Annotated in this window: 103 protein-coding genes and 1 pseudogene (2 of these 104 only partly in view); 46 read left to right on the forward strand and 58 right to left on the reverse strand. The window is 71.7% G+C overall.

Translation table 11 applies throughout. The annotated features are described in order from the left end of the window. A protein-coding gene (locus tag ABD999_RS24545) for an MBL fold metallo-hydrolase (protein ID WP_271276300.1) crosses the window boundary here: on the reverse strand, nucleotides 1-406 show its start. 530 nt of this gene lie to the left of the window's left edge; 406 of the gene's 936 nt are visible here — the first part of the coding sequence; it begins with the start codon at nucleotides 404-406; the stop codon falls past the left edge of the window. Between the two features lie 30 nt (nucleotides 407-436). Next, nucleotides 437-868 carry a hypothetical protein gene (locus ABD999_RS24550; protein WP_148029233.1) on the reverse strand — a complete coding sequence of 144 codons (432 nt, stop codon included), beginning with the start codon at nucleotides 866-868 and terminating at the stop codon, nucleotides 437-439. 76 nt (nucleotides 869-944) lie between these two features. Between ABD999_RS24550 and ABD999_RS24555 the strand changes: the two genes are divergently transcribed. Then, nucleotides 945-1,823 carry a hypothetical protein gene (locus ABD999_RS24555; protein ID WP_271276299.1) on the forward strand — a complete coding sequence of 293 codons (879 nt, stop codon included), beginning with the start codon at nucleotides 945-947 and terminating at the stop codon, nucleotides 1,821-1,823. A 132-nt stretch (nucleotides 1,824-1,955) separates the two neighbouring features. Here the strand turns inward: ABD999_RS24555 and ABD999_RS24560 are convergent, their stop codons facing one another. Together ABD999_RS24560 and mshB are read right to left on the reverse strand one after the other, a co-directional pair. Further along, complete coding sequence (locus ABD999_RS24560; protein WP_271276298.1) at nucleotides 1,956-2,393, reverse strand: DUF6113 family protein; 438 nt, start codon at nucleotides 2,391-2,393, stop codon at nucleotides 1,956-1,958. An 11-nt stretch (nucleotides 2,394-2,404) separates the two neighbouring features. Then, nucleotides 2,405-3,310 carry an N-acetyl-1-D-myo-inositol-2-amino-2-deoxy-alpha-D-glucopyranoside deacetylase gene (mshB, locus tag ABD999_RS24565; protein ID WP_271276297.1) on the reverse strand — a complete coding sequence of 302 codons (906 nt, stop codon included), beginning with the start codon at nucleotides 3,308-3,310 and terminating at the stop codon, nucleotides 2,405-2,407. A 33-nt stretch (nucleotides 3,311-3,343) separates the two neighbouring features. Here mshB and ABD999_RS24570 point away from each other — a divergent pair, with 33 nt between their 5' ends. The 4 genes from ABD999_RS24570 (at nucleotide 3,344) to ABD999_RS24585 (ending at nucleotide 8,090) form a co-directional block, all read left to right on the forward strand. Beyond that, nucleotides 3,344-5,410 carry a S9 family peptidase gene (locus ABD999_RS24570; RefSeq protein WP_148029229.1) on the forward strand — a complete coding sequence of 689 codons (2,067 nt, stop codon included), beginning with the start codon at nucleotides 3,344-3,346 and terminating at the stop codon, nucleotides 5,408-5,410. 91 nt (nucleotides 5,411-5,501) lie between these two features. Then, nucleotides 5,502-6,878 (forward strand): alpha/beta fold hydrolase, encoded by a 1,377-nt coding sequence (locus ABD999_RS24575; protein ID WP_271276296.1) that lies wholly within the window; start codon nucleotides 5,502-5,504, stop codon nucleotides 6,876-6,878. 193 nt (nucleotides 6,879-7,071) lie between these two features. Beyond that, nucleotides 7,072-7,716 (forward strand): Panacea domain-containing protein, encoded by a 645-nt coding sequence (locus tag ABD999_RS24580; RefSeq protein ID WP_271276295.1) that lies wholly within the window; start codon nucleotides 7,072-7,074, stop codon nucleotides 7,714-7,716. Nucleotides 7,717-7,796: 80 nt separating this feature from the next. Then, on the forward strand, nucleotides 7,797-8,090 hold the full coding sequence (locus ABD999_RS24585) for a type II toxin-antitoxin system PemK/MazF family toxin (RefSeq protein WP_187280945.1): 294 nt from the start codon (nucleotides 7,797-7,799) through the stop codon (nucleotides 8,088-8,090). Nucleotides 8,091-8,253: 163 nt separating this feature from the next. Here ABD999_RS24585 and ABD999_RS24590 read toward each other — a convergent pair whose 3' ends face one another. Both ABD999_RS24590 and ABD999_RS24595 read right to left on the reverse strand, forming a co-directional pair. Further along, nucleotides 8,254-10,011 carry an ABC transporter ATP-binding protein gene (locus ABD999_RS24590; protein WP_148029226.1) on the reverse strand — a complete coding sequence of 586 codons (1,758 nt, stop codon included), beginning with the start codon at nucleotides 10,009-10,011 and terminating at the stop codon, nucleotides 8,254-8,256. Nucleotides 10,012-10,494: 483 nt separating this feature from the next. Further along, entirely contained in the window at nucleotides 10,495-12,183 is a 1,689-nt protein-coding gene (locus tag ABD999_RS24595; protein WP_271276294.1) for an ABC transporter transmembrane domain-containing protein, read from the reverse strand. 145 nt (nucleotides 12,184-12,328) lie between these two features. Here ABD999_RS24595 and ABD999_RS24600 point away from each other — a divergent pair, with 145 nt between their 5' ends. Next, nucleotides 12,329-12,949 carry a phosphotransferase gene (locus tag ABD999_RS24600; protein ID WP_271276293.1) on the forward strand — a complete coding sequence of 207 codons (621 nt, stop codon included), beginning with the start codon at nucleotides 12,329-12,331 and terminating at the stop codon, nucleotides 12,947-12,949. A gap of 50 nt (nucleotides 12,950-12,999) precedes the next feature. Here ABD999_RS24600 and ABD999_RS24605 read toward each other — a convergent pair whose 3' ends face one another. Continuing rightward, on the reverse strand, nucleotides 13,000-14,499 hold the full coding sequence (locus ABD999_RS24605; RefSeq protein ID WP_271276292.1) for an ATP-binding protein: 1,500 nt from the start codon (nucleotides 14,497-14,499) through the stop codon (nucleotides 13,000-13,002). 123 nt (nucleotides 14,500-14,622) lie between these two features. On the opposite strand from ABD999_RS24605, the gene ABD999_RS24610 reads away from it, so the two are divergent. Continuing rightward, complete coding sequence (locus ABD999_RS24610) at nucleotides 14,623-17,346, forward strand: LuxR C-terminal-related transcriptional regulator (protein WP_345482899.1); 2,724 nt, start codon at nucleotides 14,623-14,625, stop codon at nucleotides 17,344-17,346. Between the two features lie 45 nt (nucleotides 17,347-17,391). After that, nucleotides 17,392-18,300 carry an alpha/beta hydrolase family protein gene (locus tag ABD999_RS24615; RefSeq protein WP_148029222.1) on the forward strand — a complete coding sequence of 303 codons (909 nt, stop codon included), beginning with the start codon at nucleotides 17,392-17,394 and terminating at the stop codon, nucleotides 18,298-18,300. 37 nt (nucleotides 18,301-18,337) lie between these two features. Here the strand turns inward: ABD999_RS24615 and ABD999_RS24620 are convergent, their stop codons facing one another. The 5 genes from ABD999_RS24620 to ABD999_RS24640 all read right to left on the reverse strand — a co-directional run bounded on the left by ABD999_RS24620 (nucleotide 18,338) and on the right by ABD999_RS24640 (nucleotide 23,850). Continuing rightward, a complete protein-coding gene (locus ABD999_RS24620) occupies nucleotides 18,338-19,768 on the reverse strand; it encodes an MFS transporter (RefSeq protein ID WP_271280468.1) in 1,431 nt (476 codons plus the stop codon). A gap of 71 nt (nucleotides 19,769-19,839) precedes the next feature. Further along, entirely contained in the window at nucleotides 19,840-20,328 is a 489-nt protein-coding gene (locus ABD999_RS24625; protein WP_219544013.1) for a MarR family winged helix-turn-helix transcriptional regulator, read from the reverse strand. A gap of 98 nt (nucleotides 20,329-20,426) precedes the next feature. Beyond that, nucleotides 20,427-21,167, reverse strand: coding sequence for a succinate dehydrogenase/fumarate reductase iron-sulfur subunit (locus ABD999_RS24630; protein WP_148029219.1), 741 nt, complete (start codon nucleotides 21,165-21,167; stop codon nucleotides 20,427-20,429). Next, nucleotides 21,164-23,089 carry a fumarate reductase/succinate dehydrogenase flavoprotein subunit gene (locus tag ABD999_RS24635; protein WP_148029218.1) on the reverse strand — a complete coding sequence of 642 codons (1,926 nt, stop codon included), beginning with the start codon at nucleotides 23,087-23,089 and terminating at the stop codon, nucleotides 21,164-21,166. The genes ABD999_RS24630 and ABD999_RS24635 overlap by 4 nt, the downstream gene beginning before the upstream one ends. After that, on the reverse strand, nucleotides 23,086-23,850 hold the full coding sequence (locus ABD999_RS24640; protein WP_333485747.1) for a succinate dehydrogenase cytochrome b subunit: 765 nt from the start codon (nucleotides 23,848-23,850) through the stop codon (nucleotides 23,086-23,088). Before ABD999_RS24640 ends, ABD999_RS24635 begins: the two co-directional genes overlap by 4 nt. A 129-nt stretch (nucleotides 23,851-23,979) precedes the next feature. On the opposite strand from ABD999_RS24640, the gene ABD999_RS24645 reads away from it, so the two are divergent. The 7 genes from ABD999_RS24645 to ABD999_RS24675 all read left to right on the forward strand — a co-directional run bounded on the left by ABD999_RS24645 (nucleotide 23,980) and on the right by ABD999_RS24675 (nucleotide 31,308). Next, the gene (locus ABD999_RS24645) at nucleotides 23,980-24,909 is read left to right on the forward strand and encodes a LysR family transcriptional regulator (protein ID WP_148034272.1); all 930 of its coding nucleotides are present in this window, start codon (nucleotides 23,980-23,982) and stop codon (nucleotides 24,907-24,909) included. Between the two features lie 32 nt (nucleotides 24,910-24,941). Then, nucleotides 24,942-26,072: a PP2C family protein-serine/threonine phosphatase gene (locus tag ABD999_RS24650; RefSeq protein ID WP_271280054.1), complete on the forward strand. Its 1,131-nt coding sequence runs from the start codon at nucleotides 24,942-24,944 to the stop codon at nucleotides 26,070-26,072. Next, complete coding sequence (locus ABD999_RS24655; protein WP_271280053.1) at nucleotides 26,069-27,223, forward strand: sensor histidine kinase; 1,155 nt, start codon at nucleotides 26,069-26,071, stop codon at nucleotides 27,221-27,223. The genes ABD999_RS24650 and ABD999_RS24655 overlap by 4 nt, the downstream gene beginning before the upstream one ends. Further along, nucleotides 27,216-27,665 (forward strand): response regulator, encoded by a 450-nt coding sequence (locus tag ABD999_RS24660; RefSeq protein WP_271280052.1) that lies wholly within the window; start codon nucleotides 27,216-27,218, stop codon nucleotides 27,663-27,665. Before ABD999_RS24655 ends, ABD999_RS24660 begins: the two co-directional genes overlap by 8 nt. A gap of 191 nt (nucleotides 27,666-27,856) precedes the next feature. Next, nucleotides 27,857-28,645 (forward strand): hypothetical protein, encoded by a 789-nt coding sequence (locus ABD999_RS24665; protein WP_148029213.1) that lies wholly within the window; start codon nucleotides 27,857-27,859, stop codon nucleotides 28,643-28,645. Nucleotides 28,646-28,657: 12 nt separating this feature from the next. Further along, the gene (locus ABD999_RS24670) at nucleotides 28,658-30,559 is read left to right on the forward strand and encodes a fumarate reductase/succinate dehydrogenase flavoprotein subunit (protein WP_372452410.1); all 1,902 of its coding nucleotides are present in this window, start codon (nucleotides 28,658-28,660) and stop codon (nucleotides 30,557-30,559) included. Beyond that, nucleotides 30,556-31,308: a succinate dehydrogenase/fumarate reductase iron-sulfur subunit gene (locus ABD999_RS24675; RefSeq protein ID WP_148029212.1), complete on the forward strand. Its 753-nt coding sequence runs from the start codon at nucleotides 30,556-30,558 to the stop codon at nucleotides 31,306-31,308. The genes ABD999_RS24670 and ABD999_RS24675 overlap by 4 nt, the downstream gene beginning before the upstream one ends. A gap of 531 nt (nucleotides 31,309-31,839) precedes the next feature. On the opposite strand, the gene ABD999_RS24680 is transcribed toward ABD999_RS24675, so the two are convergent. The 14 genes and pseudogenes from ABD999_RS24680 to ychF all read right to left on the reverse strand — a co-directional run bounded on the left by ABD999_RS24680 (nucleotide 31,840) and on the right by ychF (nucleotide 49,904). Continuing rightward, on the reverse strand, nucleotides 31,840-33,183 hold the full coding sequence (locus ABD999_RS24680) for a hypothetical protein (RefSeq protein ID WP_271280380.1): 1,344 nt from the start codon (nucleotides 33,181-33,183) through the stop codon (nucleotides 31,840-31,842). A 73-nt stretch (nucleotides 33,184-33,256) separates the two neighbouring features. Beyond that, nucleotides 33,257-35,011, reverse strand: a complete 1,755-nt coding sequence (locus ABD999_RS24685; protein WP_271280379.1) for a hypothetical protein — start codon at nucleotides 35,009-35,011, stop codon at nucleotides 33,257-33,259. A 66-nt stretch (nucleotides 35,012-35,077) separates the two neighbouring features. Further along, nucleotides 35,078-35,473, reverse strand: a complete 396-nt coding sequence (locus ABD999_RS24690; RefSeq protein WP_148029209.1) for a (deoxy)nucleoside triphosphate pyrophosphohydrolase — start codon at nucleotides 35,471-35,473, stop codon at nucleotides 35,078-35,080. After that, a complete protein-coding gene (locus ABD999_RS24695) occupies nucleotides 35,470-36,561 on the reverse strand; it encodes a C40 family peptidase (protein WP_271280378.1) in 1,092 nt (363 codons plus the stop codon). Before ABD999_RS24695 ends, ABD999_RS24690 begins: the two co-directional genes overlap by 4 nt. Then, nucleotides 36,558-37,184, reverse strand: a complete 627-nt coding sequence (locus ABD999_RS24700) for a hypothetical protein (protein WP_271280377.1) — start codon at nucleotides 37,182-37,184, stop codon at nucleotides 36,558-36,560. Before ABD999_RS24700 ends, ABD999_RS24695 begins: the two co-directional genes overlap by 4 nt. Nucleotides 37,185-37,187: 3 nt before the next feature. Continuing rightward, nucleotides 37,188-39,617: a type IV secretion system protein gene (locus tag ABD999_RS24705; protein WP_345482901.1), complete on the reverse strand. Its 2,430-nt coding sequence runs from the start codon at nucleotides 39,615-39,617 to the stop codon at nucleotides 37,188-37,190. Then, nucleotides 39,614-42,091 (reverse strand): ATP-binding protein, encoded by a 2,478-nt coding sequence (locus ABD999_RS24710; protein WP_148029206.1) that lies wholly within the window; start codon nucleotides 42,089-42,091, stop codon nucleotides 39,614-39,616. Before ABD999_RS24710 ends, ABD999_RS24705 begins: the two co-directional genes overlap by 4 nt. Nucleotides 42,092-42,138: 47 nt before the next feature. Further along, nucleotides 42,139-43,122 (reverse strand): MinD/ParA family ATP-binding protein, encoded by a 984-nt coding sequence (locus ABD999_RS24715; RefSeq protein WP_271280347.1) that lies wholly within the window; start codon nucleotides 43,120-43,122, stop codon nucleotides 42,139-42,141. Nucleotides 43,123-45,573: 2,451 nt separating this feature from the next. Beyond that, nucleotides 45,574-45,822, reverse strand: a pseudogene (locus ABD999_RS43980) (conjugal transfer protein); the annotation flags it as partial. Nucleotides 45,823-45,876: 54 nt separating this feature from the next. Further along, nucleotides 45,877-46,122, reverse strand: a complete 246-nt coding sequence (locus ABD999_RS24725) for a hypothetical protein (RefSeq protein WP_231619207.1) — start codon at nucleotides 46,120-46,122, stop codon at nucleotides 45,877-45,879. A gap of 75 nt (nucleotides 46,123-46,197) precedes the next feature. Next, nucleotides 46,198-46,953, reverse strand: coding sequence for a conjugal transfer protein (locus tag ABD999_RS24730; protein ID WP_271279158.1), 756 nt, complete (start codon nucleotides 46,951-46,953; stop codon nucleotides 46,198-46,200). Between the two features lie 682 nt (nucleotides 46,954-47,635). Continuing rightward, on the reverse strand, nucleotides 47,636-47,914 hold the full coding sequence (locus ABD999_RS24735) for a hypothetical protein (protein WP_148029202.1): 279 nt from the start codon (nucleotides 47,912-47,914) through the stop codon (nucleotides 47,636-47,638). Nucleotides 47,915-48,029: 115 nt separating this feature from the next. Continuing rightward, nucleotides 48,030-48,770, reverse strand: a complete 741-nt coding sequence (locus tag ABD999_RS24740) for a class I SAM-dependent methyltransferase (RefSeq protein WP_271279159.1) — start codon at nucleotides 48,768-48,770, stop codon at nucleotides 48,030-48,032. Between the two features lie 57 nt (nucleotides 48,771-48,827). Further along, nucleotides 48,828-49,904 (reverse strand): redox-regulated ATPase YchF, encoded by a 1,077-nt coding sequence (gene ychF / locus ABD999_RS24745; RefSeq protein WP_271279160.1) that lies wholly within the window; start codon nucleotides 49,902-49,904, stop codon nucleotides 48,828-48,830. 84 nt (nucleotides 49,905-49,988) lie between these two features. On the opposite strand from ychF, the gene ABD999_RS24750 reads away from it, so the two are divergent. Continuing rightward, nucleotides 49,989-51,245, forward strand: a complete 1,257-nt coding sequence (locus ABD999_RS24750; protein WP_148029200.1) for a DNA recombination protein RmuC — start codon at nucleotides 49,989-49,991, stop codon at nucleotides 51,243-51,245. A 14-nt stretch (nucleotides 51,246-51,259) separates the two neighbouring features. Next, entirely contained in the window at nucleotides 51,260-51,775 is a 516-nt protein-coding gene (locus ABD999_RS24755; RefSeq protein ID WP_148029199.1) for a DUF6542 domain-containing protein, read from the forward strand. On the opposite strand, the gene ABD999_RS24760 is transcribed toward ABD999_RS24755, so the two are convergent. Next, nucleotides 51,772-52,737: a 4-hydroxy-3-methylbut-2-enyl diphosphate reductase gene (locus tag ABD999_RS24760; RefSeq protein WP_271279161.1), complete on the reverse strand. Its 966-nt coding sequence runs from the start codon at nucleotides 52,735-52,737 to the stop codon at nucleotides 51,772-51,774. The genes ABD999_RS24755 and ABD999_RS24760 overlap by 4 nt on opposite strands. 101 nt (nucleotides 52,738-52,838) lie before the next feature. Here ABD999_RS24760 and ABD999_RS24765 point away from each other — a divergent pair, with 101 nt between their 5' ends. Together ABD999_RS24765 and xseA are read left to right on the forward strand one after the other, a co-directional pair. Then, entirely contained in the window at nucleotides 52,839-53,792 is a 954-nt protein-coding gene (locus ABD999_RS24765; protein WP_271279162.1) for a DUF8129 domain-containing protein, read from the forward strand. Beyond that, nucleotides 53,789-54,991 carry an exodeoxyribonuclease VII large subunit gene (gene xseA / locus ABD999_RS24770; RefSeq protein WP_219544024.1) on the forward strand — a complete coding sequence of 401 codons (1,203 nt, stop codon included), beginning with the start codon at nucleotides 53,789-53,791 and terminating at the stop codon, nucleotides 54,989-54,991. Before ABD999_RS24765 ends, xseA begins: the two co-directional genes overlap by 4 nt. Here xseA and ABD999_RS24775 read toward each other — a convergent pair. After that, nucleotides 54,969-55,580 carry a TetR/AcrR family transcriptional regulator gene (locus ABD999_RS24775; protein WP_219544025.1) on the reverse strand — a complete coding sequence of 204 codons (612 nt, stop codon included), beginning with the start codon at nucleotides 55,578-55,580 and terminating at the stop codon, nucleotides 54,969-54,971. The genes xseA and ABD999_RS24775 overlap by 23 nt on opposite strands. A gap of 96 nt (nucleotides 55,581-55,676) precedes the next feature. Here ABD999_RS24775 and ABD999_RS24780 point away from each other — a divergent pair, with 96 nt between their 5' ends. Continuing rightward, the gene (locus tag ABD999_RS24780; RefSeq protein ID WP_271279163.1) at nucleotides 55,677-56,084 is read left to right on the forward strand and encodes a nitroreductase family deazaflavin-dependent oxidoreductase; all 408 of its coding nucleotides are present in this window, start codon (nucleotides 55,677-55,679) and stop codon (nucleotides 56,082-56,084) included. A gap of 114 nt (nucleotides 56,085-56,198) precedes the next feature. Here the strand turns inward: ABD999_RS24780 and ABD999_RS24785 are convergent, their stop codons facing one another. The 3 genes from ABD999_RS24785 to ABD999_RS24795 all read right to left on the reverse strand — a co-directional run bounded on the left by ABD999_RS24785 (nucleotide 56,199) and on the right by ABD999_RS24795 (nucleotide 57,728). Further along, on the reverse strand, nucleotides 56,199-56,429 hold the full coding sequence (locus ABD999_RS24785) for an exodeoxyribonuclease VII small subunit (protein WP_271279164.1): 231 nt from the start codon (nucleotides 56,427-56,429) through the stop codon (nucleotides 56,199-56,201). 139 nt (nucleotides 56,430-56,568) lie between these two features. After that, nucleotides 56,569-57,105 (reverse strand): DUF4245 domain-containing protein, encoded by a 537-nt coding sequence (locus tag ABD999_RS24790; RefSeq protein WP_271279165.1) that lies wholly within the window; start codon nucleotides 57,103-57,105, stop codon nucleotides 56,569-56,571. Between the two features lie 11 nt (nucleotides 57,106-57,116). Beyond that, nucleotides 57,117-57,728, reverse strand: a complete 612-nt coding sequence (locus ABD999_RS24795; RefSeq protein WP_148029192.1) for a TetR/AcrR family transcriptional regulator — start codon at nucleotides 57,726-57,728, stop codon at nucleotides 57,117-57,119. 82 nt (nucleotides 57,729-57,810) lie between these two features. Between ABD999_RS24795 and glpX the strand changes: the two genes are divergently transcribed. Beyond that, on the forward strand, nucleotides 57,811-58,845 hold the full coding sequence (glpX, locus tag ABD999_RS24800) for a class II fructose-bisphosphatase (protein WP_148029191.1): 1,035 nt from the start codon (nucleotides 57,811-57,813) through the stop codon (nucleotides 58,843-58,845). Here glpX and ABD999_RS24805 read toward each other — a convergent pair whose 3' ends face one another. Beyond that, nucleotides 58,846-59,490 (reverse strand): DUF1707 SHOCT-like domain-containing protein, encoded by a 645-nt coding sequence (locus ABD999_RS24805; protein WP_187280940.1) that lies wholly within the window; start codon nucleotides 59,488-59,490, stop codon nucleotides 58,846-58,848. It lies immediately after the preceding gene. Nucleotides 59,491-59,587: 97 nt separating this feature from the next. Here ABD999_RS24805 and ABD999_RS24810 point away from each other — a divergent pair, with 97 nt between their 5' ends. Continuing rightward, nucleotides 59,588-60,259, forward strand: a complete 672-nt coding sequence (locus ABD999_RS24810; protein ID WP_271279166.1) for a DUF998 domain-containing protein — start codon at nucleotides 59,588-59,590, stop codon at nucleotides 60,257-60,259. 77 nt (nucleotides 60,260-60,336) lie between these two features. Continuing rightward, on the forward strand, nucleotides 60,337-61,500 hold the full coding sequence (locus ABD999_RS24815; protein WP_271279167.1) for an MFS transporter: 1,164 nt from the start codon (nucleotides 60,337-60,339) through the stop codon (nucleotides 61,498-61,500). Here ABD999_RS24815 and ABD999_RS24820 read toward each other — a convergent pair. Next, nucleotides 61,489-62,439: a Gfo/Idh/MocA family protein gene (locus tag ABD999_RS24820; protein ID WP_271279168.1), complete on the reverse strand. Its 951-nt coding sequence runs from the start codon at nucleotides 62,437-62,439 to the stop codon at nucleotides 61,489-61,491. The two genes, ABD999_RS24815 and ABD999_RS24820, sit on opposite strands and share 12 nt — an antisense overlap. A 36-nt stretch (nucleotides 62,440-62,475) precedes the next feature. Further along, the gene (pdxR, locus tag ABD999_RS24825; protein ID WP_271279169.1) at nucleotides 62,476-63,846 is read right to left on the reverse strand and encodes a MocR-like pyridoxine biosynthesis transcription factor PdxR; all 1,371 of its coding nucleotides are present in this window, start codon (nucleotides 63,844-63,846) and stop codon (nucleotides 62,476-62,478) included. A 68-nt stretch (nucleotides 63,847-63,914) separates the two neighbouring features. Between pdxR and ABD999_RS24830 the strand changes: the two genes are divergently transcribed. Both ABD999_RS24830 and ABD999_RS24835 read left to right on the forward strand, forming a co-directional pair. Further along, nucleotides 63,915-64,823 carry a DMT family transporter gene (locus ABD999_RS24830; protein WP_219544033.1) on the forward strand — a complete coding sequence of 303 codons (909 nt, stop codon included), beginning with the start codon at nucleotides 63,915-63,917 and terminating at the stop codon, nucleotides 64,821-64,823. An 18-nt stretch (nucleotides 64,824-64,841) separates the two neighbouring features. Next, on the forward strand, nucleotides 64,842-66,497 hold the full coding sequence (locus ABD999_RS24835; protein WP_148029185.1) for a fumarate hydratase: 1,656 nt from the start codon (nucleotides 64,842-64,844) through the stop codon (nucleotides 66,495-66,497). Nucleotides 66,498-66,535: 38 nt separating this feature from the next. Here ABD999_RS24835 and ABD999_RS24840 read toward each other — a convergent pair whose 3' ends face one another. Further along, nucleotides 66,536-66,724, reverse strand: a complete 189-nt coding sequence (locus ABD999_RS24840) for a DUF5999 family protein (RefSeq protein WP_148029184.1) — start codon at nucleotides 66,722-66,724, stop codon at nucleotides 66,536-66,538. A 449-nt stretch (nucleotides 66,725-67,173) separates the two neighbouring features. On the opposite strand from ABD999_RS24840, the gene ABD999_RS24845 reads away from it, so the two are divergent. From ABD999_RS24845 to ABD999_RS24855, 3 genes are read left to right on the forward strand one after another with little or no spacing between them, the layout of a single operon-like run. Beyond that, nucleotides 67,174-68,283 (forward strand): serine/threonine-protein kinase, encoded by a 1,110-nt coding sequence (locus ABD999_RS24845; RefSeq protein ID WP_219544036.1) that lies wholly within the window; start codon nucleotides 67,174-67,176, stop codon nucleotides 68,281-68,283. A 35-nt stretch (nucleotides 68,284-68,318) separates the two neighbouring features. Next, nucleotides 68,319-70,109, forward strand: a complete 1,791-nt coding sequence (locus ABD999_RS24850) for a serine/threonine-protein kinase (protein ID WP_271275816.1) — start codon at nucleotides 68,319-68,321, stop codon at nucleotides 70,107-70,109. Between the two features lie 29 nt (nucleotides 70,110-70,138). Then, complete coding sequence (locus tag ABD999_RS24855) at nucleotides 70,139-71,527, forward strand: class II fumarate hydratase (RefSeq protein WP_219544038.1); 1,389 nt, start codon at nucleotides 70,139-70,141, stop codon at nucleotides 71,525-71,527. Here the strand turns inward: ABD999_RS24855 and trpD are convergent. Then, the gene (gene trpD / locus ABD999_RS24860; RefSeq protein ID WP_271275815.1) at nucleotides 71,524-72,576 is read right to left on the reverse strand and encodes an anthranilate phosphoribosyltransferase; all 1,053 of its coding nucleotides are present in this window, start codon (nucleotides 72,574-72,576) and stop codon (nucleotides 71,524-71,526) included. The genes ABD999_RS24855 and trpD overlap by 4 nt on opposite strands. A 244-nt stretch (nucleotides 72,577-72,820) precedes the next feature. Between trpD and ABD999_RS24865 the strand changes: the two genes are divergently transcribed. Genes ABD999_RS24865 through ABD999_RS24880 form a run of 4 tightly spaced genes read left to right on the forward strand, consistent with a single transcriptional unit; the run spans nucleotide 72,821 to nucleotide 77,764 of the window. Further along, entirely contained in the window at nucleotides 72,821-73,573 is a 753-nt protein-coding gene (locus ABD999_RS24865; RefSeq protein ID WP_271275814.1) for a 3-hydroxybutyrate dehydrogenase, read from the forward strand. Between the two features lie 28 nt (nucleotides 73,574-73,601). Further along, nucleotides 73,602-75,461, forward strand: a complete 1,860-nt coding sequence (locus tag ABD999_RS24870) for a helix-turn-helix domain-containing protein (protein ID WP_271275813.1) — start codon at nucleotides 73,602-73,604, stop codon at nucleotides 75,459-75,461. Nucleotides 75,462-75,491: 30 nt separating this feature from the next. Then, a complete protein-coding gene (locus tag ABD999_RS24875) occupies nucleotides 75,492-76,766 on the forward strand; it encodes an MFS transporter (protein ID WP_271275812.1) in 1,275 nt (424 codons plus the stop codon). Then, nucleotides 76,763-77,764 carry an alpha/beta fold hydrolase gene (locus ABD999_RS24880; protein ID WP_271275811.1) on the forward strand — a complete coding sequence of 334 codons (1,002 nt, stop codon included), beginning with the start codon at nucleotides 76,763-76,765 and terminating at the stop codon, nucleotides 77,762-77,764. Before ABD999_RS24875 ends, ABD999_RS24880 begins: the two co-directional genes overlap by 4 nt. Before the next feature lie 6 nt (nucleotides 77,765-77,770). Here ABD999_RS24880 and ABD999_RS24885 read toward each other — a convergent pair whose 3' ends face one another. Both ABD999_RS24885 and ABD999_RS24890 read right to left on the reverse strand, forming a co-directional pair. Continuing rightward, the gene (locus ABD999_RS24885; protein WP_148029175.1) at nucleotides 77,771-79,768 is read right to left on the reverse strand and encodes a glycosyltransferase family 2 protein; all 1,998 of its coding nucleotides are present in this window, start codon (nucleotides 79,766-79,768) and stop codon (nucleotides 77,771-77,773) included. 70 nt (nucleotides 79,769-79,838) lie between these two features. Next, nucleotides 79,839-80,531 carry an aggregation-promoting factor C-terminal-like domain-containing protein gene (locus ABD999_RS24890; RefSeq protein ID WP_246639506.1) on the reverse strand — a complete coding sequence of 231 codons (693 nt, stop codon included), beginning with the start codon at nucleotides 80,529-80,531 and terminating at the stop codon, nucleotides 79,839-79,841. Nucleotides 80,532-80,814: 283 nt separating this feature from the next. Here ABD999_RS24890 and ABD999_RS24895 point away from each other — a divergent pair, with 283 nt between their 5' ends. From ABD999_RS24895 to ABD999_RS24905, 3 genes are read left to right on the forward strand one after another with little or no spacing between them, the layout of a single operon-like run. Then, the gene (locus tag ABD999_RS24895) at nucleotides 80,815-81,489 is read left to right on the forward strand and encodes a response regulator transcription factor (RefSeq protein ID WP_148029174.1); all 675 of its coding nucleotides are present in this window, start codon (nucleotides 80,815-80,817) and stop codon (nucleotides 81,487-81,489) included. Nucleotides 81,490-81,496: 7 nt separating this feature from the next. Continuing rightward, on the forward strand, nucleotides 81,497-82,909 hold the full coding sequence (locus tag ABD999_RS24900) for a sensor histidine kinase (protein ID WP_148029173.1): 1,413 nt from the start codon (nucleotides 81,497-81,499) through the stop codon (nucleotides 82,907-82,909). Beyond that, the gene (locus ABD999_RS24905) at nucleotides 82,906-83,415 is read left to right on the forward strand and encodes a hypothetical protein (protein WP_148029172.1); all 510 of its coding nucleotides are present in this window, start codon (nucleotides 82,906-82,908) and stop codon (nucleotides 83,413-83,415) included. Before ABD999_RS24900 ends, ABD999_RS24905 begins: the two co-directional genes overlap by 4 nt. Nucleotides 83,416-83,428: 13 nt before the next feature. Here the strand turns inward: ABD999_RS24905 and phoH2 are convergent, their stop codons facing one another. The 10 genes from phoH2 to ABD999_RS24955 form a co-directional block, all read right to left on the reverse strand. Further along, nucleotides 83,429-84,748 (reverse strand): RNA 5'-3' helicase PhoH2, encoded by a 1,320-nt coding sequence (gene phoH2, locus ABD999_RS24910; protein ID WP_261808298.1) that lies wholly within the window; start codon nucleotides 84,746-84,748, stop codon nucleotides 83,429-83,431. A 206-nt stretch (nucleotides 84,749-84,954) separates the two neighbouring features. Continuing rightward, the gene (locus ABD999_RS24915) at nucleotides 84,955-85,716 is read right to left on the reverse strand and encodes an isoprenyl transferase (protein ID WP_271275810.1); all 762 of its coding nucleotides are present in this window, start codon (nucleotides 85,714-85,716) and stop codon (nucleotides 84,955-84,957) included. 54 nt (nucleotides 85,717-85,770) lie between these two features. After that, nucleotides 85,771-86,328, reverse strand: a complete 558-nt coding sequence (locus ABD999_RS24920; RefSeq protein ID WP_271275809.1) for a hypothetical protein — start codon at nucleotides 86,326-86,328, stop codon at nucleotides 85,771-85,773. Nucleotides 86,329-86,343: 15 nt separating this feature from the next. Next, complete coding sequence (locus tag ABD999_RS24925; protein WP_271275808.1) at nucleotides 86,344-87,192, reverse strand: amidohydrolase family protein; 849 nt, start codon at nucleotides 87,190-87,192, stop codon at nucleotides 86,344-86,346. 39 nt (nucleotides 87,193-87,231) lie between these two features. After that, nucleotides 87,232-88,242: a TIGR04222 domain-containing membrane protein gene (locus ABD999_RS24930; protein WP_271275807.1), complete on the reverse strand. Its 1,011-nt coding sequence runs from the start codon at nucleotides 88,240-88,242 to the stop codon at nucleotides 87,232-87,234. A gap of 63 nt (nucleotides 88,243-88,305) precedes the next feature. After that, nucleotides 88,306-88,653, reverse strand: coding sequence for an SCO6045 C-terminal-like domain-containing protein (locus ABD999_RS24935; RefSeq protein WP_271275806.1), 348 nt, complete (start codon nucleotides 88,651-88,653; stop codon nucleotides 88,306-88,308). Continuing rightward, nucleotides 88,650-89,474, reverse strand: a complete 825-nt coding sequence (locus ABD999_RS24940; RefSeq protein WP_271275805.1) for an MbnB/TglH/ChrH family RiPP precursor modification enzyme — start codon at nucleotides 89,472-89,474, stop codon at nucleotides 88,650-88,652. Before ABD999_RS24940 ends, ABD999_RS24935 begins: the two co-directional genes overlap by 4 nt. Continuing rightward, nucleotides 89,461-90,351 (reverse strand): TIGR04222 domain-containing membrane protein, encoded by an 891-nt coding sequence (locus tag ABD999_RS24945; RefSeq protein WP_271275804.1) that lies wholly within the window; start codon nucleotides 90,349-90,351, stop codon nucleotides 89,461-89,463. The genes ABD999_RS24940 and ABD999_RS24945 overlap by 14 nt, the downstream gene beginning before the upstream one ends. Nucleotides 90,352-90,464: 113 nt before the next feature. Next, nucleotides 90,465-92,270: a phosphoenolpyruvate carboxykinase (GTP) gene (locus tag ABD999_RS24950; RefSeq protein WP_271275803.1), complete on the reverse strand. Its 1,806-nt coding sequence runs from the start codon at nucleotides 92,268-92,270 to the stop codon at nucleotides 90,465-90,467. A 214-nt stretch (nucleotides 92,271-92,484) separates the two neighbouring features. Then, nucleotides 92,485-93,018: a hypothetical protein gene (locus ABD999_RS24955; RefSeq protein ID WP_271275802.1), complete on the reverse strand. Its 534-nt coding sequence runs from the start codon at nucleotides 93,016-93,018 to the stop codon at nucleotides 92,485-92,487. Nucleotides 93,019-93,114: 96 nt separating this feature from the next. Between ABD999_RS24955 and ABD999_RS24960 the strand changes: the two genes are divergently transcribed. Further along, nucleotides 93,115-94,266: a hypothetical protein gene (locus ABD999_RS24960; RefSeq protein ID WP_271275801.1), complete on the forward strand. Its 1,152-nt coding sequence runs from the start codon at nucleotides 93,115-93,117 to the stop codon at nucleotides 94,264-94,266. On the opposite strand, the gene ABD999_RS24965 is transcribed toward ABD999_RS24960, so the two are convergent. From ABD999_RS24965 to mca, 3 genes are read right to left on the reverse strand one after another with little or no spacing between them, the layout of a single operon-like run. Continuing rightward, nucleotides 94,252-94,545 (reverse strand): GNAT family N-acetyltransferase, encoded by a 294-nt coding sequence (locus ABD999_RS24965; protein ID WP_148029164.1) that lies wholly within the window; start codon nucleotides 94,543-94,545, stop codon nucleotides 94,252-94,254. The genes ABD999_RS24960 and ABD999_RS24965 overlap by 15 nt on opposite strands. Continuing rightward, the gene (locus ABD999_RS24970) at nucleotides 94,546-94,728 is read right to left on the reverse strand and encodes a hypothetical protein (protein WP_261808297.1); all 183 of its coding nucleotides are present in this window, start codon (nucleotides 94,726-94,728) and stop codon (nucleotides 94,546-94,548) included. Nucleotides 94,729-94,770: 42 nt separating this feature from the next. Next, the gene (gene mca / locus ABD999_RS24975) at nucleotides 94,771-95,655 is read right to left on the reverse strand and encodes a mycothiol conjugate amidase Mca (protein WP_148029163.1); all 885 of its coding nucleotides are present in this window, start codon (nucleotides 95,653-95,655) and stop codon (nucleotides 94,771-94,773) included. Between the two features lie 138 nt (nucleotides 95,656-95,793). On the opposite strand from mca, the gene ABD999_RS24980 reads away from it, so the two are divergent. The 4 genes from ABD999_RS24980 to ABD999_RS24995 all read left to right on the forward strand — a co-directional run bounded on the left by ABD999_RS24980 (nucleotide 95,794) and on the right by ABD999_RS24995 (nucleotide 100,069). After that, nucleotides 95,794-96,213, forward strand: coding sequence for a DUF4307 domain-containing protein (locus tag ABD999_RS24980; RefSeq protein WP_148029162.1), 420 nt, complete (start codon nucleotides 95,794-95,796; stop codon nucleotides 96,211-96,213). A 108-nt stretch (nucleotides 96,214-96,321) separates the two neighbouring features. Continuing rightward, nucleotides 96,322-96,822, forward strand: a complete 501-nt coding sequence (gene greA / locus ABD999_RS24985; protein ID WP_148029161.1) for a transcription elongation factor GreA — start codon at nucleotides 96,322-96,324, stop codon at nucleotides 96,820-96,822. Continuing rightward, complete coding sequence (locus ABD999_RS24990) at nucleotides 96,822-98,081, forward strand: C40 family peptidase (RefSeq protein WP_219544052.1); 1,260 nt, start codon at nucleotides 96,822-96,824, stop codon at nucleotides 98,079-98,081. The genes greA and ABD999_RS24990 overlap by 1 nt, the downstream gene beginning before the upstream one ends. Nucleotides 98,082-98,116: 35 nt before the next feature. Next, on the forward strand, nucleotides 98,117-100,069 hold the full coding sequence (locus ABD999_RS24995) for a thioredoxin domain-containing protein (RefSeq protein ID WP_271275800.1): 1,953 nt from the start codon (nucleotides 98,117-98,119) through the stop codon (nucleotides 100,067-100,069). Between the two features lie 9 nt (nucleotides 100,070-100,078). Here the strand turns inward: ABD999_RS24995 and ABD999_RS25000 are convergent, their stop codons facing one another. Further along, complete coding sequence (locus tag ABD999_RS25000) at nucleotides 100,079-102,196, reverse strand: transglycosylase domain-containing protein (RefSeq protein ID WP_271275799.1); 2,118 nt, start codon at nucleotides 102,194-102,196, stop codon at nucleotides 100,079-100,081. A 101-nt stretch (nucleotides 102,197-102,297) separates the two neighbouring features. Next, the gene (locus tag ABD999_RS25005) at nucleotides 102,298-102,783 is read right to left on the reverse strand and encodes an Lrp/AsnC family transcriptional regulator (protein ID WP_148029157.1); all 486 of its coding nucleotides are present in this window, start codon (nucleotides 102,781-102,783) and stop codon (nucleotides 102,298-102,300) included. A gap of 103 nt (nucleotides 102,784-102,886) precedes the next feature. Here ABD999_RS25005 and hppD point away from each other — a divergent pair, with 103 nt between their 5' ends. After that, nucleotides 102,887-103,996 carry a 4-hydroxyphenylpyruvate dioxygenase gene (gene hppD / locus ABD999_RS25010; protein ID WP_219544056.1) on the forward strand — a complete coding sequence of 370 codons (1,110 nt, stop codon included), beginning with the start codon at nucleotides 102,887-102,889 and terminating at the stop codon, nucleotides 103,994-103,996. Between the two features lie 93 nt (nucleotides 103,997-104,089). Next, entirely contained in the window at nucleotides 104,090-105,520 is a 1,431-nt protein-coding gene (locus ABD999_RS25015; RefSeq protein ID WP_271275798.1) for a M1 family metallopeptidase, read from the forward strand. 157 nt (nucleotides 105,521-105,677) lie between these two features. On the opposite strand, the gene ABD999_RS25020 is transcribed toward ABD999_RS25015, so the two are convergent. Genes ABD999_RS25020 through ABD999_RS25030 form a run of 3 tightly spaced genes read right to left on the reverse strand, consistent with a single transcriptional unit; the run spans nucleotide 105,678 to nucleotide 108,394 of the window. Further along, nucleotides 105,678-106,232, reverse strand: coding sequence for a zeta toxin family protein (locus ABD999_RS25020; RefSeq protein ID WP_271275797.1), 555 nt, complete (start codon nucleotides 106,230-106,232; stop codon nucleotides 105,678-105,680). 54 nt (nucleotides 106,233-106,286) lie between these two features. Next, a complete protein-coding gene (locus tag ABD999_RS25025; RefSeq protein ID WP_271275796.1) occupies nucleotides 106,287-107,225 on the reverse strand; it encodes an ROK family protein in 939 nt (312 codons plus the stop codon). Then, nucleotides 107,222-108,394 (reverse strand): FIST signal transduction protein, encoded by a 1,173-nt coding sequence (locus ABD999_RS25030; protein WP_148034262.1) that lies wholly within the window; start codon nucleotides 108,392-108,394, stop codon nucleotides 107,222-107,224. The genes ABD999_RS25025 and ABD999_RS25030 overlap by 4 nt, the downstream gene beginning before the upstream one ends. Nucleotides 108,395-108,566: 172 nt before the next feature. On the opposite strand from ABD999_RS25030, the gene ABD999_RS25035 reads away from it, so the two are divergent. Beyond that, the gene (locus ABD999_RS25035) at nucleotides 108,567-109,958 is read left to right on the forward strand and encodes a sigma 54-interacting transcriptional regulator (RefSeq protein WP_219544060.1); all 1,392 of its coding nucleotides are present in this window, start codon (nucleotides 108,567-108,569) and stop codon (nucleotides 109,956-109,958) included. A 34-nt stretch (nucleotides 109,959-109,992) separates the two neighbouring features. Next, nucleotides 109,993-111,960, forward strand: coding sequence for a vWA domain-containing protein (locus ABD999_RS25040; RefSeq protein WP_219544105.1), 1,968 nt, complete (start codon nucleotides 109,993-109,995; stop codon nucleotides 111,958-111,960). Here the strand turns inward: ABD999_RS25040 and ABD999_RS25045 are convergent. Next, nucleotides 111,920-112,366 (reverse strand): DUF6292 family protein, encoded by a 447-nt coding sequence (locus ABD999_RS25045; protein ID WP_261808295.1) that lies wholly within the window; start codon nucleotides 112,364-112,366, stop codon nucleotides 111,920-111,922. The two genes, ABD999_RS25040 and ABD999_RS25045, sit on opposite strands and share 41 nt — an antisense overlap. 140 nt (nucleotides 112,367-112,506) lie before the next feature. Between ABD999_RS25045 and ABD999_RS25050 the strand changes: the two genes are divergently transcribed. Further along, entirely contained in the window at nucleotides 112,507-112,632 is a 126-nt protein-coding gene (locus tag ABD999_RS25050) for a hypothetical protein (protein ID WP_261808294.1), read from the forward strand. A 10-nt stretch (nucleotides 112,633-112,642) separates the two neighbouring features. Continuing rightward, on the forward strand, nucleotides 112,643-113,074 hold the full coding sequence (locus tag ABD999_RS25055) for a hypothetical protein (RefSeq protein ID WP_148029152.1): 432 nt from the start codon (nucleotides 112,643-112,645) through the stop codon (nucleotides 113,072-113,074). Here ABD999_RS25055 and ABD999_RS25060 read toward each other — a convergent pair whose 3' ends face one another. Next, a protein-coding gene (locus ABD999_RS25060; protein ID WP_345482904.1) for a cystathionine gamma-synthase crosses the window boundary here: on the reverse strand, nucleotides 113,075-113,138 show its end. The gene runs 1,076 nt beyond the window's last position; the window shows 64 of its 1,140 coding nt (coding positions 1,077-1,140); the start codon falls outside the window, past its right edge; its stop codon occupies nucleotides 113,075-113,077.

Raw genomic sequence — 113,138 nt, forward strand, 5'->3', positions numbered from 1 at the left:
TCGTCCTGGGCAACCGGCGCACGGTGGGCCAGTCCAGGTGGTCGTAGTGGTCGTGGCTGATGACCACGGCGTCGATCGGCGGCAGGTCCTCCCAGTCCAGGCCGGGCATGCTCACGCGGGCCCGCACCCCGGGGATGCGCCGCGACCACACCGGGTCGGTGAGGATCGACAGTCCGCCCGTCCGGAGCAGGTAGGTCGCGTGCCCGACCCACGTCACGGACGTCTCCCCCCGCGCGACCGGAGGCAGTCCGCCGCCCGCCACGGGGATGCGGGCGGCCTCGCTCAAGTCAGGGGGGAAGGCGGTGTGCCAGGCGATGCTGAGCACCTCCCGCAGCCCCGACGGGGTGTCGGTGAGGCGGTCACGATAGCTCTCGGGTCTCTTCGGAGCACGGATGATCTGCGTCATGGAGATCCCCTGCCCCGCGTAATGGATCAGTCACGCGCGTGGAGGCTCACCTGCGCGTCCGCGCCAGCGGGGCTGCGCCCGCCGGTAGCCGCCCTCGTCCAGACCGGCGAGCCGTTCGAAGGGGTTGTACGACGCCTGGTCGCCGCAGACGATCACCGAGACCAGCATCGCCAGGAGGTACAGCGGGAGCATGGGCAGACCGGCGCACCAGGCCCACTGGGTGGCGTGCCTGCTCTCGTGACCGATCAGGGTCTCGTCGAGACCGTCACGTCTGGTGATTACAACGTTCCCCACCGTGAATGCCCCGGCGATGGGGAAGCGGAAGCGGTAGCCGCAGGCGAGCACGAGCCCGTCCGGGCCGGATCGCCTGGTCGCGCCGCCGATCGCGGCGATGAGCAGGCCGAGTGGAGTGGTGAGATTAAGAAAATTGATGACTCGGCGGAACCGATATCGCCTGTCCATGCGTCTCAGTCTTGACCAATCTTGACAAATCGGAATAATGATCTGAGTCCTGAAATCTCCTAGAAGAGCAGGATTTATGAGATTCACCATCCTGGGCGCGCTGCTGGCTTCCGCGGCACTGGCCGGAGCCGGCGGAATCGCGATCACCCAGACATCAGCCACCGTCCCCTTACGCGTCGCCGACTCCCCAGCCGCCGCCGCGGCGGCGTTACCCGCCACCACCGCCCCGGGGGCGTACGTGGCGAGGACCGAGATCGTCGAGAGAGACGGCGTGACCTATCTGGACGTCGCCGTCACGTACGAGACCGCGGCCAAGTTCAGCGTCAGGCAGCGGGTCTGCAAGCGCAAGTCCTGCCGTACGGTGCGTGTCGGGCTCACGGTGGCCTCGGGCACGGGCGAGGCCGCCAAGCGGCTCGGCCGCGGCGACTACTGGCTGCGCGGCAAGCCGAGGATCAGGATGTGGCCGCTCCCCGGCCCCACGGTCACGGTCACGGAACCCCCGGTGACGGTCACGGAAACGGTCACCGAGACGGCCACGGCGACGGTCACGTTCACCTGTCAGCCCGCGCCTCCGACGGAAACGCCCACGTTGACGCCTACAGCGACGGTCGATCCCACCGTCGACCCGACCGTCGACCCGACGGTTGATCCCACCGTCGACCCGACAGTGGACCCGACAGTGGACCCGACCGTCGATCCCACCGTCGACCCGACGGTCGACCCGACCCTGGATCCCACCATCTCCCCGACCGTCGACCCGACGGTGGATCCGACTATCAGCCCGACCGAGATCCCGACATGTCCGGAGCCGACCGAGATCCCGACGGAGGTTCCCACCGACCTGCCGACTGACACTCCGACCGACACGCCGACCGACACGCCGACCGACACGCCGACCGATGTGCCCACGGACACCCCGCCCCCGACGGAGACCGTGACGCCACCGGCGCAGTGATCACGTTTCCCCGGCCCGGCGGCCTCCCTTCAGCCGCCGGGCCGGGAGAAACATATTGCTATATCCAGTGAATTTCATATAGCGCGCGGCGACAGATCATTCACATGCCTGTCGCGCTATTAAGCAGCGCTTTCATCGGCCCTGCTGCACTCTACCCGGCGGAGCCGAGCCCTCTTCCGGATATCCGCGCAACAGCCACGATCCCCCCGACGAGGGCAACATCAGAAATGCCGCGACCGCGGCCACCATCCCGCCGTAGAGGTACACGTGCCCCGACGCGTCCCCGGCGATCACCAGATCCCCCGCGCCCAGTCTGAGCGAGAACGCCGACGACACCAGCACCCACCCGGCCGACGTGACGGCGGCGGCCGCGCGCCCGCCCATCAGCCTGCCCGCCCCCAGGGAGACACCGAAGATCAGCACCAGCCAGAGCACCGCGGAGACGACCGGGAGACCCGGCCACGCGCTGTGGGTGAACCCGCCCACCACGCCCATGACGACGCCCAGCACGAAGAGCATGCCGTAGGCGGCTCCCCCCAGCGCCGACTCGACCTGGCTGCGTTGCTCCATGTCGGTCGAGGTTAGTGGATGCCGGCGAACAGATCGTTCTCCCGCTCGTACGGCTCGCCGAGCCCTCCTGCCTCGACCGGAGGACCGGGCACGGCGGGCCCGCGCTCCCCGATGGCCAGCACGAAGTGCTCGACTCCCCGGATTTCCTGACCGACGTGGTTGGAGAGCGCGAACCACGGCTCGGACACCGTGATCTGCGTGTGGTGCGCGCGCATGGCCGCCGCCTTGTGGCCGAGCCAGGGCCGGGCGTCGATCTCCGTGGTGACGACCCCGTCGGGGTCGCCGAACGGCATGTCGTCCACGCTCGCGACGGTGAACGGGGCGCCCGCCTCCAGCAGCGCCTCGTTGGACCGCGCCAGCACCGACCTCGGCGTGGCCGTGTGGTAGAACTTCGCGATCCGCCACGGCTCGCCCTCGCCGAATCCCGGGTCGGCCGCCAGCTCGAACGCCCGCCGGGCGACGCGGTGGGCCTGGATGTGGTCCGGGTGACCGTAATGCCCGTTCTCGTCGTACGTGACGAGCACCTGGGGCCGCACCTCGCGGATGACCGCGACCAGCTCGCCCGCCGCCTCGTCGAGGTCGGCCCGCCAGAACGCGTCGGGCCTGTCGTTGGTGGCGACCCCCATCATCCCGGAGTCGCGCCAGCGCCCTGGGCCGCCCAGGAAGCGGTGGTCCTCGACGCCGAGCGCCTCGCAGGCGGCGGCCAGCTCACCGATCCGGTGGTCGCCGAGCACGTCGTCCTCCTCGGACGCCAGGTGCGAGAGCTCCACGGGGATGATCTCCCCCTCCTCGCCCAGCGTGCAGGTGACGAGCGTGACGTGGGCGCCCTCGGCGACGTAGCGGGCCATCGTGGCGCCGGTCCCGATCGACTCGTCGTCGGGATGGGCGTGCACGAGCAGCAGCCGTCGGTCAATCATGCTCCGAGCGTAACAACTGGCAGGATTGGGCCCATGAGTGAGAGCTTCCCGCGCCTGTCGGCCAGGACCCGCCGCTTCACCCTGGGAGTGCCCAGGGGCTTCACCATCTCCCCTGACGGCGCGCGGGTGCTGTTCCTGCGCACCAAGTCGGGCACCGACCCTGTGACGTGTCTGTGGGAGCTCGACACCGAGACCCACGTGGAGCGGCTGGTCGTCGATCCGCGCTCGCTCGACTCCGGCGACGAGGACCTGCCGCCGGAGGAGCGCGCCCGGCGCGAGCGCAGCCGCGAGCAGGCCGGCGGCGTGGTGTCCTACTCGACCGACGCGGAGGCCACCACGGCGGCGTTCGCGCTGTCCGGCGGCCTCTACGTGACCGACCTGGCCGCCGCGCGCACCCGGCGGCTGGAGACGGCGGGCGCGGTCATCGACCCCCGGCTCTCCCCCGACGGCCGCCGGGTCGCCTACGTCACCGGCGGCGCCCTGCACGTCCACGACCTGTCCACCGGCGACGACCGCGTGCTCGCCACCCCCGAGTCGGAGACCGTCACGTACGGTCTGGCGGAGTTCATCGCCGCCGAGGAGATGAGCCGCATGCGCGGCCACTGGTGGTCGCCTTCCGGCGACGCCCTCCTGGTGGAGCGGGCCGACGAGGCGCCGGTCCACACCTGGCACATCGCCGACCCGGCCAACCCCGGCCGGCCCCCGGCCGTCCAGCGCTATCCCGCCGCCGGCACGCCCAACGCCGTGACCGAGCTGTTCGTGCTGGGGCTCGACGGGTCCAGGGTCGCGGTCCCGTACGAGCACGAATACCTCGCGACGGCGGCGTGGGACTCCCACGCGCTGTCGATCGTGACGCTCTCCCGCGACCAGAAGACGATGCGGCTGCTCTCGGTCGACCCGGAGACCGGGAAGTCCACCCTCGTGCGCGAGGACACCGACCCGGCCTGGGTCGACGTCGTCTCCGGCGTGCCCGCCCACCTCGACGACGGCTCGCTGGTCTGGGTGGCCGCCGCCGACGGGGGCCACCGGCTGTTCGTCGGCGACCGCCCCGTCACCCCGCCCACCTTGCAGGTGCGCGCGGTGCTCGACGTCGACCACGACAGCGTGCTGTTCAGCGCCAGCGGGGACCCGACCGAGATCCAGCTGTGGACCTGGGACGGCCACTCGCTGCTGCCGGTCTCCACCCGGTCGGGCGTGTTCACCGGCCGGATGGCGGGCGGCGTCGGCGTGCTCACCGAGCAGAACCTCGACACCGAGGGCGTCTCCACCACCGTCGTGCGCCGCGACGGCGTGGCCGTCCCGATCCCCTCCTACGCCGAGCGTCCCGGTCTCGACCTGCGCGTCTCACTCGGCCGTTCCGGCCGTCGCGAGCTGGCGACCGCCGTAGTGCTGCCCTCCTGGCACGAGCCGGGCTCGCGGCGGCTGCCGGTCCTCATGGATCCGTACGGGGGCCCGCACGCCCAGCGGGTGCTCAACAGGCGCGGCGGCTACCTGGAGAGCCAGTGGTTCGCCGAGCAGGGGTTCGCCGTGGTCGTGGCCGACGGGCGGGGCACCCCGGGGCGCGGGCCCGCGTTCGAGCGGGAGGTGCTCGGCGACCTGGCCACGCCCGCGCTGGAGGACCAGGTCGACGCCCTTCATGGGGTCGCCGAGCAGTACCCCGACGACCTCGACCTGGAGAAGGTGGCGATCCGCGGATGGTCGTTCGGCGGCTTCCTGGCGGCGCTCGCGGTGCTGCGCAGGCCCGACGTGTTCCACGCGGCGGTGGCGGGGGCGCCGGTGACCGACTGGCGGCTGTACGACACCTGCTACACCGAGCGCTACCTCGGGCATCCCGACGAGCAGCCTGAGGTGTACGACACGTCGTCGCTGTTCGGCGACGCGGCCAAGCTGGAGCGGCCGCTGCTGCTCATCCACGGGCTGGCCGACGACAACGTGGTGGCGGCCCACACGCTGCGCCTGTCGTCGGCGCTGCTGGCGGCGGGCCGGCCGCACACCGTGCTGCCGTTGTCCGGCGTCACCCACATGACGCCGCAGGAGATCGTGGCGGAGAACCTGCTGCTGCTCCAGGTCGACTTCCTGAAGAAGTCGCTGCACCTGTAGCGGGATGACAGACCACGGTCTGATTCGGCCCTCCTGAAACCAGACCGTGGTCCGATGTGGCAGGGCGGGGCGTTCGGCCATCGTGATCGGCATGCTGAAGTCAATCGCGATGGCCCTGACGCTGGTTTTCTCGGGCGGCGCGCCCGCACAGGAGACGGCCTCACTCGACTGGGCCGCGTGCCCCGGCGACAAGATCGGCATGGAGTGCGCCGACCTGCGGGTGCCGGTCGACTGGTCCAAGCCCGAGGGGCGGCAAATCACGCTCAAGCTCGGCCGGCTCAAGGCCACCGGCCGGGCCGAGGGCTCCGCGCTCGTCGCCTACGGCGGCCCCGGCGCCCCCGGCATCGCCTACACCGAGCCGATCGTCGACACCTGGGCCGGGCTGCGCAAGCGGATGCACGTCGTGGTGTGGGACACCCGCGGCTACGGCGAGCAGTTCCGCGGCCGGAGCACGGGCCTGCCGTGCGTCTGGACCCGCGTCCCCATCCCTGCCGCGCCGCGCGACGACGCCGAGTGGGGGCGCCTGTCCGACACCAACCGCGGTCTCGCCGAGGCGTGCCGCCACAAGGACCCCGAGCTGTTCGCCAACATGAGCTCCGCCGACCACGCCCGTGACATGGAGGCGATCAGGAAGGCGCTCGGCGACGGCGGGCTCAACTACTACGGCGCCTCCTACGCCGGCTTCTACGGCCAGGCCTACGCCCGCCTCTTCCCCGGCCAGGTCCGCACCATGGTCCTCGACGGCACGTGGAACCACAGCCCGGCCGACTGGGGCAAGGAGGTGGAGGCGATGGCCAGGAGCAACGAGCGGTCGCTGACCCGCTTCTTCGACTGGTGCGCCACCGGCGGCTGCCGCGACGTCCCCCGCAAGTGGCGCTCGCTCGTCGCCGGGGCCGACCGCGAGCCGGTCCGCGCCGCCGACGGCGTCGCCTACACGGGCCGCGATCTGCGCTCGTTCGCCGTCTCCTCGGCTCGCCAGGGCCGCGCCGCCTGGCCGGGCCTGGCCGCGGCGATCCGCAAGGCCCACGGCGGCGACGCCTCGGCCTTCCTCCCCGCCCGCGGCGCCCGCTACCCCGACCAGGCCACCGGGGTCACCGAGTGCACCGACTGGCCGCGCCCCACGAGCCGGTCCGCCCTCGACGCCATGACCGCCCGCCTGCGCAAGGCCGCCCCCAACGCGGGCGCCGCCAACACCATGGCCACCGCGGGCCTGGCCTGCGTCGGCTGGCCCGTCCCCGTCACCAACCCGCCCGCCCCACTTCCCAAGACCCTCCCACCCCTCCTGGGCGCCGGCGCCTGGGGCGAGTCCGACGCGGTCACCCGAGCCATGAGCACGGTCCCAGGCAGCGTCACCATCACCCACGACGGCCCCGGCCACACCCTCTACACCTCCAACCCCTGCGCCCGCACCCACATCGACCGCTACCTCACCGACAAGACCCTGCCCCCGACCCCGGCGAAGTGCTGACGGCGGGCCCATGGGCGCAGCCGTCAACCGCGGCTCACCGCCAGACGGCGGATCGAGACCTGGGGCCTTGACTCTGACCAACGGACGACTTCTATCCACAGGATCCGGCATGCTCATAATCGAACAAGATTTCAATAGCAGGCCGAACGAGGAGGCACGGACTGTGACGTGGCCAGTGCCTACACTGGGAATCGTGTCGGTTCCTTCGCCTCTCCGCGGCCCCGCGGCGGCCATCGCCTATCTCCTGGCGGCCGCACGGACCAACGGCATGCGCGTCAACCGCACCAAGCTGGCCAAGCTTCTCTACCTGGCCGACCTCCGTGCCGTCGAGCGTGGCCTCCCTCCGGGCTCTGGTGTGGAGTGGCGCTGGCGTCACTACGGCCCCCACAGTCTTCGTCTCGGCGAAGTGGAGCGCGATCTGCGCGAGGCGGGCGTCATCCTGGTGGAAGAGAGCGCCGACCCGTTCGGCGGCAACCGTGAGAGCGTCGTTCACCTGGTGGACGCACCGCAGCTGGCCATCGACGCGGAGTTCGCCCGGATCGTCGACGGCGTGCTGTCCGACTACGGGCGATGGTCCGCAGGTCAACTCCGCGACCTCACCTACCAGACGCCTCCCATGCAGGAGGCCGTCAAGCAGCACAGACGGGAAGCGCGCCTCGATCTGGCCGGCGGACCGCCACTACCCGATCTGGGATCGGGCCTGGCTCGCCTACGCCAGTGGGCCAAGGACCATCCCCTACCCGGCGACGAACCCGGCGGCGTCGAGGACCTCCTCGAAGAGAGCCAGGACCTCGCCGAACCCCGCGCGGAGGCGACCCGGCACCTACTGGAGGAATAGTGCCGGCTCCCTACGTGGCCGGAGGCGTCTACCTCGTCAGCGATAAGACTCTCCGTCTCATCCCTGAGGAAGAGCGGGTTGTGCACGACGAACGCCGCCCCGTGGTCGTGGTCACCGGCGGGCAGTCCAACGGCGACCCCGACTGGCCGTTCGTCCTCGTCTGTCCTGTTTCGAGCTCGACTTCGCGGCGGACCCGATTCGACGTGCAGCTTGCCAGGGGCCAGGGCGGCGTGATCAAGAAGTGCTGGATCCGGGTTCCCGCGGTGCAGCCTCTCATGAAGTCCGTGCTGGAAGATCGGACCGGCACTCTGGACGAGGACGTGCTGACGCAGATACAGGGACGGCTGGCCCAGTATCCCGGCCTGCTCGGCTGACCTTCCGGCGGTCAACAGCAGTTCATGGCTAAGGCGGGCTGAGCGGACCGTCAGGCACGCTCAGTCCGAGGGGGTTCTCCGAAGGGTTCTTCGTTCATGCCGGACAAAACGAGATGAACTGAACGCCCTCGACCGAAGCACCACCTCGGACCTCAGCACCGGCTCAGACCGGAGCGCGGTCCGAGGTGCCGTGCCAGCTTTGCCAGAGAGCGGCGTAGGAGCCGCCTTCCGCCACCAGCTCGTCATGGGAGCCCAGTTCGATGATCCGTCCGTCCTCCACCACCGCCACCCGGTCCGCGTCATGAGCCGTGTAGAGCCGGTGGGCGATGGCGATGACCGTGCGCCCGTCCAGCACCGCCGCCAGCGAGCGCTCCAGGTTCCTGGCGGCCCGCGGGTCGATCAGCGACGTGGCCTCGTCCAGCACCAGCGTGTGCGGGTCGGCGAGCACGAGCCTGGCCAGCGCGAGCTGCTGCGAGTGCGCGGGCGAGATCGCCAGTCCGCCGGAGCCGACCTCCGTGTCCAGCCCGTCCGGCAGGCCGAGCACCCAGTCCAGGGCGTCCACGGCCGCGAGCGCCTCACGCACCGCCTCCTCGTCGGCGCCGGGCCTGGCGATCACGAGGTTGTCCCGCAGGGTGCCCTTGAACACGTGGTGCTCCTGGGTGACCAAGGCGACGTGCCCGCGCAGCTCGTCCAGCGGCAGGTCCACCAGCGGCACGCCGCCGACCGAGACGGTCCCGGCGCCGGGGCCGTGGATGCCGGCGAGCAGTCTGCCGAGCGTCGACTTCCCCGCGCCCGACGGCCCCACCATGGCCAGCCGCTCGCCGGGCCGCACGGTCAGCGACACGTCGTGCAGCACGTCCCGCCCTTCCCGGTAGGCGTAGCGCACCTGGTCGGCGCTCAGCAGCTCACCGGCGGGCCGGACGCCGGAGGGCTCGCGGTCGTCGGGCACGTTCGCGACCCCGAGCAGTCGCGCCATGGCAGCCCCGCCCACCTGGAGTTCGTCGATCCACATGAGAAACCGGTCGAGCGGGTCGACGAGCTGCTGCGCGTAGAGCGCGGCGGAGGTGACCTGCGCCAGCGTCACCCACTCGGCGCTGTAGAGGAAGCCGCCGACGAGCAGCGTCGCCACGAGCGGCACCACATAGCCCAGCTCCACCGACGGAAACCAGACGGTGCGCAGCCCGAGCGTGTAGCGTTCGGCGGCGAACGAACCGGCGATGTCGCGGTCGGCCCGCTCGCGCCGCCGCCGCTCCAGGCCGAGCGCCTCCACGGCCCTGGCGCCCTCGACGGTCTCGGCCAGCCCTTCGGTCATCTCCGCGTACGCGGCGTTCTCGCGAAGATAGCCGTCCCTGGCCCGCCGGAGATACCAGCGGGTGGAGAAGAACAGCAGCGGCGCGGCCAGCAGCATCGGCAGCATGAGCAGCGGGCTGACCAGAACGATCGCGCCCATGGTGATGACGAACGTGACGACCGCGATCAGGGTTTCCGGCACCGCGTGCCGCACCGTCCTCGACAGCGAGTCGACGTCGCGCGACGTGCGAGTGAGCAGGTCGCCGGAGCCGGCCCGTTCCACCGTCGACAGCGGCAGGGCCAGCACCCTTTCGACGAACTCCTCGCGCAGCTCCGCCAGCACCTTCTCGCCCAGCCTGGCCGAGGCCAGCACCGCATACCTGACCAGCACGCCCTGCAGCAGCAGAAACCCCGCGACGCCGGCCGCGAACAGCACCACGTTCACCGCGACGCCTCGTTCGACGTCCTCGACCAGCATGCCGAGCTGCCACGGCACCACCAGCCCGGCGACGGCGGCGAGCGCGTGCAGGGCGAGGGCGGTGGCGAGCCGCCGCGGATACTTCAACGTCAACCGCCGCGCGTAGGCGCGCACCTGCTTCCGATCGGCGACCGGAAGAATCTCGCGGGCCATCCCCGTCACCCCTCCCCTCTCAGCTCGACATCCACTTCTCGTCCCACTCCCTGCCGGCCCCCACCCGATCCCTCAGACTCCCGGCCCGGCCTTCGTTCTAACCCACCCCATCCGGCCTCCGCCGAGGCCGGCCCCTGTCCTCACCCCGAGCCGCCCCGTCCCGGCTCCGCAGCCAACCTCCAGCCGTTCACCCAGAGTCACCCCGTCCCGCTTCGCAGTCACCGCGCCCGCCGCTCACGCGAGCCGACCCGCCCCGCCTCCGCCGTCACCGCTCCCCCCGTTCACCCGGAGCCGCCCTACCCTGTCTCCGCTCTGCGTCGGGCTCCTCCTGCGGACACGTTGCCTCCCGACGTGCGACCCTTCGCCTCCCGGGGGCCGTGCCGCCCGCGCAGTCCTTGGTCGGGGGCCGTTTCTCCTCTTCGCCGCTGATCCTCCTCAGGACCACCTGTGGAGGTCCGAAACTCCGAAGGGTGCGGGATCTCGTCAGGTCTCCCCTCTCGTGACCGTGGCCGCGTATGCCGGGCAGGTGGTCAGGAGGTCGCGGTGGGTGCCCTCCGCCTGGACCCGGCCGTCCTCGACGTAGATCACGTGATCGACCCGGCCCAGCACCAGCGGGCTGGTCGTGCAGACCAGCGTGGCGCGGCCACGTCGCGCCGCCGCCAGCCGGTCGGCGATGCGCGCCTCGGTGTGGGCGTCGACGGCGCTGGTCGGCTCGACGAGGATGAGCACCTCGGGGTCCGCCAGCAGCGCCCGGGCGAGCCGGAGCCGCTGCTGCTGGCCGCCGGAGAACTCCCGCCCCGCCTCCGCCACCTGCGCGTCGAGCCCGCCGGGCAGCGCCTCGACGATGTCCTCCGCGCACGCCGCGTGCAGGGCCCGGCTGATCAGCTCGGGGGTCGCGGTGCCGCGTACGTCCAGCTCGGCCCGGAGGGTCCCGGTGAACAGGCGGGCGCCGTTGTCCGCGACCAGGACGCGCGCCCGGACCTCCTCCACCGGCAGCGACGCCAGGTCGGCGGAGCCGAACGTGACGTCGCCGTCGGAGTAGCGGCCCAGCCGGTCGGCGATGGAGATGGCGTCCTCGGGCCGGGCCGCGGCGAGCGCGGTGAGAGAGCCGGGCTGCAGGGTGACACCACTGTGGCTGTCGCGCAGCACGCCGCCCGCGGTGCTGCCCGTGCCGCCGGTCACCTCCGGCTCGATCGACAGGATCCGCACCACCCGGCGGGCGGCGACGTGTCCCTTGGTGAGCCGGTCGGCCGCCTCGGTGATCGTGCGCATCGGCGCGACCAGGAAAACCGCGTACGCGTAGAAGGTGACGAGCTGGCCGACGGTGATCCGGTCGTCGACGGCGAAGGCCGCGCCGACGCTGGTCACGAGCGCGATGAGCAGGCCGGGCAGCACGATCTGGGCGCCTTCGAGCAGCGACTCCACCCGGGCGACGCCGACGCCCGCGTGGCGGGCCCGCTGCGACTCCTCCCGGTAGCGCTCCGCGAACACCTGCTCGCCGCCGATGCCGCGGAGCACTCGCAGCCCGGCCACGATGTCGGCGGACCTGGTGGCCAGGTCGCCGGTCAGGTCGCGCTGCCGTTTCTGCCTGCGGTGCAGGGGCCGCAGCAGCGGCCCCACGGCCGCCGTCATCACGGGCACGCCGATCAGTACCATGAGCCCGAGTACGGGCGAGGTCGAGATGAGGATCACGGTGACCGCGACGATCGCCACGACGGACCCGGTGCCGCGCAGCAGGATGTCCATGGAGCTGCCGATGTGCGCGATGTCGGAGTTGCCGACGCTGACCACCTCGCCGGTCGACAGGCGCTTCGACAGGGTGGCGCCGAGCCTGGCCGCCTGCCGGGTGGTGAGCTGGACCGTGCGGTAGGCGGCCGACAGCCAGTTGTAGACGGCGAACCGGTGCCGCATGATCCCGGTGAACGCCTGCACCAGCCCGAGCCCGAGCAGGATGCCCGACCAGGCGAGCAGCGCGCCGGTGTCCTTCAGCCTGAGCGCGTCGATGCCCATGCCGAGCGCGGCCGGCACCAGCGCCTGCGCCAGCCACCAGGTGGTGGCGAAGGCGATGCCGGCCAGGAGGGCGCGGCTCTGCCGCCGCGCGTTCCACCACAGATAGCGGAACGGGCTGCGGATGTCGGGCAGGCCGGGGTCGGCGTCAGGAAGGGAGCGCATAGCCAGTCAACAGTGGCAAAGTCCCTGGTTGATCGGCAATTGATTTATCCCGCAGCGTGTCGATCACCCGACGTTTCGTACAAGATGGGTCAGTCTGGGCGTGCCCCCTCACACCGACCTCAGGAGTACGCCACAATCGTCTCTCGTGGAGCACGGGTACACCAACAGCACGGTCGGAGACGGCGCTCTCGTCGTCAAGTGCTACCAGGGGCCCGACGCCGCCGTCCGGCTCCGGACGGAGGCGCGGTTCCTGCGGCGGCTGCGCAGACGGATGCCGGTGCCGAAGCTGCACGCGGTGACCGACACGAGCGTGAGCATGCACTACATCCCGGGCGTCCACGGTCAGGACCTGCTCGACGAGGGTCACCCTGTCGAGGTGCTCGCCGAGTGCGGCCGCGCGCTGTCCCGGCTGCACCGGATGGGGTTCGTGCACGGCGACTACGGGCCGCAGAACATGCTGTTCGACCCGGAGACGTTCAGGACGGTGGCGATCCTCGACTGGGAGTGGGCGCATCCCGGCCGGCCGGTGGAAGATCTGGCGTGGTGCGAGTGGATCGTGCGCGCCCACCATCCGGAGCACGTCCCCCACCTGCGTCACTTCTTCGAGGCGTACGGGGGGCCGGTGCCGTCGTGGGAGGAGCGTCACGCGGCGATGCTCAACCGCTGCCGCAACCTGCTGGACTTCGCCGCGCGGTGGGAACCGGGCGGCGAGGGCGAGAAACTGTGGCGTCAGCGGATCGACGACACCGCCGACTGGGTCGCCTGACCGTTCCGGCCTCACCGGCCGCGGCAGCCGTCCGGCCCGGCCCGGCTCATTCAGCCTTCCCTGGGCGTGACCACCGGCTCGCGAATCCCGAAGAGCGTTTCCAGGTCGGCGAGGAGCACGTCGCCCCGGGCCCGGGCCGCCTCGATGAGATCCCGGTGGAATCCCGTCAGCGAGAAGATCGCGAGCGTGGCGGCCGAGGTGTCGTGACCGTGCTGTGAGAGCAGCCCCGCGAGCATGTCCAACCGGTCGAGATCGGCCATGCCCCTCTTGGTGATCGTCGCCTTCGCCTCGCCGACGAGGCCGACGACCGCTCGCCCGCCTCGCTTGTCCAGCGCGATGACGTCGATCTCGTGCCTGGCCCGTCCCTTCCCGTCGTTGACCACGGTCGAGGTGATCTGACCTGCGGCGCCACGCAGCGCGGTGGCCGTCTGACCCCGCAGCCACCCCCTGGCGCACTCCTCGAAGTGCGGGCCGAGGATCCGGGAGTCGAAGGTGGGTCGCGCCCTGCGCCAGGCCTCCGCTCCCTGTCCGGTCTCCACCAGGTCACGCTGCGGCACGGTGATCAGGTTGTGGAACCGTACGATGGGGTCGACCACGCTGATCACCGGACGGCGCTCCCACAACGGATCGCTGTCGTACCGCAGATAACCCGCGGTGACCAGCGCCTCGATGGGGCGAGTCAGCGACGTACGCGACAGTTCAAGCAAGCCGCCGATCTTGCTGGGACTCGTCGCTCCACCGGCTACCGCGTTGATGATCGCGTAGTGCAGGGAGCTGCCGGTGAAGCGGGGGTCCTCGCGGAGCAGATACTCGCTCTCGCTCTCCGAGAACAGCGCCTGGCTGGAGTCGAGAGCCGTGGCCACGACCCAGTCGTCCACCTCCGCGAGAGACTGCGGCGGTGGCACGTTGGCCAGGTTGCGGTAACCCGGGGAGCCGCCGTAGACGGCGTGCACCCGCAGGGCCGCGTGCGGATCACCGATGCCCCAGTGGCGAGCCATGGTGGACAGGTTGAACGGATGCAGCCGCAGGTCGACGGCGGCGCGACCGCGGAGCGCCTTGGTGCCGGACAAGAGTTCGTTCATCACCGAGAGCGCCGAACCGCACACGATCACCCGGCCGCCCTCCGGGCCCTCCCCCGCCTGCGACCGGTCATCGAGCAGTCGCAGCAGGCCGGGCAGTTCAGGAGAGTGTGCCATCCAGTACGGCAACTCGTCGATCACCAGCAACCCGCCCCGGCCCGCTGTCAACTCGATGGCCGTGGTCAGGAGGGTCTCCCAATCGGCGTCCGCCATGAGCCTGGGGTCGATGCCCGCGTACCGCGCGATCTCCGTCGCGAACCGCCGCCTGGCGAGGACCACGCCCTCTTCCACGACCGCCGTGACGTAGAGACCATGCGCGGTTTCGGCCAGGGCGCGCAGCAGATAGCTCTTCCCCACCCGCCGCCTGCCGGACACCACGGCCAGCCGCAGCCGGCGATCCGGGTGCTCAAGAAAGCTGGTCAACGCCGACCATTCCATCTCGCGGGCCAGTACCCGCTGGGGCTTCTGCATCGTGTGCCACCTCAGTTGTACGCTCTGTAACATACTAATTAAGTCACGCGGCCTCATCGGCGATTTCGCCGACTTTACAGCTGGGCCCTTTTCCGGTTGACAAACGCGAGTCACACTCTGGTCATGTCAGAGGGGCTGCATGGCCGAGCCGCCGAGCTGGACGCCGTGCGGCTGTTGCTCGACGCGGCGCTGGCCGGCGACGGCGGCGCGCTGGTGCTGGCGGGACCGCCGGGCATCGGCAAGACCGCCGTGCTCGGCCGGGCCGCGTCCATGGCCGGTGGGTTCACCGTCCTGCGCGCCCGCGGCGTGCCGCAGGAGTCGCGGCTGGCCGGGTCCGGGCTGCACGCGCTGCTGCGGCCGGTGGCGCGGCTGGTCCGGTCGCCGGTGCTGGCGCGGGCGCTGCGGCGGGGCACGGCCGGGGACGGGATGGCGTTGCCCGCCGCGGTGCTGGAGTTCCTGGCCGAGCTGGCGGCGGCCGAGCCGGTGCTGGTGTGCGTGGACGACCTGCACCTGCTCGACGAGGTCAGCAGGGAGGCGCTGTGCTTCGCGGCCAGGAGGGTGGCGGGCGAGCGGATCGCCTTGCTGCTGGCGGTGCGGGACGCGGCCGGGCTGCCGGAGGACGTGCCCGTGCGGGTGCTGGAAGGCCTGGATCCCGCCGCGTGCCGGGCGCTCGCCCACGAGCTGGCGGCGGGCGCGCTCCCCGACGACCTGCGCACCTGCCTGGCGCGACTGGCCGGAGGCAACCCGCTGGCCTGGCGCGAGCTCGTCGGATCGCTGACGCCCGAGCAGCTCGCCGGGCTGGCCGCGCCGCCCACGGGCCTCCCGCCGGGCGGGCGTCTGCACCGCGCGCACGCCGAACGGCTGGCCCGGCTCCCGGAAGCCACCCGGTTCCTGCTCCTCCTGCTCGCCGCCCATCCGGGGCTGAACGCCGAGACTCTCCGCCGGCGACCCGCCCAGGAGTCCGGCGCCGAGGCGCGGCTGCACCGCGAACTCCTGGCCGCCGGGCCGCCCGCCGTCCTGGCGCCGGCCGAGCGCGCGGGGTTGATCAGGGCGGAGGGCGGGCGGTACGGGTTCGCGGACGAGACGGTGCGTGCCGTCGTCTACGCGGAGGCGCCGCCGGCCCGCAGGCGCGCGGCGCACGCCCTGCTGGGCAGGCTCCTCGACGGCGACCGGCACCGGCTCGCCCGCGCCTGGCACCGCGCGCACGCCCTGGACGGGCCGCCCGATCAGCTCGCCGCCGAGCTGGCCGCCGCCGCGTCCGCCGCCACCGCGCGGGGTTACCCGGGCAGGTCCGCCGCGTACGAGCACGCCGCCGAGCTGACCGGCGTCGAGGAGCGCAGGACGGAGTGGCTGGCCGCGGCCGCCCGCCACGCCTGGGTGTCCGGTGACGTGCCCCGGGCCAGATGGCTGCTCGCGCAGCCGAGGCACCCTCTGGAGGGCCAGGCCCAGCTCATGCGCGGCAGGCTGGAGCTGTTGAGCGGTCACGCCGACAGCGCCAGGGACAAGCTGCTGACCGCCGCCTCCTGCCTGGTGCAGCGCGACCGGATCGACGGCGTCAAGGCGCTGCTGCACGCGGCCGAGGCCAGCTATCTGACCGGCGACATCCGTACCTTCCACGCCATCGCCGGGCAGGTCGCCCTGCTGCGCCGTCCCGACGACTGCGCGAACGCGCAGCTCATGTTCGAGTATCTGCAGGGGATCGCCGCCACGTTCAGCGGCGACCATCGCGCGGCGGCGGGGCCGCTGCGGCGGGTGGTGCGGCTCGCCCCGGCGGTGCGCAGCCCCGTCCCGCTGGTGTGGGCGTGCGTGGCGAGCCTGCTGCTGGGCGAGGACGCGACCGCGCTGGAGCTGTCGGCGCGCGCGGTCGACACGGCGCGCCGGCGCGGCGCGGTCACGCTCGTGCCGCAACTGCTGGAGTCGGTGGTGCAGGCGCACTTCTGGCTGGGCCGCTACCCGTCGGTGGCCGCGCACGCCGCGGAGGGGCTCCGGCTGGCCGAGGCGTCCGGCCAGCCCAACGCCGCCGCCCAGCATCTCGCCTGGCTGGCGCACGCCGACGCGGTGCAGGGCGACGCCGACGCCTGCCGCGACCGCGCCCACCGCGCGCTCGACCTGGCCGAGTCGCACGGCCTGGGCATCGCCGGCGCCCTCGGCACCTGGGCGCTGGCCCACCTCGACCTGGCCGCCGGCAGGCTCGCCGACTCCGCCGCCCGGCTGCGCGGACACCGTGACAACGACCATGTCGTCGTACGGGTCATGGCCAGCCCGCACTTCATCGAGGCCGCGGCCCGTACAGGCGACGACCGGCGCGCCACGGCGGCGCTGCGGGTGCTGGAGCGGTGGGCGGGGAGCACCAGCAGCCCGGACCGGCGCGCGCTCGTCGCGCGCTGCCGGGCGCTGCTCGCCGCGCCCGGCGAGGCGGGCGAGCGTTTCCAGGAGGCCCTGGAGCTGCACCGGCAGGGCGCGTGCCGGTTCGAGACGGCGCGCACCCAGCTCCTGTACGGGGGCGCGCTGCGCAGGGAACGCCGGCCGGGGGCCGCGCGGGAGCACCTGCACGGCGCGCTGGAGACGTTCGAGCGGCTGGGGGCGCGGCTGTGGAGCGAGCGGGCCCGCGCCGAGCTGCGCGCGGCCGGTGAGACCGTGGCCCGCCCGGCGCCCGGCGGCGGCCCCGAGCAGGTGCTGACGGCCCAGCAACTGCGCATCGCCCGGCTGGTGGCGGAGGGCGCGACGAACCGGGAGGTGGCCGCCCAGCTCTTCCTCAGCCCGCGCACCGTCGACCATCATCTGCGCAACGTGTTCGCCAGGCTGGGCGTGCGGTCCCGGGTGGAGCTGGCGCGGCTGCTGTTCTGACACCGGTGATTCACGCGATGCGGGGACGCGCCGCCCGGTCTGACAATGGCGGCGTTCGCACCCCCCACAGATGGAGTTGCCGACGTGTATCCCCGCAACGCGATCGCCAGACTCGCCGTGGCCGCAGCCCTCGCCTGCGGCGCCCTCACCCTGGCCCAGCCGGCTAGCGCCGCCGGACCGTTCGAGCGCGGCCCGAACCCGACGGACTCCCTCCTGGAGGCGAGCCGCGGCCCGTTCAGCACCTCGGACCAGTCCGTGTCCTCGCTCGTGACCGGGTTCGGCGGCGGTCGCGTCTACTACCCGAACGACACCAGCCAGGGCACGTTCGGCGCGATCGCCATCTCGCCCGGCTACACCGCCTCCTGGTCGAGCCTGTCGTGGCTCGGCCCGCGGATCGCCTCGCACGGCTTCGTGGTCATCGGCATCGAGACCAACAGCCGCTACGACCAGCCGGCCAGCCGAGGCCGCCAGCTCCTGGCCGCGCTCGACTGGCTGGTGGAGGACAGCCCTACCGCCGTGCGCAGCCGCATCGACCCGTCCAGACTCGCGGTGGCGGGCCACTCGATGGGCGGCGGCGGCAGCCTCGAAGCCGCCGACGACCGCCCCAGCCTTCAGGCGGCCGTGCCGCTGGCCCCGTGGAACCTGACCAAGAACTGGTCGGGCGTCCGCGTCCCCACGATGATCATCGGCGGTGAGAACGACTCGGTCGCCTCGGTCACCACCCACTCCCAGCCGTTCTACGAGAGCATCCCCGCCTCGTCGGAGAAGGCGTATCTGGAGCTGAACGGCGCCAGCCACTTCTTCCCGCAGACCACCAACACCACGATGGCCAAGTCGATGGTCGCCTGGCTGAAGCGCTTCGTGGACGACGACCTCCGCTACGACCCCTTCCTCTGCCCGGCCCCCCGGGGCACCGCCATCGAGGAGTATCGCGACACCTGCCCGCACAGCTGACCCGCTCTTCGACGGCCTCCCCACCCCGGGGAGGCCGTCAGACCGGCGTGCGCTCCACGAGGTGCTCCGTGGCCGGTGCGGGCGAGCGGAGCACGGTCACCGCGACCACGAGGGCCGTCAGCAGCAGGGCGGCCGCGATGCCGAACGCCAGCCGGTAGCCGCCGGTGAGGGCCGCCGCGTCCGTCATGCCCCGGGCCAGCAGGTCTCCCGTGCGGGACGCGGCCATCGTGGACAGCACGGCCACGCCCAGCGCCATGCCGATCTGCTGGGTGGTGTTGAACAGGCCCGAGGCGAGCCCCGCGTCGTCGGCCCTGGCGGCCGACATGCCGAGCGTGGCCAGCGCGGGCAGCACCAGCCCGCCCCCGGCGATCAGCAGCATGGCCGGCAGCAGGTCGGTGACGTACGACGCCTGGACCGGCACCCGGGAGAGCCAGCCCATCGCGGCCATCAGCAGTGCCAGGCCGGCGATGAGCACGGCACGCGCCCCGAACCGCTCGTTCAGCCGCGCGGAGAGGAACAGCGAGATCCCGCCGATCGCGACCGCCGCGGGCAGCATCGCCAGGCCCGTCTCCAGCGCGCTGTAGTCGAGGACCTTCTGCATGTAGAGCGCGACGAGGATCTGGAAGGCGAACATGGCCGAAAGGCCCAGCATCTGGGTCAGGTTCGCGCCGGAGACGTTGCGGGAGCGGAAGACGCGCAGCGGCATGAGCGGGGCGCGGGCCGTGGCCTGCCGGACGAAGAAGCCGGCCAGCAGGGCGACCGACAGCGCGCCCAGGCCCAACGTGTGGGCCGCCGCCCAGCCGTACTCCTCGATCTTGATGACGGTGTAGATGCCCAGCATCAGGCCGCCGGTGACCAGCGCGGCGCCGAGGGCGTCGGCGCCCGCCGAGAGCCCCGTGCCGCGGTCGGCGGGCAGCACGCGGGCGGCCAGCGCGACGGTGGCCAGCCCGATCGGCAGGTTGATGAAGAAGATCCAGTGCCAGGAGAGCGCGTCGGTGAGCACGCCGCCGAGCACCTGGCCGATGGAGGCGCCGGCCGCGCCGGTGAAGCTGAACACGCCGATCGCCTTGGCCCGCTCGCCCGGCTCGGTGAACAGGGTGACCAGGATGCCGAGGACCACGGCCGCCGCCATGGCGCTGCTCGCGCCCTGCAGGAAGCGGGCGGCGACCAGCATGCCGGGCGTGGTGGCCAGGCCGGCGAGGAGTGACGCGACGGTGAAGAGCGTGTTGCCGGCCAGGAACATCGTCTTGCGGCCGATCAGGTCGCCCAGCCGCCCGGCGAGGAGCAACAGGCCGCCGAAGGGGATCAAGTAGGCGTTGACGGTCCAGCTCAGCCCGGCGGGCGTGAAGCCCAGGTCGTGCTGGATGGCCGGCATCGCGACGGTCACGATGCTGCCGTCGAGGATCGTCATCAGGCTCGCCGCGGATAGGACGATCAACGCGAGCCGGCGGTGCGGGGTGGGCGACATGGCCCCTCCTGTTCATGGGAAACAGGAGAGACCCTAACAGATAGTTTTGTTGTAGACGATCCTTTACAGAACTACTTCCGGGACTGCCTGGCCCTGCGCGCGCCGGGCGCGACCTCCACCGGGGTGGCGAGATGACCCTCGGCCAGCCGCTTCATCGCCGACAGGAGCATCTCCCGCTCCTTCTCCGGCAGGGCGTCCAGCGCCTCCCGGTGCACGCCGTCCACGATCCGCTGGCTGTGCCGGGCGACCTCGGCGCCCTTCTCGGTGACCGCGATGATGCGGGCCCGCCGGTCGGTGCTGGAGGGGCGGCGCTCCGCCAGGCCCGCCTTCTCCAGGGCGTCGACGGTGACCACCATGGTCGTCTTGTCCATGTCGCCGATCTCGGCGAGCTGGATCTGCGTACGCTCCTCTTCCAGGGCGTGGACGAGCACGCAGTGCATGCGCGCGGTCAGGCCGATCTCGGCCAGCGCGGCCGCCATCTTCGTACGCAGCACGTGACTGGTGTGGTCGAGCAGGAACGACAGGTCAGGCTCGGAGCGGCCCGGTGCCATGGCGGTCATGCCGCCAGCCTACTCAACCGTCCCGAACCGGATTATCCCCAACAAGAGCAGGAAAGGGCCGCGCGGTGGGAACCGCGCGGCCCTTCCGGAGAAGCGGGCTACTTGGCGTTGGCCTTGAGGTAGTCGCTGTTCATCTGGGCGATCGTGTCCAGCGGGATGCCCTTCGGGCAGACGGCCGTGCACTCGCCGGTGTTGGTGCAGCCGCCGAAGCCCTCGGCGTCCATCTGGTCCACCATGGCCTTGGCGCGGGACAGGCGCTCGGGCTGGCCCTGCGGGAGCAGGCTCAGGTGGGTGATCTTGGCCGCGGTGAAGAGGGACGCCGACCCGTTGGGGCAGGCCGCGACGCAGGCGCCGCAGCCGATGCAGGTGGCGGCGTCGAAGGCGGCGTCGGCGTCCTCCTTGCGTACGGGCACGCTGTGCGCGTCGGGGGCGGAGCCGGCCGGGACGGAGACGAATCCGCCGGCCTGGATGATGCGGTCGAAGGAGCTCCGGTCGACGACCAGGTCCTTGATCACGGGGAACGGCGCGGCCCGCCACGGCTCGATGGTGATGGTGGCGCCGTCCTCGAAGTGCCGCATGTGGAGCTGGCAGGTGGTGGTGGCCACCTGCTCGCCGTGCGCGACGCCGTTGATGACCATGCCGCACATGCCGCAGATGCCCTCGCGGCAGTCGTGGTCGAAGGCGATCGGGTCGTCGCCTTCGAGGATGAGCCGCTCGTTCAGCACATCCAGCATTTCGAGGAAGGACATGTCGGGCGAAACATCCTCCACCCGATAAGTCACCATGCGTCCGCGGTCCTTGGGGCCGCTCTGACGCCAGACCTTCAGGGTCAGGTTCACTTGTAGCTCCGCTGGCTCATCTTGACGTACTCGTACTCGAGCGGCTCCTTGTGCAGCACCGGCGTGCCGTCCGGCGAGTGCTCCCACGCCGAGACGTGCGCGAAGTTCTCGTCGTCGCGCAGCGCCTCCCCGTCGGAGTCCTGCGACTCGGCCCGGAAGTGGCCGCCGCACGACTCGCTGCGCACCAGGGCGTCCAGGCACATGAGCTCGGCCAGGTCGAAGAAGTCGGCCACCCGGCCGGCCTTCTCCAGCGTCTGGTTCAGCTCCTCGGCGACGCCGGTGACCTTGACGTTCTCCCAGAACTCCTGGCGCAGCTCGGGGATGCGCTCCAGGGCCTTGCGCAGCGACTCCTCGGTGCGGTCCATGCCGCAGTAGTCCCACATGAGCTTGCCCAGCTCGCGGTGGAAGGAGTCGGGGGTGCGGGTGCCGTTCACCGACATCAGCCGGTCGATCTTCGTGCGCACCGCGACCTCGGCCGCCGCGACGGCCTCCTCGTCGACGTCACCGAACGGCCCGTCGGCCAGGTAGTCGCCGATCGTGGTGGGCAGCACGAAGTAGCCGTCGGCCAGGCCCTGCATCAGCGCGGACGCGCCGAGCCGGTTGGCGCCGTGGTCGGAGAAGTTGGCCTCGCCGATCACGAACAGGCCGGGGACCGTCGACTGCAGGTCGTAGTCCACCCACAGTCCGCCCATCGTGTAGTGGACGGCCGGGTAGATGCGCATCGGCGTCTCGTACGGGTTCTCGCCCGTGATGCGCTCGTACATCTCGAACAGGTTGCCGTACTTCTTCTCCACGGCGTCGCGGCCGAGCCGGCCGATGGCGTCGCGGAAGTCGAGGTAGACGCCCAGGCCGCCGGGTCCGACGCCGCGGCCCTCGTCGCAGACGTTCTTGGCGGCGCGGGAGGCGATGTCACGCGGGACCAGGTTGCCGAAGGCGGGGTAGATCCGCTCCAGGTAGTAGTCACGCTCGGCGTCCGGGATGTCGCCGGGGGCGCGGGAGTCGTTCTTGCGCAGCGGCACCCACACGCGGCCGTCGTTGCGCAGCGACTCCGACATGAGCGTGAGCTTCGACTGGTGGTCGCCGGAGACCGGGATGCAGGTCGGGTGGATCTGCGTGTAGCAGGGGTTGGCGAAGTACGCGCCGCGCTCGTGCGCCCGCCAGATGGCGGTGGTGTTGCAGCCCTTGGCGTTCGTGGACAGGTAGAACACGTTGCCGTAGCCGCCGGTGGCGAGCACCACGGCGTCGGCGAAGTGCCGCTCGATGTCGCCGGTCACCATGTCGCGCACGATGACGCCCCGCGCCCGGCCGTCGGAGACGATCAGGTCGAGCATCTCGTGCCGGGTGAACATCTCGACGGTCCCGGCCGCGATCTGCCGCTCCAGCGCCTGGTACGCGCCGAGCAGGAGCTGCTGGCCCGTCTGGCCGCGGGCGTAGAAGGTCCGCGACACCTGGGCGCCGCCGAACGAGCGGGTGTCGAGCAGGCCGCCGTACTCGCGGGCGAACGGCACGCCCTGGGCCACGGCCTGGTCGATGATGTTCACCGAGACCTCGGCCAGGCGGTACACGTTCGACTCGCGGGCGCGGAAGTCGCCGCCCTTCACCGTGTCGTAGAACAGGCGGTAGATCGAGTCGCCGTCGCCGCGGTAGTTCTTGGCGGCGTTGATGCCGCCCTGGGCGGCGATGGAGTGGGCGCGCCGGGGCGAGTCCTGGTAGCAGAACGACTTGACGTTGTAGCCGAGCTCGCCGAGCGTCGCGGCGGCGGAACCGCCGGCCAGGCCGGTGCCCACCACGATGACGTCGAGCTTGCGCTTGTTGGCGGGGTTGACCAGGCGGGCGCCGAACTTGCGCTTCTCCCACCGCTCCTCGATGGGACCGGCCGGTGCCTTGGTGTCGCGGATCTCCGCGCCTTCGACGAAATTCACTGGACCACTCCGAACGTGATGGCGAGCGGCGGCGCGAGGAAACCGATGACCAGGACGGCGGAGCCGAGCCCCGCGACCGCGCGCAGCGCCCTGTTCCTGTCGCGGTTGGCCACGCCGAGCGTCTGGAAGGCGCTCCAGATGCCGTGCCGCAGGTGCAGGCCGACCATGGCGACGGCGACGATGTAGAGAAGCGTCACGTACCACCGGGACGGGTCGAACCCGGCGATCATCCGGTCGGCCGGTGAGGAGTCGAAGCCCTTCGGGTTCACCACGCCGAAGGTCAGGTCGAGCAGGTGCCAGACCACGAAGAGCGCGATCGTGATGCCGCCGAACCGCATGATGTGCGTCGCGTACCCCTTGGCCTGCGACTTCTTCCTGGCCGCGTACTTCACCGGCCGGGCCGCGGCCGCGCGGCGGGACAGCGAGATCGCGGCCCACATGTGCAGGACGACCGAGACCACGAGGACGATCTCGACGAGGGTGAGCAGGGTCCGGTACGGGGCGATCGGCTCCAGCAGGGTGCGCAGCGCGAGCGCGTACTCATTGAATGAGTCGCGGCCCGCGAAGATCTTGAGGTTGCCGAGCATGTGGCCGACGAGGAAGAGCACCATGACGGCCCCCGTGACGGCCATGACGGCTTTCTTGCCGTTGGACGAGGTCAGGAATCCGCCAGGCCTCTTGGCTCTGGGCTTCTCTTCACCCTTGGGGGGGATAACGGACGCGGTGGCGGCGCCGCGCTCTATCGTGGCAGTCACGTTCATCGACGCTAGGTAGCCTGCGATGATCCGTCCAAGTCATGAGGGGCCTGGTTTCGATAGCCAGCGGCTATGATGTCTGGTTTGTACGGCATAAGCACGTTCACCGGGCTGGCCGGTTGCGAGGAAAATCACATGCAGTTCCAGCAGTTGGCGTACTTCGTCACCGTGTCCGAGACCAGGCACTTCACCCACGCGGCTGAGCGGATGCGGGTCGCGCAGCCGTCGCTCAGCAAGCAGATCAAGGCGCTGGAGCACGAGCTGGGCGCGCCGCTGTTCTCCCGGGCGCGCGGCAACGTCACGCTGACCCCGGCCGGGGAGGCGCTGCTGCCGCTGGCCCGCCGGATGCTGGCCGACGCCGACACCGCCAGGCAGGCGGTCGCCGAGCTGGCCGGGCTGCGCCGGGGCCAGGTGCGGCTGGGCGCGACGCCCTCGCTCTGCGCGGGGCTCATGGCCGACGCCCTGGCCCGCTTCCATCACTCGTACCCGGGGATCGGCCTGCTGGTCGAGGAGGGCGGCTCGCGCGACCTGGTGCGCGCGCTGGCGCGCGGCCAGCTCGACATGTCGCTGATCATCATGCCGCTGCAGCACGACGACCCGTCGCTGGTGACGGAGGAGATCCTGCGCGAGAACCTGGTCGTGGCCTCGCCCGCCGCCGAGCGGCCGCGCAAGCCGTACCTGCGCATCGACGAGCTGCGCGGCAGGCCGCTGGTGATGTTCAGGACCGGCTACGACCTGCGCGACGCGACGCTGGCGGCCTGCCGGCAGGCCGGGTTCGAGCCCCGGTTCGCGGTCCAGGGCGGCGAGATGGACGCGGTGCTGCGGTTCGTGGAGGCGGGGCTGGGCGTGGCCGTGGTGCCGTCGATGGTGCTCGACGGGCGGCCGGGGCTGGCCGGCACGCCGCTGGCGCCGCCCGGGCTGAGCCGGACCATCGCGCTGGCGCACCGCAAGGACGTGGAACCGATCAGGGCCGCGCAGGCGTTCCGGGCGACGCTTCTCTCTTACGTGATCGAAGCAGGGCAGGAAGGCACCCTTCCACAAGGGGTCGAGCTCATCGCAGAATGAGCAGCACGGCCTCAATCTGCGGAAGGGCGTGCGTGACCGCGACTCTGGACGAAACGCTGACGCTGCTCCTGGTGGAGGACGACGCGGGAGACGCGTTCCTCGTGGAGGAGTTGCTGAAGCAGGCCGAGGCGCCACCCAGGATCACCTGGGTGCGGAGCCTGGAGGAGACGAAGGCCCAGCTCGGCCCGCAGATCCAGTGCGTGCTCGTCGACCTCTCGCTGCCCGACGCGACCGGCCTGGAGGCGCTGGAGCACGTGCTCGACCTGGCGCCGCACGCCGCGGTGCTGGTGCTGACGGGGTTACGCGACGTTCACGTCGGGGTCGCGGCGGTGCAGGCGGGCGCCCAGGACTACCTGGTGAAGCAGGACGTCGACGCCCGGCTGCTGGCCAGGGCCATCCGCTACGCCATGGAGCGCAAGCGCGCCGACCTGGCCCAGCGCCGGCTGGTGGAGGCGGAGCTGACCGCCAAGGAGAACGCCCGCCTGGAGAACGGCCTGCTGCCCGTGCCGCTGCTGCGCACCCGCGAGCTGCGCCACGCCACCCGCTACCTGCCCGGCTCGCAGGGGCAGCGGCTGGCCGGCGACTTCCTGGACACGGTGCAGACGCCCGACGGCTCGGTCCACGTGATCGTCGGCGACGTGTGCGGCCACGGGCCCGACGAGGCCGCGCTCGGGGTGGCGCTGCGCATCGCCTGGCGCACCCTCGTCCTCGCCGGGCAGACCGGCGACCTGCTGCTGCGCACGCTCGACACGCTGCTGCGGGCCGAGCGCAGGGCCCCGGAGATCTTCACCACGCTCTGCATGGCCACGATCGCGCCCGACCTGGCGAGCGCCCGGATGCGGGTGGCCGGCCACCCGCCCCCGGTGCTGGTGCGCGGCGGGGTGGTCGAGGTCGTCGAGGGCGCGCCGTCCGGCCCGCCGCTCGGCATCTTCCCGGACGCCCAGTGGGCGGTGCTCGACGTGCCGCTGGGCGAGCGCTGGTCGATGATGCTCTACACCGACGGGCTGATCGAGGCCGCCGTCGGCGGCGAGCTGCTCGGCGTGGAGGGGCTCGTCGAGCTGGTACGGCTGCACGGCGCGATCGACATCGACCGGCTCATCGGCGAGGTCGGGACTCTCAAGGACGACCTGGCGGCCGTGATCGTCAGCAGGGGCGAGACATGAGCATCAATCCGCTTCCCCCCGCCAAGCCGCCGACCGGCGTCGGCAGGGTGCCGATAGCGCGCTGGTTCGTCTTCGCCGGGGCGGCCACCGCGGTGGCATTCCTGGCCGGCGTGGCGCTCATCATGCTGATGATCGCCCAGGCGCGCGAGCTGGCCCCCAAGCCGGAGGTGGCCGCGCAGATCGACCGGCTCAACGTCGCGCTCGTGGTGCTGTTCGTGGTGATCCTGGTCGCCGGCGTGGCGCTGGCGTTCATCGTGCGCTTCACCGTGCTCGACCCCATCGCCCGGCTGACCGAGCAGGTGCGCACGGTCGCGGGCGGTGACTTCGACCACCGGCTCGGGGTCGAGCGGCCCGCGGAGCTGGCCGAGCTGTCGAGCCACATCGACTCCATGCGCAGGCGCATCCTGTCGGCCTGGCGCACCGCCTCCGACCAGGCCGACGAGCTGCGCCGCTCCAACGGCGAGCTGGAGCAGTTCGCGTACGTGGCCAGCCACGACCTCCAGGAGCCGCTGCGCAAGGTGGCGAGCTTCACCCAGATGCTGGAGCAGCGGTACGAGAACGAGCTGGACGATCGGGCCAGGCAGTACATCCACTACGCGGTCGACGGCGCCAAGCGCATGCAACTGCTCATCAACGACCTGCTCGACTTCTCCCGCGTGGGCCGGGTGGGCGGCGAGAAGGCGCCCATGGACAGCGGCGTGGCGGTGCGGGCGGCGCTGGACAACCTGTCGGCGGCCATCGAGGACGCCGGGGCCACGGTCACCACGGGCGAGCTGCCCCGGGTGACGGGCAGTCCGAGCCAGCTCACCCAGCTGTTCCAGAACCTCATCGAGAACGCGGTCAAGTTCCGCGGCGACGAGCCGCCGCAGGTCCGGATCGAGGCGGTCGAGAGAGACGGCATGTGGGAGTTCAGCTGCTCCGACAACGGCATCGGCGTCGATCCCAAGTACGCCGACCGCATCTTCCTGATCTTCCAGCGGCTGCACCCGCGCGACGTCTACGCCGGCACCGGCATCGGCCTGGCGCTCTGCCGCAAGATCGTCGACTATCACGGCGGCCGGCTCTGGCTCGACGGCGACTCGGGCGAGACCGGCGGCCGCGGCACCACGTTCCGCTGGACGCTGCCCGCCGCCGGTGACGACGATGCCTGACTGGCGGCCTGTCGAGGTGCTCCTGGTGGAGGACGACCAGGGCGACGTGCTGATCACCCGGGAGGCGTTCGACCTCGGCAAACTCCGCAACCGCCTGCACGTGGTGGGCGACGGCGAGCAGGCGATGGCGTTCCTGCGCCAGGAGGGGGCCCACGCGGGCGCGCCGAGGCCGGACCTCGTCCTGCTCGACCTCAACCTGCCCAGGAAGAGCGGCCTGGAGGTGCTCAGGGAGGTGAAGGCCGACCCGGTACTCAGGACGATCCCGGTGGTCGTCCTGACGACGTCGAAGGCCGAAGAGGACGTCGTCCGGAGTTACCGGCTGCACGCCAATGCATACGTGGCTAAACCCGTAGATTTTGGGCAATTCATAAGGGTTGTCCGTCAAATCGATAACTTTTTTGTGACTGTGGTGAAGTTGCCTTACCAGGGACAGCGCCCCTGACGGGATACGTGACAGGAATCACAGCGTGAGCAGGAGAAAGTGAGTGACCGTCCTCACAAATCGCGATGCGCTCGTCGTAACGTATGCCACACCAACTGCGCGCCCGCGCGGCATAGTCACCGCCGAACGCGCCTAGAAGAACGACCCGGACCCCAGGCGTGCGGGGTCCGCGGGAGGTGGAGAGGTCCGCGATGACCCAGACGACGCCCGATGCCCCAGCGAGAAAGCAGCGTGCCCAGGTCAAGGTGCGCACGCTGCGCACCGACCGGTGGTGGCTCACCCCGCTGCTGGTATTCCTCGGGCTCAGCTCATTTCTGATCTACGGTGTGTGGGCGATCCTCGACACGAGCAACTTCGCCGAACCCTACATCGCCCCCTTCGCCGCACCCTGTCTGACCACGCAGGAGGTCTGTGACGGCGCGCGGCTGTTCGGGTGGGCGCCCGTCGGCGACTGGTACGCGCTCCCGCCGGGGCTGCTGATCCTCGGCCTGCCGGGCGGGTTCCGGCTGACGTGCTACTACTACCGCAAGTCCTACTACCGCTCGTTCTGGCTGTCGCCCGCCGCGTGCGCGGTGCAGGAGCCGCACGGGAAGTACACCGGTGAGACCCGCTTCCCGCTGATCATGCAGAACATCCACCGCTACTTCTTCTACTTCGCGCTCCTGATCGGCGCCATCCTCACCTACGACGCCGTGCTGGCCGTCGTGCACAAGCCGATCGGCCTCGGCAGCTGGATCCTGATGCTCAACGCCGTGCTCATCCTCGGCTACACGCTCGGCTGCCACTCCTGCCGTCACATCACCGCGGGCCGGCTCAACCACTTCTCCCGTCACCCGCTCCGCTACCGGGCCTGGACCTTCGTCTCCAAGCTCAACGCCAAGCACCAGCAGTGGGCGTGGGCCTCGATGTTCTCCGTCATGGGCGCCGACCTCTACGTCCGCCTGGTGGCCAAGGGCATCATCGCCTTCCCGTTCGCGTAAGGATCAGTTCAAGTGGATAACTCGATCAACATCGAGCGTCACGAGTACGACGTGGTCGTCATCGGCGCGGGAGGCGCCGGGCTGCGTGCCGCCATCGAGGCCCGCCAGCAGGGCAAGCGCACGGCGATCGTGTGCAAGTCGCTGTTCGGCAAGGCCCACACCGTCATGGCCGAGGGCGGGGCCGCCGCCGCGATGGGGAACGTCAACTCCGACGACAACTGGATGGTGCACTTCCGCGACACCATGCGGGGCGGCAAGTTCCTCAACAACTGGCGGATGGCCGAGCTGCACGCGAAGGAGGCGCCGGACCGGGTCTGGGAGCTGGAGGCCTGGGGAGCGCTCTTCGACCGCACCAAGGACGGCAAGATCAGCCAGCGCAACTTCGGCGGCCACGAGTATCCCCGCCTGGCGCACGTCGGCGACCGCACCGGCCTGGAGATGATCCGCACGCTCCAGCAGCGCGTGGTGGCCCTCCAGCAGGAGGACCACGAGCAGCACGGCGACTACGAGGCCTACATCAAGGTCTTCCAGGAATGTACGGTCACGCGCCTGCTCAAGGACGGCGACCGGATCTCCGGGGCGTTCGGCTACTGGCGCGAGACCGGCAGCTTCGTCCTCTTCGACGCGCCCGCCGTGGTGCTGGCCACCGGCGGCATCGGCAAGTCCTACGTGGTCACCTCGAACTCCTGGGAGTACACCGGTGACGGTCACGCCCTGGCCCTGCTGGCCGGCGCGAACCTCATCAACATGGAGTTCATCCAGTTCCACCCCACCGGGATGGTCTGGCCGCCCTCCGTGCGCGGCATCCTCGTCACCGAGTCGGTCCGCGGCGACGGCGGCGTGCTGCGCAACTCCGAGGGCGAGCGTTTCATGTTCAAGTACATCCCCGAGGTGTTCAAGGACAAGTACGCCACCACCGAGGAGGAGGGCGACCGCTGGTACACCGACCAGGCCAACAACCGCCGGCCTCCGGAGCTGCTCCCCCGTGACGAGGTGGCCAGGGCCATCAACGCCGAGGTGAAGGCGGGCCGCGGGTCCCCGCAGGGCGGCGTCTACCTGGACGTGTCCACCCGCCTCCCGGCCGAGGAGATCAAGCGGCGGCTGCCGTCGATGCACCACCAGTTCAAGGAGCTGGCCGACGTCGACATCACCGCCGAGCCCATGCAGGTGGGCCCGACCTGCCACTACATCATGGGCGGCGTCGAGGTCGACGCCGACACCGGCGGCGCGTCCGTACCCGGGCTGTTCGCGGCCGGCGAGGTGTCCGGCGGCATGCACGGCTCCAACCGGCTCGGCGGCAACTCGCTGTCGGACCTGCTGGTGTTCGGCCGGCGCGCGGGCGCCGGCGCCGCGGCCTACGTGGACGCGCTGCCCGCCCGGCCCAAGGTGGCCCAGGAGCAGGTGGACGCGGCCCGCACCGAGGCGCTGGCGCCGCTCGAGCGCTCCAGCGGCGAGAACCCGTACGAAGTGCACCACGAGCTCCAGCGGACCATGAACGAGCTGGCCGGCATCATCCGCAAGGCCGAGGAGCTCACCGAGGCGCTGGAGGTCGTGGAGAAGCTCAAGGAGCGCGTGCAGCTCGTCGGCGCGGGCGGCTCGCGCATCTACAACCCCGGCTGGCACCTCGCGCTCGACCTGCGCAACATGGTCCTCGTGTCGGAGTGCGTGGCCAAGGCCGCGCTGATGCGCGAGGAGAGCCGCGGCGGCCACACCCGCGACGACCACCCGGGCATGCGGCCGGAGTGGCGGCGCAAGCTGCTGGTCTGCTCCACCGAGGACGGCGGGTCCATCACGGTCGAAGAACAGGAGCAGCCCGCGATGCGGGACGACCTGATCACTCTGTTCGACCGCGACGAGCTGAGCAAGTACCTCACCGACGACGAGATGGACGAGTTCGACAGGATCGCGAAATGAGTTACAAGGCGAAGTTCAGGATCTGGCGCGGTGAGAGCGGCGAGGGCAAGCTCGAGGACTTCACCGTCGAGGTGAACGAAGGCGAGGTCGTCCTCGACATCATCCACCGGCTCCAGGCGACCCAGGCCCCCGACCTGGCCGTGCGCTGGAACTGCAAGGCCGGCAAGTGCGGCTCCTGCTCGGTCGAGATCAACGGCAAGCCGCGGCTGAGCTGCATGACCCGCATGTCGACCTTCGCCGAGGACGAGACGATCACGGTGACCCCGATGCGGACCTTCCCCGTCATCAAGGACCTCGTCACCGACGTCTCGTACAACTACCAGAAGGCCAGGGAGGTGCCGTCCTTCACGCCCCCGGAGGGCGTGCGGCCGGGCGAGTACCGGATGCAGCAGGTCGATGTCGAGCGGTCCCAGGAGTTCCGCAAGTGCATCGAGTGCTTCATGTGCAACAACGTCTGCCACGTGGTCCGCGACCACGAGGAGAACAAGCCGGCCTTCTCCGGGCCCCGGTTCCTGATGCGGATCGCCGAGCTCGACATGCACCCGTACGACGTGGCGGACCGCAAGGAGTCGGCCCAGGAGGACCACGGGCTCGGCTACTGCAACATCACCAAGTGCTGCACCGAGGTGTGCCCCGAGCACATCAAGATCACCGACAACGCGCTGATCCCGATGAAGGAGCGCGTCGCGGACCGCAAGTACGACCCGCTGGTCTGGCTCGGCAGCAAGATCTTCAAACGCGCCAAGTAACACCCTCGGAAACGCGGCGGGCCTTGTTCCCGCCGCGTTTCCCATCTCCAGCACCGTCCTACCGGCAGTTGCCCGGAACACGCCGTACCCGCTGGGAACAGGCGCTCCGCCGGGAACGAGCCGCGCTCACCACGAACAACCCCTGCGCCGGAAACACGGCCTGTTCACGGCGAACGAGCCCCCACCGAGAACACTCCTCGCTGGGCGAGAACGGACACGCTCGCCCGAAACCGGCGCTAAGCCCGAAACCCGCCTTGCTCGCCGGGAAACGCCGCGCTCACCGCGAAAGAGCCTCCGCCGAGAACACGCTCTGCTCGCTGTGAACGGACACGCTCGCCCGAAACCCGCCTGCTCCCCGCGAACGAGCCCGCCGCCGGGAACACGCCGCGTTCGCCGCACTCAGCCCGGAACGAGGCGCTCGGCCGGAAACACGCCTTGCCGCCGTGAACAAGCCCTCGCTCGGAACCTGCCGCGCTCACCGTGAACGGACACACTCGACCCGGAACGCGCAGTGCTCGCCGCAGGCGCGTGTCAGCGGGGGTGGCGTCCGCGCTCGTCCGGACCGTGATCGTCGTCGGGGAAGCGCTGCACGATCGTACGGTCGAGGTCGGACGGCGGGTTGCCTGTCATCCGCGGGCCGAACCAGGGCTCGGAGTCACCAGATTCGGCAGCCGAGGCCGGGCCCAGAGGCCGATCCGGGGTGTCCTCGTACGGGGCCGCGCCGCCCGGCGGGATGTCGGAGGACGGCGGCTCCGGCGCGATCAACGGCTCGAACGGCGCCCGGAGCTGCTCCCTCTCCGCCTCACCCGGCTGGTGACCATACGATTCCCTGGTCGCCTCACCCGGCTGGTGCCCCGACGAGTCCCTGCTCGCCTCACCCGGCTGGTGACCCGACGACGGCGGCTGGCCCGGCTGGTGACTGTACGAGCCGTACTGGTCGGGAGCCAGGACGACCGGACCCTGCTCGGGCATGGGGGCGGGCGCGGTGTGGGGGGCGTTCGGGTCGTGGTAGACCGCGCCGTACTGGACCTGCCCGCTCGGGAACGTCTGGACGGGCACGAAGCTGATGATCGGCGCGTACGCGGTGCCGCCAGGGTAGCCGGGGGCCGCGACGCCCGCCGTGGCGTAACCGGGCCCCGCCGGGTAGCCCTCGGCCTGGTGCGGGTACGGGCCGGGCTGCTGAGGATAGGCCCCGGGGTAGGCCCCGGCCTGCGGACCGGCCTTGCGCACGGCCGCGGCGTGAGCCATCCGGCGCAGCCGCCCCTCGAAGATCAGCACCGCGAACAACGCCAGCAGCACCATGATCAGCGCCGGGATGCTGAGCCGCTGGGTGAGACTGCGCTGGTCGTACTCCGGCGCCGCGTTGCGCACCTCCAGCTGCACCGTGTCGCTCTCGACGGAGGCGGCGTCGGTGGAGAGCGCGGGTGTCGGGGTGTCGGTGCCGGCCACGGTGGGCATCTGCACCGACTCTTCGGCCGACGACGTGACGGGGTCCGGCACTTCCTGCGGCGTCTCTTCCGGCAGTTGCTGCGGCGGCGGGGCCACCGACTGCGTGACCGGCGCCGGGTCGGGGGCCTTGGTCGTCTTGGTCTTCGTCGGCTCGGGAGCCTTGGTCGTCTTGGTGGGCTTCGCGGTGACCGTCTTGGTGATCGTGGTCTCGGGCTGCTCCGGCTCCGGGGTCGGGGTCGGGAGCGTGGTGGTGATCGTCACGGTGGTCTGCGGCGGGCACTCCTGCCCGACGTCACACGGCTCCACCGGGTCCAGCGCCGTAGCCGAAGCCGTCGCGCCCGCGCCGACGAACGGGATGACCCCGATGCCGGTTAACCCGATAGCGAGCACCATGGCGGAGACGGCCGTCGCTCGTTTGCGTGCCACCTGTGCCCTCCGCGATTGGCGAATCCACGGTCAAGGGAATACTAGTCGGGTCAAAGGAACAGTAAAGACGGATCTAGAATACCTTTCTCCGCATTCGCCGGGCCTGTGCCTTGGCGACTGCCCAGAGTCCCACGAGCAACACCCCGATCCCGCCCGCCACGTACGGCAACCCGCCGACCCCGGCCAGCGGATTCGTCCTCTCCGCGGCTCGTACACTCACCTGCGCCCCGTCGACGGTCCTCGGCAGCGGCGCCCCGGGAACCACCTCCTGCGCGGCCTCGACCGGCGGCGGAGCCACCTCGGGCAGCTTCACCTCGCCATGCTGATGCGTCCGATCCGGAGCCGCGGGCCACTCGCCGGCCCCGTCCTCCAGCGAAGGCTCCTGAAGCTCGGCCCCCCACCCGTGCTCCTCCGCGCCTTTACCGGCCTCACGCCCGTGCTCCTCCGCGCCCTTGCCGACCTCACGCCCGCGCTCCTCCGCGCCCTTACCAGCCTCACGCCCGCGCTCTCCCCAACCCTTACCGGCCCGCCCGTGCTCCTCCCGGCCTTTACCGGCCTCAGGCCGTCCGGACCGGTCACGCGACTCCACCGCCTTCGCACCGCCCCGCTGGTCCCCAGGCTGACGCGCCGACTCGGCGTCGTTCACCCGACCAGGCTCGACCGGACGGCCCAGGTCCCCGAGTTCAGGCGCCGACTCCGCGCCAGGCGCCCCCCGGCCAGACCCTTGCTCACCTCGCCCGGCCGCGCGATCCTCCCGAGCCCCAGGCTGACGCGCCGGCCCGGCCATATGCGCTCGATCCGGCTCCGCCGCGCGGCCCAAGCCCTCGGGAGCACCCGCCGACTCGTCGTCAGGCACCTCCCAGCCGATCTCCCACGCACCTCGCCCGGCCGCGCCATCTTCCCCGCCCCTGGGCTCACGCGCCGACCCGGCGTCACGCGCTCCACCGAACTCGGCCGCGCGACCGAAACCTTCACGGTCACGCACGCGACGAGGCTCGGCCACGTGACCCTCGCGGTCACGCACGTGACCAGGCTCGGCCACGTGACCCTCGCGGTCACGCGCCGACCTCTCCCAGCCAGTCCCCCGCTCAGGTCGCCAGGCCGCCCTGTCCTCCCCGTACTCGGGCCGGCGCGCCGGCTCGGCGGCGCGCATCCGCCGCCGGTCGCCGGGCCACTCCTGCCACGTCTCGCGCCGCGCGCGCTCGCCCGCCTCCCAGCGGCCGAACTCCCGCTCTTCGACGGCGCGCGGGTCCCGCGACTCATCCCACGGGTCCGGGACGGGGGCCGCGGGGCCGTTCATGGTGGAGGATTCATCGGCGACGGAAGTGGTGGCGGTGCGCAGGATGGTCGTCAGGCCGCCGTCCCCCTCACGCAGCCGGGCCACCGCCGCCACCTCCACCTCCTCGGCGCCCGACGGCACGGACAGCACCACCTGTACGGCCTTCTCCGACGAGACGTCACCCAAGTGGCACGCCTGCGCCCCGGGCACCGCCACCCCATCGGGCGCGGTCAGCGCGCGGGCGGCCAGCGCCCGAGCGGTGATCTCCGCGCCCCCGGGGTCGGGCGTGTCGGGTGGAGGGACATGACGAGCACAGGACAGCCCGGTGAGCGAGTGCACGGGCGTCGCCGCCACCGCCAGGCTCGCGTCCTCGGCCATGCCGCTCAGCCGCACCTCGTACCGGAGCACGTCGCCCGTCCTGATCCACCTGACCATGCCGGCGGGATCATCCACCCGTTCCAGCACCATGGCCACGCCCGCCGCTGCCGCGGGCACGACCGGGGCCGCCACCAGGGCCAGGACCCCGGCCACCATCCAGCCACGGTTCATCGTGACGCCTCCCCCAGACGCGACGAAATAACGCTTAGTAATCGTTATGTCACTGAGAGCGACGTCTCAATCCTGTGCGAGGAGTTTCTCCACCGCCTCCATCAGAGGCAGGTCCGCCGCCAGCCAGGCCACGTCGTAGTACTCCCCGGGTTCCAGCCACCGCAACGCCAGATGCTCACGGGCCTGCGGCGTGCCCGAGGCGACGCGGGCCAGCCAGGCGCGCATCACGTAGCCGCCGGTGGACAGCGGCCAGTCGCCGCCCACCCGCTCGCCCACCTCGATCTCCACGCCGAGCTCCTCGCGGCACTCCCGGACGAGGGCCTCGATCTCGCCCTCCCCGGGATCCACCTTCCCGCCGGGGAACTCCCACCCGCCCATCAGCGCCGGCGGCTCGGCCCGCTGCGCGGCCAGCACCCGACCGCCCGGACCGACGATCACCGCGGCCACCACGATCACCGTCATAGCGCGGGATCCCCCAGCTTGGCGAACTGGCCCTGCACGTCGGGGTTCTGCAGCGGCCGGGTGAAGCCCACGATCTTGTCGCGGCCCTCGTAACTGGTCACCTTGATCGGCCCGCACAGGCGGCAGCGCGCCTCCACCATCTTGCCCTTCGACACGACCAGCCCGACGTGCCCCGGCCGATCCGGTCCCGTGCCCGGCCCCGAGTCGAAGAACACCAGGTCGCCCGGCTGCTCGTCGCCCTGCTGGATCTTCACCCCGAACGGCCACTGCCCGAACGTGGTGCGCGGGATCGACAGCCCGGCGTGCCGGTACGCGGCGTAGATGATGCCCGAGCAGTCGAACGCGTCCGGCCCGGTGCCGCCCCAGAGGTACGGCTTGCCGCGCTGGTCCAGCGCGAAGCCGAGAATCTTGGCCACCACGTCGCTGGGCGCGGCCTCGACCAGCGGCTCGTCACACGCGTCGTCAGCCTCCGGCGGCACCTCGACCTCCCCGGACTCGGCGTACTTGCGGGCGATCTCCTCGACCTGGTCGACGTACCACCAGGCGCGGTTGTAGACGAACAGCGCCCGCCGCACGTTCTCCGGGGCGCCGTTGCGCTTGAGCATCTTGGCCGCCCCGAGGATCGCGTCGGCCGGGTTGTAGACGTCGCCGACGCCGTCACCGTCGCCGTCGGAGGCGTAGCCGTTGAACCGCGACGACACCGGGATCCTGGCCTTGCCGCCCCACGTGCTGATCAGGAACTGCATCGGCCCGGCCGCCCCGGCGTAGTTGGTGCCGCTCTTCACCCCCGGCAGGGTGGACCGGCCGTGATCGGTCTCACGCTTGCCCACGGCGGCCAGGATCGTCCACTGGACCCCTAACTTCTCCCCGTGCTCCTTGTACAGCTTCAGGTATTCGGACGGGATGTCCGCGGCGGCCGAGTCGGACGCCTCCTGCACGCCGGCGCCGTCGTCGGTGCAGTCGGGCAGTTCGCCGCCGGAGCCGATGATCGAGGGGATCGAGGTCATCAGCATCGGCGAGATGATGGCCAGGAGCAGCACGAGCACCCCGGCGACGACGGCCGCGACGACGGCCCGGGTCCGGTTCACCCCTGGGTGTCCCCCTCCTGGCCCTCGCTCGCCGGCTGGAGGTCGAACACACGCCAGTCGGAGCCGAGCTGGCTGACCGTGACCGCGTAGTCCCCTGACAGTTGCCGGGTGCCGCTCTTCGCGGTGATCTGCTGCGTTCCGGAGACCACGAACACGATGGACGCCTTCTCGATCTGCCTGATTTCCCGGAGTTTCGCCGTGGCCGTGGAGACCACCTGGTCGGCGCGGTTCTGCTCCACGGTGCCGGGCGAGGTGAGGGTACGGGCGAGCACGTTGCCCAGGTCGGCCGTGGTGTAGCGGCGCACCCGGGCCGCGTACGCGGCCGGATCCTCGTCATGGCGGAACGTCGCGTACTCGGCCGTGAACCGCTCGGCCAGATCGGCGGCGGCGGCCAGTTGCTCCTTCGACATGGGCAGGTAGGCGTAGACGTCGAACGGCGCGCCGCTGGCGGTCGCCAGCGGCGTGGCCGGGATGACGGGCGAGGTGGTGGTACGGGGCGCGGCCCGCTCCTCGGCGGCGGGCTCGCGGGAGTCCGGCCACATGGTCAGGTAGAGGCCGACGGCGGCGACCACCACCACGATGGCGGCGAAGACCAGCCCTCGCCTGTCACCCGGCTGCGCCACGGTCTAGTCCTTGTCGGGGTTGGTGGGGTTGAGCCAGAAGGGCACCTCGGGCTCGCTCCTGCGCGAGCCGCTGCCCCACAGCGGCGGCGGCTCGGAGCCGCGCCGGTCGGAGTCGGAGCGGTCGAAGAACCCGCCTCCCGAGCCGCCCCCGAAGACGCGGCCGTCGGGGTTGCGGCCGAAGACGCCGCCGGAGGAGCCGTTGTCGCTCCACCGGGAGCGCCCGGACCGTGACCCGCCGGACCGCGACCCGCCGCCGAACAACGACCCACCGGAACCGGAACCGCCACCGGACCCGCCGAACCGCGACCGACCCGACCCGGAACCGCCCGAGCCGCCCGATCCGCCCGATCCGCCGAACAACGACCCGCCGCCGGACCGCGACCGGCCCGATCCGGAACCCCCGGACCGCGAGCCACCGGACCCGCCAGAGCCACCCGACCCGCCGAAGCGCGAGCGCGAACCGCTCGACGAGGCCCCGCCGCGCGGCGCCCAGCCACCACCGGCACCGCCGAACCAACCGCCCCCGCCGGACGCACCCGAGCCGGCGGACCCACCGGCGCCACCGCCTCCGGACCCGCCGGAAACCCGGGGGCCGCCCGAACCGGAGCCGCCCGAGCCCCGGGGACCACCGGCCGCCCGGGCTCCGCCCGCGCCGGCGCCCGACCGTACGGGACCGCGCCCGGCAGCGCCGCCCCGCCCGTTCGCCCCGCTCAGGTTGAGCGGCGGCGCGTCGCCCTTGCGTGCCTCGGGCACGCCCCTGCCGACGCCCTTGGCGCCCTGCTGCTCCTTGTCCAGCGGCGCGGGCACGCGCACGCCCGAGGCGCCCTCGCCCTCCTCGCCCCTGGCCCGCCCCTGGGCGACCCCGGCGGCGGCCGCGCCGGCCACCCCTCCGGACGCCGCGGCCGTGATGAGCGGCTCGGCCTTGCGCACTCCCCAGCGCCCGATCCGCGCCGACGCCACCGGCGGCAGCACGTTCGCCGAGCGCTCCAAGGTCCGCGAACTGGCCGCCTCGCCGAGCATCCGGGTGGCGAGCGTGTGCCCGTTGATCGAGGCGAACAGGTGCTGGAACGGTCTGCGGTAGAAGAACACCGCGATCGTCAGCAACGCCATGAACAGGATCTGCAGCCCCCACGGCATCGCCGTCGAGATGATCAGCGCGTACCCGTACACGAGCACCCCGAGCACGAGCGCCAGCACGGCCTGCCGGAGCAGCGTGCCGACGAGCATCTCCACCCAGCGCATGGCGATGATCCGCCCGCTGCCCGGATGCACGCCGATGAGCAGGAACACCGGCCCGAGTATCAGCAACAGCAGGAAGCCCACCTTCAGCACCAGCAGCGACACCGCCACCAGGAAGATGAGCACCCCGGCCACCATGGCGGCGATCAGCGCCCCGATGGCCACGCCGAGCCGGCTCGTCCAGTCACGGCCGGAGAAGATGAAGTAGCGCGAGTCGTTTCTCAGCTTGTCGGCGACCTCGGCGTACTTCGCCTGGTGGGCGCCCACGTCGGGAGCAGGATTCTCGGCCGTCGCGGCCGGGATGGACTGGGTCTCCAGCATGACCCGGCCGAAGTCGCGCACGATCGGCTGGTTGGGGTCGGCGGTGCCGAACATGCCCATCAGCCACGGCTTGCACACCAGCGTGGACCAGAGGGCGTCGGCGTTCTGGTCGACGCCGGGCGTGCCGTTCTGCCCGAAGCCGCCGGCCCGCACCTGGGGGTTGGTCTCGCCGGGCGGCGGGAGGCAGGACGCGCCGCCCGCGCCGGGCAGGCCGGAGAAGGCGGAGTTGACCACTTCGCCGGTCTTGTCCGTGACGACCTTGCCCAGCCCGGTGAAGTCCTGCGGCCGGCTGAGGAACCAGGTCGCGACCGTGACCGCGAGTACCATCCAGATCACGCCCTCGGCGGTGGTGGTGGCCCGCTTGCGGATCAGCCCGTACCAGGCGAGCCAGATCGCGCCGAGGATGACGACCGGCTGGAGATACGGCCAGTACATGGCCTGCGACAGGTTCGTGACGATGTCGTCGACCACGTCCTTGATCGCCTGGAGCGGTCCCTCGGTGGCCGCGGCCTGGTACGTCGTGATGGTCAGCCGGTCGATGGCCTTGGCCCACAGGAAGATCGTGTTGGCCCAGGAGTTGCCGAGTACGGCGGCGATGTCGGAGCAGCCCAGCTCGTGCGTGTGCCAGAACTGCCCGGACATGCCGAACTGGCCGTAGTTGGTGACGGGCTGCGCCGCGCCGCCCTCGGGGACCGGTGGCTGGATCATGCCGTCGACGCCGCTGCCGATCACCTCGGGCGCGAGCTCGCCCGACAGGTCGCAGGGCGCGGCCGCGGCCGGCGACGTGGCGCCGATCACGACGGGCACCACGACGAAGCCGAGCAGCACCGTCACCACGGCGAGCGCCCACCGCCTGGGTAGCCGGATCTTCATGACCGCACCTCCTGCGCCCTGCCGATGCCCCCCTGAAGATCATCATGCCCGTCGCCGTCGGGTTTGTCGTGCGTCGGGTTCGTGTCGAGCCAACGGAGAAGTTCCTCCGAGATGAGGTCCACCCCGATGCGGCCCGCCCTGCCGTCCAGATCGCGGAACACGCACTCCCCGTTGCCCAGCGAGCGGAGCACGGCCTTGTGCTCCTCCAGGGGCTCCACCCCGAGCAGTGACATCACGTGGTCGACCTCCACCCGTTCGGTCGACCGGAAGGCGAACACGGACGACAGGCAGTTCGTCACCTGCTCGTTGAGCAGGTCGCCCGCGTTCTGGCTGACGAGCACCAGTGCGGTGTTGCGGGAGCGGCCCATCCGGCTGACCTCGGGCACCAGCTTCGCGCCCTCGGGCGTGGAGGTGATGGCCCACGCCTCGTCCAGGAAGATGGCCTTGGGCGCGCGCCGGTCGAGCCCGTTCATCAGCCGCCGGGCGAACTGGGACACCAGGTAGAGCAGCGCCACCGAGAGCCGCTGCTCGTAGGAGTAGTCGTCCCTGGTCGTGGCCACGTCCGGCAGGGTCAGCCCGCCGAGCGTGAACACCGTGGTCCAGCCCTCGCTGTCGATCTGGTCGCCGCCGGACGGGTCGAAGCAGAGCCTGGCCAGGTGCATCTCGGACATCGAGCGCAGCACCGCGCCGAGGTTCTTCGACGCGGCGTCCTCGGCCCGCTCCAGGTGGTCGACGACCTTGCCGAGCGACGGGTCCGGTTGGTTGGACACCGCCGCCACCGCCTGGATCATGGCCGACTCGCGCTCCTCCGACATGCGCGGCAGCAGCAGCCGGAGCGTCTCGGTGGCCATCGTCTTCTTGGCCGCGATGTCGTCGCCGAACGAGAACGGGTCGAGCAGGCCGGGCGCGGCCGCCCCGAGCGGGATGATCCGCGCCTTGCGGCCCCGCTTGTCGAGCAGCCGCACCAGCGACTCGGCGTCGCCCTTCGGGTCGATCACCGCCACCGTGACGCCGCGCAGCGCCATCTGGTAGATCATCAGCAGCGCGAGCGTGGTCTTGCCGCCGCCCGGCTCGCCGGTGATCGCGATCGCCGTGGGCCGGTTGCGGCTCGCGGCCAGCAGCGGGTCGAAGTGGACGATGCTGCGGGCCCGGCCGACGGTCTCGCCGATGTAGGGGCCCAGCCAGCCCTCGCCGTCGTGTTCGAGCCGGTCGCCGAGGTCGACGGTCGCCGTGGCCATGCCGCCCGCGATCGTCCGCAGCGGCTGCCGCTGGGCATAGGCGTTGATCTTGACCCGCTCGCCCGGCAGCGACTCGCAGAACAGCGAGAACTGGTCGCCCGTCGAGTTCACCACGTCGATGCCCATGTCGCGGTAGTGCTCGACGACCGCCTCCACCCGCTGCACGCAGATGTCCTCGGTCGGGGCCGACACGATCAGCCGGTGCCACCCGTACACGAACGGCAGCCGCTCCTTGGTGATGCCGTGCTCCAGCATCCGGGCCGCGTCGATCTGCTCCGCCAGCGCCAGCGGCGCCTCCGCGCCCGCCTCGCGGATGTGGATGTCCATGTCACGGGCGTGCGCCAGCTTGCGCGCCACGTCGCGGGACGCCTTCACCGGCGGGATCAGCCGCATCCTGGACGAGATCTCCACCGGGAACGGCAACTGGTCGGCGAAGTGCATCCACGGCTCGCCGTCGGGGAACGGCATCAGGTCGGGGAACCGCGCGAACGACAGGTGGGCCACGTACGAGTCGCCCTGCGGCTGCACGACGCGCAGCAGCGACCGGCCGTTGTGGATCTCCCCCTCGACCAGCGCCTCGATCTCGCCCTTGCCCCAGCGCCGCTTCGGGCTGGCCGACGGCGGCCCGTCGGCGAGCCCGCCCGCCGCCGCGTGCTGGAACAACCACGCCACCTCCGTGGAGGTGGCGTGCCTGGCGTAGAGGGCGCTGGAGGCGAGTGCCCGCCCGAGCCGTTCGGCCTGTTCGGTCCAGCGCGTGATCTCGCCGTCCGGCACGTGGTCGTCATCCAGGCCCAGCACCTTCTCCGTACGCTGGTAGAACCCGAGAAGCTGGGCCAGCGCGCCCGCGCCGAGCTGCTTGCCCCGCGCCCCCAGCCGGACCCCGAGATAGACCTCCTTGGTCCAGAAGTCCTTGGCCCAGACGTGGCGGTACATCTCCTCCAGGTAGTCGCGCCACCCAGGCCCCTCGTCGGAGGTGCCGTTGAGCGCCATCGCCCACTCGGCCGCCGGGTAGGCCCGATGCGCCACCCGCAGGTGCACCTCGGCGTCGGGCATCCTGATCGCGGCCAGCGCGATCGTGATGTTGGTGGCCAGCGCCTCGCGCTCCTCCGGCGTGACGAACTCGTAGCTGACCGTCGGAAGGCGGAAGTACGCCCACGCGCACGTGTCCGTGAGCAGGATGCGGTCGTCGAAGAAGCGGACGGCCAGGCGCTGCTGCGCACGGGACGCCCTGCTCATGCCGCCCCCTCAGCGCATGAACGGGCCAGACCTGCTCGGATGTTCACTTAACGCTCACCGATTCTCGTGCCCGGGGGGTCACTCGCCAACTCCTCTTCGCTAGGTCGGATCCTCTGTGCCGCGAAGCCTGCGACCACGACCCCCGCGAGCGCCAGGTACGCCCTCCTGCCGGCCGTGCGCAACCGCCCGGGATCCACGACCTCCACCCCGCCGGGGGCCAGGTCGTCCTCCCAGGGCACCCTGACGATGGCCCGGCACCTGCCGCTGGCCACCGCCTCCGCCTGCTCGACGTCCGGCATCGAACGCCTGCTCACCCCGTTGACCACCATGACCGCGCGCCGCCTCAGGTCGGCGCAGCCATGGCCGTCGAGCCACTCGTACGTCATCCCGACCGCCTCGGGCGCCTCCTCGCTGGCGGGCACCACGAGCACGAGCTGGTCCGCGTACGGGAGCACGCGGGCGGCCAGCGCGGCGGCCGGGTCGATCACGGTCAGCTTGTAGTGCCGGTCGAGCAGGGCCAGCGCGTCGCCCAGCCGGTCGTCCGAGAAGAGACTGCGGTCGGCCAGCCGCTGCTCGGCCTCCGCGTCGCCGTCGGCGCCCACCACCTCCAGGCCCGAGGAGGTGCGGGTGGTGTAGCCGCGCATCCTCAGGTAGCCGCCGACCTGGGGCAGCCCGGCCAGCAGCGACGTCAGCGTCTCGGGCGTCTCCGGCTCGATCCTGCTGCTCAGCGTGCTCGCGCCGCTGCTGGCGTCGACGGCCACCACGCGGTCGTCGCGGTAGTGGGCCAGCGTGTGACCCAGCATCAGCGCCGTCGTGCTCTGACCCGCGCCGCCCGTGCAGCCCAGCACCACGATCCGGCGGCTGCCGCTGAACACGCTCCTGGCCCGCGCCTCGTCGATCTCGGACCCGTCGCCGCGCACCCCGTTCCCGCCGACCACGACCCGCGCGACCCGCCGCCACCCGCCGGAGTCCCGCCCCACGACGGACTCGACCCGCCGCACCTTGGCCTCCCCCGCCCGAGGCCCCGGCACGATCACCCCATCAGCACCCTCGACATCCTGCCTACCCCCATCACCCCGTACGTCCCGCACCCCACCGTCGCGCAGGTCCCGCCCACCCTCAGCTTCATCAGCGCGCTTGCCAGAAGACGCGTCCCGCTCATCCCCGGTCCCAAGCTGCGCATCCCGCCGGTCGCCAGCCCGCGACCCACGCTCCGCGTCGCGCGAGTCTCCCTCGCGCGTCCCACGCACATCCCGCCCGTCCTCAGCCCGGACCCCGCGCTCCACATCCCGCAAGTCACCGTCACGCATCCCGGAGGGCGCGTCCCGCAAGTCTTCGGCACCCGCCCCCGCGCGTGCATCCCGCCGATCGCCAGCCCGCGTCCCGAGACGTCCCTCCCGGGCGTCCCCACCACGCGTCCCACGCTCCGCGTCCCCCGAATCGGGCGCGCCCGCCCCCGCGCGTGCGTCCCGCGAATCGCCAACACCCGTCCCTGCGCTTGGGTCCTGCCGGTCGCCAGCCCGCGTCCCGAGATGCGCCGCCTGCCCATCCCCACCGCGCGTCCCGCGCTCCGCGTCACGCGAGTCGCCAGCGCCCGTCCCCACGGGTGCATCCCGTTGGTCGCCAGCCCGCGTCCCGAGGCGTGCCTCCCGCCCATCCCCACCGCGCGTCCCACGCTCCGCGTCACGCGAGTCGGGCATACCCGCCCCCGCGCGTGCGTCCCATCGATCGCCAGCCCGCGTCCCGAGATGTGCCTCCCGCCCATCCCCACCGCGCGTCCCACGCTCCGCGTCACGCGAGTCGCCAGCGCCCGTCCCCGCGGGTGCATCCCCTTGGTCGCCAGCCCGCGTCCTGGGACCTGCTTCCCGTCCGCTCCCAGCGCGCGTCCCGCGCTGCGCGTCGTGCGAGTCGCCAGCGTGCGTCTCTTGCCCGCGAGCGGTGTCCGTGTCCTGCCCTGCTTCGGACCGCGTCTCCGGGTCCGGTACGGGATGCTCGCCGGAGGCCTGAGCCTCTGGGCGATCGGCAGGCTCGGGGGCGGTGGACACCGCTCGAAGCCCGCGGCGCCGCACCGACGTGTCCACCACGAGGCGTATCTCGCCCGCACCCTCCTGGCTTACGGACAGGTCCTGCTCTTCGACGACCCCGGTCTCTTCGCGCGCACGCTCGGACCGCGCCGTCGCGCCGTCCCCCTCGTGCTCGGCAGGCCCGGGAGTACCGGGAGCGCTCGCCGCACCCTTTCCCTCTCGGATCTCATGCGAGCCCTCAGCATCCTTACCGCCATGCTCCCCGGAAAGTGCCTCCGCACCCGACGTACCAGCTCGCGCGGGCAGGCCCTCCGCACCCGGAACACCACCGCGCCCGACTGACGAGGCCTCCCCTGACGGGGACTCCGCACCTGGCGCGCCATCCCGCAGGTCCGACGAGGCAACCTCCTCGGGCGGGAACTCCCGTACGACCGGCTGGGAGACTCGCCCACCCGGCGTACCGGCGCCTTCCCCGGAGGGGGCGCTGTCTTCACGAGGGGACGGCCGGTCGGAGGAGGTGTCGGCTGTCTTCGGGAGCTCGTCTCGTCTGGTGGGGAACGCCTGGTCGGAGCCGCGCAGAGGCCGGGACAACGTGACCGGCCGGGAGTCGGGGGTCAGCGGCGCCCAGCTCCGCTGTGCTTCGGCGAGCAGGGCGGGGTTGAGCTTCGGCGGCTGCCCCTTGCGGTGCTGACTCCTGGCCGCCTCGTCCTCCCGGCCCTGCTCGGGCGCGGGGCGCGCGGCGCCGGCCGGGGGCCCGTCGGCGCTGGCGGCCAGCTTGCGGAGGCGCCGCAGCGCTTCGGTGTCGATCGGCTTGGCCCCGGTCTCCTGGCGCGACCTGCGTCCGCCGGTGTCCGCGCGAGAGTCCTCCTCTGGCGAAGCCGCGGGCGGCACGTCGGACGGCGGAACCGCCGGTACGGTCCCGCCCCCGGAAACCGGCTGACGCTCCACTTCTGCGGCCTCGCGCTCCGGCGTCTCGGTGTCGCGAACCAGGCGAAGCTCCCGTACCGGCATGCGGGAAGCGGCAGGTTCGCCCGAGTGGGCCCGCTTACGTACGGGAGCGGAATCGTCGGCGGGCGGAGCCGCGGGCTCCTGGGACGGGAGGGCGGGAGGAGCGCCGGGCCGGGTGCGGGAGCCCCAGCCCGTGCGGGCGGGCTCCACCGCGGTGGCGGGAAGCCGGGCCGACTCCGCCACCGTGACCGTGAGCTGGGCGGCCGCCACGGGGGCCTGGGCCGCGGCGGCAGCGGCGGCGGCCACCGCGGGCCGGACCTGCCGCGGACCCGTCGCCGGCGCGCGCTTGCGCGCGGGCTTGCGGGACTTGCGAGCGGCCTTGACCCGTACGGGGTAGGCACGCCAGACGCGGGCCGAGAACGTGACGGTGTCGGGCTCCGACAGGGAGGCCAGGCGGTACCACGCCTTCGGCTCCCCCAGGTAGCGCAGCTGGGACTCCAGCAGCTCGGTGAGCCGCTTGCCCTCGATGACCGGCCGGGTGGACAGCCATGTCACGATGCCCGGCGGCACCAGGAAGAGCACGTGCCAGGGCATCGCCACCGGCACGCCGATGACCCAGAGCAGGAGCGACCACGGGACGAAGACGCCGACGAACACGCCGATCCAGACGATCGGGAGCGGCATGGGCAGCCGTAGGTCGTACAGCTTGTAGAGCCGCTTCTCGATACGCCAGATGTTCGTGTACGTGGGCAGGTCCACGCGGTCCTCCTCTCCACCCGCTCGTTCATGACCACAGGAGAGTGGTCTCAACCCTTACTGGATGCCGAGGGCACCCGCGATCGCCTTGGCCGTCACCTCGATGATGTTGGGTACGTAGAAGATCACTCCGATGGCCACGGCCAGGATGAGGAACTGCACGAACCGCGTGATCTCGCGCGTGAAGAGGAAGAACAGCGCGACCACGGACACGACGACGAGGAAGAGCGGGGCGAAGAACGCGCGCAGGAACTCGGCGAGCCCTTCTGTGTTGACGCCGGTGGGTGCGGGTGTCGGCGTCATCTCGATCAGGTTGAGCAATATGGTTTTCACGATCACTTCTTGTCCTCCCGGGGGGTGCCGATCAGCAGGACGCTGTTATCCGACGACACGACCGGCGCCACGGATGTCGTCGACGTACCATTTGTCGCCCTGTTTCTCGACTGTGAGGCGGTATGCCTGCTGGAGGCGGCCGTCCGTCACGCCGGGTTCGGCGGTGACGTCGGGGTCGGTGGACGCGGGCGCGCTGCCGGGCACGACCCAGACCACGACCGCCTCGATCTCTCTTGTGGCACCCCCCACAGGCACCACGACGCTTTTGAGCTCGGCGAAGCTGAAGGCGCCGGCGAAGCTCGGCAGGCTCGTGCCGGCGGTGACGTAACGCTGAAGTTCGGCGGTGTTGCCAGAGGCGTAGTTGCGGAAGAAGCCCTCCAGCTGCGGCTTGAGCTCGGCGGTCGCCGCGTCGTCGGTCTCCGGCCCGGCCACCTGGGGCAGCTGGGCGGGGGCGGGCGCGGGCAGGATCGCGGGCCAGCCCGAGACGACGAACCGCCGGCCGTCGTCGCCACCCGAGTAGTAGACCGGCACCGACAGGTGGAGCCTGCGCGGGCCGGACTGGAAGGCCACCGTGACGACGGCGTTGGCGTCGTCGGCGATCTCGATGTCGTACGGCTGGATGGCGACGGCGCCCAGCTTGCCGTTGCCGTCCCAGCCGAGTTGCTGGTCCATGCCCTCGGCGACGAAGGCGGCCAGCTTGCTGGACCTGCTCACGGCGTCTTCCGGGCTGAAATTCAGGTAGACGCCGGCGAACTGGGCGGCGAACGCCATGGCCTGGTCGTCGGGAAAACCGCTGCCCACTTGCGCAGACTCATTCGGAGCGGCGGCGTTTTGCCCGGTAAACCGCTCGAATGGGGCACGGATCCCATTTACCACGATTACTACGATAAGCGCCCACAGGACTATGCGGCCCGTCCAGACGAGCCACCGCCCGCCGCCACCCGACCAACCGCCGCGCCGCGGCCTGCGCGGCGGCGGCGCGTCGTATCCGGTGTCGGGGTGTGCTGAAAGCTCGGGCCCGCCAGTGGTCCGAGGACCGTGCTGGACGGTTGACCTACGAGCCATCACGCCTCCGCTCGCGCCAATCGCCCCGGCTGGCGCGGTGTCGTCCGTTGCCGATCCCCATCATCCGCGGTGAAGCAGTCACCTTATCCGGTCTCCGCCATTGTTCCAGGAAAGCCACGCCCATGCTGCAAGCATCGCCGTCCAGGGGCAAACCGAGTCCGCATAGGACGCACCCGGCGCGCCGATTTGTGTGTGTTCCCTGCCGAAAGGGCATTCGACCAGGCCAGAGACCTAAGAACGCATAACCCGACCGCCACGAATACCTGTCCTCATGGCGGAGCAATGGCTTTGACCTGCGATTTCCTCGGACTCCGATACCCGCTCGGTCTGCCATCGGGGCACGGCCGGCGGAGATCCGGCTGTGAGGCGACGCGGGACGCCGGGGCTCCCACCCCCGGACTGCCCGGCCGCGGGGGCGTCAGGCCGGTTCGCCGGGGCGGTGGTCGCGGAGCCCTGCCGGGTGGACGGCGCGCTCCAGCGAGCCGCGCAGCTCCGCCAGCACGCTCGTGGCGGCGTCGCGGCCGCGCAGCCGGGCCACCACCTCCTCGCGCTCACCCGCCTTCATGCGGAGGTAGTCGTCGCGGTCGACGCGCAGGCCGTACATCAGCTCGACCCGCAGGAGCGCGAGCTCCTCCTCCAGGCTGATGCCGGTGAGTCTGGGCGCCGGACGCCGGTTCCTGATGATGCGACGGAGCATGGGCCCTCCCGAGTCAGCGTGGCCGCCGTGACCGTTCGACGCGCGGGAGGCCCAAGTGGTTGACGCGGAAGAGATCCCGCAATCAGATGTTTAGCTTCCGGGTAATTGTGACAGATCACACATCAGCGGCACGGGCCACGAACACGAACTCGCGACCCGGCCGATCCGGAGCGTCCCTGACGTCCTCGACGCGGAAGCCGGCCTCCCGCAGCGAGCGCCCGACCTCCCCCCTCTCCCGGAAGCGCAGTGTCGAGTCCGAGGTGAGCACCGCGCCGTCGGCCGCGAACACGTACGTCTGGCGGAAGGTCACCAGCGGACCCGAGACGTCCAGGACGTCGCTCCACGACTCGACCGGGCCCACCTCCGGGATCTCGGTGACGGCGTGCGTGCGGGCCCGGTTCCACTCCTCCCAGGCGCGGCGGGCGGGGTCGCGGGTCTCGAAGGCGAGCACGCCGCCCGGCCGCAGCGCCGCGCGCACGCCGCGCAGGGTGGCGAGCCAGTCGTCGTCAGTGAGGAAGACCTGGGCCACGTTGCCCGTCATGGTGGCGAGGTCGGCCCGGATCGGCGGCAGCGGCGGCAGCACGGTGGCGTCGCCGAGGATCCAGCGCACCCGATCGGCGCCCGGCTTGGCGCGGGCGACCGCCAGCGACGCCTCGGCGGGGTCCACGCCGACCACCTCGACGCCGCGCTCCGCGAGCAGGCAGGCGAACACGCCGGTGCCGCAGCCCACGTCGAGCACCCGCCGCGCGCCGAACTCCGCCACCATCGCGGCGTACGCGACGAGATCGCTCCGGTCGGCGTCGAGCGCGTCGTAGATCCGGGCGAGCCGAGGCTCGGCGTAGTGCGGATCAGGCATGAAATGACGCTATCGACCCGTACAACCGGTTTTCCGGAGACGGGAGGGCCACCGCGGCTACACGTTGAAGCGGAACTCCACCACGTCGCCGTCCTGCATGACGTAGTCCTTGCCTTCGACGCGGGCCTTGCCGGCCGCGCGGGCGGCCGCGATCGAGCCGACCTCCACGAGGTCGTCGAACGAGACCACCTCGGCCTTGATGAAGCCGCGCTGGAAGTCGGTGTGGATGACCCCGGCCGCCTCCGGCGCGGTGGCGCCCTTGGGGATGGTCCAGGCGCGCGACTCCTTGGGCCCGGCGGTCAGGTAGGTCTGCAGGCCGAGGGTCTCGAAGCCGACCCGGGCGAGCTTGCTCAGCCCTGACTCGTGCTGGCCGACGGACTCCAGCAGCTCCATGGCCTCCTCCTCGTCGAGCTCGGCCAGCTCGGACTCCAGCTTGGCGTCGAGGAACACCGCCTCGGCGGGCGCGACCAGGGCCGACATCTGGGCCTTCAGCGCGTCGTCGACCAGCTCGTCGGAGTCGACGTTGAACACGTAGAGGAACGGCTTGGCCGTCAGCAGGTGGAGCTCGCGCAGGTCGGGGCCGCCGAGCCCGCTCTCGAAGATGGTCTTGCCGGTCTCCAGGACCGCGAGCGCGGCCTGGGCCGCCTCCAGCGCGGGCTTCTTGTCCTTGTTGTGGCGAGACTCCTTCTCCAGGCGCGGGATGGCCTTCTCGACCGTCTGCAGGTCGGCCATGATCAACTCGGTGTTGATCGTCTCGATGTCGCGCTTGGGGGAGATGTCGCCGTCGACGTGGGTGACGTCGGGGTCATTGAAGACCCGGATCACCTGGCAGATGGCGTCGGTGTCGCGGATGTTGGCGAGGAACTGGTTGCCCCTCCCCTGCCCCTCCGACGCGCCCTTGACCAGGCCCGCGATGTCGACGAACTCCACCTTGGCGGGCAGGATGCGGGCGGAGCCGAAGATCTCGGCCAGCTTGGGCAGGCGCTCGTCCGGCACGCCCACGATGCCCACGTTGGGCTCGATGGTGGCGAACGGGTAGTTGGCGGCGAGGGCGTTGCCGGTCTTGGTCAGCGCGTTGAACAGCGTGGACTTACCGACGTTGGGCAGGCCGACGATGCCGATGGAGAGGCTCACGCCCAGCGAGTTTACTTGCTCCCCGAAGGCGGCCAGGCGTGTCGGGGGCCGATGCGGGCGGGACGGGCTGCAATCATCGATCAGATGGATGTCGTCTCGCTTCTCCTCGGCCTGCTCATCGGCGCCGCCGTCGGGTTCCTCGTGGCCAGGACGAGAGCGGCGGTGCGGGTGGCCGAGGCCGACGCGCGCGCCAAGTCCGCCGGCGAGAAGCTCGTCTACGTCGAGGAGCAGCTCGCCGAGCGCTTCCAGGCCCTGTCCACCCGCGCGCTCGACGTCAACAACGTGCGCTTCCTGGAGTTGGCCGAGACCCGTCTCGCCGCCACCAGGGCGGAGGCGGCGGGCGATCTGGAGCAGCGCAGGCAGGCCGTCGAGCATCTGGTCGAGCCGCTGCGCGACGCGCTGGCGCGGGTCGAGACGCAGCTGCGCGACACCGAGTCCGGCCAGCGCGCGGCCCGGGCGGAGCTGGCCAAGGAGATGGAGTTCGTCCGCCACAGCCACGAGCAGCTCCGCTCCCAGACCATGGCGCTGGTGCGGGCGCTGCAGCGACCGGAGGCGCGCGGCCGATGGGGCGAGATGCAGCTGCGCCGGGTCGCCGAGATCGCCGGCATGCAGCGCCACTGCGACTTCGACGAGCAGGTCGCCGAGGGCCCGGTACGTCCCGACATGGTGGTCCGGCTGGCCGGCGGCAAGAACATCGTGGTAGACGCCAAGGTGTCGCTGGCCGCCTACCTGGAGGCCGCGGAGGCGGGCGACGAGTCGCTGGCCACGGTCCGGCTCGACGCGCACGCCCGGCACGTGCGCGAGCACGTCGACCGGCTGGCCGCCAAGTCCTACTGGCAGGCGTTCGCTCCCACGCCGGAGTTCGTGGTGCTGTTCATCCCCGGCGAGGCGTTCCTGGCGCCCGCGCTGGAGCGCGACCCCGCCCTGCTGGATTACGCGATGGCCCGCCGCGTGCACATCGCCACCCCGACCACGCTGATCACGATGCTCCGCACCGCTCACTACGCCTGGCAGCAGGCCGCGCTGAGCGAGAACGCGCGCGCGGTGTTCGAGCTGGGCAAGGAGCTGTACGAAAGACTGTCCTCGATGGGCCGGAACGTGGAGTCGCTCGGCAGGTCGCTGGCCCGTACCGTGGAGATGTACAACAAGACCGTCGGGTCGCTGGAAAGCCGAGTCCTGGTCACCGCACGCAAACTGCACGATCTGGGCGTCGTCGACGGCGAGCTCGACTCCCCCGAGATGGTCGAGGGCGTGCCGCGACCCCTGGCATCCCCCGAACTGCTCGAAACCACGTCTCTCATCACACACACGAACGGTAAGTTGGCCAACGGGTCGCAATAAGGGGGGTGGGGCCGGTGACCGGCACAGGCAAGCGTTCCGCCGTCAGGCTGACCGCCCGCGGCGCCATCGCGCTCACGCTCGTCTCCACGCTCGGCGGTTACGTGCTGGCCGCCCTGCTCGACATGCAGCTGCTGGTCGGCCTGGCGTTCGTGGCCGCGTGCGTGCTCGGCGTGGTGCTGGTCAACCCGCGCGAGCTGCTGTCGCTGGTGGTGACGCCGCCGCTGGTGTTCTTCGTCGCGACCCTCTTCGTCGAGCTGGGACGGGCGCTCGTCTCCGTGGGCATCCTGCAGTCGCTCGCGCTCGGCCTCTACGGCTCGCTGTCGCGCGGCGCGCCCTGGCTGTTCGCCGGCTCGGCGATCGTGCTCGGCGTGGCGTGGGCGCGCGGGCTGCGCGACAACGTGCGGGAGCTCCGCGACGAGCTCAGGGCGGGCGCGGAGGTGCCGCGCCCGCGCCAGCCGCAGCCGTACGTGCCGGAGCCCGAAGGTTACTTCGAGCCCCGGGTCTACGGCACGCCCAGGGGCGAGGACTAGGAGACGCGCAGATCCTTGCGCAGCTCGTGGGGCAGCGCGAAGCGCACCTTCTCCTGCACCGACTCGACCTCGGTCACGTCGTCGAAGCCGTGGCTCGCCAGCCGCGCCAGCACCTCCTCCACCAGCTCCTCGGGCACCGACGCGCCGCTGGTGACGCCGACCGTGGTGACGCCGTCGAGCCACTCGTCATGGATGAACGTGGCGTTGTCGACGAGGTAGGCGGCCGCGGCGCCGTGTTCCTTGGCCACCTCGACCAGGCGCTTGGAGTTGGAGGAGTTGTCGGAGCCGACCACGATCACCAGCTCGGACTCCGCGGCGATCTCCTTGACCGCGACCTGCCGGTTCTGGGTGGCGTAGCAGATGTCGTCGCTGGGCGGGTCGATCAGGGCCGGGAAGCGCTGCTTGAGCCGAGCGACGGTCTCGTTGGTCTCGTCGACCGACAGCGTGGTCTGCGACAGCCACACCAGCTTGCCGGGGTCGCGCACCTCGACCTGGTCGACCGCGTCGAGGCCGTCGACGAGCTTGATGTGGTCGGGCGCCTCGCCGCTGGTGCCCTCGACCTCCTCGTGCCCTTCGTGACCGATGAGCAGGATGTCATAGTCCTGACCGGCGAATCTCTTGGCTTCGTTGTGGACCTTCGTGACCAGCGGGCAGGTGGCGTCGATGGTGCGCAACGCGCGCTGCTCGGCCTCGGCGTGCACGGCGGGAGAGACGCCGTGGGCGGAGAACACCACGATCTCCCCCTCGGGCACTTCCTCGGTCTCCTCGACGAAGATCGCGCCCTTGGCTTCGAGCGTCTTGACCACGTGGGTGTTGTGGACGATCTGCTTACGCACGTAGATGGGCGCGCCGTACTGCTCCAGCGCCTTCTCGACCGCCACGACGGCACGATCGACTCCGGCGCAGTAACCGCGCGGCCTGGCCACGAGCACGCGGCGGGAAGTAGGGGTGTGGAGCTCCATAGTCCATATGCTACGTGGAGCGGCCGACCGGCCCGCGCGTGCGCGTGTGCCCGCGTTTTGCCAGACTGGCCGTTCCACACTGACCTCCCAGGGAGACGTACATGTCCCTCAGCGACGTGATACGCAACATCGCCAAGACCGTAACCGACAAGGACAGGCTCAAGGAGAAGGCCCGCGAGCTGCCGCTCTTCGTCGTCCAGACCACGCTCAGCGCCGCCGGTCAGACGCTCATGCTGGTCGACCGGGTGAAGAACTCGCTCAGGGGCGGCAAGGACGAGGAGAAGAAGGACGACCTCGAATCCCGTCCCGCGACGGCCGAGAAGCCGGCCGCCGCCGAGGAGGAGACGAAACCGGCCCGCAAGGAGCCGGTCATCTTCGCCCCCAGGCCGGAGGCGGCCGAGCCCAACGGCACCGCCAAGACCAAGCCGGACCCTGTCATCTTCAGCCCGGCCGCCAAGACGGACACCAAGCCGGAGGCCGAGACCAAGCCCGAGCCGGAGACCAAGCCGAAGCCCGAGCCCGAGGCCAAGCTCAAGACCGAGACCAAGCCCGAAGCCAAGACCGAGGCCAAGACCGAGGCGCGGCCCGAGCCGGAGGCCAAGCCCGAGGCCAAGACCGAGGCGCAGCCCAAGCCGGAGGACAAGCCCGCCGCCGCGCCGGAGCCCGCTTCCGAGCCGACGCTCGCCCATGAGCCGGCCGTCGCCCAGCCGGTGACCGTCACCGAGCCGGAGCCCGAGCAGGCCGAGGAGAAGCCGAAGGCCAAGAAGGCCAAGGCCGCGCCCGCCAAGGCGCCGGAGACCGCGAAGCTGGCCGAGGCCGCCGAGACCGTCCCCGCCGCCGTCGCCGAGCACGAGCCGGCCCTGGGCGCGGGCGAGCTGGCCGAGCCGCTGCCCGGCTTCGCCTCGCTGTCGGTGGCGTCGCTGCGCGCCCGCATGCGCGGCAAGACCGGCGAGCAGATCGCCGAGTACCTCGCGTACGAGCAGGCCACCTCGGGTCGGCCCGAGGTGATCCGCATGTACGAGAACCGCCTGGCCAAGCTGCGCGCGGGCGAATGACGTCCAAGACCACGCCCGAGGCGCCGTTGCCGGTCCGCACGGTCCTGCAGATGGTGGGCGGCTGGATCGGCAAGCTGGGCACGGTCTGGGTCGAGGGTCAGATCACCGATCTGAGCGCGCGCGGCGGCACGGTCTTCCTGACGCTGCGCGACCCGGTGGCCAACGTGTCCGCCCGGGTCACGGCCCCGCGAGGGGTGTACGAGGCCGCGATGCCCAGGCCCGCCGACGGCGCCAGGGTCGTGGTCCACGTCAAGCCGGACTTCTGGGTCAACCGCGGCTCGTTCGCCTTCACCGCGCTGGAGATCCGCCCGGTCGGCGTGGGCGAGCTGCTGGCCCGCCTGGAGCGGCTGCGCCAGTTGCTGGCGGCCGAGGGGCTGTTCGGCGCGGAGCGCAAGCGGCGGCTGCCCTTCCTGCCCGGCACGGTCGGGCTGATCTGCGGCCGCGACTCCGCGGCCGAGCGCGACGTGCTGGAGAACGCGCGGCGCCGCTGGCCCGCCGTGCGGTTCAAGGTGGAGGAGGTCGCGGTCCAGGGCCCGTACGCGGTGGGCGAGGTGACCGAGGCGCTGGGCCGGCTCGACGCCGACTCCGGCGTCGACGTGATCGTCATCGCCAGGGGCGGCGGGTCGCTGGAGGACCTGCTGCCGTTCTCCGACGAGACGCTGGTGCGCGCGGTGGCCGCGTGCCGCACCCCGGTCGTCAGCGCGATCGGCCACGAGCAGGACAGCCCGCTGCTCGACCTGGTGGCCGACGTACGCGCCTCCACCCCCACCGACGCCGCCAAGAAGGTCGTCCCCGACGTGGGCGAGCAGCTCTCGCTGGTGCGCCAGCTGCGCGACCGCGGCCGCAGGGTGGTGAGCGGCTGGCTCGACCGGGAGATGTCCTGGCTGGCGGCCGTGCGCTCGCGTCCCTCGCTCGCGGATCCGGTGCGCGAGCTGGAGCGGCACGCCGAGCAGGCCGACGCGCTGCGCGAGCGCGCCAGGCGCGCGCTGTCGGGCTCGCTGGACCGGGCCGGAGACGACCTCGGCCACGTGCGTGCCCGTCTGGTGGCGCTGTCGCCGGCGGCCACGCTGGAGCGCGGCTACGCGATCGTGCAGCGCCCGACGGGCGAGGTCGTGCGCCGGGCCGAGGAGGTCGCGCCGGGCGACGAGCTCACCGTACGGCTGCCCGACGACCGCCTCACGGTGCGGGCCGAGCCGTGACCGCTGCGGCGATGGAGGCGACCCCCGCCTTGATCTCCTCGACCGTCAGGCCGCGCTCGTCGCGCTGGTAGGAGATCAGGTGGGCGTTGAGCGGGGCCAGCAGGGCGTCGGCCAGGAAGTGCGGGTCGGCGTCGGGCCTGGCCTCGGCCAGCAGCGTGGCCAGGTGGGTATGGTGGACCCGATAGGGCCCGCCGAACCTGGACTTGGGTGAGCCCAGCTCCACCAGCAGAAACAGATCGAGCTGCGACACGACGCGGTCCACGAGACCGGCGAGGAAGGCCCCGACCCGCTCGGCCGGCGCCGCTCCCGGCCCCAGCGGCGGCGGGCCGCTCATGAACGCCTCCTGGAAGCGGCGCTCCCGCTCGTCGATGAGCGCCCACACCAGCCCGGCCCGGTCGCCGAAGCGCCGGTAGACCGTGCCGACGCCGACGCAGGCCTCTTTGGCGACCTCGTCCAGGGAGAGCTGGTCGGCACCCCGGCTCTCGATCATGCGGGCCGCGACATCGATGATCTTCTGCCGGTTGCGCGCCGCGTCGGCGCGCTCCGGCTGGGGCTGCCCCACCACCGGCAGCTGGCGACGTCCGCACACGGATCCGAGCATACGCGCGTTGCAACCGGAGGAATCTCCGGTTAGGCTCCGCGGTTGACACAATACGGAGGGCTCTCCGCTTTGACAGGAGGAACCATGAGCGACTTCAACCAGCAGGTCATCGAGGAGTTCCGGGCGAACGGCGGAAAGGTGGGCGGCTACTTCGAGGGCGCCGACCTGCTCCTGCTGACCACCACGGGTGCCAAGTCGGGCAGGCAGGTGACCAGCCCGGTGATGTACCTGGAGGACGGCGGCCGGCTCGTCGTGATCGCCTCCAAGGCCGGGGCCGACGACAACCCGGCGTGGTTCCACAACCTCCGCGCCACCCCCGAGGTGAAGGTCGAGATCGGCACCGAAGAGTTCCAGGCCGAGGCCTCCGTCGTGGACCGCCAGGAGCGCGACCGGCTCTACGCCCGCATGGTGGAGAAGGCGCCCGGCTTCGCCGACTACGAGACCAAGACCACCCGCGTCATCCCCGTCATCACCCTCAACCGGCTCAGCTGACCACAGGCCGAAAGAAGGGTGCGGGGAGCGAACCACCCCCGTCAGACCGGCTCAGCTGACCGCGGGCCGGGAAGGGGAACACGGCGGGCCGGTCATCCCCGACGGGGCCCTTGTTCAGAAAGGCGTGTCGTCCTGGGTGCCTGGCTCGGCCCGGCGGGCCATGGCGGCGGCCAGCTTGACCCGGGCGCCCTGCAGCCATTCCTCGCAGACGGCGGCCAGCTTCTCGCCGCGATCCCAGAGCTCGATCGACTGCTCCAGCGTGAGCCCGCCGGCCTCCAGACGGCGCACCACGTCGGTCAGCTCCTCGCGCGCCTGCTCGTACGAGGGCGTCTTCTCGTCAGCCACGCTCCCCACCTTAATGCCGCGCCAAAGGGAAGGCCCCCGCCTCGGGCGGGGGCCTTCGCACGTGGTTGACAGCAGAACCGGCACCCGTCAAGGCGCGTCCTTCCACGCGGACGCTGATGCTAGCAGCGTCCGGGGCGGGTCAGGTGGCCGATTTGGGACGTTCTCGCAGCGCGGACGCGAGCTGGCCCAGCTCCGGCCAGTCGGCGGTGCCAGTCACGACCAGCGTCACGTCGGGCAGCACGCGGATCAGGGAGCGCTGTTTCTTGTCCTCGCGGAAGCGCCGCTCCCACGTCTCGCCGCCGACCTGCTGGGTGCCGACGGCCTTGTCGGAGTTGGCCATGCGGTTGGCGAACTCCGCCGCGGGCTTCTCGTCGCTCTGGATGAACATCGCGTGCTCGCGCGCGGCCGTGGCGTACCCGATGTGGAGGACCTGGGCGCCGTTCTCGCCCTCGGCGATCCGGTTGCTGTTGGAGATCCACCCCTCGGGATCCGAGGCGGGCTCCCACACCGTGTACGGGACCGTACGGGAGAAGTTGGCGACCGTGATGGAGTAGTCGCGCTTGGGGATGTGCTCCGCCTGGCCTCTCGGTGTGACCAGCAGGAACAGCCCGACCGCCGCCAGGCAGACGAGCACGGCCACGACGTAGCCGTGAAAACCTTCGGTGAACCGTCGCACAGTTAGCGAGGTTACCCGCGGGCGGGGCCGGTCGCGGACCCGGCGGGTCGGAGCCGGCCGATGATCTCCAGGACGTTCTCGGCCAGCTTCCTGTCGCCCGACTGGACGATCTCGCTGACGGCGCCGGCCAGCGCGCCGGTCAGGACGACCACCAGCGCGTTCTCGTCGTCGTCGAAGAGCGCGGCGTTGCGGCGGGCCCACGTGCGGAGCCGGTCGCGCATGACGACCTCGAAGCCGGGCGGCCCGTCGCCGCGCAGGAACAGCGCGGCCAGCTCGCGCTCGGCCAGGCAGCCGTCGAGATAGGCGCGGGCGGCGCTGACGAACACCCGCATCGGGTCGGTCTCGCCGGCCTCGCGGGCGGCGCGCGCGGCCTGCTTGGTGCGCTGCGCCTGCCGGGTCTGGAACTCCTCGAACAGCGTGAGGTAGAGGTCGGCCTTGCCGGCGAAATGGTGGTAGAGGCTGCCGACGCTGGCCTCGGCCTTGGCCACCACGTCGGTCACGCCCGCCTCGGCGAAGCCCTTGGAGACGAAGACGTCTCTGGCGGCGCGCAGCAGCGCGGAGCGCGTGGCCGCACCACGCTCGGATGTGCGGCCTGTCACAGGCGGTTGCGCTTCGCTGCTCATGGTTGGCACATTATCCTCCGCTGACCGGGGATACAGGGACAACTACCATCGGGATAGTCGTCACGAGGAGGCCTCACACATCATGTCGGATCAGACCTCGGTGCCCGAGCCGTTGGCCACGGGCGAGCATGCCCCCGATCGTAACCTCGCTCTGGAGCTCGTCCGCGTTACAGAGGCGGCGGCGATGGCCGCGGCCCGCTGGGTGGGCAGGGGTGACAAGAACGGCGCCGACGGCGCCGCGGTGAACGCCATGCGCCAGTTGATCAACACGGTGTCGATGAACGGTGTGGTGGTCATCGGCGAGGGCGAGAAGGATCATGCCCCGATGCTGTTCAACGGCGAACAGGTGGGTGACGGCAGCGGTCCAGAGTGCGACGTGGCCGTCGACCCGATCGACGGGACCCGGCTGACCGCCCTGGGCATGCCGGACGCGGTCTCGGTGATCGCGGTGAGCGAGCGCGGCTCGATGTACGACCCGTCGGCCGTGTTCTACATGGAGAAGCTGGTGACCGGCCCGGAGGCGGCCGACGTGGTCGACATCGAACGGCCGGTGGGCGACAACATCAGGGCGGTGGCCAGGGCCAAGCACTGCTCGCCCGCCGACGTCACTGTGGTCGTGCTCGACCGGCCCCGGCACGAGCAGCTCGTCAAGGAGATCAGGGAGACCGGGGCGCGGATCAAGTTCATCACCGACGGCGACGTGGCGGGCGCGATCATGGCGGCCCGCGGCGGCTCCGCCATCGACCTGATGCTGGGCATCGGCGGCACGCCGGAGGGCATCGTGGCCGCGTGCGCGCTCAAGTGCCTGGGCGGCGTCATCCAGGGCAAGCTGTGGCCGCGCGACGAGGCGGAGCGCCGCAAGGCGCTGGACGCCGGGCTCGACCTCGGCCAGGTGCTCACGACGAACGACCTGGTCAAGTCCGACGACGTGTTCTTCGCGGCGTCGGGCATCACCCAGGGCGAGCTGATGGACGGCGTACGCTACCGCGGCGGCGTGGCGATGACCCAGTCGCTGGTGATGCGCGGGCGTTCCGGCACGATCCGCAAGATCGAGAGCGAGCACCAACTGTGGAAGCTGCGCGCCTACAGCGCGATCAACTTCGACACCGCGGGCTGATCAGCGGCGGCGCCTGCGCTTGGGCTGCTTGACCGAGACGTCACCCACGAAGTTGGTGGTGCGCACCTCGACGACGGGCGCGCCCGGCTCCTCGGGGCCCTTGGTGAGCCGTGCGGTCTTGTCCTTGGTGACCCGGATGACCTCCAGCCCTTCCGGCACCTGGATCTCCAGCCCGCCGAAGACCAGGGTGGCGTTGATGACGACGCGGCTGTTCTGCAGGATCGCGTCGCGGAAGTCGAGCTTGGTGGTGCCGAACATGGCGGTGACGTCCAGCTCCGCCGGCACCACCCAGCGCCCGCCCCGCTGCTGCTGGCGGAAGAACGCGGAGACCGGCCTGCCGTCGAGGTTGAGCGGCTGCTCGTCGGCGGGCAGCAGGTCCTCGGTCAGCTTGGCCAGCTCGCCGAGCGTGCGGGCCGAGTAGAGGACGCCGAGCCGCTCCTCCAGCTCCTCCAGCGTGATCCGCCCGTCGGCGTGCGCGTCCTGCAGCACCTGGGCGATGCGCTCGCGGTCGGCGTCGGACGCGCGCAGCTCGGCGGGCTGCGGGAGCTTGTCCTTGGGTGGGCGGCGGGCCGACACCCACTCCTCGGCCAGCCGTTCACCGGCCTCCTGCAGGCGGGGGAGCCAGGATCCGGGGCGTTCGTTCACGCCTAACACGATATCCGGCGAACACGAGCTTTGCCCGATCGGAATCCCCGGCGTCCGCGAGCCGTTGGACCCGGAGAGATCGACATGGGAGGGCGCCGTGCGACGGCCGGCACGCTGGGGACTGGGCGCGGTGGGCGCCGGGGTCGTGGTCGTCCTCGGGCTCGACGTGGCCGCCCTCGGCGAGATCGACCCGCTGCGGCGCACGATCAGCGAGCACGGCCTGACCGAGCTGGGCTGGCTGTTCGGGCTCGGCGTGACGCTGCTGGCCGTGGGGTCGGCGGCCATCGGGGTGTCGCTGGCGCGGGCCAGGCTGGCGGGGGCGGTCGGCACCCTCGCGCTGCTGGCGTGGAGCGCCGGGCTGCTGGTGGCGGCCTACTTCCCCAAGCACGACTGGTCGGTGGGGCCGAGCCTGAGCGGCAGCATCCACCGGGCGGGCAGCCTGGTGGCCTTCCTGTGCCTGCCCCTGGCCGCGCTGATCATCGCCAGGCCGTGGCGGCGCGGCGTGCGGCGCCCCGCGTCGCTGGTGGCGTTCGGGCTCGGGGTGTGCTCGCTGCTGTACGTGTCGGGGCTTGGTGTGCTGGTGCTGCTCGGTGCGCAGGACGGGCTGCGGTGGTGGCAGGTCGTGCCGCTCGGCCTGGTGGAGCGCGGGCTGGCGGCCGTGGAGGTGGCGGCGGTGGCGGCGCTCGGCTTCTGGGCGGCGGGGAGGAAGCTGTCGGCGGAGCACGCCGTGGCGGGCGCGGTGGAAAGCCGGCCGAAGAACCTTGCCTGAGTGCTGGTGGAGCGGCGTTCCCAGCGATTAACCTGACCCAGCCTCACGTTTGATTTCCCCCCACTCAGGAGGCCGCCGTGCCGTCTCCGCGTGATCGCCAGGCCCGCTTCGCCACCTTCGCCGTGTACGCGGTGCAGGGCCTGTCCTTCGCCACCCTGCTCACCCAGGTCGCGCACCTCCAGGACAAACACGGGCTGAGCACCGGGGCGCTGACCGCGCTGCTGCTCATCGTGCCGGTGTTCGCGGGGGTGGGCAGCGTGGCGGCGGGCGCGTTCGCCGCCCGCCTGGGCAGCCGGCTCCTGCTGCGCCTGGCCCAGCCCGCGGTCGCGGTGGCCGTCGTGCTCGCCGGCCTGGCTCCCAGCGTGACGCTGCTCGTGCCGGTGCTGCTGCTGTTCGGCGTGGCGGTCGGCGCGGTGGACGCGGGCATGAACATGCAGGGCGTCGCGGTCGAGCGCAGGTACGGGCGGGCGGTGCTGAACGGCTTCCACTGCCTGTGGAGCGTGTTCAGCCTGGCGGGCGCGCTGTGGGTGTCGGCGGCGGGCGACGGGCTGCCGCTGGAGGCCGTCATGGCGATCCCCATGGTGCTCGCCGTCGCGGGGTCGCTCTACGCCGGCCCCCGGCTGTACGCGCCGGACGAGGAGCGGGCCGGCACCGTGGAGCGCGCCGCCGGGACCCGGTTCCCGTGGGGGCCGATCATCCCGCTCTGCCTGGCCATGGGCTTCCTGTACGTGGGCGACGCGGCGGTCTCGAACTTCAGCACGGTCTTCATGCAGGACGAGTTGTCCGCCGACGCCCGGGTGATCCCGCTGGCCTACGCCGCCTACCAGGCGACCACGCTGCTGGTGCGGCTGGCCGGGGACGTGGTGGTCAGGAGGTACGGTCCCGCAGCCGTCGTCAGGCTGGGCGGGGCGATCGCCACGCTGGGCTTCCTGGGGATCGTGTTCGCGCCCGGCCAGCCGCTGGCGATCGTGGCCTTCGGGCTGACCGGGGTGGGGCTCTCGGTGGTGGCGCCGCAGTCGTTCTCGGCCGCCGGACGGCTGGACCCGTCGGGCACCGGGGTGGCGATCGCCCGGGTCAACCTGTTCAACTACGTCGGCTTCATCGTGGGCTCGGCCCTGGTGGGCGGGCTCGCGGACGCGGCCGGCATGCGCGCAGGCTTCGCCGCGCCGCTGGTGCTGGCCGCCGCGATCGTGGTCCTGGCCAGGGGGTTCGAGCCGAAGGCGGTCACCTCACCGCGGTGAGCTCGGCCTGACCTCGGCCACCTCGACCGGCCTGCGCTCGCGCCGGGACAGCTCGGCCGCCTCCGCCACGAAGAGCGCCGCCAGCGCGTCCTCGACCGTGCACAGGCCGTCCGCGCCGCGCAGGAACCCGTCGAGCTCGGCCCGGTAGGCGTCGGCGAACCGGGCGACGAAGTCGGGCCACGGCTCACCCCCCGGCGTCAGCCCCTCGGCCGAGGTGAGCGGGGCGCGCGGGCTCAGGCCGACGGCCCTCGTACCCCTGGTGCCGGCCAGTTCCATGCGGACGTCGTACCCCGCGCCGTTGTAACGCGAGCCCTGGACGGTGGCGAGCGTGCCGTCGTCCAGGGTGAGGAGCGCGGCGCTGGTGTCGACGTCACCCGCCTCGGCGAAGAAGGCGGCCCCCCGGTTCGCCCCCGTCGCGTACACCGAGACGACCTCGCGGCCGGTCACCCAGCGCAGGATGTCGAAGTCGTGGATGTGGCAGTCGCGGTAGATGCCGCCGGACAGCGGGATGTACCCGGCGGGCGGCGGCGCGGGGTCCGCGGTGATCAGGTGCACCCGGTGCAGGTCGCCGAGGTTGCCCCGGCGCAGCGCGGCCGCCGCGGCCGCGTACCCGGCGTCGAACCGGCGCTGGAACCCGATCACCACCCGGTTGTCCCCGGCCGCCTCCAGCACCTCCAGCGTGCCCTTGACGTCGCCGGCCACCGGCTTCTCGCAGAAGGCCGGGACGCCCCGGCGGCACGCCTCCAGCAGCAGCTCGGCGTGGGTGCTCGTGGGGGTGGCGATGACCACCGCGTCGGCCTCGAAGGGGTCTCCGGGCCTGCCGTGCGGCGACGTCCGTACGGGGTCGGCCACGATCAGGTCGTCGACCAGCGGGTGCGCGGCCAGCGTCGCGGCGTGGAACGCGCCGATCCGTCCCAGCCCCAGCAAACCCACGCGCATGGCACCTCCCGTTGGGATCGGCCTTCTTTGTAACCCTCAGATCTCTATTTGTCCAGACATAAGGACTTTAAGCCCTTGTATCGTCTCCGCGGCGCGGCGCGCGGGCAACCGGGCGAACCCGGCCACCACCGCCGGCGGGCCGGCGCCGAAGCGCATCGGGCCGACCGGCTCGGCGACCAGGCCCAGCTTCCGGGCGGCCGCGGCCATCCGGTCCTCGTCCCAGCCCCGCGGCAGCTCCAGGTAGACGTGCAGGCCCGCCTCGATGCCCAGGACCCGGACCTCGGGCAGCTCGCGGGCCAGCGACTCGACCAGGGCGTCCCGGCGCCGGCGGTACTCCCTGCGCATCAGCCGCAGGTGCCTGTCGTAGCCGCCGGTGCGCAGGAAGTGGGCCAGCGCGTACTGCTCGATCACCGGGGAGCCCAGGTCCAGCTCGCCCCGGGCGCGGCGGACCGCCTCGGCCAGGCGGGCCGGGGCGACGACCCAGCCCAGCCGCAGGCCGGGCGCCAGCGCCTTGCTCACGCTGCCGGACAGGATCACCCGGTCGGGCGCGAGCCCCTGGAGGCATCCGACCGGGTCGCGGTCGAAGCGGAACTCGGCGTCGTAGTCGTCCTCCAGGATGACCCGGTCGCCGTCGCGGGCCCACTCCATGAGCGCGGCCCGCCGCGCGGGCGAGAGCACCACGCCCGTGGGGAACTGGTGCGCCGGCGTGACCAGCGCCGCGTCCGCCCGGTCCCGCAGCGCCGTCACGTCCAGCCCCTCACCGTCGACCGGGACCGGCACCGGGTCCGCGCCCGCGCGGCGCAGCAGCGGGAGCTGGCGGTGGCTGCCCGGGTCCTCCACCGCGAGCCGGAGCCGGCCGGCCCCCGCGAGGACACGCAGGATCAGGCTCAGCCCCTGGGCCACGCCGCCGACCACGACCAGGTTGTCCGGGCGCACGTCGGCGGCCCGCACCCGCCTCAGATAGCCGGCCAGCTCCTCGCGCAGCTCGGGGACGCCGCCGGGGTCGCCGTAGTCGAGCGCGTCGCCGGGCATGGTGGCGAGGACGTGGCGGATCGCGGCCAGCCAGCGTTCCCTCGGGAAGAAGCCGAGGTCGGGCGAGGTCGGGCGGTGTCCGTAGTAGGGGGCGCCCTCCTGGACCGGCGAGGGCTCGGCGCGGTGCGCGGCGGTCGCGGCGACCTGGGTGCCGGCGCCGACCCGGGAGACGAGGAACCCCTCGGCGACGAGCTGCTCGTACGCCTCGACCACGACGCCGCGGGAGACGCTCAGGTCGGCGGCGAGGTCGCGGGTGGCGGGCAGGCGGGTGCCGGGGGCGAGGCGGCCATGACGGACGGAGTCGCGCAGATGGGAGGCGATCTGCCCGGCGATCCCCCCTTTTTCCCGATTTATTGGCACATGGAGGTCGGCCACATTGGTCCTCTGTCGCAGCGCTGGATTGGACTGTTTACGCGGACCATTGTGTCCCTAGCCTGGCAGCCATGAGAAGCGGAGTCGCCGGGGCCACCGCGGCCATGTTCTGTGTGGGCACCCTGGCCGGAGTGTCCGACCTGGTCGGGGACTATCCCGTGTACGGCGGGCAGGCCGTGCGCTACCTGGTCGCGGCCGTCATCCTGGTGGCGATCACCCGGGTGATGGGGCTGCGGTTCGTCCGCCTGACGCCCCGGGAGTGGCTGCTGCTCGGCGCGCTGGCCCTGACCGGGCTCGCGCTGTTCAACGTGTTCGTGGTCGAGTCCGCCCGCGCCGCCGGGCCCGCGCTCGTCGGCACCGTCCTCGGCACCGTGCCGCTCTGGCTGGCGTTCGCCGGCGGCCGACCGGCGCCGCGCCTGCTCGCCGGGGCCACCGTGGTCGTGGCGGGCGCGACGCTCGCCACCGGGCTAGGCAGCGGCAACCTGCCCGGCCTGCTGTGGGCGCTGGGCGCGCTGGCGGGCGAGGTGTGCTTCTCCGTGCTGGCGCTGCCGCTGCTGCCGAAGCTCGGCGCGATCCGGGTGTCGACGTACTCCACGGTGCTGGCCGTGCCGATGCTGGCGGCGATCGGGGTGGTGCGCGAGGGGCCGGGCATGCTCCGGGTGCCGACCACGGCCGAGGCGCTGGGCTTCGGCTATCTGGCCGTGGTGGTGACCGTGGTGGCGTTCCTGCTCTGGTACAGCTCGCTGCCCAGGCTGGGGCCGGGCAGGGCGGGGCTGTTCGCCGGGCTCATCCCGGTCGGCGCGATCGTCACCGGGCTGGTGCTCGGCGTCGCCACGCCGTCCGCCTACGACCTGGCCGGGGCGGGGCTGGTGATCGCGGGCATCCTGGTCGGGCTGAGCGGGGCGCGCTCCCGCACCTCCGAGGCGACCCCCGCGCCACCCAAGGGACGGACGGTGACCGGCAAAGGCGTACCCTTCTAGCGGATCGAAAGGATGGACATGGCCGACTTCGACTACACCGACCTTCTCCCGCTGGGTGCCGACGACACCGAATACCGGCTGATCACATCGGAAGGGGTGCGGACGGTCGAGGCGGCGGGGCGCACGTTCCTCGAAGTGGACCCCGAGGCGCTGCGGCAGCTCACCGAGGCCGCCATCCACGACATCTCCCACTTCCTGCGCCCGTCCCACCTGGCCCAGCTCCGCAAGATCGTCGATGACCCCGAGTCCAGCGGCAACGACCGGTTCGTGGCGCTCGACCTGCTGAAGAACGCCTCCATCTCGGCCGGCGGCGTGCTCCCCATGTGCCAGGACACCGGCACCGCGATCGTCATGGGCAAGCGCGGCCGCCACGTCCTCACCGACGGCCGCGACGCCGAGGCCATCTCCCGCGGCGTGTACGACGCGTACACCAAGCTCAACCTGCGCTACTCCCAGATGACCCCGCTGACCATGTGGGACGAGAAGAACACCGGCAGCAACCTGCCCGCCCAGATCGAGCTCTACGCCGAGGACCCGCACGGCCACCCCGACGAGTACAAGCTGCTGTTCATGGCCAAGGGCGGCGGATCGGCCAACAAGTCGTTCCTCTACCAGGAGACCAAGGCCGTGCTCAACGAGAAGCGGATGATGGCCTTCCTGGAGGAGAAGATCCGCTCCCTCGGCACCGCCGCCTGCCCGCCCTACCACCTGGCCGTGGTGGTGGGCGGCACGTCCGCCGAGTACGCGCTCAAGACCGCCAAGTACGCCAGCGCCCGCTACCTCGACTCGATCCCCACCGAGGGCTCCGAGTCCGGCCACGGCTTCCGCGACCTGGAGATGGAGGCCAAGGTCTTCGAGCTGACGCAGAAGCTCGGCATCGGCGCGCAGTTCGGCGGCAAGTACTTCTGCCACGACGTGCGGGTGATCCGGCTGCCGCGCCACGGCGCCTCCTGCCCGGTGGCCATCGCCGTCTCCTGCTCGGCCGACCGGCAGGCGCTCGCCAAGATCACTCCCGAGGGCGTGTTCCTGGAGCGGCTGGAGACGGACCCGGCGCGGTTCCTGCCCGACACCACCGACGAGCACCTGTCCGGCGACGTCGTCTCGATCGACCTCAACCGGCCGATGCCGGAGATCCTGGCCGAGCTGTCGAAGTATCCGGTCAAGACCCGGCTGTCGCTCACCGGGCCGCTCGTCGTGGCCCGCGACATCGCGCACGCCAAGATCGCGGAGCTGCTCGACGGGGGCGGCGAGATGCCGCAGTACCTGAAGGACCACGCGGTCTACTACGCGGGCCCGGCCAAGACCCCGGAAGGATACGCGTCCGGCTCGTTCGGGCCGACCACCGCGGGCCGGATGGACTCGTACGTGGAGCGCTTCCAGGCCGCCGGCGGCTCGATGGTGATGCTGGCCAAGGGCAACAGGTCACGGCAGGTGACCGAGGCCTGCGGGCAGTACGGCGGCTTCTACCTGGGCTCCATCGGCGGCCCGGCCGCCCGGCTGGCGCAGGACTGCATCAAGAAGGTCGAGGTGCTGGAGTATCCGGAGCTGGGGATGGAGGCGATCTGGAAGATCGAGGTGGTCGACTTCCCGGCCTTCGTCGTGGTCGACGACAAGGGCAACGACTTCTTCACCGACACCACCGGGCCGGTGCTGTCGATCGGCCGGCGGCGCTGACCCGTGGCCGGTGCCGGGTGATACCCGGCACCGGCCGCTCAGGCGGCGAGCAGCGTGCGGTGGGGGGCGACGACCGAGCCGTCGGGGAGCAGCAGGCCGGTGTCCTCGAACAGCACCACACCGTTGCAGAGCAGGCTCCAGCCCTGGTCGGGGTGGGCCTTGAGCACGTGAGCGGCCTCACGGTTCAATGAGCCGGCGCTGGGACATTCGGGGAAGTGACTGCACATCTCGCACCTCTCAGGTGGCGCTCCTGGTTGTCCTGGTCTCAGTAGGGCAGCTTGCGCCCCGACGGCGTGCGGAGGTCCAGCGAGGTCGCGCTCGGCCTGCGGGGCCGGCGCCGAACCCGGATCTGGCGCATCTTCTTCACGTCCTCTGGTCTTCGTCGGTCGACCTTCGGGCGGATGCCTTCATTCTGACGACCGGCACCGACAGTTTCCGGCCTCCTCTGAGGATCCCTGCCCGTTGCGCCCACGATGCCCCCGCGCCCTTACCACAGCCTTACAACCTGCTGACGGTGTCGTGTGCGCGCCTTTCAGAAGGGCTGCGGACCACTCGCGGGGGAAAGCGCCATGACATGTCACTGACCCGACCAGTCAGGCGAGTTGACTTGGATTCGCAACAAATAATCGGCCCGGCCTCTACTGGTCGGTTTACACGAATAGGTAAGCTGCCAGGCATGCGTGCGCCCTCCGGTTACCTCCTCGCCGCGCGCTACCGGCTCGTGGAGCCGGTCGGACGCGGCGGCATGGGCACCGTGTGGCGGGCACATGACGAGCTGCTCAATCGTGAAGTGGCGGTCAAGGAGGTCCGCCTGCCCAAAGTCCTCGACGAGGAGTTGCGTGCCGAGTTGTGCGCGCGCACCGAGCGCGAGGGCCGGGCGACCGCTATGGTGGCGCACCCGTCCGTGATCACGGTCTTCGACGTGGTCACCGAGGACGACCGGCCGTGGATCGTCATGGAGTTGCTCCGCGCCAGGTCCCTTGAGCAGCTCATCCAGGAGCGGGGGCCGCTGGAGCCGCGCAGGGTGGCCGAGATCGGCCGCCAGATCCTCGGCGCGCTCCGCGCCGTCCACGCCAAGGGCATCCTCCACCGCGACGTGAAGCCCAGCAACGTGCTGGTGACCGAGGACCGCGCGGTGCTCACCGACTTCGGCCTGGCCGCGCTCGAAGGCGACGTCTCCATCACCCAGGCGGGCATCGTCCTCGGCTCGGCCGGCTACATCGCGCCGGAGCGCGTGCTCGGCTCCAAGGCCAGCCCCGCCGCCGACCTGTGGTCGCTCGGCGCGACCCTCTACACCGCCGTCGAGGGCCGCGGCCTCCACGGACGGCGTACGGCGGCCGCCGCGCTCGCGGCGCTGACCAGTGGCGAGCCGATCCCGATGAGCAAGGCGGGGCCGCTCGCGCCGGTCCTGGACGCGCTGCTCCGCATCGACCCCCACACCCGCCTCGACTCCGTGCGCGCCTCGCTGATGCTGACCCGCGTCGCGGGGGGCGGCTCGGCCGAGGAGCCGCTGACCCCGCGCAGGCTCCCGCGTCCCGCGATGGTGCCGAGCGCGCCCGCTTTCGCACGCCGGCCCACCCACCGCGGCCTCCACCGGGCCGACGTCACCACACCCCCGTTGAGTGTTCCCCCGCAGCGTCAGGAACGCCGGCCGGGTGAGGGTGTCCACCGCAGGCGGGTCGAATCCCGTCCAATGCCATCCACTTATGCCCGTTTCATGGCTACGGTGATAAAGTTGTTCCTTCCTCGGCGGTTCTGGCCTAGAGAACTTCGCAAGCGAGGGTAAAGCACTTCCCAAGCGAGAATCGATATCTTCTTCTCATGCCGGAACAGCAGACGCACCTGCTCGCGGAGCGCTACGAGCTCCTCGCGCCGCTCGGCCGCGGCACCATGGGCACCGTGTGGCGGGCCCGCGACCGCGCGCTCGGCCGCGAGGTCGCGGTCAAGGAGATCCGCCAGGACTCGGGGCTGACCGAGGAGCAGCGCGCCGAGCTGCGCGAACGCATGGTCCGCGAAGGGCGCCTCGCCGCCCGCATCAGCCATCCGGCGGTCGCGGCCATCCACGACGTCATCGTGCACGCCAACCGGCCGTGGATCATCATGGAGCTCGTCGAGGGCCGCTCCATGGAACAGGTGATCGACGAGGAGGGGCCGCTGCCGCCCCGGCTGGTGGCGGAGATCGGCGTCGACCTGCTGGGCGCGCTGCGCGCCGCGCACGCCCAGGGCATCACCCACCGCGACGTCAAGCCCGGCAACGTGCTGATCACCGAGACCGGGCGCGTGGTGCTCACCGACTTCGGCATCGCCAAGGCCGAGGGCGACTCCAAGCTGACCAGGACCGGCATGGTCATCGGCTCGCCCGGCTACACCGCGCCGGAACGTGCCAGAGGCGACTACACCGGCCCCGAGTCCGACCTCTGGTCGCTCGGGGCGACGCTCTACTTCGCCGTCGAGGGCCGTCCCGCGTACGAGCGGGCGACGATCGCCGAGACGCTGGCGGCGCTGCTCAGTGAGAGCGCCGACCCGCCCACCCAGGCGGGCCCGCTGCGGCCCGTGCTCGACGGTCTGCTCAACAAGGACCACCAGCGCCGGCTGAACGCCGCCCAGGCGGAGACCATGCTGCGGATGGTCGCAGACACGCCGACCAGCGAGATGCCGGTGATCACGGCCGAGTCACTCGCCGACCAGGAGCCCTCCTTGCCCCAAGCCCCCCGTCCCGGCGCCTCGCCGCAGGTCGGCCCGGTCCCTCCGGGCGCCGGCCCCGTTCCCGCCGGTTTCCCCGGCCCGGCGGGCGGGCCCAGCCACTTCGGCCCCGGTCCCGCTCCTGGCGACCGCCCGTACCCCCAGGCTCCGGCCGCGCAGACACCCCCCTCCCCCGGTGCGGGCCCCCCCCGCCCCGCCGGAGCGAACCCCTACGCCGGCACCGACCCGCACGGCCGCCCAGGACCGAGCAGGTCCGACCCCCACGGCACAGGACCCAGCGGTTCCGACCCGTACGGCACGGGACCGAGCGGTTCCGACCCGTACGGCACAGGACCGAGCGGTCCTGACCCGTACGGCGCGGGATCGGGTGGTTCCGACCCGTACGGCGCGGGATCGGGTGGGGGGAACCCGTACGGCGCCGGACGTGACGCGTTCAGCCGCCCGCCCGCGCAGGAGCGTCCGCAGGACTCGGAGCGCACCGTGAGCATGATGCGCCCGAAGACCCCGCTCCCCCAGACGCCGAGCCCGCAGGGCCCGCCCCCGCAGCGCGGGCCGCACTCCGACGAGGGCGCCTTCACCACGACCCGTCTCCCCCGCCCCCAGCCGAACTCCCCCGGCCTCCAGGTCTACCCGCCCGCCCCGCAGCAGCAGCCGCCCGGCCAGGGCCCGCAGCAGATGCCGCACCCGTCGGGCCCTCAGCAGATGCCGCCGCGTCGGCAGCAGCAGCAGTTCCCGCCGGCCCTGCCGCCGGAGCCGGACGACGCGCCCGGTCTCGGCACCGACCTGTTCTCGATCGTCGGCCCCGAGCAACGCCCCAGCAACCGCACCGGCATGCTGGTGCTCATGGGGGTGGCCGCCGCGGCCGCCGTGGTGATCGCCATCCTCGTCGTGGCACTGCTGACGAACTGATCCGCCCGCTGTGGGTAAGACTGGGAGGCATGACCGAGTATCGCGTTGAACACGACTCGATGGGCGAGGTGCACGTCCCCGTCAGCGCCAAGTGGCGCGCGCAGACCCAGCGGGCGGTGGAGAACTTCCCCGTTTCCGGCCGTGCCCTGGAGCCGTCCCACATCGCCGCCCTCGGCCTGATCAAGGCGGTGGCCGCCGAGGTCAACGGCGAGCTCGGGGTGATCGACAAGGATCTGGCCGAGGCGATCGCCCAGGCGGCCGCCGACGTGGCGGAGAACGAGCATGACGCCCACTTCCCCGTCGACGTCTTCCAGACCGGCTCCGGCACCTCCTCCAACATGAACGTCAACGAGGTCGTCGCGACGCTGGCCGAGGAGCGGCTGGGCCGTCCGGTCCACCCGAACGACCACGTCAACGCCTCGCAGTCGTCCAACGACGTGTTCCCGACGTCGATCCGCGTGGCGGCGGCGACGGAGGTCTCGTTCCACCTGCTGCCCTCGCTGGAGCATCTGGCGGTCGCGCTGCGGACCAAGGAGCTGCAGTTCGGCGACGTGGTGAAGGCCGGGCGGACCCACCTGATGGACGCCACGCCGGTGACGCTGGGCCAGGAGTTCGGCGGCTACGCCACCCAGATCGAGCACGGCGTGGTCCGGGTGCGGCGGGCTCTCGGCCACGTGCTGGAGCTCCCGCTGGGCGGCACCGCGGTCGGCACCGGCATCAACACCCCGCCGGGCTTCGCCGAGAAGGCGATCGCCAAGCTCCGCGAGGCCACGGGCATCGACTTCCGCGAGGCGGCCGACCGCTTCGAGGCCCAGAGCACGCAGGACTCCATCGTGGAGCTGTCGGGCCAGCTCAAGGTCGTGGCCGTCTCGCTCAACAAGATCGCCAACGACCTGCGGTGGATGGGCTCCGGCCCCCGCGCGGGCCTCGGCGAGATCAACCTGCCCGACCTGCAGCCGGGCTCGTCCATCATGCCGGGCAAGGTCAACCCCGTCATCCCCGAGGCCACGGCCATGGTCGCCGCCCAGGTCATCGGCAACGACGCCGCCATCACCTTCGCGGGCGCCTCCGGCTCCTTCGAGCTGAACGTCCAGCTCCCGGTCATCGCCCGCAACATCCTGGAGTCCGTGCGCCTGCTGGCCGGCATCTCCCGCCTGCTGGCCGACCGCTGCGTGGCCGGCATCACGGCCAACGTCGACCGCATGCGCGAGTACGCCGAGTCCTCCCCGTCGATCGTCACCCCGCTCAACCGGTACGTCGGTTACGAGGAAGCCGCCAAGATCGCCAAGCAGGCCCTCGCGGAGCGCAGGACGATCCGCGAGGTGGTCATCGAGCGCGGTCACGTCGCTGACGGCACCCTGACGGAAGCCCAGCTGGACGCCGCCCTCGACGTGCTGTCGATGACCCGCCCGTCCTAACGGGCGGTCTGCCGCTGGGTGGCGGCGGCCCACCGTTCGAGGAGGTCGGTGGCGGCTCCGCTGTCGACCGCCGTCCTGGCTCGCTCGTGAGCCTTCTCCAGCGCGGGCGTGAGGTCGTCGGCGCCCGGCGCGCCCTCGGCGGCGACCAGGGCGGCGGCGGCGTTCAGCAGCACGATGTCGCGGACGGGCCCGCGCACGCCCGACAGCGTGTCGCGGGCCACCTCGGCGTTGCGGGCCGGCGGGCCGCCGCGCAGGTCGCCGGGATCGCAGCGCGGGATGCCGAGGTCGGCGGGGTCGAAGCGGGTGCGGCTGACGGTGCCCTTGCGCACCACGTAGATGGTGGAGGGGCCGGAGGTGGTGAGCTCGTCCAGGCCGTCGTCGCCGCGGAAGACCAGGCTGGAGGCGCCGCGCTCGGCCAGCACGCCAGCGATGGTCTCGGCCATCGTGGGGTGGTAGACGCCGATGGCGGAGGCGGTGGGCAGGGCCGGGTTGGTGAGCGGGGCGAGGAAGTTGAAGACCGTGGGCACCCCCAGCTCGCGGCGCGGGCGTGAGGCGTGCTTGAGCGCGGGATGGAAGACGGGGGCGAAGCAGAACGTGATGCCCACCTCCTCCGCCACCTCCACGACGGCGGCCGGCGGCAGGTCGACGACGACGCCCAGCTCCTCCAGGACGTCGGCGGCGCCGGTGCTGGAGGAGGCGGCCCGGCCGCCGTGCTTGACCACCATGGCCCCCGCGGCGGCGGCGACGACGGCGGCCATGGTGGAGACGTTGACCGTGTTGGCCCGGTCGCCGCCCGTGCCGACCAGGTCTACGGTCTCACCGGGGATCCTGATCGCGGACGTCCCGGCGAGCAGGCCGTCGGCCAGGCCGGAGAGCTCCGCGACGCTCTCGCCCTTGGCGCGCAGCGCGACGGCGAAGGCGGCGATCTGGGCGTCCGTGGCCCCGCCCGACATGATCTCCGACATGGCCCAGGAGGTCTGGGCCGAGCTGAGCGGCTCACCGTCGAGGAGCGTGGTGAGCAGTGCGGGCCAGGTGGTGGTGCCGGTCATGGATGACGCCCTTTCTCGTCTCGAATGCTCGACGGGGGGCGCCCCTTGCCGGGTGGCCGCCTCGTCGAGGCGGCCGGGGTGCGTACGCGCGCTGCAGGACCGCCTAGAGGGCGGGCCACCACAGCATCGGGTACGCGGTCATGAGCGCAAGAGTATCAGGAGAGCGCCCACACATAGGGCTGCACCGATCTATGTCGTGAGCACCCATGCCGTGGCCCGAGGGGCGACGCTTAGGGTCGGATCCATGGCGAAGGAGCTGACTGGGCGGACTGCGCTGGTGACGGGAGCCGGGAGCGGGATCGGCGCGGCGTGCGCCAGGCGGCTGGCCGTCGACGGGGCGCGGGTGCTGGTCGTGGACCGGCTGGCCGAGCCGGCCGCCGAGGTCGCCGCGGAGGTCGGCGGCGTGGCGGTGGTGGCCGACCTGACGGACCCGGGGTTCGTCGCCGCGCTGCCGGACGAGCCGGTCGACATCGTGGTGAACAACGCCGGCTTCCAGCACGTGGCCGCGATCGAGGAGTTCCCGCCCGAGGTGTTCTCGGCGATACTCAAGGTGATGGTCGAGGCGCCGTTCCTGATCGCGCGGCGGGTGCTGCCGGGCATGTACGAGAGAGGGTGGGGACGTTTCGTCAACATCTCCTCGGTGCACGGATTGCGCGCTTCACCGTACAAGTCGGCTTACACGACGGCGAAGCACGCGCTGGAGGGGTTCTCCAAGACGCTGGCGCTCGAAGGGGCGCCGCACGGCGTGACCTCCACCTGCATCTGCCCCGCGTACGTGCGCACCCCGCTGGTCGAGGGCCAGATCGCCGGCCAGGCCAGGGTCCACGGCGTCGGCCCCGACCAGGTCGTGGAGGAGATCATGCTGCGGCCCGCCGCGATCAAGCGGCTGATCGAGCCCGAGGAGGTGGCCGAGCTGGCCGCCTACCTCTGCGGGCCGGCCGGTTCGTTCATCACCGGGGTGTCCCTGCCGGTCGACGGCGGCTGGACGGCGCGGTAGTGCCCTCACGACGGCCGGGGCGGCGGCGATGACCAAGCGTTTCCTGGAGCTCCTCGCCAGGGAGGCGTCGGCGGTCGAGTTCGAGGGGCCGGTGATCGAGGCCAGGGCCGCGGGCGCCGATCCGGCCGCCGTCGAGGAGCTGGAGAGGGCCAAGGTCGAGGCGCTCAAGGTGCGGGCGCTGCTGCGGCGCAGGGCCAGGCGCGAGGCCGAGCTGTCGGCGCTGTACGACACGGCGGGCGACCTGTCGGCGCTGCGCGACCTGGACGCGGTGCTGGAGGCGATCGTGCACCGCGCCAGGCAGCTCCTGGCGACCGACACCGCCTACCTGACACTGCACGACCCGGCCCGCGGCGACACCTACATGCGGGTCACCGACGGCTCGATCTCGGCCAAGTTCCGATCGCTGCGGCTGGCCATGGGGTCGGGGCTGGGCGGGCTGGTGGCGCAGACCGCGGTCCCGTACGCGACCGCCGACTACTTCGCCGACGCCCGTTTCCGCCACAAGCACGACATCGACGAGGCCGTCACCGAGGAGGGCCTGGTCGCGATCCTGGGGGTGCCGCTGCGGCTGGGCCAGCGGGTGATCGGCGTGCTGTTCGCGGCCAACCGCAGCGCCCGGCCGTTCCACCAGGAGGAGGTCTCGCTGCTGGGCAGCCTGGCGGCGCACGCCGCGGTGGCGATCGACAACGCCCGGCTGCTGCAGGAGACCAGGAACGCGCTGGAGGAGCTGTCGCAGGCGCACCGCGTCGCCAGGGAGCACGCCGAGGCGGTGGAGCGGGCGGCGACGGCGCACGACCGGATGACCTCGCTGGTGCTGCGCGGCGGCGGCATCGAGGACGTGGCCGCCGTGGTGACGGACGTGCTCGGCGGCGAGCTGGCCGTGCTGGACGACCTGGGCAGGCCGCTCGCGGGCGACGCGGCCGGGCTCGACACCGGCGTGTTCGAGGCGGCCCAGGCCTCGCGCGCGCTCGGCCGTACCGTGCGCAGGGGCGACCTGCGCATCGCGTCGGTGGACGTCGGCGGCGCGCCGCTCTGCACGCTGGTGCTGCGCAGCGACGACGCCGACGAGCGCATCCTGGAGCGGGCCGCGCTGGTGTGCGCGCTGCTGCTGCTGTTCCGCAGGAGCGTGGCGGAGGCCGAGGGGCGCGTACGGGGCGAGCTGCTGGACGACCTGATCTCCCGGCCCGGCTCGCCCGGCCTGCGCGACCGCGCCCTGCGGCTGGGCGTCGACCTGTCGGCGCCGCACGTCGTGGTCGTGGCCCGGCACGACGGGCAGCGTGAGCGGGCCGCGTTCTGGGCGTCGGCGGAGGCGGCGCTCCGGCACGGGCTGGCCGCGGGGCGCGGCGACGAGGTGGTGCTGCTGCTGCCCGGCACGGACGCGGGCCCGCTCGCCCGGCGCGTGGCCGCGGAGCTGAGCGTCTCGCTGCACGCCCCCGCGACGGCCGGCGCGGCCCGGGCCGGAGACGTCGCGGGCGCCTACCGCGAGGCGCGGCGCTGCGCGGACGCGCTGGTCGCGCTCGGCCGGGCGGGCGACGGCGCGAGCACCGCCGAGCTGGGGTTCGTCGGGCTGCTCATCGGCGAGGGCCGCGACGTGCCCGGCTTCGTCACGTCCGCGCTCGGCCCGGTGATCGAGTACGACACGCGCCGCGGCACCGCGCTGGCCGCCACGCTCGCGGCGTACTTCGCCGCCGGAGGCTCCCCCTCGCGCACGGCCGAGACCATGCACATCCACGTGAACACCGTCACCCAGCGGCTGGACCGCATCGGCAAGCTGCTCGGCGACGGCTGGCAGGAGCCGGACCGGGCGCTGGAGATCCAGCTCGCCCTCCGCCTGCACCGGCTCGGCCACACAGGCACCGGCGACAGTGTGGGTTCTCAGCCCATATGAGTGACGCCGGTCACTCCCTAGCGTGACGGCATGGCCACCACATCCATCAAGAAGATCGTCGGCGCGAGTCTGATCGGCACCACCATCGAGTGGTACGACTTCTTCCTGTACGGCTCGGCAGCCGCACTCGTGTTCAACAAGCTGTTCTTCCCCGAGTCCGATCCGCTCACCGGGACGCTGCTGGCGTTCCTCACCTACGCCGTCGGCTTCGTCGCCCGCCCGCTCGGCGGGCTGGTGTTCGGCCACTACGGCGACCGGTTCGGCCGCAAGACGCTGCTCGTCGTCAGCCTGCTGATGATGGGCGGCGCGACGTTCCTCATGGGCCTCCTGCCCACGCACGCCGCGATCGGCGCGGCGGCGCCGCTGCTGCTCACGACGCTCCGCCTGGTGCAGGGCTTCGCGCTGGGCGGCGAGTGGGGCGGCGCGGTGCTGATCGTCTCCGAGCACGGGGACGCCAGGCGCCGCGGCTTCTGGGCGTCCTGGCCGCAGGCGGGCGCGCCCGGCGGCAACCTGCTGGCGACCGGCGTGCTGGCCGCGCTCGCCGCCTGGCAGCCGGAGGAGCAGTTCCTCGCCTGGGGCTGGCGGATCCCGTTCCTGCTGTCGGGCGTGCTGGTGCTGGTCGGGCTCTGGATCCGGCTGACGATCACCGAGTCGCCGGTCTTCCAGCGGGCCGAGCCGGAGAAGGCGCCGCCGATCGTCGGCGTGCTGCGGCACCACTCCAAGGACGTCGTCATCGCGATCGGCGCGCGGATGGCGGAGAACATCTCCTTCTACCTGCTCACCGTCTTCGTCATCACCTACGCGAAGAGCACCGGGGTGTCGAACTCGACCGTGCTCAACGCGGTGCTGCTCGCCTCGGCCATCCACTTCGTCACGATTCCGATGTGGGGCGCGCTGTCGGACCGGATCGGCCGCCGCCCGACCTACCTCGCCGGGGCGGCCGGCGTCGGGGTGTGGATCTTCGCGTTCTTCCCGCTGATCGACACCGGCAACTTCCTGGCGATCACGCTCGCGGTCACGGTGGGTCTGCTGTTCCACGGCATGATGTACGGCCCGCAGGCGGCCTTCTTCTCCGAGCTGTTCGGGACCAGGATGAGGTACACAGGAGTCTCGATCGGCGCCCAGCTGTCGGCGATCGTGGCCGGTGCGCTGGCGCCGGTGATCGCGGTGGCGCTGCTCCGCGACTTCGGCAGCAGCCTGCCGATCTCCATCTATCTGGCGGCCGCGGCGGTCATCACGCTGGTCGCGGTCTACGCCGCCAAGGAGACGCAGGGACGCGACCTGGCCGAGAGGATACGCGCGTGAAGGTCACCACGCCGAGGCTCACCCAGCACGTCAGGACCGTCGACGGCAGGACCGGCGAGCCGGTGCTGTTCGTGCACGGCAACGTCTCCTCCGGCGCGTTCTGGCGCGACACCATGGCCGCGCTGCCCGGCGGCTTCCGGCCGCTCGCGGTGGATTTGCGCGGGTTCGGCGAGACCGACTCCCTCCCGGTCGACGCCACCCGCGGCGCGCGCGACTTCTCCGACGACCTGGCCGAGCTGGTCGAGGCGCTGGACCTGGCCCCGGTGCACCTGGTGGGCTGGAGCATGGGCGGCGGCGTGGTGCTCAGCCTGCTGCGCGACCGCCCGGCCGCCGTCCGGAGCGTCACCCTGGTCAACCCGGTCTCGCCGTACGGGTTCGGCGGCACCGAGGGCGCCGGCGGCCGGCTCACCCACCCCGACGGCGCCGGCTCGGGGGCGGGCGGCGTGAACCCCGACTTCGTGGCCAGGCTGGCGGCGGGTGACCTGTCGGACGAGGCGATGACCTCGCCGCGCTCGGTCTTCCGCGCCACGTACGTCAAGAACCCGGTCCCCGATGAGGACTTCTACGTCCGCGCCATGCTCACCACCCGCACCGGCGAGGGCAACTACCCCGGCGACGCGGCCACCTCGGAAGCCTGGCCGCACGTCGCGCCCGGCAAGACGGGCGTGCTCAACGCGATGGCCCCGACCCGCTTCCGGCTGGACGACCTGCACGAGATCGACCCGAAGCCGCCGATCCTGTGGATCAGGGGCGCCGACGACCAGATCGTCTCCGACACCTCGATGTACGACCTCGCCCACCTGGGCGCGCTGGGCCTGGTGCCCGGCTCGCCCGGCACCCCGGCCCAGCCGATGGTCACGCAGACCAGGGCCGTCCTGGACCGCTACGGCCGTTACCGGGAGGCGGTGCTGGCCGACTGCGGCCACAGCCCGCATCTGGAGCACCCGGAGGCGTTCGTCCGCCTGCTGGCCGGACACCTGAGGGAGGCCCGATCCTGACCGCTCTCAGTCCCTGAGGTAGCGGTGCTTGCCCGCGCGCGCCAGCCGGATGAGCCGGCGCGCGCCGGGCAGGCGGCGGGCCAGCCGCAGCCAGGCGGTGTCGCGGGCCAGCGGGAAGCGCCGTTCCGGGGTGACGGCCGTGGCGGGCCGCACCACCGCCCTGCCGTGCCGCAGCTCCACCGCGAACCGCAGCCCGAGCTCCTCCTCGGCGCCGCGCAGCGACGCCAGCCAGACGCCGGGCCCCAGGTTGTCCCTGCCGGGCATCCGCCGCTTGATCGGCACCTTGGCCACAAGCTGGCCGGCCAGCCTGCCGGGCACGCCCGCCTCCACCAGCGCGGGAGCCGACAGCTCGCGCTCGCGCCGCCCGCCCGTGCGCAGCACCAGCTCCAGCGGCGGCCCGCCGCTCGGCGGCACGTACGGCACGGGCAGCACCACCCACAGATGCTCGCCGAGCAGCTTGACGTTCACGCCGGGCGAGACCAGCGCGATCGACTCGGTGAACGAGCGCGGCTCGACGGCCAGCCCCAGCTCCCCCGTGTCCGTCCAGCACGGCACCACCAGCCGCGTCCTGGGCCGCTGGGCGAGCACGCCGAGGCAGTTGAGCGGCCCGTCCGGCCGCCGCACCCGGCTCCTGGCCTGGTGGGCGCCGCCGAACATGCGCACGTGCACCTCCCACTGGCCGGGCCTGAGCGGCTCGCCGTGCGCGGCCGTCGTCACGTCCACCCTGGCCTCGCCGAGGATGCGCACGCGGGCGTGCCTGCGCCCGTCCTGGACCTTGTCCACCTGGTACGCGACGGGTAGGAAGTGCACGTCACCGGTCTCGGCGTGGCGCACGTACACCTCGATGCGGGCGCGCTCGACGGCGCCGGTGACGTCGGTGACGCTCTCCGGCAGCAGCCTGGCGTCGACGGCACGCGGCGGCTTCCAGAACAGCCGGTCGCCGTCCGTCAGGAACCGCTCGGGCCTGCCCTCGCCGCTCAGCACCTCCACGCTCAGCCCGAGCGCCAGCACGTGCGCGTCCCAGCGGACCTCGGTCAGGTCGGCGCGCAGCCCGGCCCGCCGCCCGGAGTTGGCCAGCAGGACGAGCTGGTCCAGCCGTCCGGCCCTGATGAGCGCGGCCACGGCCCTGAGCTGGACGGGCAGGTAGCGGTCGAGGCGCTCGGGGAAGCGCTCTTCGACGAGCTCCTGGACCATGCGGAAGTAGGCGCCCCGGTCGATCGAGGAACCGGCGAACGCGGTCGTCAGGAACGGCCGCAGCACCGCCGAGCGGAACCAGTACGCGTACATCCGGTCACGCTGGCGGCCCTCGCCCACGTACCCGTCGATGTCGCCGAGCAGGGACCGGAGCTCGCGCACGGCGGTGCGCGGCTCCTCGGCGGCGACCTCGCGCGCGCCCAGGTGGCAGCAGACCTGGTCGGCGAGCACCGCGATGATCTTGGCGCGCAGGTAGGCGCGGACCACGAACGCCTGCTCGGCGATGACCCCGCCGGGCACGGCGAAGCCGAGCTCGTGCTCCTCCAGGAAGGCGCGGCGGTAGAGCTTGTGCGGGGTGAGCAGGGTGAGCAGGCGGTCGCGGAGGATGTCGGCGCGGGGCTTGTTGCGGTCGAAGGCGGTCATGGGCGGCCCGCCGTCGCGCACCAGACGCCCCACGAGCACGTCGGCGTCGGCCTCCACGGCCCGCTCGTGCATGCGTTCCAGGCCGTCGCGCGCCAGCCGGTCCTGCTGGCCGAGCATGAAGACGTAGTCGCCCTTGGCGGCGGCCACGCCGACGTTCCGGCCGCGCATGGGGGAGCCCGTGTGCGGCAGGTGCAGCACGCGCACGTTCCTGCGGACCGCGGCGATGGTGTCGAGCCGCTCGGCTATCCCGTCCGTGGACCCGTCGTCCACGAAGATCACTTCGTACGCGTCCGCTGGGAGGGTCTGTTCCAGCGTCGACCGGATGCACGGATCGGCTGAGTCACCCGGATTGTGGACATTGACGATCACACTGACCTTCACACCCATGCGGCCAGCGTGCGGGGTCCTTCCCGGACGGGCGTGACGGCTTGCCGATTACAGGGGGAAAGATGCCTTGTTAATACCATCCCCTGGCCTGGGAGTGCCCCCAGGCTCCACAGGGAGTGCCGTAGCGGCCCTTGATGTAACCGAGACCCCACTTGATCTGGGTGGCGGGGTTGGTCTGCCAGTCGGCGCCGGCGCTGGCCATCTTGGTGCCGGGCAGCGACTGCGGGATGCCGTAGGCGCCGGAGTAGCGGTTCATCGCCCGCTCGTTCCAGCCGCTCTCCTTCTGCCAGAGGCTCTCCAGGCAGCCCCACTGGTCGGTGCCGAAGCCGAACGAGCCGAGCATCTCCTTGGCGACGGCCTTGTTGGAGCCGGGTGAGGGGGTGCTGCCGGGCGGGAAGTTGGCGGGCGGGAAGCCGTCGCCGCCGGGCGCCTTCTTCTTGATGATGATGGTGTCGAGCGGGTCGTTGCCCTGGCGCGACTGCTTCAGCCTGTCGGCCTTGTGCGCCTGCACGGCGGCGGCCTTGAGCTGGTCGGTCTTGGGGTCGGCGCCCGACAGGTCGCCGCTGGCGATGCGGGCGAACTCCTCCAGCGTGGGCCCCTCGACCGGTGGCCTGTTGGCGTTCTCGATGGCGCGGTGGACGACGAAACCGCCGCCGCCGAACACGACCACGGCGGACAGGCCGATGATCATCACCCGCTTGGGGCTCAGCCGCGAACGCTTGCGCGCCGCCCGGGCGGCCTGGCGCGTGGGACGTTCGCTCAAAGTCGGACCTGGACTCACGGTCCATGAGCTTGCCCTGACTTGGGGGGTGCTCCGCAACCGAATCGGTCAATTCGCTTGGCACTCCCTTGGCCAACCAGCAGGTAGGCCCGACTTTCTCCCCTGTGTGATTTTGGTCACACAGGGCGGCCTGCCCTCCGGGCACCCGATTCCGGAGGGAAGGCCGGTATTCAGGGTCGGTCAGCCAGTTGTTCATGGCATGCGCGGCACGTCACAGTTTAGTTACAGAACGCGGGCATACCCGACATAGCACAATAATGTGGCCGTGGCTGGCATTCTCCTCGTCGAAGACGATCCCTCGGTGCGCACGGCGCTCGAACTCGCGCTGTCCCGCCAAGGGCACTCCGTCACCTCGTACACCACGGGCGAGGAGGCTCTCGACCACATCAGGGCGCGCCGTCCCGAGATCGCCATCCTGGACGTCATGCTGCCCGGGATCGACGGCGTCGAGGTGTGCCGGCGCATCCGCAAACTCGACCAGCTCCCCGTGATCCTGCTCACCGCGCGCGGCGACGACCTGGACATCGTGGTCGGCCTGGAGGCGGGCGCCGACGACTACGTGGTCAAGCCGGTCGAGCCGCGCGTCCTGGACGCCCGCATCAGGGCCATCCTGCGCAGGGCCGAGTCCGCCGCCTCCGACCGCATCACCTTCGGCGACCTGGTCATCGACCGGGGCGCGCTCAAGGTGACGCTGGCCGGCAAGGAGATCCACCTGACGCCCACCGAGCTGCGCCTGCTGCTGGAGCTGGTGCGCCACCCCGGGCAGGTGCTCAACCGGCGCTACCTGCTGCGCTCGGTCTGGGACCACACGCACGTCGCCGACTCCCGGCTGGTCGACGCGTGCGTGCAGCGGGTCCGGGCCAAGATCGAGCCGAGGCCCGCCGAGCCGGTGTTCATCCACACCGTGCGCGGCTTCGGCTACCGGTTCAGCCCTCCGTGACCGGCTCGTGATCAGGTTCCCCACCGGGTTCCGCGCCCGGCTCGTCTTCACCTTCACCCTGGTCGCCATCACCGCCTCCGTCCTGGTGGCCACCATCGGGTTCGAGCTGGCCAAGTCCGCGCTGGTGAAGCGCGCCGAGGACACCGCCATCGACCTCGTCACCAGGGAGCTCAACCGGATAACGTTCCCCATCGGCAGGCTCAGGCAGGGCGAGGCCGCGCCCGGCATGAGCGAGCTGGCCGACCTCGCGGACGCGCTCGACGGGCCGGGGCGCAGCGTCGTCATCGAGTACGGCGACCTGCTCCACTCCGACGGCCCGATGACGCTGAACGACGTGCCCAACGAGCTGCACGGCCGGGCCAAGCGGTTCGTCGTCACCCAGCGCAAGGTGGTGCGCAACGAGCTGTGGCTCATCGTCGGCTCCGCCGTCTACCGCGACAACGGCCAGGAGCCCGAGGCCACCGGCCTGCGCGCGTTCGTCTTCTTCCCGATGCGCGACGAGCAGAGCCAGCTCGTCACCCTGCGCACCACGATGGCCCAGGGCGGCGGGGCCATCGTGCTCATCGCCCTGGTGGTGGCGCTGGCGTCGGCGCGGCAGGTGCTGCGGCCCGTCGGGCGGCTCAGCGCGGCCGCGCAGGCGCTCGGCCAGGGCCGCCTGGACACCCGCCTGCCCGTGCACGGCCAGGACGAGCTGGCCGAGCTGACCGCCCGGTTCAACGACGCCGCCGCCGCGCTGGAGCTCAGCGTGTCGGAGCTGCGCTCGCTGGAGGCCATGTCGCGCCGGTTCGTCGCCGACGTCTCGCACGAGCTGCGCACCCCGCTCACCGCGATGACCGCCGTGGCCGACATGCTGTACGAGGAGGCGAACCGGCTGCCCGACGCCCCGGCGGAGGCCGTACGGCTGGTGCTGCACGAGATCGAGCGGCTGCGCGAGCTGGTCGAGCACCTCATCGAGGTGAGCCGCTTCGACGCCGGCACCGCGACGCTCAGCCTGGAGCCGGTGAACGTGGCCGACACGATCCAGGACTGCCTGGAGGTGCGCGGCTGGACCGAGCAGGTGCGGGTCAACGCCTCCCGCAGCCTCGTCGTCAACCTGGATCCGAGCAGGTTCGACGTCATCGTGGCCAACCTGGTCGGCAACGCGCTCAAGCACGGCGCCCCGCCGGTGCTGGTCAACGCCAGGGGCACGGAGAACGGCCTGGAGGTGAAGGTGCGCGACCACGGCAAGGGCATCCCTCCCGAGGCGATGCCGCACGTCTTCGACCGCTTCTTCAAGGCGGGCGCGGGCCGCAGCCGCAGCCAGGGCAGCGGCCTGGGCCTGTCCATCGCGCGCGCCAACGTGCACCTGCACGGCGGCACGATCTCCGTACGCGCGCAGAACCCCGGCACCCTGTTCACGGTCTGGCTCCCGCACGCATGAGGGCGGCACGCGAGCTCCTGGGCGCGGCGGCGCTGGTGGTCGGCGTCGCCGCCTGCGGCATCCCGCCCACCGACGTGATCGAGCGGGCCGCGGCGCCCGTCATAGAGGTCCCGCCCCCGTCCAAGACCATCTACCTGCTCAAGGACGGCGAGCTGACCATGGAGCCCGCCGACGTGAGCTCGGCCTCGGTGGAGAGCCTCCTGCGCGCGCTGTTCGCCGCCTCCACGCAGCCGCTGGGCAAGCTGGACACCGCCCTGCACGGGTTCGTCTTCGACGGCATCGAGGACTCCCTCAACCCCATCCAGCGCGACGAGGTCAAGCTGCCCAGGACCTCCACCCTGACCGTGTACGTGAGGGGCGACGGCACGCTGAGCAAGACGGCGATGGCCCAGATCGTCTGCACGGCCCAGCAGGACACGGCCATCGAGGGCGTGAAGATCGTGCAGAAGTTCGGAGACCGCCCTCCGGTGACGGAGAGCGGTCTCACGTGCGGCGAGCTCCGGTGAGCCCGCCGGACGACTAGATGGTGATGTCCTCCAGCATCTCCGTCACCAGCGCCGCGATCGGCGAGCGCTCCGACCTGGTCAGCGTGACGTGCGCGAACAGCGGGTGGCCCTTGAGCTTCTCCACCACCGCCACCACGCCGTCGTGCCGCCCGACGCGCAGGTTGTCGCGCTGGGCGATGTCGTGCGTGAGCACCACACGGGAGTTGGCGCCGATGCGGCTGAGCACGGTCAGCAGCACCCCGCGCTCCAGCGACTGGGCCTCGTCCACGATCACGAACGCGTCGTGCAGCGAACGCCCGCGGATGTGCGTGAGCGGCAGCACCTCCAGCATGCCGCGGTCGAGCACCTCCTCGATCACCTCGGGCGAGGTGACGGCGCTCAGCGTGTCGAAGACCGCCTGCGCCCAGGGGCCCATCTTCTCGCCCTCGGTGCCCGGCAGGTAGCCCAGCTCCTGGCCGCCGACCGCGTACAGCGGGCGGAAGACGACCACCTTGCGGTGCTGGCGGCGCTCCAGGACGGCCTCCAGGCCAGCGCAGAGGGCGAGCGCCGACTTGCCGGTGCCGGCCCGGCCGCCGAGCGACACGATGCCGATCTCCGGGTCCATCAGCAGCTCCAGCGCGATGCGCTGCTCGGCGGAGCGGCCGTGCAGGCCGAACACCTCGCGGTCGCCGCGCACCAGCCGCACCGACTTGTCGGGCTGGACCCTGCCGAGCGCCGAGCCGTTGGCCGACAGCAGCCGCAGGCCGGTGTGGGTCGGCAGTTCTCTGGCCTCCTCAAGGTCGGCGGTGCCGGAGTCGAAGAGCGACTCGACGTCCTCCGCCGTCACCTGCATCTCGGCCATCCCCGTCCAGCCGGACTCGATGACCAGCCCGGCGCGGTACTCCTCGGCCGCCAGGCCGATCGAGGCCGCCTTGACCCGCATCGGCAGGTCCTTGGAGACGAGCACGACGTCCTGGCCCTCGGCGGCCAGCGAGCGGGCCACGGTGAGGATGCGGGTGTCGTTGTCGCCCAGGCGGAAGCCGACGGGCAGGATGGACGGATCGCTGTGGTTGAGCTCGACCCTGATCGTGCCTTCCCCTGTGGGCATCGGCTCGTCCAGCCGGCCGTGCTCGACCCGCAGCTCATCCAGGTAACGCAGGGCCTTTCTCGCGAAGTAGCCCAGCTCCGGGTGATGCCGCTTCCCCTCAAGCTCCGTGATGACGACGATCGGCAGGACGACATCGTGCTCCGCGAAGCGGGTCATCGCCGCCGGGTCGGCCAGCAGGACCGAGGTGTCCAGCACGTAGGTGCGCTTGGCGGGACTGGTCGTAGGGTTGCTCGAGGACACTGCCACACGTTCTCCCCCGGGCGCCCGTGCGGACGGGCACCCTGCAGACGAGGCGGGATTCGGACCGGACCCGTGCCCCCGACCGCGACGTGCCGCCGGCGCCGGATTCCGGCCCCCTCGGCTCGAATCGGCGCAAAGGCGGGCCCTTTCCGGAATGTCCGGCCTTTGACCGGACACTTCCAACGTTACGTCCCAAGTGCCGGGATGTCCCGTTATGAACCGTAACGCCGGTGTCTCGCGGCGTAATCCCGCAGGGCTCGCAGGAAGTCCACCCTGCGGAAATCCGGCCAGTAGGCCTCGTGGAAGTAGAACTCAGAGTGAGCGCTCTGCCACAACATGAAGCCCGACAGGCGCTGCTCGCCCGAGGTCCGGATGAGGAGGTCCGGGTCGGGCTGGCCGCGAGTGTAGAGATGCTCAGCGATGTGTTCGACATCGAGACCCTCCACGAGGTCCTCGATGCTCGCGCCCCTGCTCGCTTGCTCCTGCAGGAGTGAGCGCACCGCATCGGCAATCTCACGCCTTCCTCCATACCCAACTGCAACGTTCACAATCAGGCCGGGACGGTGCGATGTCACTTCTTTTGCGTTCTTCAGGACATTGGCCGTGCGGTCCGGCAGCAGGTCCAGCGCCCCCACAGGGCTGATCCGCCAGCCCTGGCCGACCAGCTCCTGGACGACGTCCTCGATGATGCGCAGCAGCGGCTCCAGCTCGTTGGGCGGCCGGTTGAGATTGTCGTTGGACAGCATCCAGACGGTGACGACCTCGACCCCGGTCTCGCGGCACCACGTGAGCAGCTCGGAGATCTTGTCGGCGCCCTTGCGATGCCCTTTGGCGACATCGGTCATGCCCATGGCACGCGCCCAGCGGCGGTTGCCATCGATGATCACCCCGACGTGCCGGGGGATGCTGTCCTTGGACAGCTTGGCCTCCAGCCGGCGCTCGTACAGCCGGTAGACCAGGTCGCGCAGGCTCACGGAGTCCCTCCCCAGCGCTGCCATGTACAGGTCGGAAGACCCGACAGGCCATTATCACCGTGTTTCGCCCGTGCCCGTGCCCTGAACGCGGACCTTGCCCGGGTCCGTATTGCCCAGGCAGCCCTCGGCCTCGTCCACCAGAGCACGCACGAACCCCGCCAGCTCACCGGAGGTGAGGATCGCCCGCGTGCCCAGGCCGCCCACGCCCCACGCCTCCACGAAGGCCCTGCGGGTCAGCCGCCACTCGCCGCGCTGCTCAGGCCGGGGTGTCCAGAGGGGGATCGTGCGCAGCTGACAGCGCAGCTCGCCGCCGGCGACGCCGCCCCACCTGCTGCGGTACCGGAACGAGAAGAGTTCGGCCCCGCCCTCTTCCGGCGGGAAGCGGTCGTCGGGATCCGGCCACCGACCGGCCTGCCCGTGGTCGCGCCGGGCCGCCTCCACGCCGCGCGCCAGGCGCGCGAGCCGCCACGCGCACCGCTCGCCGACGGTCCCGTACGGGACGCCGTCGTGGCACAGCTCCAGCGTGACCTCGTACGGCATGCCCGCGCTGTCGTTGCAGAGCACCGGTGTCACGGAGAGAAAGGAGCCGTCGGCGCAGCGTAGTCCCACCACGCCGGTTCCCTTCCCTCACGAAGGCGGGTGAATCTCCTGGTCAAGGCCATAGACGCGGGCGGCGGTCGCGCCGAAGACCTGCTCGGCGCCGGCGCCGCCGAGCAGCGCGCGGGCCGCCTCCAGGACTGTCCGGTAGTCGGCCGCCAGCAGGGCGACCGGCCAGTCGCTGCCGAACATCAGCCGCTCAGGCCCGAAACACGCGACCGCGTGCTCCACGTACGGCCGCAGGTCCTCCACCGACCACCGCTCGTGGTCGGCCTCGGTGACCAGGCCCGACACCTTGGCGAAGACATTCGGGTACGCGGCCGCGGCGGCGATCTTCGTGGCCCACGGCTCCCACTCGCGGTCCCTGATCCGCGGCTTCGACAGGTGGTCGACGACCAGCTTCAGCCCAGGATGGCGCCCGGCCACCGTGACCACGTGATCCAGGTGCCTGGGCAGCAGCGACACCACGTCGAACGCGAGCCCGGCCGCGGCCAGCAGCCCCAGCGACTCCAGCACCCCGTCGCGGACCAGCCAGTCGGGGTCGGGCTCGTCGTGGATCAGGTGGCGGACGCCGACGAACTTCGGGTGCGGCCGGTAGCGGTCGAGGGCCTTCGCCGCCTCGCCCGGGTCGGTCAGGTCGATCCATCCGACGACTCCGGCGATGAACGGGTGCGTGTCGGCGTGCGCGAGCATCGCGTCCGTCTCGGCGCGGGAGTCGGCGGCCTGCACGAGCACCGTCCGATCCACCCCGGTGGCGCGCAGCTCAGGGATCAGGTCCTCGGGGGCGTAGGTGCGGTAGAGCACGCCGGAGGCGGGGGTCAGCCAGGGGTACTCGACGGTCTCGAGGTTCCAGAAGTGCTGGTGCGCGTCCACGATCACAGGGAAAACCTAGGATCTCTGCACCGCCCCCGGCAAGAGTCACCCGCCGCATCCCCCGCACCCGCCGCCTCCGCAACCGGAGCCTCCGCCGTCGCCTCCCGACCCGAAGTCGCCGCCGCCGTCGCCCGCCGGGTCGGTGCCGAGGCCGAACACGGTCCTGTCCTCGCCGGTGCCACCGCCGCAGGCGCCCGCCCCGCAACCCGCGGACCCGTCCTGCACCCGCTTGAGCTCCGCCACGACGCGCGCGTCGTCCAGGTGCTCCAGCCCGAACACCGCGACGGGCGCGAAGGCGAGGATCCGGCCACCGCCCTCCGCGTAGGCGTCCCGCGCCTCCAGCCGCCCTTCACGTACCGCGTAGGCGTCCCGCGCCTCCAGGAGCCGCTCACGTCCCGCGTAGGTGAGCAGATTGTCCATCACCGCCCGCTTGCGCCGGTGCAGCCGCACCCCCCGCGCCCCCATCACGACGAAGACACCCGCCGCGCCGAACAGCACGAAGGCCACCTCGCCCGACAGCTGGGCGACCGGCACGCCCGCGAGCGCCGAGGCGACCGCCACCCCCATCGTCACCCACGACCAGCGGCGCAGCCGACGGAGCAGCGTGCGTACCTGGGCCAACTGGTCGTCCCCGGCCAGCAGCGCCATCCCCTGGAGCCGGTGCCGCACCGCCTCCACCTCCCGGCCCGCGGAGACCTCGCGCCGCGCCTCGGGCACCCCGAGCCGCCCGCCGTGCCGGTCGACGGCGTCGAGCAGGGCCCGTTCGACGTCGTACTCCCCCGGATCAGCCCCGGCCACCCGGTGCAGCACCCCGCCCCTGGAAAGGCGCAGCCGCCCGGTGCCGAGCAGCGCGGCCAGGCCGGTGTTCACCACCCGCAACGGCCCGCCCGCCAGAAAGGCCAGCTCGTACGTGCCGAGCCCGCGCCCCCGCCTGTCCCGCGCGCCGCCGCGCATGCGCCGGTACGCCTCCTCCGCCTGCGACGCGATGCCGGAGACGGACATGCCGAGAAGAGCGCCGACGACCACGGCGAGAGTCAACGCGATCATGAACGCCATGACGGCCTCCACCGAGAGAATCGAGAGCGGGTCGCGCTCTGATGCCATGGTCTCGCCGGGAAGTCAGCGACGCAGCAGCCGTGACCACCAGAGTCTGCTACCGGCGGGCCGTGTCCTCGCCCGCCGCCGGAGCCAGGCGGCGAAGTCGTCGGCGTCCGCCCGGTAGCCGGACGGCGGCTCGGCCCGCTCCGCCGCGTAGGCGGCGAACAGCGCCGCCAGGTCGTCCCCGGCAGCCGCCGCGGCGTCCGGACGCAGCCTCGCCACCACGCTCCTCCGCTTGGCGACCAGGCTCCAGGCCTGCACCCGCATCCGTTCGGCGTCGAACCCTTCCGGCACCTCGCCCCCGGCCACCAGGGCGGCCACCACCCGCCCCTGCCGCTCCGCCAGCCTCCGCCGCGGCTCCTCGTTCACGAGGGGATCCTCGTCATGGCGGCGGCGACGCGGGACAGCTCGGCCGCGAGCGCGGCGTCGCTCGGGTAGGCGTCGTCCCATTCCAGCAGGACGCCCGGCGGGGCGGCGCGGGCGCAGAGTTCGGCCAGGACGTCCAGGATCGCCTCGGGCACCGTGGCGGTGTGGGTGTCGTGCCAGAGCCCGCCGTGCTCCTCGCCGCCCGCGACGTGGACGTAGGCGAGCCGCGAGAGCGGCAGCCGGTCCAGCGCCTCGACGGCGGACAGGCCGAGGTTGACCTGGTTGGTGTAGAGGTTGGCCACGTCGACGAGCAGCAGCACGCCGGTGCGCTCGACCAGCTCGGCCAGGAACTCGGCGTCGGTCAGCTCGTCGTCGGGCCAGCCGAACAGGGCCGCCACGTTCTCCAGGGCGAGCGGCACCGGAAGGGCGTCCTGGGCGCGGCGCACGTTCTCGGTGACGACGTCGAGCGCCTCCCGGGTGCGCGGCACCGGCAGCAGGTGACCGGCCTCGACACCGCCCGCCCTGACGAACGCCAGATGCTCGCTGACCAGCGGCGAGTCCAGCGCCAGGGCGCACTCCGCCAGGTGGGACAGCCGGGCGGGGGAAGGCGGTTCGGCGCCGCCGACGCCGAGTCCGACGCCGTGGGGCACCACGGGCACGCCGCGCCCGCGCAGCACCCGCAGCGACTCGGGCAGCCGGGCCGGCCGGATGTGCTCGGCGACCACCTCGACGAACTCCACCCCGGGCAGCCGCTCGACGGTCAGGTCGATCTCGGCCCGCCAGCCGATCCCCAGCCCGAGCCTGGGCAGCTCAGCCGCCGCCACCGCAGCCACCTCCTCCGCAGCCCGACCCGCCGCCGTCCCCGCCGCCGGAGTCGCCGTGGGAGCCGCACGCGGCGGCGCCGCTCGACACGGGCGCCTTCTGCCGCCGGGACGACCTGGCCAGCTCAGTGAACCGCGGCTCGTCCCGCCCGTCCAGACCGTGCAGCGCCACCGGGATCGCGGGGCCGAGCCGCTCCTGGGAAGCCGTCAGCGTCTCTCGCCCGTACCGCTCCAGCACCTGGCGGCCCGCCCACGTGGGCGCGTCGCGCAGGGCGCGGCGCTCGCCGGCGTGGCGGGTGAAGCCGACGACGCCGGTCGCCGCCATGGCGAGCGTGCTCAGGCCGGTGAACCCGTCGGGCGCGAGCACGGACGCGACGGCCCCCGCCGCCGCCATGCCCCAGGCCAGTACGGGGACGGCCAGCAGGAGAGCGAGCTTGGCGCGTACCGGGCCGATGCCGGACGGCCGGTGCACCAGCCCCGTGCTCACGAGCCGCCGCCGCAGCCCGGCCACCTCGGACCCCCGGGCGACGGTCCGCAGGGCGCGGCCCGCGTCCATGCCGCCGGGGCGGGCCCGTACGGCGGTGAACAGGGCGCGCTCGACGTCGGCGGCGGGCTCCGCGGCCCCCGCCACGGCGTGCAGGTCGCCTCTCCTGTCGAGGCGCAGCGCCTCGGCGGTGATGAGGACGGCGGCGGCGGTCTCGGCGACCCGCGACGGCCCGCCGGCCAGGAAGGCCAGCTCGTACGCGTCCAGGTCGGCGGACGGAGCGGGGCCGGGCCCGGCGCGGCGGGCGTCGAGCCGGATGGACTTGACCGTCAGCCAGACTCCCCCGCACATCACCGCACATCCGGCGAGTGCCAGCACGAAGTGTAAAGCCCCCATAAAGAACCTCCCGTGTACCGGATAGACGGACCACCGGTCGGGAGGAGTTCCCGGCGAGGCGGAAACGCGACGGCGCCGGCCGTCACGGGGACGACCGGCGCCGCGATGATCGATCAGCCGAGGCGGTCGAGCAGCGCCTGGTGCTCCTCCCACAGCTCCTTGGGCAGCTGGGCGCCGAACTTCTCGAAGTGGGCCGGGATCAGCGCGGCCTCCTCGCGCCAGACCTCGCGGTCGACGCCGAGCAGCGTGCGCAGGTCCTCCTCGGACAGGTCGAGCCCGTCGGTGTCGAGCGTCTCGGGCACCAGCCCGATCGGCGTCGGGACGGCCTTCGCCTCGCCGTTGAGCCGGTCGACGATCCACTTGAGCACGCGGCTGTTCTCGCCGAAGCCGGGCCAGATGAACCTGCCGTCGGCGTCCTTGCGGAACCAGTTGACGTAGTAGATGCGCGGCAGCACGACGTCCTCGCGCCGGCCCAGCTTCAGCCAGTGGCCGAAGTAGTCGCCCATGTTGTAGCCGCAGAACGGCAGCATGGCGAACGGGTCGTGGCGCAGCTCGCCGACCTTGCCTTCGGCGGCGGCGGTCTTCTCGGAGGCGACGTTGGCTCCGAGGAAGACGCCGTGCTGCCAGCTCAGCGATTCGGTGACCAGCGGCACCGCGGTGGCGCGGCGCCCGCCGAACAGGATCGCCGAGATCGGCACGCCCTTGGGGTCCTGCCATTCCGGTGCGATGGTCGGGCACTGGGAGGCCGGGGTGGTGAAGCGGGCGTTCGGATGGGCCGCGGGCTCGCCGCTGTCCGGCGTCCAGGACCGGCCCTTCCAGTCGGTCAGGTGAGCGGGCGGCTCCTCGGTCAGCCCTTCCCACCACACGTCGCCGTCGTCGGTCAGCGCGACGTTGGTGAAGATGCTGTTGCCCCAGAGCGTCCTGATCGCGTTGGCGTTGGTGACCTCGCCGGTGCCGGGCGCGACGCCGAAGAACCCGGCCTCCGGGTTGATGGCGTACAGCCGCCCGTCGTCGCCGAAGCGCATCCAGGCGATGTCGTCGCCGATGGTCTCCACCTTCCAGCCGGGAATGGTGGGCTGGAGCATGGCCAGGTTGGTCTTGCCGCAGGCGCTCGGGAAGGCGGCGGCGATGTAGCGGACCTCGCCCGACGGCGGGGTCAGCTTGAGGATGAGCATGTGCTCGGCCAGCCAGCCCTGGTCACGGGCCATGACGCTGGCGATCCGCAGCGCGTAGCACTTCTTGCCGAGCAGCGCGTTGCCGCCGTAGCCGGACCCGTACGACCAGATCTCGCGGGTCTCCGGGAAGTGGCTGATGTACTTGGTCGTGCTGCACGGCCAGGGCACGTCCTCCTGGCCCGGCTCCAGCGGCGCGCCGACGCTGTGCACGGCCTTGACGAAGCTGCTGTGCTCATGGTCGCGCTCCTCGATGAGCCGCAGCGCCCTGTCGCCCATGCGGGTCATGATCCGCATGGACACCGCGACGTACGGCGAGTCGGTGATCTCGACGCCGACCTGGGAGATCTCTCCGCCGAGCGGCCCCATGCAGAACGGCACCACGTACATGGTGCGGCCGCGCATGCAGCCCTTGAAGAGCTTGCCGAAGGTCTCGCGCATCTCGGCGGGCGCGATCCAGTTGTTCGTCGGGCCGGCGTCCTGCTCGCGCTCCGAGCAGATGAAGGTACGGTCCTCCACCCGGGCGACGTCGCTCGGATCGGAGGCGGCGTAGAAGCTGTTGGGCCGCTTCGCGAGACGCGTGAACGTGCCCTGGTCGACGAGGAGGTTGGTCAGGCGCGTCCACTCCTCCTCCGAACCGTCACACCATTCGATCCGGTCCGGTTGGGTAAGCGCGGCTATCTGATTGACCCAGGTGACCAATTCGACGTTGCTGGTCGGGGCGGGAACTTCCACGGTTACAGACACGACAGCGGCTCCTCCACTCTCTCAGGGCTCGCTCATCATTAACGACGAGGACACCCGGAAGCCAATTGGCGTAGACCTCTTGGCCTCGGGCGTCGCCGCAGGCAGCGGCCTTGACGACTGGGGGACCCTACCCATCGCGACAGGGTTTAAAAAGAACTCGCCAGCCCACTGGTATATACCAATGCGGCTGGTCTAAACCAATTCCGCAAATGGTTTAGTCCATTCTCCGGGAATTCACGTCGGGCCCTTCGGACCGCACCCGGTCGACATGTTGCAGCGCGTCGCGCAGTTCGGCCAGCCAGGTGTCGGCGTTCTGGCCGACGAGCCGGACGCACCAGGCGAGGGCGTCGCTGCGGCTGCGCGCCACGCCGGCGGCCACCAGCGTGTCGAGAACCTGACGCTCCGGCTGCCGCAGCCTGGTCATGACGGGCACGGACAGTGTGGTGAACATCACAGCCCGGCCGCCACAGGTGACGCCCCAGGAGACCTTCTGGCGGAACCTCCGCTCGGCCTCCTTGGCGATCTCGACGCGCCGCTCCCTGGTCTCCTCGCGGAAGCGCCCGATCAGGCCGTCGATGAGCGCGGCCCGCTCGCCCTCGTCCATCTCGCTGGGCGGGTCGGGCAGCGTGCCGAGAACCGCGATCTCCTCGCGGTCCCTGATGATCTCGGGCGCGCCGGTGAACCAGCCCTCGGGGAGCCGCCCGGCGAACCATCCGCGCACCTGCGCGGTGACATCGTCGCTTGCCATGTAATCACCATTACACAGTTGCGAGGAAAAAGCACCCTTTCCCCACACGGTCCTGGCAGGTGCGGGGGCCGGGGGTGGGGGCGTAGTTTACGGAGCGTGGACCTGGAATTCGTCAGCCGCCACGCGGGCCGCCCGGCCGCCGCGCTGACCCGCAGAGATCTGGCCAGGGCGCTGCTGGCCGTGCCCTCGGGCGTGGCGCTGGTGGCGCTGCCCGACCTGCGCAGGGCCATGATGGCCGCGGGCAACCCGCTGTCCCGCCCGTTCTGGGAGTCGGCCAGGACCACGCTCGCCGCCATCGAGTCCGGCGCGGCCACGGTGGGTGACGTGCAGCGCTGGGTCGAGTCGACGGGCACCGAACCCATCCTGATGACGCCGAGCTACTTCGTCTGGCCGGAGGAGAACGAACGCGGGCCGATAGCCCACGAGATGCACGACCGGCTCGTGGCCCACCTGGAGGAGCGGGTGCGCGCGGGCGAGATCGACCCGGACGCGCTCGCGTCCGGCGATCTTCAAGCCCGCAGGGCGTACGAGGAGCTTCAGGAGAGCTGGCTGGCCACGCCGCTGCCCGACGGGCGGGTGCCGGGGTTCTCGGTGAGCGACGAGCAGGACGAGGAGCTGTTCGCGGCCTGGGACGAGGAGGAGGAGTTCGCGCTGTCGGAGCTGCGGCGCATCCTGGGCGAGCTGGTCAAGCAGCCCGAGCTGCCGATCGCCGAGCTCGACCGCGCCGTCACCCGCCTGCGCGAGCTGCTGGCGGTCGCGGGCTATCCGGGCAACGTGCTGCGGGCCTGCGCGGGCTTCGAGGGCGAGCCGATGCCTGACGACGACGTGGAGCTGTGGCTGACCGTGGCCGCCGGCGTCGCCGGGCCGGTCTCGGACCTGCCGGAGGAGGGCGACCTGCTGGAGGAGTTCGCCGACCTGAACGGCGAGGTCAGCCTGGAGGACGAGATGATGGCCCACATCTGCGCCATCCAGCACGCCGACTGGCTCGCCGCCGTGACGGCGCTGGCCCGGATGGGGCCCGGCGCGCTCGCCTCGCCGGAACGCATCGCCCGCCTGATCGCCGAGTCGGAGGACATCGACGCCGACGAGCAGGACTCCGACGACCTGGCCTCGACCGAGAGCCTCTTCAGGCCGGTGGTCGCGCTCTGGGCCCAGCTCGGCATCGTGGACGAGGACGACGTGCTCACGCCGCTCGGCTGGTGGGGCCTGCCCAAGGCGCTGGAGCGCGCCTGGTCAGCCGGTGACTGAGGGATCGAGCAGGTCCTTGTAGGCGGGGTTGCGCTCGATGTAGCCGGCGACGTACTCGCACCGGGGCACGACCTTCAGGCCGGTGTCGCGGGTGAGGTCGAGCGCGTGCGCGACCAGCCGGCCCGCGAGCCCCTGCCCGCCGTACTCGGGCAGCACCTCGGTGTGGGTGAAGACGACCTTGGTGGGCAGCAGCAGGTAGTCGGCGAACCCGGCGACCTTCCCGTCCACGCGGATCTCGAAGCGGCTCTTCCCCGGGTTGTCGACGACCTCTTCGGACATCTACTCGGCCTTCTTCTCGAGCTCGCGCTCCTCGTCCTCGAGGTCACGCTCGTGGGGCACCTCGATCTTGCCCATCTGCTTGTTCATGGACTTGACCAGGAAGTAGAGAGCGAACCCGAGAAGGGCTACCACGACGAAGCCGAGCAGGCCCGGGCTGACTTCACCTGCTGCTAGAACCATCACCCTTCCAGTCTGCCACCCGGGGGTCGTGCCCGGACCTCCGGATCAGTGGCAGGCCGGGGACGTCTCCTCGGCGTGGATGCCGGAGAACAGGTCGTCCTCGGGCAGACCGGTGTCGACGAGCGAGCGGGCCAGGTGGTAGTCCTCCGTCGGCCAGATCTCCTGCTGCAGCTCGCGCGGGCAGACGAACCACCAGCCGTCGGGGTCGACCTGGGTGGCGTGCGCCATGAGCGCCTCGTCGCGGATCTGGAAGTAGTCGCCGCAGGGCACCCGGGTCGTGACCTCCCACTTGGCGGGGCGGTCCTCCCAGCGGGCGATCCAGTCGCCGTACGGGGAACCCATGTCGCGCTCCTGCATGGCCTCGTGCAGCGCCTCGAACCGGGCCCGGTGGAAGCCCATGTGGTAGTAGAGCTTGAGCGGCTGCCACGGGTCGCCGGTGCCGGGGTAGCGGTCGGGGTCGCCGGCCGCCTCGAACGCCTCCACCGACACCCTGTTGGTCATGATGTGGTCGGGGTGCGGGTAGCCGCCGTCGTCGTCGTAGGTGAGGATCACGTGCGGCCTGAACTCCCGCACGGCCGCCACCAGCGGGGCCGCCGCGACTTCGAGCTTCTGCAGCCCGAAGCAGCCCTCGGGCAGCTCCTCCTCCTCGCTCTCCGGCAGCCCCGAGTCCACGAAGCCCATGAACCGCTGCCGCACGCCGAGGATCTCGCGCGCCCGGTCCATCTCGGCCTTGCGCACCCGGGCGATGTCGGCCACGATCTCGGGCCGGTCCATCTTGGGGTTGAGCACGGAGCCGCGTTCACCACCCGTGAGGGTACAAACCAAGACGTCAACGCCTTCGCGGACATAGCGCGCCATCGTCGCGGCGCCCTTGCTCGACTCGTCGTCGGGGTGGGCATGGACGGCCATCAACCTCAGCGGTGCACTCACGGGCTCGACGTCTCCTCAGACACATGGACCGATCAGTCGCCCACAGAGGCTAGTTTCTGCTGGGCGGTCGCGAGGGCATGACCCCCGCGGGCGACAATTGTCTCGGATAACGCCGAGGGAGTGCAGGGAGATTCCACCATGGCCACCAGAGATGCCGGGAACGGCCCAGTTCTCGGCACACCCGACGACTTCCCGGACCGTCCCGAGCGAGGCGGCCGGATCGTCGTGCACGTCGTCATCGGCGTGCTCGTGGCCATCATCGCCGGAGGCTGGGGCTACGTCATGTGGTCGATGAACGGCAGCGCCAACGGGGCGATCGCCCAGGTAGTCTCATTCCACGTGCGGGGGCCGTCAGAGGCCGAGATCGCGTTCACGGTGAGCAAGCCCGACGACCGCGAGGCGGTGTGCCGCATCCGTGCGATGGACGTCCACCACGTGGAAGTGGGCAGCAAAGAAGTAAGAATCCGGCCTGGTGAGGGTACGAAGCAGGTCAAGGAACGCCTGGGCACCAGCGCCGAGGCGACTTCCGTCCACATCCAGTACTGCAATCTCGTATAGTGAGACATTTGGGGAAGCGTTCGTGCGACTGACTTGTTAGCCTTTCGCAATTCAACCGTACGTAACCTTCAGTGATCTCAGGGCCCCCTAGGCAAGCAAGGAGAACCCGTGGCCGACTCTCGCGATGAGAACGTCACATGGCTGACGCAGGAGGCGTACGACCGCCTGAAGGCCGAGTACGAATATCTCTCGGGGCCCGGGCGCGTCGATATCGCCAAGAAGATCGAGGCCGCCCGGGAAGAGGGCGACCTGCGCGAGAACGGCGGCTACCACGCCGCCAAGGACGAGCAGGGCAAGATGGAGGCGCGGATCTTCCATCTGCGCCAGATCCTCGACAACGCGCGCGCCGGCAAGCCGCCCGCGGCCGACGGCATAGTCGAGCCGGGCATGACCGTGACCATCCGGTTCGTCGGCGACGACGACGAGGTCACCTTCCTGCTCGCCTCGCGTGAGGAGAGCGGCGCGCCGATCGACGTCTACTCCCCCAAGTCACCGCTCGGCGCCGCGATCAACGGCAAGAGGATCGGTGACAAGGCGACCTACAGCCTGCCCAACGGCCGCCAGAACACCGTCGAGATCCTCGAGGCCGTGCCCTACATCGGCAACTGATGCACCCCGAACGGCACCGCCGGGCCCACCCAGGCCCGGCGGATCTCACGCGCGGTGGCTCCGGCATCCGTCAGGACCTCGGCTTCCTGCTGAGGTCCCGCAGACGCCGTGACCACCGCCGTCTGATCCCGTTCATCGTGGTGACGCTGGTCGCGGTCCTCACGGCCGACGTGCTGCTGCTCACGGAGAACCGCGAGGCCGCCGACGAACCGGCCGCCGCCGAGCCCGTACGTGCCCGCCAGACGCCCCAGCAGAGCCTGATGGCCGACGCCCACACCGTGCGGCCGGTGGCGCCGGTCGGCAAGCTCCACAAGCCGCACGTGTTCGTGGTCACGCGCAAGCCGTTCAGCCAGAAGCAGTTACAGAAGATCGCCCGCCTGTCCGGGATCCGCGCCATGGAGCTGGCCGACGCGGCCAGCGTCATGCTCGACGGGAAGCGGGTGCAGACGCTGGCCGTCGAGCCGTCCACCTTCCGCGCCTACACGCCGAAGGTGACGGCCACCTCCGACCCGTTGTGGAACAACGTGGCCGCGGGTGACGTCGCGGTCTCGTTCGTGCTCGGCAACGACGGCGGCCTCAGCCTGCACCGCAAGATCAACGGCCCGTCCGGGCCGCTGCGCATCGGCGCCTACGCCACCACCGGCTTCGGCGCGGTGGACGCGGTCGTGTCCAAGGACACCGGCCGCGAGCTCGGGCTGCCCCGAGACAACGCGCTGATCATCAGCGCGCCCAAGGCCGACTCGGCGAGGCTCCGCGACCGGGTGCTCAAGCTGCTGCCCAAGGGCACCCAGGCGGCCCTGGTCAACCCCGTGCGGCCGCAGCCGCAGGTCAAGGCCCGCGACTGGCCCACCGGGGCGTTCATGACCGGAGACCAGCTCACCGTGGCGCTGCGGGCCGCCGCCTCCAAGCTGGGCAGGCCGTACGTGTGGGGCGCCGAAGGGCCTGACAGCTTCGACTGCTCCGGGCTCGTGCAGTGGGCCTTCGCCCAGGCCGGCATCAGGATGCCGCGGGTGACGCACCAGCAGTGGGTCACCGGCCCGCAGGTGCCGCTCTCGCAGGCGCACCCGGGCGACCTGCTGTTCTGGCGGCACGACCCGACCAATCCCGGCTACATCTCCCACGTGGCGATCTACTGGGGCGACGGCAAGATGCTGCACGCCCCGCGCACCGGCGACGTGGTGAAGATCGTCCCGGTCAGCACCCGCAACCTGGCCGGGGTCGTCCGCGTCAGCCCGCAGGCCGCGGCGAAGGTCCGCTGACCCGCGCCCGGAGGACCGTGTGAGAGCCTGAACTCATGAACAGGCTCGGTAGTGAGACGTCTCCCTACCTCCTTCAGCACGCGGGGAATCCGGTCCACTGGTGGCCCTGGGGCGAGGAGGCGATGCGGGAGGCCAAGCGGCGCGACGTGCCCCTGCTGGTCAGCGTGGGCTACTCGTCCTGCCACTGGTGTCACGTCATGGCTCACGAGAGCTTCGAGGACCCCGCGACCGCCCGGCTGATGAACGAGCACTTCGTCAACGTCAAGGTCGACCGCGAGGAGCGGCCCGACATCGACGCCGTCTACATGAGCGCCACCCAGGCGATGACCCAGCAGGGCGGCTGGCCGATGACGGTGTTCGCCACCCCGGAAGGCCACCCGTTCTACTGCGGCACCTACTTCCCCCGCCCGCAGTTCCAGCGGCTGCTGACGGGGCTGCACAACGCCTGGACCACCGACCGCGACAACGTGCTGAAGCAGGGCGCGAAGGTGGTGGAGGTGCTCAACTCCGGCACCGCCCTGCCCAACGGCCCGCTGCCCACGGCCGAGACGCTGGAGCAGGCTCTCGCCAACCTGCGCGAGTCGTTCGACCCGGTGCGCGGCGGGTTCGGCGGGGCGCCGAAGTTCCCGCCGTCGATGGTGCTGGAGTTCCTGCTGCGCTCGGGCGAGCGCGAGATGTCCGGCAGGACCCTGGAGGCGATGGCCCGCGGCGGCATCTACGACCAGCTCGCGGGCGGGTTCGCCCGCTACAGCGTGGACGCCGGCTGGGTGGTGCCGCACTTCGAGAAGATGCTCTACGACAACGCGCTGCTGCTGCGGGTCTACACCCACTGGTGGACCGCGACGGGCGAGCCGCTGGCCCGCCGGGTCGCGCTGGAGACCGCCGGCTGGCTGCTGCGCGAGCTGCGCACCCCCGAGGGCGGCTTCGCCTCCGCGCTGGACGCCGACAGCGAGGGCGAGGAGGGCAGGTTCTACGTCTGGACTCCCGAGCAGCTGCGCGAGGTGCTGGGGCCCGACGACGGCGACTGGGCGGTGCGGGTCTTCCAGGTGACCGGCACGTTCGAGCACGGCACGTCGGTGCTGCAGCTCCCGGAGGAGCCCGACGACCCCGAGCGGCTGGCGCGGGTGCGCGAGCGGCTGCTCGCCGCGCGGGAGCTGCGGGTACGTCCGGAACGCGACGACAAGGTGGTGGCGAGCTGGACCGGACTGACCATCGCGGCCCTGGCCGAGACCGGCGTGGTGTTCGACCGGCCCGATCTGGTGGAGGCGGCCACGGCCGCGGCGGTGCTGCTGGACGAGGTGCACGTCGACGGCGGCAGGCTGCTGCGCACCTCGCGTGACGGGCGGGCGGGGCGCAACGCCGGCGTGCTGGAGGACTACGCCAACCTGGCCGAAGGGCTCATCGCGCTCTACGGGGTGACCGGAGAGACGCGCTGGTTCCGGCTGGCGGGCACGCTCCTCGACACCGTGCTCGACCGGTTCGCCGACGGCACCGGCGGGTTCTACGACACCGCCGACGACGCCGAGCGGCTGTTCCAGCGCCCGCAGGACCCCACGGACAACGCCACGCCCTCCGGCCAGTACGCGGCCGCTGGGGCGCTGCTGTCGTACGCGGCGCTGACCGGGTCCGCCCGCCACCGGGAGGCGGCGCACGCCGCGCTCGGCACGGTGTCGGTGCTGGCCGGGAAGCACGCCAGGTTCGCCGGATGGGGGCTGGCGGTGGCCAGGGCGGCGCTCGACGGGCCCGTCGAGGTGGCGGTCGTGGGCCCGCCCGGCGATCCGCGCACCCGTGCCCTGCACCGCGAGGCCTACCTGTCCGGCTCCCCCGGCCTGGTGGTCGCTCCCGGGCCCGGCCCGGACGACGCCGTGCCGCTGCTGCTGGGGCGCGACCTCATCGGCGGGGCGCCGGCGGCGTACGTGTGCCGGGGGTTCACCTGTGAGCTGCCGGTGACGACCGCGGAGGAGCTGCGCGCCCAGCTGAGCCGGTGAGGGCGGGTCTCAGTCGAACCGCGGGCCGCCGTCGCCGTCGGTGGCGGCCGTCGGCTCGGGGACGGACTCCTCGACGGACGGCGGCCCGAAGTCCTGGTCGAACGTCTCGGACCGGCGGGCGTCGTCCTCAGGTTCCAGGTCGGCGGGCGGCTCCTCGTCCGTGAACGGCGGCTGGGTCGGCTCGGCCGTGGGCCCCTCGTCCCACTGCTCCGGCTCGCGGGACCGCGTGTCGTCGCGCCAGCCGCGATCCTGGTCGCGCGGCTGGTCGTAGCCGGGCGCGTGGCCCACGCCCTGCGGCTCGGGGAACTGCTCGACCGGCTCGCCGTCCATGGCCTCGGCCATGAACGCCCGCCACACCTGGGCGGGCAGCTGGCCGCCGAACTGCACCCCGTAGCCGGGGATGTCCACGGTCTCGTTGTCGTCGCGGAACATGTTGACGGCGGTCGCGAGCTGCGGCGTGAACCCGTTGAACCACACGGCCTTGGAGTCGTCGGTGGTGCCCGTCTTGCCCGCCACGGGACGGTCGTAGAGGCGGGCGGCGGTGCCGGTGCCGTACTCGACGACCTGCCGCATGGCGTAGACGGCGTCGGCGGCGGCCCCCTTGCCGATCGCCTGGGAGGCGGCGGGCTTGACGACGTCCTTCACCCCGTCGGCGTCGGTGACCGACTTGATCACGTGGGTCTCCATGTGGACGCCGGCGTTGGCGAGGGTGCCGAAGCCGGCGGCGTTCTGCACGGCGCTGACCGAGGCCACGCCGAGCGGGAACGAGGCGGCGTCCACGTGCTGTTCGAGCTGCTCGGCCGGGATGCCCATGGCCTCGGCGGTGGCGGCCACCTTGCGCGGCCCGACCTTCTGGGCCAGGTCCACGAACGCGGTGTTGACCGAGTTGCGGATGGCGCTCACCAGGTCGATCTGGCCGTAGGAGCGGCCGCCGTCGTTGGGGATGGGATGGTCGGGGTCGGCCGCCACGCGCATCGGCGAGTTGCCGTCGACCCTGGTCGACAGGCTCAGCCCGTTGTCCAGCGCCGCCGCCAGCGTGTAGGGCTTGAAGGTGGACCCGGCCATGACCTTGGCCGAGAACGCGTTGTCGTACTGGGACTTGTCGGGGTTGCCGCCGTAGAAGGCGACCACCTCGCCCGTGTCGGGGGCGACGGCCGCCAGCCCGGTGCGCACCTTCTTCGGCGTGGCCTGCGGCAGCGTGCCCTTCACCGCCCGCTCGGCCGCCTCCATGAGCTTCTTGTCGAACGTGGTGACGATCTTCAGCCCGCCGCCGTTGATGTCCTCGTCGCTGTAGCCGCGCCGGTTGAGCTCGTCGGTGACCTGCTGGAGCATGTATTGAGCCTGGCCCTTGAGCTGGAACGGCTTCTTCGGCTCCTTGAGCTCGGGGAAGCGCTGCGCGGCCGCCTCGTCGGCGCCGAGCGCGCCGGTCTCGGTCATGGCCCTGATCACCGACTGCCAGCGGGCCTTCGCCGCGTCGAGGTCGGCGCCCTCCGGGTCGGCGAACCGGGACGGCTGCTGGATCACCGAGGCCAGGTAGGCGCCCTGGGCCACGTCGAGATCGTCGACGCCCTTGCCGAAGTACGCCTGGGCGGCTGCCTGCACGCCGTTGGCGCCCCGGCCGAAGTAGATCGTGTTGAGGTACTGCTCCAGCACCCAGTCCTTGGACTGGGACTGGTCGACCTTGATCGAGATCATGATCTCTTTGGCCTTGCGGACCACCGAGCGTTCCTGGCTCAGGCCGCTGTAGTAGTTGCGCACGAGCTGCTGGGTGATGGTGGAGCCGCCCTGGAGCTGCTGCCCGGTGACGGTGGACCACAGGGCTCGCGCGGTGCCCTTGACCGAGACGCCGCTGTCTTCGTAGAAGGAGCGGTTCTCGGCGGCGATGACGGCGTCGCGCACGTGCCGGGGCACCTTGGCCAGCTCGACGTTCCTGCGGTCGATGCCCTGCCGGGCGATGACGGTCTTGCCGTCGCGGTAGTAGATGACCGAACCCTGGGCCGTCGCGTCCTCCTGCGTGCTGTCGGGGATGGGCGTCAGCGCCCACGCGACGCCGAACAGCGCCGCCAGCACCAGGACCCCCGCCGCGACCACGATCAGCAGCCAACGGAGCACTCGCCGTTTTCGCATCGCCGTCTTCACCACCCGGTCACGCCTCCCCGACCCCCCGTCATCTGGGCGAACGTCAAGGGTAAGCGCTCGATAACGGTGCCTCGTCCCTTCGGGTGATGCTACGGCTCGCGCATCGCCCGGCGTGGGACATCGGCGACCAACGGCAGCACCCGGTAGGGAACGGGAGTGTCCAGGGCGACGATCGAGGAGGTCCTGAGCACGCCCCGGACCTCGACGATCTCGTCGATGACGCGCTGGAGATCGGCGTTGGTCCGCGCCACCACCCGGCACATGAGGTCGCTCCCGCCGGTGACCGTGTGGACCTCCAGCACCTCGGGGATGTGCGCCAGCCGGTGCGCCACCGGGTCGTGGCCGGACACCTGCCGGATCTCCAGCAGCACGAACGCGGTCACGTCGTAGCCGAGCGCCACGGCCGAGACATCCGGCCCGAACCCCGTGATGACCCCCCTGGACATGAGCCGGTCCAGCCGCGCCTGGACGGTCCCCCTGGCCACGCCGAGCCGGCGCGAGCACTCCAGCACGCCGAGCCTCGGCTCCGCGCTCAGCAGCGCGATAAGCCGGGCGTCCAGTTCGTCGATCGTCATGATGTACAGATTCTCCGCGGTACGGGCCGGGCAGCTAGGCAGATTGTCCACTCATTCAAGCAACTCTTGCGCAACTCGTCCAGGTATATCGAGAGTTGTCGGTATGAGTGATGTCTTTCCGGTGAACGGCATGCACGCCGTGGTCTTCGCTGTCGGCAACGCCAAGCAGTCCGCCCACTACTACTCGACCGCGTTCGGCATGAGGCTGGTGGCCTACCGCGGGCCGGAGAACGGCAGCCGCGACGAGGCCGCCTACGTGCTCAGCTCCGGCGGCGCCACCTTCGAGTTCCGTGCCTCCCTCCGGCCGGGCACGGACCTGGCCGGACACGTGGCCGAGCACGGCGACGGGGTGATCGACCTCGCGCTCGACGTGCCCGACGTGGAGGCCGCCTACCGGCACGCCGTCTCCCACGGCGCCCGCGGGCTGGCCGAGCCGCACGTGCTGGAGGACGAGCACGGCAAGGTGGTGGTCGCCGCCATCGCCACGTACGGCCAGACCCGCCACACGCTGGTCGACCGGTCCAACTACACCGGCCCCTACCTGCCTGGTTACGCGCCCGCGCGGCCCCTCGTGGCCCCGCCCGCCACCAAGTCGGGGCGGCTGTTCCAGGCCGTCGACCACTGCGTCGGCAACGTGGAGCTCGGCAAGATGGACGAGTGGGTGGCGTTCTACCGCGAGGTGATGGGCTTCACGAACATGGCCGAGTTCGTCGGCGACGACATCGCCACTGAATACTCGGCGCTGATGTCGAAGGTCGTGGCCGACGGCTCGCGCAAGGTCAAGTTCCCCCTCAACGAGCCGGCCGTCAGCCGCAAGAAGTCGCAGATCGACGAGTATCTGGAGTTCTACGGCGGGCCGGGCGTCCAGCACGTCGCGCTGGCGACCAACGACATCCTCACCACGGTCGACCACATGCGGGCGGCCGGGGTCGAGTTCCTCGACACGCCTGACTCGTACTACGAGGACCCCGAGCTGCGCGCCCGCATCGGCACCGTGCGCGCGCCCATCGAGGAGCTGAAGAAGCGCAAGATCCTGGTCGACCGGGACGAGGACGGCTATCTGCTGCAGATCTTCACCAAGCCGGTGCAGGACCGGCCCACGGTGTTCTTCGAGCTCATCGAGCGCCACGGCTCGCTGGGTTTCGGCAAGGGCAACTTCAAGGCCCTGTTCGAGGCGATCGAGCGTGAGCAGGAGCGCAGGGGCAACCTCTGAACCGGGTTCCCGTGAGCGGGTGGCGATCAGAGGTTGACCGAGCGTACTCTTCTGATCACTGATCGGAAGGGGGCGCTCCCGCTCATGGGGTCGATGACACAGCGGGCCGCCGCGCTGCTGGCCACGCTGAGCCTGCTGGCGTGCGGCGCGACGGACCGGCCGTCCGAAGGGGCGACCGGTGCCGACTCGGGCTCCCCGCGGACCGCCGCGCCGGCCGGGGCGACGCGGGGCGCGCCCGGCATCGGCGACCCCGACTTCCCGCTCGACGGCAACGGCGGCTACGACGTCGCCCACTACGCGCTGAAGATCGGCTACGTGCCGGAGAGCAAGCACCTCGACGGCGAGGCGACGATCCGGGCGACGGCCACCCAGTCGCTGTCGCGCTTCAACCTCGACCTGCGCGGGTTCGAGGTGAGCGGGGTGTCCGTCGACGGCGCCGCCGCCACGTTCTCCCGCGAGGGCGACGAGCTGTCCGTCACTCCCGCCCGGCCGCTGGCGCGCGGGGCCGCCTTCGCGGTGAAGGTGACCTACTCCGGGGTGCCGCAGCCGGTGCGCGGCTCGTCCAATCTCGGCTCCTACGGGTTCATCCCGACCGGGGACGGCGCGTTCGTCGCGTGCGAGCCCAACGGCGCCAGGACCTGGTTCCCGGCCAACGACCACCCGGCCGACAAGGCGACCTTCGACTTCGAGATCACGGTGCCCGCCGGGGTGACCGTGCTGGCCAACGGCGAGCTGGTGAGCCGCGAGCCGGCCGCCGGCGGCGGCACCACGTTCAGCTGGCGCGAGTCCCACCCGATGGTCACCTACCTGGCCACGGCCACCATGGGCGAGTTCCAGCTCCGCGAGGGCAGAACCCCGGGCGGCATCCGCAACCTGGCGGCGGTCGACCCGCGCTTCGCCGGCGAGCTCGGCGACCTCTACACGAGGTCGGGCCAGATCACCGACCACTGGGTGACGGTCTTCGGCCCCTACCCGTTCTCGTCCACCGGCGGCGTGGTCGACGACTTCTCGGCGGGCTACGCGCTGGAGAACCAGACCAAGCCCATGTACGGCGGTTTCAGGCCCGACCAGTCGATCATCGCGCACGAGCTGGCCCACCAGTGGTTCGGCAACAGCCTCAGCATCGAGCGCTGGGAGGACCTCTGGCTCAACGAGGGGTTCGCCACCTACGCCGAGTGGCTGTGGACCGAGCACACCGGCGGCGACACGGCCGACGAGCGCTTCCGGGCCGGCCACGACCGGCCGGCGGGCGACCCGATCTGGTCCTACCCACCGGGCGACGCCCGGCCCGACGACCTGTTCAACGAGTCCGTCTACCTCCGCGGCGCGATGACGCTGCACGCCCTGCGCGAGAAGATCGGCGACGACACGTTCTTCCGGCTGCTCAAGACCTGGACGGCGGAGCACGAGCACGGCAGCGTGACGACGGAGGAGTTCACGGCGCTGGCCGAGCGGCTGTCCGGCAAGCAGCTCGACTCCCTTTTCGACGCCTGGCTCTTCCAGCCCCGCCGCCCGGCGGCCTGACCACTCGACGGGCTTGCCCGCGTCCCGCAGCTCGTGGATCGGTGCCGTCGGTGTTCTCGCTCACCGCGTAGCCCGGCCTATGCGGTGTTCTCGCTCACCGCGCAGGCCGCGCTCGCGGTGCCGATCAGCGTCGGCACGGCGACCGCCGCCGCCGCGCTCAGCACCAGCCGACGGCCTTCATGACGGCCGCGGCCGCGCTGGTCACCGAGCGCTCTCCCGCGTCCACCACCACGTCCTCGACCCGGGCCGCCACGAGGATGTCATCGAGCGCGCCGGAGCGGTCGAGATGCCAGCGCAGCCCCGCCCCGTCACCCTCGTGGCGTCGCGCGAGCCGCTGGTGGACGACGGGGATCGGGACCCGCAACCGGCACACCGTGAGGTTTACGCCGACGGCCTCCTGGTGGCGCCGGCGCTCGTCCCGCGACTCGACGACGCCGGCCAGCACGAGCCGTCGCGCTCCGGCCTCCAGGTGGTTGCGCGCGACGTCGCGCAGGTTGCGCAGGGTGAGTTCGAGAAGGAACGGGTCGTCCGCCGGGGCGGGCCAGGACCGGCGGAGCCAGTCGAGGTCGATGACCGCGTGCGGGATCCCGGCGGCGGCGAGAAGATCACCGGCCGCGTCCGCGACCGACGTCTTGCCGGCCCCCACGGTCCCGGTGATCAGCAGAGCGGCGGGCATCCGACCAGGGTGGCAGCGCGAGCGCTGACCGGGCAAACCGTCAGTACATGTCGCTGAAGGCGGCAGCGCGAGCGGTGACCGGGCGAACCCTCAGTACGTGTCGCTCGCGAGGATCAGGGCGGCGGCGCCGATCAGGCCCGCGTCCTGGCCGAGCGACGCGGGCACCACCCGCAGGCGGCGGGCGAACGCCATCCGGGCGTGCTCCCGCAGTGCCTCCTCCAGCGGGCCGAACAGCGGCTCCCCGGCCTGTGACAGGCCGCCGCCGATGGTGACCAGGTCCAGGTCGCACAGGTGGGTGGCGGAGGCGATGGCGATCCCGAGCGCCCGGCCCGCCCTGCTCATGGCGGCCACGGCCACCTCGTCGCCCGCCCGCGCGTCCGCCGCCAGCGTCCGCGCGGTGACGGCCCGCTCCTCCTGGTAGTCACCCTGAGCCGCGGGATCGCCCGGGGTCCAGCCGCGGCCGAGCGCCCAGGCGGTCAGGGCGGGGCCGCGCGCGACCGCTTCCAGGCAGCCGTGGCCGCCGCAGCCGCACGGCGGCCCGCCGTCCGGGTCCACCACCACGTGCCCGATGTGCCCAGCGTTGCCGGTGCCGCCGTCGACCAGCCGTCCACCGAGGACGAGCCCGCCGCCGACGCCGGTCGAGACCACCATGCCCAGCATGTCCGCCACGCCCCGCCCGGCGCCGCGCCAGTGTTCGGCCACCGCCAGGCAGATGGCGTCGTTGTGGACCCGTACCGGAACCCCGGGGAACAGCCCGGAGAGCCGGGCACGCAACGGGAAGCCCCGCCAGCCGGGGATGTTGAGAGGTGAGACCACGCCGGACGGCCACTCCATCGGCCCGCCGCAGCCGACGCCCACGCCCGCGACCCCGTCGGAGAGCGGGCCGATCACCTCGCGCAGGGCCCGCCAGAGCGTCTCGGCGTCCGCGTCCTGCGGGGTCGCCGCACGCCTGGTCTCCACGATCGCCCCCTCGGGGGACACCCGGGCGGCCGCCAGCTTGGTCCCGCCGACGTCGACCGCCAGGATCACTCTCCGCCCGCCGAGGAGAACACCAGGACCGACGCCGTGAACCCGTGCACGTGGTTGTGCCCGCCCACCGGCCCGACCTCGCCGGCCGCGAAGAAGCCCGCCACGCCGATCGGCCCCAGCGTGTCGCGCAGCGCCAGCGGGTCGTGGTCGGCGGTGCCGAACATCGCCGACCCGCGCCCGTTGCACGAGAACAGCAGCGCCCCGTCGACCCTGCCCAGCTCCTGCCGGTGCGCGTCGAGCATGTCGTACAGGTCCTCGTCGGCGGTGGCCGCGTCGCGCACCTGGAAGCGCACCGTACGGCCGATCTCCACGATGTCGCCGATGGCCACCGCCTCGCGCTCCGGGTCGATGCCGATCACGCCGCGGATCAGGAAGTCGCCGCGCTCGTGGCGCTCGGCGTACTCGTCCATGGCGAGCCCGATCTGCAGCCCGGCGGCGACCAGCTCGCGGTCGTCCTCGTCCAGGTCGGTGACGATGTCCTCCAGCCGGGACAGCGCGGGCTGCCCGGCCAGCTCCAGCAGCAGGTTCTCCTCGGCGCGGGTGACGACCATGTTGGGCCCGATCGGCCGGCAGCCCTGGCTGACCACGGTGGTCACGTTGACGGACCCGCTGATCAGGACGCCGATGGCGCCCTCGGTGTACATCTCGCCGTCGGCGAACAGCCGCACGGAGCCGCGCCCCTGCACCCCGTTGGCCAGCCCGCCGACCAGCGGCAGGTCGCCGAGCACGTCCATGGAGCGCTCGACGAAGGCGTCGGCCGGGAACGAGTACGGGTCGGCCAGCAGGATCGCCACGTGGTCGTCGGGGCTGCGCTCGGGCAGCCCGACCACCACGAACCGGTCCTCGGCCGTGAGCGTCTCCAGCGCGAACGTGGTCAGCTCGGCCCCTTCCAGGGTGGCCGCCCAGGCGCTCACGGAGGGCGTCAGCTCCACCCCGGTGTCGCCGCCGATCACGCCGGTGGCGCTGCAGCCGATCACATGCGCGTCGGGCGCCATCCGCATCGCGCGCTCGCCCGCTCTGGCCACGTCGTCGGGGTCGTCGCCGCACACGAAGAAGCAGACCAGGTCAGCCTGGCCGCTGAGTCGCGACAGGGCCTGGTTCACGGCCCTCTCCGCGGCTCCCACCAGGTCGGAGTCCACGGCGAGGCCGTCGGCGAAGCGGCTTGTCATCACTGCCACGCGTCTCGCCTCCCTCTGCTGGTCCAAGTACCCTAGGCCCGATTCTCCCCACTAACGGACCGAGCACGCATACGAACCGTGACGGAATAGCCGAGATCCTGATATCTCCACCAGATGCGAAACTCCCTGCCGCATCGCGTCCGGGGGACGTAGTCTCGATCCCGTGCATCAGCCTCGTATTCTGCGCGAGTTGCGAGAGAGCGGCCACGTTCATCGCACCGTAAAAGCCGAGGTCCGCGAAAACCTGCTGGCCAAGCTCCGGGCGGGCGAGCCCCGCTTTCCCGGCATCGTGGGCTTCGACGACACTGTCCTGCCTCATCTCGAACGGGCGCTGCTCGCCGGTCACGATCTGGTCCTGCTCGGTGAGCGCGGCCAGGGCAAGACCCGGCTCATCCGCACCGTCGCCGGCCTCCTCGACGAGTGGACGCCCGTCGTCGAGGGCTGCGAGATCAACGACCATCCGTACGCTCCGGTCTGCGGACGCTGCCAGGCCCTGGCCGCCGAGCTGGGCGACGAGCTGCCCGTGGCGTGGAAGCACCGCGACGAGCGCTACGGCGAGAAGCTCGCCACGCCCGACACCTCGGTCGGCGACCTGATCGGCGACATCGACCCGATCAAGATCGCGGAGGGCCGGCGGCTCGGCGACCCGGAGACCGTCCACTACGGCCTGGTGCCGCGCACCAACCGCGGCGTGTTCTCCGTCAACGAGCTGCCCGACCTGGCCGAGCGCATCCAGGTGTCGCTGCTCAACGTGCTGGAGGAGCGCGACATCCAGGTCCGCGGCTACAACCTGCGGCTGCCGCTCGACATCCTGCTCATCGCCAGCGCCAACCCCGAGGACTACACCAACAGGGGCCGGATCATCACCCCGCTGAAGGACCGCTTCGGCGCCGAGATCCGCACCCACTACCCGACGTCGGTCGAGGACGAGCTGACGCTCATCCGCCAGGAGTCCGTGCCCGACATCGGGGCGGACGTGCCCGAGCACCTCGTCGAGGCCATCGCCCGCTTCACCCGCCTGGTGCGCGAGTCCACCGCCGTCGACGCCCGGTCGGGCGTGTCGGCCCGGTTCTCGATCGCGGCCGCCGAGACCGCCGCCGCCTCGGCCGTGCGCCGGGCCGCGCTGGCCGGCGAGGAGCAGCCGGTGGCGCGGGTGTGCGACCTCGGGCCCGGCGTCCACAGCCTGCGCGGCAAGGTGGAGTTCGAGGTCAGCGAGGAGGGCAGGGAGACCGAGATCCTCGCCCACCTGCTGCGCCGGGCCGTCGCCGAGACGTTCAGGAGCCGGCTGGGGGGCATGGACCTGTCGCCGCTGACCGACAAGTTCGCCGAGGGCAACCAGGTGGAGTCGGGCGAGCTGGTGCCGGCCGGAGAGCTGCTCCGCCGCATCGGCCCGGTCCAGGGGCTGGCCAAGATCATGTCCAGGCTGGGCATGGGCGCCGGCGACGAGTCGCCCGGTCACGCGGCCGCCGCCCTGGAGTTCACGCTGGAGGGCCTCTACCTGATGCGCCGGCTGTCGAAGGACGACCTCGACGGGGTCACGGTCTACCGGACATGACGGGCATCCCGGCTCGGGTTAGCGTGGGTTCGTGATGGCCTACCGCTACGGCGAGTACCACGACGGCCCGGATCCCCTCGCTCCGCCCTACGACGTGCGGGCGGCGCTGGACGAGATGGGTGACGCCATCCTGTCCGGCTCGACCCCGGTGCACGCGCTGCGCGACCTGCTCAAGCGCGGCCTGCCCGGGGCCCGCGACCGCCGCGGCCTGGACGACATGCTGCGCGAGGTGCGGCGGCGGCGGCGCGAGCTTCGCGAGGGCGGCCGGCTCGACGGCACGCTCGAACGGGCCAGGGCGCTGCTCGACAAGGCCGTCGGCCAGGAGCGGGCCGAGCTGTTCCCCGACCCGGCCGACGACGCCAGGATGCGTGAGGCCGAGCTCGACTCGCTGCCGGAAGACACGGCCAGCGCCATCCAGCAGCTGAGCTCGTACGAATGGCGCTCGGAGGCGGCCCGGCGGACCTTCGAGGAGCTGCGCGACCTGCTGCGGCGTGAGGTGCTCGACAGCCAGTTCAGGGGGATGCGCGACGCGCTGGCCAACCCGGACCCGGAGGCGATGGAGCGGGTCCGGCAGATGATGACGGACCTGAACGACATGCTGGACAAGGACGCCAGGGGCGAGCACACCCAGGCGGACTTCGACGCCTTCATGGCCAAGTACGGCGACATGTTCCCGGAGAAGCCGCGCGACCTCGGCGAGCTGGTCGACGTCCTTGCCCGCCGCGCCGCGGCCACCCAGCGCATGCTCGCCTCCATGACCCCGCGCCAGCGCGAGGAGCTCGGCAACCTGATCAACCAGACCCTCGACCAGGCCGGCCTGTCCGAGCAGATGCGCCGCCTCGGCGAGGCGCTGCACGCCCGCCGCCCCGACCTGGCGTGGGACTCCAGCGAGCGGATGACCGGCGACGAGCCGCTGGGCATGGGCGACGCCGTCACCGCCCTGGAGGAGCTGGCCGACCTGAGCCGGCTGGAGTCGGCGCTGCGCCAGGACTACCCGGGCGCGCGGCTGGACGACATCGACGAGACCGCGGTCCGCCGCGCCCTGGGCCGCTCCGCGGTGGACGACCTGGAGGCGCTCAAGCGCATCGAACGCGAGCTGGAGGAGCAGGGCTATCTCCTGCGCCGCCGCGGCAAGCTGGAGCTGACCCCCAAGGCGGTGCGGCGGCTCGGCGAGACCGCGCTGCGCCGGGTGTTCTCCTCGCTCGACGCCGGCCGGCGCGGCGACCACGACCAGCACGACGCCGGCTCGGCCGGCGAGCTGACCGGCTCGTCACGGCCCTGGCGGTTCGGCGACGAGCAGCCGCTCGACGTGGTGCGGACCCTGGTCAACGGCGTGCGCGCGGGCGGCCTGCGCACCACCGGCGACGGCCCGTCCGTCCGGCTGTCGGTGGACGACTTCGAGGTGGCCGAGACCGAGCGGCGCACCGCCGCGGCCGTCTGCCTGCTGGTCGACCTGTCGTACTCGATGGCGCTGCGCGGCACCTGGGCCGCGGCCAAGCAGACGGCGCTGGCCCTTCAGGCGCTGGTGTCGTCCAAGTTCCCGCAGGACGCCGTGCAGATCATCGGCTTCTCCAACTACGCGAGGGTGCTGCAGCCGGACGAGCTGGCGGGCCTCGACTGGGACATGGTCCAGGGCACGAACCTGCACCACGCGCTGCTGATCGCCGGCCGCCACCTGGACCGCCACCCCGACTTCGAGCCGGTGGTGCTCGTGGTCACCGACGGCGAGCCGACCGCCCACCTGCTGCGCAACGGCCACTCCGCCTTCGAGTGGCCGCCGTCGCCGGAGACGCTGGAGCTGACTCTGGCCGAGGTCGACAAGATGACCCGCCGCCGGGCCACGATCAACGTGTTCATGCTGGCGGGCGACGACCGGCTCAAGGACTTCGTCGACGAGGTGGCCCGCCGCAACGGCGGACGCGTCTTCTCCCCCAGCGCCGACCGGCTGGGCGAGTATGTGGTCAGCGACTTCCTGAGAGTGCGCCGGGCGCGCTGGCGCTAGCGGTGTAGTAGTCGAGCGCCACGTCGAAGCCGTCGCGGCAGTTGCGGTGGGAGCGGTAGCAGGGGCGCCAGGCGGTGCTGGAGCCGAGGCCGGCGCGGGCGTCGCGGAGCGCCTCCGGCACCCGCTCCGGCCGGGGCACCAGCCCGTTGCCGAGGTAGCGGACGCCGGTCAGCTCGGTGCGGCCGCCGGCCTCTCCCGCGACGAGACGGCCCAGCCGCCACCCGCTCTCCTCGTCCCACACCAGCGCGGCGCCGTCGGCGAGGCGGATCGTCGCCTCGCGCGGCTCGCACGGGCCTTCCCACCATCCGCCGGCCTCGGCCCCGAGCTCCTCGACGACCCGGCTCACGTAGCGGCTCGGCTGGTGAAGCCACTCGTCCGAGTACGGCTCGACATGCCTGATGGCCACGGACGGCACCCCCTTGTGCCCTAAGAGTAAGGAAAAAGCAGCGGTCAATAACCCTACCCGCGATGAACGGATGCCGTCGCCCGCGCATCTAGTCATTACGGGCGATATTCGCTTCGTTTACGGGGAAGGAGGGAGCACCTATGTTCGCCATGATTGTTTTGATCGTGCTGATGGTCGTCGCCGTCACAGCCATGGAGTTGATCATGCGCAGCTCCCCCGAGGGCAAAGAGAGTGTCGAGTCTCCCTTCGAGATCGTCGGGGACTAGTCTCTCCCGCATGTCGACCCTGTTTCTTCTGCTGCACGTCGGGTTCGCGATCTTCACCCTCGGCCCGCTGACCGCGGCCCTCATGGCCGCGCCGCGTGCCATCAGGGGCAAGAACGTGCCCGTGCTGCGCAACATCGAGCGCACGACCCGGATCTACGGTTTCGCGTCGCTGGGCGTGTTCGTGTTCGGCCTGGTCCTCGGCATCGTCATGGGCGGCGGTGTGCTCGGCCGGTGGTACATGAGCGCCTCGATGACGCTGTTCATCGTCGGGATCGTGCTGCTGTTCCTCATCGACCGTGACCTGCGCGCCGCCACGAAGGCCCTCGCCAGCGAGGACACCGGTGACGACGCGCAGGTCCAGAACGGCCGGATCGCCGCGATCGGCGGCCTGCTGGCGCTGATCTGGCTGGTGATCCTGGTCCTGATGATCGTGCCTGAGTGATCAGGCGAGGGCCCGGGTGAGGTCGGCGAGCAGGTCGTCGACCGTCTCGATGCCCACCGACAGG

The sequence above is a fragment of the Nonomuraea ferruginea genome (assembly GCF_039540635.1).
Classification (GTDB): domain Bacteria; phylum Actinomycetota; class Actinomycetes; order Streptosporangiales; family Streptosporangiaceae; genus Nonomuraea; species Nonomuraea ferruginea.

What these genes read in the sequence shown, in the direction of transcription:
- ABD999_RS24980 (WP_148029162.1), top strand. Translation starts at nt 95,794, where the DNA reads ATGGCCACCAGAGATGCCGGGAACGGCCCAGTTCTCGGCACACCCGAC.
- ABD999_RS25015 (WP_271275798.1), top strand. Translation starts at nt 104,090, where the DNA reads ATGACACAGCGGGCCGCCGCGCTGCTGGCCACGCTGAGCCTGCTGGCG.
- ABD999_RS24685 (WP_271280379.1), bottom strand. Translation starts at nt 35,011, where the DNA reads ATGAACCGTGGCTGGATGGTGGCCGGGGTCCTGGCCCTGGTGGCGGCC.
- ABD999_RS24990 (WP_219544052.1), top strand. Translation starts at nt 96,822, where the DNA reads ATGCACCCCGAACGGCACCGCCGGGCCCACCCAGGCCCGGCGGATCTC.
- ABD999_RS24750 (WP_148029200.1), top strand. Translation starts at nt 49,989, where the DNA reads ATGGATGTCGTCTCGCTTCTCCTCGGCCTGCTCATCGGCGCCGCCGTC.
- ABD999_RS24655 (WP_271280053.1), top strand. Translation starts at nt 26,069, where the DNA reads ATGAGCATCAATCCGCTTCCCCCCGCCAAGCCGCCGACCGGCGTCGGC.
- ABD999_RS24615 (WP_148029222.1), top strand. Translation starts at nt 17,392, where the DNA reads ATGGCGGCGTTCGCACCCCCCACAGATGGAGTTGCCGACGTGTATCCC.
- ABD999_RS24735 (WP_148029202.1), bottom strand. Translation starts at nt 47,914, where the DNA reads ATGCTCCGTCGCATCATCAGGAACCGGCGTCCGGCGCCCAGACTCACC.
- ABD999_RS24575 (WP_271276296.1), top strand. Translation starts at nt 5,502, where the DNA reads ATGCTGAAGTCAATCGCGATGGCCCTGACGCTGGTTTTCTCGGGCGGC.
- ABD999_RS24690 (WP_148029209.1), bottom strand. Translation starts at nt 35,473, where the DNA reads ATGACGGTGATCGTGGTGGCCGCGGTGATCGTCGGTCCGGGCGGTCGG.
- ABD999_RS24640 (WP_333485747.1), bottom strand. Translation starts at nt 23,850, where the DNA reads ATGAACGTGACTGCCACGATAGAGCGCGGCGCCGCCACCGCGTCCGTT.
- ABD999_RS24605 (WP_271276292.1), bottom strand. Translation starts at nt 14,499, where the DNA reads ATGCAGAAGCCCCAGCGGGTACTGGCCCGCGAGATGGAATGGTCGGCG.
- ABD999_RS24840 (WP_148029184.1), bottom strand. Translation starts at nt 66,724, where the DNA reads ATGTGCAGTCACTTCCCCGAATGTCCCAGCGCCGGCTCATTGAACCGT.
- ABD999_RS24595 (WP_271276294.1), bottom strand. Translation starts at nt 12,183, where the DNA reads ATGCGCTCCCTTCCTGACGCCGACCCCGGCCTGCCCGACATCCGCAGC.
- ABD999_RS24865 (WP_271275814.1), top strand. Translation starts at nt 72,821, where the DNA reads ATGGCGAAGGAGCTGACTGGGCGGACTGCGCTGGTGACGGGAGCCGGG.
- ABD999_RS24870 (WP_271275813.1), top strand. Translation starts at nt 73,602, where the DNA reads ATGACCAAGCGTTTCCTGGAGCTCCTCGCCAGGGAGGCGTCGGCGGTC.
- ABD999_RS24835 (WP_148029185.1), top strand. Translation starts at nt 64,842, where the DNA reads ATGGCCGACTTCGACTACACCGACCTTCTCCCGCTGGGTGCCGACGAC.
- ABD999_RS24830 (WP_219544033.1), top strand. Translation starts at nt 63,915, where the DNA reads ATGAGAAGCGGAGTCGCCGGGGCCACCGCGGCCATGTTCTGTGTGGGC.
- ABD999_RS24760 (WP_271279161.1), bottom strand. Translation starts at nt 52,737, where the DNA reads ATGGAGCTCCACACCCCTACTTCCCGCCGCGTGCTCGTGGCCAGGCCG.
- ABD999_RS25040 (WP_219544105.1), top strand. Translation starts at nt 109,993, where the DNA reads ATGGCCTACCGCTACGGCGAGTACCACGACGGCCCGGATCCCCTCGCT.
- ABD999_RS24710 (WP_148029206.1), bottom strand. Translation starts at nt 42,091, where the DNA reads ATGAGCAGGGCGTCCCGTGCGCAGCAGCGCCTGGCCGTCCGCTTCTTC.
- trpD (WP_271275815.1), bottom strand. Translation starts at nt 72,576, where the DNA reads ATGACCGGCACCACCACCTGGCCCGCACTGCTCACCACGCTCCTCGAC.
- ABD999_RS24570 (WP_148029229.1), top strand. Translation starts at nt 3,344, where the DNA reads ATGAGTGAGAGCTTCCCGCGCCTGTCGGCCAGGACCCGCCGCTTCACC.
- ABD999_RS25050 (WP_261808294.1), top strand. Translation starts at nt 112,507, where the DNA reads ATGTTCGCCATGATTGTTTTGATCGTGCTGATGGTCGTCGCCGTCACA.
- ABD999_RS24855 (WP_219544038.1), top strand. Translation starts at nt 70,139, where the DNA reads ATGACCGAGTATCGCGTTGAACACGACTCGATGGGCGAGGTGCACGTC.
- ABD999_RS25005 (WP_148029157.1), bottom strand. Translation starts at nt 102,783, where the DNA reads ATGACGATCGACGAACTGGACGCCCGGCTTATCGCGCTGCTGAGCGCG.
- ABD999_RS24560 (WP_271276298.1), bottom strand. Translation starts at nt 2,393, where the DNA reads ATGGAGCAACGCAGCCAGGTCGAGTCGGCGCTGGGGGGAGCCGCCTAC.
- ABD999_RS25055 (WP_148029152.1), top strand. Translation starts at nt 112,643, where the DNA reads ATGTCGACCCTGTTTCTTCTGCTGCACGTCGGGTTCGCGATCTTCACC.
- ABD999_RS24965 (WP_148029164.1), bottom strand. Translation starts at nt 94,545, where the DNA reads ATGTCCGAAGAGGTCGTCGACAACCCGGGGAAGAGCCGCTTCGAGATC.
- ABD999_RS24550 (WP_148029233.1), bottom strand. Translation starts at nt 868, where the DNA reads ATGGACAGGCGATATCGGTTCCGCCGAGTCATCAATTTTCTTAATCTC.
- ABD999_RS24555 (WP_271276299.1), top strand. Translation starts at nt 945, where the DNA reads ATGAGATTCACCATCCTGGGCGCGCTGCTGGCTTCCGCGGCACTGGCC.
- ABD999_RS25030 (WP_148034262.1), bottom strand. Translation starts at nt 108,394, where the DNA reads ATGACAAGCCGCTTCGCCGACGGCCTCGCCGTGGACTCCGACCTGGTG.
- ABD999_RS24905 (WP_148029172.1), top strand. Translation starts at nt 82,906, where the DNA reads ATGAGGGCGGCACGCGAGCTCCTGGGCGCGGCGGCGCTGGTGGTCGGC.
- ABD999_RS24625 (WP_219544013.1), bottom strand. Translation starts at nt 20,328, where the DNA reads ATGACCGCCATGGCACCGGGCCGCTCCGAGCCTGACCTGTCGTTCCTG.
- ABD999_RS25000 (WP_271275799.1), bottom strand. Translation starts at nt 102,196, where the DNA reads ATGCGAAAACGGCGAGTGCTCCGTTGGCTGCTGATCGTGGTCGCGGCG.
- ABD999_RS24875 (WP_271275812.1), top strand. Translation starts at nt 75,492, where the DNA reads ATGGCCACCACATCCATCAAGAAGATCGTCGGCGCGAGTCTGATCGGC.
- ABD999_RS24590 (WP_148029226.1), bottom strand. Translation starts at nt 10,011, where the DNA reads ATGGCCCGCGAGATTCTTCCGGTCGCCGATCGGAAGCAGGTGCGCGCC.
- ABD999_RS24995 (WP_271275800.1), top strand. Translation starts at nt 98,117, where the DNA reads ATGAACAGGCTCGGTAGTGAGACGTCTCCCTACCTCCTTCAGCACGCG.
- ABD999_RS24645 (WP_148034272.1), top strand. Translation starts at nt 23,980, where the DNA reads ATGCAGTTCCAGCAGTTGGCGTACTTCGTCACCGTGTCCGAGACCAGG.
- xseA (WP_219544024.1), top strand. Translation starts at nt 53,789, where the DNA reads ATGACGTCCAAGACCACGCCCGAGGCGCCGTTGCCGGTCCGCACGGTC.
- ABD999_RS24820 (WP_271279168.1), bottom strand. Translation starts at nt 62,439, where the DNA reads ATGCGCGTGGGTTTGCTGGGGCTGGGACGGATCGGCGCGTTCCACGCC.
- glpX (WP_148029191.1), top strand. Translation starts at nt 57,811, where the DNA reads ATGTCGGATCAGACCTCGGTGCCCGAGCCGTTGGCCACGGGCGAGCAT.
- ABD999_RS24705 (WP_345482901.1), bottom strand. Translation starts at nt 39,617, where the DNA reads ATGAAGATCCGGCTACCCAGGCGGTGGGCGCTCGCCGTGGTGACGGTG.
- mshB (WP_271276297.1), bottom strand. Translation starts at nt 3,310, where the DNA reads ATGATTGACCGACGGCTGCTGCTCGTGCACGCCCATCCCGACGACGAG.
- ABD999_RS24955 (WP_271275802.1), bottom strand. Translation starts at nt 93,018, where the DNA reads ATGGCAAGCGACGATGTCACCGCGCAGGTGCGCGGATGGTTCGCCGGG.
- ABD999_RS24930 (WP_271275807.1), bottom strand. Translation starts at nt 88,242, where the DNA reads ATGGCGTTCATGATCGCGTTGACTCTCGCCGTGGTCGTCGGCGCTCTT.
- ABD999_RS24660 (WP_271280052.1), top strand. Translation starts at nt 27,216, where the DNA reads ATGCCTGACTGGCGGCCTGTCGAGGTGCTCCTGGTGGAGGACGACCAG.
- ABD999_RS24665 (WP_148029213.1), top strand. Translation starts at nt 27,857, where the DNA reads ATGACCCAGACGACGCCCGATGCCCCAGCGAGAAAGCAGCGTGCCCAG.
- ABD999_RS24885 (WP_148029175.1), bottom strand. Translation starts at nt 79,768, where the DNA reads ATGGGTGTGAAGGTCAGTGTGATCGTCAATGTCCACAATCCGGGTGAC.
- ABD999_RS24945 (WP_271275804.1), bottom strand. Translation starts at nt 90,351, where the DNA reads ATGGGGGCTTTACACTTCGTGCTGGCACTCGCCGGATGTGCGGTGATG.
- ABD999_RS24725 (WP_231619207.1), bottom strand. Translation starts at nt 46,122, where the DNA reads ATGACGCCGACACCCGCACCCACCGGCGTCAACACAGAAGGGCTCGCC.
- ABD999_RS24765 (WP_271279162.1), top strand. Translation starts at nt 52,839, where the DNA reads ATGTCCCTCAGCGACGTGATACGCAACATCGCCAAGACCGTAACCGAC.
- ABD999_RS24845 (WP_219544036.1), top strand. Translation starts at nt 67,174, where the DNA reads ATGCGTGCGCCCTCCGGTTACCTCCTCGCCGCGCGCTACCGGCTCGTG.
- ABD999_RS24795 (WP_148029192.1), bottom strand. Translation starts at nt 57,728, where the DNA reads ATGAGCAGCGAAGCGCAACCGCCTGTGACAGGCCGCACATCCGAGCGT.
- hppD (WP_219544056.1), top strand. Translation starts at nt 102,887, where the DNA reads ATGAGTGATGTCTTTCCGGTGAACGGCATGCACGCCGTGGTCTTCGCT.
- ABD999_RS24620 (WP_271280468.1), bottom strand. Translation starts at nt 19,768, where the DNA reads ATGTCGCCCACCCCGCACCGCCGGCTCGCGTTGATCGTCCTATCCGCG.
- ABD999_RS24780 (WP_271279163.1), top strand. Translation starts at nt 55,677, where the DNA reads ATGAGCGACTTCAACCAGCAGGTCATCGAGGAGTTCCGGGCGAACGGC.
- ABD999_RS24610 (WP_345482899.1), top strand. Translation starts at nt 14,623, where the DNA reads ATGTCAGAGGGGCTGCATGGCCGAGCCGCCGAGCTGGACGCCGTGCGG.
- ABD999_RS24675 (WP_148029212.1), top strand. Translation starts at nt 30,556, where the DNA reads ATGAGTTACAAGGCGAAGTTCAGGATCTGGCGCGGTGAGAGCGGCGAG.
- ABD999_RS24740 (WP_271279159.1), bottom strand. Translation starts at nt 48,770, where the DNA reads ATGCCTGATCCGCACTACGCCGAGCCTCGGCTCGCCCGGATCTACGAC.
- ABD999_RS24850 (WP_271275816.1), top strand. Translation starts at nt 68,319, where the DNA reads ATGCCGGAACAGCAGACGCACCTGCTCGCGGAGCGCTACGAGCTCCTC.